This window comes from Nesterenkonia aerolata, from assembly GCF_031470965.1.
Classification (GTDB): domain Bacteria; phylum Actinomycetota; class Actinomycetes; order Actinomycetales; family Micrococcaceae; genus Nesterenkonia; species Nesterenkonia aerolata.
This window is the reverse complement of the sequence record NZ_JAVKGR010000005.1, coordinates 57,672-145,647: the sequence shown is the minus strand read 5'-3', so window position 1 is coordinate 145,647 and position 87,976 is coordinate 57,672. Positions and strand designations below refer to the sequence as shown.

General features: G+C 66.4%; 75 protein-coding genes and 2 pseudogenes (1 of these 77 running past the window's edge). 39 read left to right on the top strand and 38 right to left on the bottom strand.

Annotated elements, in window-relative coordinates; all coding sequences use genetic code 11:
* Positions 1-370, top strand: a 370-nt coding sequence (locus RIL96_RS06520) for an integrase core domain-containing protein (RefSeq protein ID WP_310548201.1), incomplete at its 5' end; no start/stop codon positions are given.
* A gap of 21 nt (positions 371-391) precedes the next feature.
* Here RIL96_RS06520 and RIL96_RS06515 read toward each other — a convergent pair.
* Positions 392-664 carry a hypothetical protein gene (locus tag RIL96_RS06515; protein ID WP_310548200.1) on the bottom strand — a complete coding sequence of 91 codons (273 nt, stop codon included), beginning with the start codon at positions 662-664 and terminating at the stop codon, positions 392-394.
* Positions 665-887: 223 nt separating this feature from the next.
* On the opposite strand from RIL96_RS06515, the gene RIL96_RS06510 reads away from it, so the two are divergent.
* Positions 888-1,274 (top strand): DUF1304 domain-containing protein, encoded by a 387-nt coding sequence (locus RIL96_RS06510; RefSeq protein ID WP_310548199.1) that lies wholly within the window; start codon positions 888-890, stop codon positions 1,272-1,274.
* 81 nt (positions 1,275-1,355) lie between these two features.
* Here the strand turns inward: RIL96_RS06510 and RIL96_RS06505 are convergent, their stop codons facing one another.
* The gene (locus RIL96_RS06505) at positions 1,356-2,378 is read right to left on the bottom strand and encodes a zinc-dependent alcohol dehydrogenase family protein (RefSeq protein WP_310548198.1); all 1,023 of its coding nucleotides are present in this window, start codon (positions 2,376-2,378) and stop codon (positions 1,356-1,358) included.
* A 66-nt stretch (positions 2,379-2,444) separates the two neighbouring features.
* Positions 2,445-3,341 (bottom strand): helix-turn-helix transcriptional regulator, encoded by an 897-nt coding sequence (locus tag RIL96_RS06500; protein WP_310548197.1) that lies wholly within the window; start codon positions 3,339-3,341, stop codon positions 2,445-2,447.
* 194 nt (positions 3,342-3,535) lie between these two features.
* On the opposite strand from RIL96_RS06500, the gene RIL96_RS06495 reads away from it, so the two are divergent.
* Complete coding sequence (locus tag RIL96_RS06495; RefSeq protein WP_310548196.1) at positions 3,536-5,338, top strand: L-lactate permease; 1,803 nt, start codon at positions 3,536-3,538, stop codon at positions 5,336-5,338.
* A 14-nt stretch (positions 5,339-5,352) separates the two neighbouring features.
* Here the strand turns inward: RIL96_RS06495 and RIL96_RS06490 are convergent, their stop codons facing one another.
* Together RIL96_RS06490 and RIL96_RS06485 are read right to left on the bottom strand one after the other, a co-directional pair.
* Positions 5,353-6,447 (bottom strand): NADH:flavin oxidoreductase/NADH oxidase, encoded by a 1,095-nt coding sequence (locus RIL96_RS06490; protein WP_310548195.1) that lies wholly within the window; start codon positions 6,445-6,447, stop codon positions 5,353-5,355.
* Between the two features lie 87 nt (positions 6,448-6,534).
* On the bottom strand, positions 6,535-6,963 hold the full coding sequence (locus RIL96_RS06485) for a DUF3054 domain-containing protein (RefSeq protein ID WP_310548194.1): 429 nt from the start codon (positions 6,961-6,963) through the stop codon (positions 6,535-6,537).
* Positions 6,964-7,203: 240 nt separating this feature from the next.
* On the opposite strand from RIL96_RS06485, the gene RIL96_RS06480 reads away from it, so the two are divergent.
* The 3 genes from RIL96_RS06480 (at position 7,204) to RIL96_RS06470 (ending at position 9,888) form a co-directional block, all read left to right on the top strand.
* Entirely contained in the window at positions 7,204-8,463 is a 1,260-nt protein-coding gene (locus RIL96_RS06480) for a Na/Pi cotransporter family protein (protein WP_310548193.1), read from the top strand.
* A 98-nt stretch (positions 8,464-8,561) separates the two neighbouring features.
* Positions 8,562-8,897 (top strand): hypothetical protein, encoded by a 336-nt coding sequence (locus RIL96_RS06475; protein WP_310548192.1) that lies wholly within the window; start codon positions 8,562-8,564, stop codon positions 8,895-8,897.
* Between the two features lie 25 nt (positions 8,898-8,922).
* Positions 8,923-9,888 (top strand): substrate-binding domain-containing protein, encoded by a 966-nt coding sequence (locus RIL96_RS06470; RefSeq protein ID WP_310548191.1) that lies wholly within the window; start codon positions 8,923-8,925, stop codon positions 9,886-9,888.
* A gap of 9 nt (positions 9,889-9,897) precedes the next feature.
* Here the strand turns inward: RIL96_RS06470 and RIL96_RS06465 are convergent, their stop codons facing one another.
* On the bottom strand, positions 9,898-10,893 hold the full coding sequence (locus RIL96_RS06465; protein ID WP_310548190.1) for a sulfurtransferase: 996 nt from the start codon (positions 10,891-10,893) through the stop codon (positions 9,898-9,900).
* 263 nt (positions 10,894-11,156) lie between these two features.
* Between RIL96_RS06465 and RIL96_RS06460 the strand changes: the two genes are divergently transcribed.
* From RIL96_RS06460 to RIL96_RS06445, 4 genes are all read left to right on the top strand, one after another.
* Complete coding sequence (locus tag RIL96_RS06460; RefSeq protein ID WP_310548189.1) at positions 11,157-12,008, top strand: methyltransferase domain-containing protein; 852 nt, start codon at positions 11,157-11,159, stop codon at positions 12,006-12,008.
* 136 nt (positions 12,009-12,144) lie between these two features.
* Positions 12,145-12,630: an NfeD family protein gene (locus tag RIL96_RS06455; RefSeq protein ID WP_310548188.1), complete on the top strand. Its 486-nt coding sequence runs from the start codon at positions 12,145-12,147 to the stop codon at positions 12,628-12,630.
* 60 nt (positions 12,631-12,690) lie between these two features.
* Complete coding sequence (locus RIL96_RS06450; RefSeq protein WP_310548187.1) at positions 12,691-14,115, top strand: SPFH domain-containing protein; 1,425 nt, start codon at positions 12,691-12,693, stop codon at positions 14,113-14,115.
* A gap of 146 nt (positions 14,116-14,261) precedes the next feature.
* Positions 14,262-14,603 (top strand): RNA polymerase-binding protein RbpA, encoded by a 342-nt coding sequence (locus RIL96_RS06445; protein ID WP_310548186.1) that lies wholly within the window; start codon positions 14,262-14,264, stop codon positions 14,601-14,603.
* A gap of 174 nt (positions 14,604-14,777) precedes the next feature.
* On the opposite strand, the gene RIL96_RS06440 is transcribed toward RIL96_RS06445, so the two are convergent.
* Entirely contained in the window at positions 14,778-15,293 is a 516-nt protein-coding gene (locus RIL96_RS06440) for a dihydrodipicolinate synthase family protein (RefSeq protein WP_310548185.1), read from the bottom strand.
* 38 nt (positions 15,294-15,331) lie between these two features.
* Between RIL96_RS06440 and RIL96_RS06435 the strand changes: the two genes are divergently transcribed.
* From RIL96_RS06435 to RIL96_RS13335, 7 genes and pseudogenes are all read left to right on the top strand, one after another.
* Positions 15,332-16,768, top strand: coding sequence for a recombinase family protein (locus RIL96_RS06435; RefSeq protein WP_070708917.1), 1,437 nt, complete (start codon positions 15,332-15,334; stop codon positions 16,766-16,768).
* Between the two features lie 181 nt (positions 16,769-16,949).
* Entirely contained in the window at positions 16,950-17,162 is a 213-nt protein-coding gene (locus tag RIL96_RS06430; protein ID WP_080555871.1) for a hypothetical protein, read from the top strand.
* The gene (locus RIL96_RS06425) at positions 17,162-17,410 is read left to right on the top strand and encodes a hypothetical protein (protein ID WP_007321353.1); all 249 of its coding nucleotides are present in this window, start codon (positions 17,162-17,164) and stop codon (positions 17,408-17,410) included. Before RIL96_RS06430 ends, RIL96_RS06425 begins: the two co-directional genes overlap by 1 nt.
* A gap of 342 nt (positions 17,411-17,752) precedes the next feature.
* Positions 17,753-19,174, top strand: coding sequence for a Rep family protein (locus RIL96_RS06420; protein WP_310548184.1), 1,422 nt, complete (start codon positions 17,753-17,755; stop codon positions 19,172-19,174).
* A complete protein-coding gene (locus RIL96_RS06415; RefSeq protein ID WP_310548183.1) occupies positions 19,171-19,761 on the top strand; it encodes a hypothetical protein in 591 nt (196 codons plus the stop codon). The genes RIL96_RS06420 and RIL96_RS06415 overlap by 4 nt, the downstream gene beginning before the upstream one ends.
* A pseudogene (locus RIL96_RS13340) lies at positions 19,758-20,219 on the top strand (relaxase/mobilization nuclease domain-containing protein); the annotation flags it as partial. The gene RIL96_RS06415 and the pseudogene RIL96_RS13340, both read left to right, overlap by 4 nt.
* A 412-nt stretch (positions 20,220-20,631) precedes the next feature.
* Positions 20,632-21,534, top strand: a complete 903-nt coding sequence (locus tag RIL96_RS13335) for a hypothetical protein (RefSeq protein WP_012750775.1) — start codon at positions 20,632-20,634, stop codon at positions 21,532-21,534.
* Positions 21,535-21,549: 15 nt separating this feature from the next.
* Here RIL96_RS13335 and merT read toward each other — a convergent pair whose 3' ends face one another.
* Together merT and merA are read right to left on the bottom strand one after the other, a co-directional pair.
* Entirely contained in the window at positions 21,550-21,852 is a 303-nt protein-coding gene (gene merT / locus RIL96_RS13425) for a mercuric ion transporter MerT (RefSeq protein ID WP_019175582.1), read from the bottom strand.
* Positions 21,853-21,903: 51 nt separating this feature from the next.
* On the bottom strand, positions 21,904-23,328 hold the full coding sequence (gene merA, locus RIL96_RS06400) for a mercury(II) reductase (protein ID WP_010079213.1): 1,425 nt from the start codon (positions 23,326-23,328) through the stop codon (positions 21,904-21,906).
* A gap of 107 nt (positions 23,329-23,435) precedes the next feature.
* Here merA and RIL96_RS06395 point away from each other — a divergent pair, with 107 nt between their 5' ends.
* Entirely contained in the window at positions 23,436-23,825 is a 390-nt protein-coding gene (locus RIL96_RS06395; protein ID WP_010079214.1) for a heavy metal-responsive transcriptional regulator, read from the top strand.
* Positions 23,826-23,867: 42 nt separating this feature from the next.
* Here the strand turns inward: RIL96_RS06395 and RIL96_RS06390 are convergent, their stop codons facing one another.
* The 4 genes from RIL96_RS06390 to RIL96_RS06375 are packed head-to-tail and all read right to left on the bottom strand — an operon-like array spanning position 23,868 to position 29,236.
* On the bottom strand, positions 23,868-24,260 hold the full coding sequence (locus RIL96_RS06390; protein WP_310548181.1) for a dihydrodipicolinate synthase family protein: 393 nt from the start codon (positions 24,258-24,260) through the stop codon (positions 23,868-23,870).
* Positions 24,260-24,997 carry a polyprenol monophosphomannose synthase gene (locus RIL96_RS06385; RefSeq protein ID WP_310548180.1) on the bottom strand — a complete coding sequence of 246 codons (738 nt, stop codon included), beginning with the start codon at positions 24,995-24,997 and terminating at the stop codon, positions 24,260-24,262. Before RIL96_RS06385 ends, RIL96_RS06390 begins: the two co-directional genes overlap by 1 nt.
* Positions 24,998-25,053: 56 nt before the next feature.
* A complete protein-coding gene (locus RIL96_RS06380) occupies positions 25,054-26,244 on the bottom strand; it encodes an amidohydrolase family protein (protein ID WP_310548179.1) in 1,191 nt (396 codons plus the stop codon).
* Positions 26,237-29,236, bottom strand: a complete 3,000-nt coding sequence (locus RIL96_RS06375) for a DEAD/DEAH box helicase (RefSeq protein ID WP_310548178.1) — start codon at positions 29,234-29,236, stop codon at positions 26,237-26,239. Before RIL96_RS06375 ends, RIL96_RS06380 begins: the two co-directional genes overlap by 8 nt.
* Before the next feature lie 137 nt (positions 29,237-29,373).
* Between RIL96_RS06375 and RIL96_RS06370 the strand changes: the two genes are divergently transcribed.
* The 4 genes from RIL96_RS06370 to RIL96_RS06355 all read left to right on the top strand — a co-directional run bounded on the left by RIL96_RS06370 (position 29,374) and on the right by RIL96_RS06355 (position 35,011).
* The gene (locus tag RIL96_RS06370; protein ID WP_310548177.1) at positions 29,374-30,633 is read left to right on the top strand and encodes an MFS transporter; all 1,260 of its coding nucleotides are present in this window, start codon (positions 29,374-29,376) and stop codon (positions 30,631-30,633) included.
* A gap of 439 nt (positions 30,634-31,072) precedes the next feature.
* On the top strand, positions 31,073-31,447 hold the full coding sequence (locus tag RIL96_RS06365) for a hypothetical protein (protein ID WP_374761858.1): 375 nt from the start codon (positions 31,073-31,075) through the stop codon (positions 31,445-31,447).
* Positions 31,448-31,505: 58 nt separating this feature from the next.
* The gene (gene dnaE / locus RIL96_RS06360) at positions 31,506-34,580 is read left to right on the top strand and encodes a DNA polymerase III subunit alpha (RefSeq protein ID WP_310548176.1); all 3,075 of its coding nucleotides are present in this window, start codon (positions 31,506-31,508) and stop codon (positions 34,578-34,580) included.
* Complete coding sequence (locus RIL96_RS06355) at positions 34,556-35,011, top strand: OB-fold nucleic acid binding domain-containing protein (protein WP_310548175.1); 456 nt, start codon at positions 34,556-34,558, stop codon at positions 35,009-35,011. The genes dnaE and RIL96_RS06355 overlap by 25 nt, the downstream gene beginning before the upstream one ends.
* 53 nt (positions 35,012-35,064) lie before the next feature.
* Here the strand turns inward: RIL96_RS06355 and RIL96_RS06350 are convergent, their stop codons facing one another.
* Together RIL96_RS06350 and exaC are read right to left on the bottom strand one after the other, a co-directional pair.
* Complete coding sequence (locus RIL96_RS06350; RefSeq protein ID WP_310548174.1) at positions 35,065-35,451, bottom strand: DUF779 domain-containing protein; 387 nt, start codon at positions 35,449-35,451, stop codon at positions 35,065-35,067.
* A gap of 43 nt (positions 35,452-35,494) precedes the next feature.
* Positions 35,495-37,018 carry an acetaldehyde dehydrogenase ExaC gene (gene exaC, locus RIL96_RS06345; RefSeq protein WP_310548173.1) on the bottom strand — a complete coding sequence of 508 codons (1,524 nt, stop codon included), beginning with the start codon at positions 37,016-37,018 and terminating at the stop codon, positions 35,495-35,497.
* Between the two features lie 407 nt (positions 37,019-37,425).
* Between exaC and RIL96_RS06340 the strand changes: the two genes are divergently transcribed.
* Together RIL96_RS06340 and adhP are read left to right on the top strand one after the other, a co-directional pair.
* Complete coding sequence (locus RIL96_RS06340; protein ID WP_310548172.1) at positions 37,426-38,838, top strand: GAF domain-containing protein; 1,413 nt, start codon at positions 37,426-37,428, stop codon at positions 38,836-38,838.
* A gap of 68 nt (positions 38,839-38,906) precedes the next feature.
* Complete coding sequence (gene adhP / locus RIL96_RS06335) at positions 38,907-39,938, top strand: alcohol dehydrogenase AdhP (protein WP_310548171.1); 1,032 nt, start codon at positions 38,907-38,909, stop codon at positions 39,936-39,938.
* A 174-nt stretch (positions 39,939-40,112) separates the two neighbouring features.
* On the opposite strand, the gene RIL96_RS06330 is transcribed toward adhP, so the two are convergent.
* Positions 40,113-41,219: a GAF domain-containing protein gene (locus RIL96_RS06330; RefSeq protein ID WP_310548170.1), complete on the bottom strand. Its 1,107-nt coding sequence runs from the start codon at positions 41,217-41,219 to the stop codon at positions 40,113-40,115.
* Between the two features lie 100 nt (positions 41,220-41,319).
* On the opposite strand from RIL96_RS06330, the gene RIL96_RS06325 reads away from it, so the two are divergent.
* On the top strand, positions 41,320-43,224 hold the full coding sequence (locus RIL96_RS06325) for a flavin-containing monooxygenase (RefSeq protein WP_310548169.1): 1,905 nt from the start codon (positions 41,320-41,322) through the stop codon (positions 43,222-43,224).
* A gap of 100 nt (positions 43,225-43,324) precedes the next feature.
* Here the strand turns inward: RIL96_RS06325 and RIL96_RS06320 are convergent, their stop codons facing one another.
* Together RIL96_RS06320 and RIL96_RS06315 are read right to left on the bottom strand one after the other, a co-directional pair.
* Positions 43,325-44,362: a heme o synthase gene (locus RIL96_RS06320; protein ID WP_310548168.1), complete on the bottom strand. Its 1,038-nt coding sequence runs from the start codon at positions 44,360-44,362 to the stop codon at positions 43,325-43,327.
* Between the two features lie 176 nt (positions 44,363-44,538).
* Entirely contained in the window at positions 44,539-46,623 is a 2,085-nt protein-coding gene (locus RIL96_RS06315) for a DNA gyrase/topoisomerase IV subunit B (protein WP_310548167.1), read from the bottom strand.
* A 314-nt stretch (positions 46,624-46,937) separates the two neighbouring features.
* On the opposite strand from RIL96_RS06315, the gene RIL96_RS06310 reads away from it, so the two are divergent.
* Positions 46,938-47,156 carry a DUF7455 domain-containing protein gene (locus RIL96_RS06310; RefSeq protein ID WP_310548166.1) on the top strand — a complete coding sequence of 73 codons (219 nt, stop codon included), beginning with the start codon at positions 46,938-46,940 and terminating at the stop codon, positions 47,154-47,156.
* 267 nt (positions 47,157-47,423) lie between these two features.
* Here the strand turns inward: RIL96_RS06310 and RIL96_RS06305 are convergent, their stop codons facing one another.
* The 3 genes from RIL96_RS06305 to RIL96_RS06295 form a co-directional block, all read right to left on the bottom strand.
* Positions 47,424-49,031: an RNA polymerase sigma factor gene (locus RIL96_RS06305; RefSeq protein ID WP_310548165.1), complete on the bottom strand. Its 1,608-nt coding sequence runs from the start codon at positions 49,029-49,031 to the stop codon at positions 47,424-47,426.
* Positions 49,032-49,258: 227 nt separating this feature from the next.
* The gene (locus tag RIL96_RS06300) at positions 49,259-50,464 is read right to left on the bottom strand and encodes a DUF4192 domain-containing protein (RefSeq protein WP_310548164.1); all 1,206 of its coding nucleotides are present in this window, start codon (positions 50,462-50,464) and stop codon (positions 49,259-49,261) included.
* A gap of 176 nt (positions 50,465-50,640) precedes the next feature.
* Positions 50,641-51,891: a PAC2 family protein gene (locus tag RIL96_RS06295; protein ID WP_310548163.1), complete on the bottom strand. Its 1,251-nt coding sequence runs from the start codon at positions 51,889-51,891 to the stop codon at positions 50,641-50,643.
* 315 nt (positions 51,892-52,206) lie between these two features.
* Here RIL96_RS06295 and RIL96_RS06290 point away from each other — a divergent pair, with 315 nt between their 5' ends.
* The 3 genes from RIL96_RS06290 (at position 52,207) to sucB (ending at position 57,321) form a co-directional block, all read left to right on the top strand.
* Positions 52,207-53,793: a leucyl aminopeptidase gene (locus RIL96_RS06290; protein WP_310548162.1), complete on the top strand. Its 1,587-nt coding sequence runs from the start codon at positions 52,207-52,209 to the stop codon at positions 53,791-53,793.
* Positions 53,794-53,988: 195 nt separating this feature from the next.
* Positions 53,989-55,368 (top strand): dihydrolipoyl dehydrogenase, encoded by a 1,380-nt coding sequence (gene lpdA, locus RIL96_RS06285; RefSeq protein ID WP_310548161.1) that lies wholly within the window; start codon positions 53,989-53,991, stop codon positions 55,366-55,368.
* A gap of 87 nt (positions 55,369-55,455) precedes the next feature.
* Positions 55,456-57,321, top strand: a complete 1,866-nt coding sequence (gene sucB, locus RIL96_RS06280; RefSeq protein WP_310548160.1) for a 2-oxoglutarate dehydrogenase, E2 component, dihydrolipoamide succinyltransferase — start codon at positions 55,456-55,458, stop codon at positions 57,319-57,321.
* Between the two features lie 163 nt (positions 57,322-57,484).
* Here the strand turns inward: sucB and RIL96_RS06275 are convergent, their stop codons facing one another.
* Positions 57,485-59,137: a serine/threonine-protein kinase gene (locus RIL96_RS06275; protein ID WP_310548159.1), complete on the bottom strand. Its 1,653-nt coding sequence runs from the start codon at positions 59,135-59,137 to the stop codon at positions 57,485-57,487.
* Positions 59,138-59,276: 139 nt separating this feature from the next.
* On the opposite strand from RIL96_RS06275, the gene lipB reads away from it, so the two are divergent.
* The 7 genes from lipB to RIL96_RS06240 all read left to right on the top strand — a co-directional run bounded on the left by lipB (position 59,277) and on the right by RIL96_RS06240 (position 67,169).
* A complete protein-coding gene (gene lipB / locus RIL96_RS06270) occupies positions 59,277-60,050 on the top strand; it encodes a lipoyl(octanoyl) transferase LipB (protein ID WP_310548158.1) in 774 nt (257 codons plus the stop codon).
* Positions 60,047-61,054 carry a lipoyl synthase gene (lipA, locus tag RIL96_RS06265; RefSeq protein WP_310548156.1) on the top strand — a complete coding sequence of 336 codons (1,008 nt, stop codon included), beginning with the start codon at positions 60,047-60,049 and terminating at the stop codon, positions 61,052-61,054. The genes lipB and lipA overlap by 4 nt, the downstream gene beginning before the upstream one ends.
* 57 nt (positions 61,055-61,111) lie before the next feature.
* Complete coding sequence (locus RIL96_RS06260) at positions 61,112-61,912, top strand: DUF4191 domain-containing protein (protein WP_310548155.1); 801 nt, start codon at positions 61,112-61,114, stop codon at positions 61,910-61,912.
* Positions 61,913-62,338: 426 nt separating this feature from the next.
* On the top strand, positions 62,339-62,968 hold the full coding sequence (rpsD, locus tag RIL96_RS06255) for a 30S ribosomal protein S4 (RefSeq protein ID WP_310548154.1): 630 nt from the start codon (positions 62,339-62,341) through the stop codon (positions 62,966-62,968).
* 198 nt (positions 62,969-63,166) lie between these two features.
* On the top strand, positions 63,167-65,863 hold the full coding sequence (gene alaS / locus RIL96_RS06250; protein WP_310548153.1) for an alanine--tRNA ligase: 2,697 nt from the start codon (positions 63,167-63,169) through the stop codon (positions 65,861-65,863).
* Positions 65,863-66,387 carry a Holliday junction resolvase RuvX gene (gene ruvX / locus RIL96_RS06245; protein ID WP_310548152.1) on the top strand — a complete coding sequence of 175 codons (525 nt, stop codon included), beginning with the start codon at positions 65,863-65,865 and terminating at the stop codon, positions 66,385-66,387. The genes alaS and ruvX overlap by 1 nt, the downstream gene beginning before the upstream one ends.
* A 125-nt stretch (positions 66,388-66,512) precedes the next feature.
* A complete protein-coding gene (locus RIL96_RS06240) occupies positions 66,513-67,169 on the top strand; it encodes a hypothetical protein (protein WP_310548151.1) in 657 nt (218 codons plus the stop codon).
* A 60-nt stretch (positions 67,170-67,229) separates the two neighbouring features.
* Here the strand turns inward: RIL96_RS06240 and RIL96_RS06235 are convergent, their stop codons facing one another.
* The 13 genes from RIL96_RS06235 to RIL96_RS06175 all read right to left on the bottom strand — a co-directional run bounded on the left by RIL96_RS06235 (position 67,230) and on the right by RIL96_RS06175 (position 81,831).
* Positions 67,230-69,527: a RelA/SpoT family protein gene (locus RIL96_RS06235; RefSeq protein WP_310548206.1), complete on the bottom strand. Its 2,298-nt coding sequence runs from the start codon at positions 69,525-69,527 to the stop codon at positions 67,230-67,232.
* A gap of 274 nt (positions 69,528-69,801) precedes the next feature.
* The gene (gene secF / locus RIL96_RS06230; protein ID WP_310548150.1) at positions 69,802-70,986 is read right to left on the bottom strand and encodes a protein translocase subunit SecF; all 1,185 of its coding nucleotides are present in this window, start codon (positions 70,984-70,986) and stop codon (positions 69,802-69,804) included.
* Positions 70,986-72,944, bottom strand: a complete 1,959-nt coding sequence (gene secD, locus RIL96_RS06225) for a protein translocase subunit SecD (protein ID WP_310548149.1) — start codon at positions 72,942-72,944, stop codon at positions 70,986-70,988. Before secD ends, secF begins: the two co-directional genes overlap by 1 nt.
* Before the next feature lie 9 nt (positions 72,945-72,953).
* Positions 72,954-73,340, bottom strand: a complete 387-nt coding sequence (locus RIL96_RS06220) for a preprotein translocase subunit YajC (protein ID WP_310548148.1) — start codon at positions 73,338-73,340, stop codon at positions 72,954-72,956.
* A 118-nt stretch (positions 73,341-73,458) separates the two neighbouring features.
* A complete protein-coding gene (gene ruvB / locus RIL96_RS06215) occupies positions 73,459-74,493 on the bottom strand; it encodes a Holliday junction branch migration DNA helicase RuvB (protein WP_310548147.1) in 1,035 nt (344 codons plus the stop codon).
* Positions 74,490-75,140, bottom strand: coding sequence for a Holliday junction branch migration protein RuvA (gene ruvA / locus RIL96_RS06210; RefSeq protein ID WP_310548146.1), 651 nt, complete (start codon positions 75,138-75,140; stop codon positions 74,490-74,492). The genes ruvB and ruvA overlap by 4 nt, the downstream gene beginning before the upstream one ends.
* 132 nt (positions 75,141-75,272) lie before the next feature.
* Positions 75,273-76,058: a crossover junction endodeoxyribonuclease RuvC gene (ruvC, locus tag RIL96_RS06205; protein WP_310548145.1), complete on the bottom strand. Its 786-nt coding sequence runs from the start codon at positions 76,056-76,058 to the stop codon at positions 75,273-75,275.
* A gap of 9 nt (positions 76,059-76,067) precedes the next feature.
* A complete protein-coding gene (locus tag RIL96_RS06200; RefSeq protein WP_310548144.1) occupies positions 76,068-76,826 on the bottom strand; it encodes a YebC/PmpR family DNA-binding transcriptional regulator in 759 nt (252 codons plus the stop codon).
* Between the two features lie 141 nt (positions 76,827-76,967).
* On the bottom strand, positions 76,968-77,576 hold the full coding sequence (pgsA, locus tag RIL96_RS06195) for a phosphatidylinositol phosphate synthase (protein WP_310548143.1): 609 nt from the start codon (positions 77,574-77,576) through the stop codon (positions 76,968-76,970).
* On the bottom strand, positions 77,576-78,238 hold the full coding sequence (locus RIL96_RS06190) for an HIT family protein (protein WP_310548142.1): 663 nt from the start codon (positions 78,236-78,238) through the stop codon (positions 77,576-77,578). The genes pgsA and RIL96_RS06190 overlap by 1 nt, the downstream gene beginning before the upstream one ends.
* 7 nt (positions 78,239-78,245) lie before the next feature.
* The gene (gene thrS, locus RIL96_RS06185; RefSeq protein ID WP_310548205.1) at positions 78,246-80,201 is read right to left on the bottom strand and encodes a threonine--tRNA ligase; all 1,956 of its coding nucleotides are present in this window, start codon (positions 80,199-80,201) and stop codon (positions 78,246-78,248) included.
* Between the two features lie 244 nt (positions 80,202-80,445).
* Positions 80,446-81,342, bottom strand: coding sequence for an Fpg/Nei family DNA glycosylase (locus tag RIL96_RS06180; protein ID WP_310548141.1), 897 nt, complete (start codon positions 81,340-81,342; stop codon positions 80,446-80,448).
* Positions 81,343-81,357: 15 nt separating this feature from the next.
* Positions 81,358-81,831 (bottom strand): ribose-5-phosphate isomerase, encoded by a 474-nt coding sequence (locus tag RIL96_RS06175; RefSeq protein ID WP_310548140.1) that lies wholly within the window; start codon positions 81,829-81,831, stop codon positions 81,358-81,360.
* Positions 81,832-81,970: 139 nt separating this feature from the next.
* On the opposite strand from RIL96_RS06175, the pseudogene RIL96_RS06170 reads away from it, so the two are divergent.
* Positions 81,971-82,588: pseudogene (locus tag RIL96_RS06170) on the top strand (OsmC family protein); the annotation flags it as partial.
* A gap of 204 nt (positions 82,589-82,792) precedes the next feature.
* Positions 82,793-83,224 carry a globin gene (locus RIL96_RS06165; protein ID WP_310548204.1) on the top strand — a complete coding sequence of 144 codons (432 nt, stop codon included), beginning with the start codon at positions 82,793-82,795 and terminating at the stop codon, positions 83,222-83,224.
* 118 nt (positions 83,225-83,342) lie between these two features.
* On the opposite strand, the gene RIL96_RS06160 is transcribed toward RIL96_RS06165, so the two are convergent.
* A complete protein-coding gene (locus tag RIL96_RS06160) occupies positions 83,343-84,050 on the bottom strand; it encodes a DUF8185 domain-containing protein (RefSeq protein ID WP_310548139.1) in 708 nt (235 codons plus the stop codon).
* A 167-nt stretch (positions 84,051-84,217) separates the two neighbouring features.
* Between RIL96_RS06160 and RIL96_RS06155 the strand changes: the two genes are divergently transcribed.
* A complete protein-coding gene (locus tag RIL96_RS06155) occupies positions 84,218-85,237 on the top strand; it encodes an acyl-CoA thioesterase (RefSeq protein WP_310548138.1) in 1,020 nt (339 codons plus the stop codon).
* Here the strand turns inward: RIL96_RS06155 and RIL96_RS06150 are convergent.
* Positions 85,201-86,541 (bottom strand): glycosyltransferase, encoded by a 1,341-nt coding sequence (locus RIL96_RS06150; protein WP_310548137.1) that lies wholly within the window; start codon positions 86,539-86,541, stop codon positions 85,201-85,203. The two genes, RIL96_RS06155 and RIL96_RS06150, sit on opposite strands and share 37 nt — an antisense overlap.
* A protein-coding gene (locus tag RIL96_RS06145; protein ID WP_310548136.1) for a DUF2079 domain-containing protein crosses the window boundary here: on the bottom strand, positions 86,538-87,976 show its 3' portion. 28 nt of this gene lie beyond the right edge of the window; the window shows 1,439 of its 1,467 coding nt (coding positions 29-1,467); its start codon lies off the right edge, out of view; the stop codon is at positions 86,538-86,540. Before RIL96_RS06145 ends, RIL96_RS06150 begins: the two co-directional genes overlap by 4 nt.

Below are 87,976 nucleotides of genomic sequence, written 5' to 3'. Positions count from 1 at the left end.
GCCTACTATGAACAGCGGACCGAGTCCGCACCAAAATCTCGGAACTAAACCCAGGACGGTTCATTCAGACCGCGGATCGCAATTTCGTTCACGGAAATTCCAGCGTGCCCTGAAGGCCTACAAACTGGTCGGGTCGATGGGCCGAGTCGGAGCGGCCGGGGATAATGCGGCGATGGAGAGCTTTTTCTCGATCTTGCAGAAGAACGTGCTCGACCGGCAGTCTTGGGTTACTCGGGACCAGCTGCGAGTCCGGATCATCCACTGGATCGAGGCGACTTACCACCGCCGACGACGGCAACGTCGACTCGGTAAACTGACCCCGGTCGAATACGAGACCGTTTACCAACAAGCCGTCGCCCTGGCGGCATAAACCCCGAGGTCAACTAAACCTTCAGCAGACCCGGGTGATGACCAGAGCGCCCGGCACGACCGCCAGCGCATACACGCCCACCAAGTGCCCGGCCTGGCTGATCGAGACACCGAGATCGCCCGCGACCTCAGTCAAGAGACCTGCGATGACGAACTCGGTCAGCCCGATTCCGAACCCGCCGACACTGAGCGCGAGCAGCGCAAGCGCGGCCTTGCGCCGCGTGGCGGCTGTGCTCGGTGAGGACGCCTCGGTACCACCGGTGGACTCAGATGAAGGGGGAACAGTCGTCGCCATCAGGCGCAGCCTCCTCGAACAGAGCGGATGATCCTGACCGATCGCTCACGAGACGAATCGGTCCACGCATCCACCCTGCTCAGACGGCAGCCGAGCAGCCAGAACCCCGAGTTGTCTACCACTGCCAGGGTTACCCAGCGCAGGGCCAGCACCAGCATCAAAAACCACTGGTCCGCCCCTCGTGACAGAATCGACAGATGCACACGGCACTGAGGAGGAACAGATGGTGATCGCAGCTGGCGTCATCGCCGGGCTGGCGGCAGCCCTGCACGTCTACATCTTCATCATGGAATCGCTGCGCTGGACCGCGCCCGCCACCCGGTCCATCTTCGGGACCACGTGGGAAGAAGCCCAGGCTACTCAGGAGATGGCCTATAACCAGGGCTTCTACAACCTGTTCCTCGCTCTCACCACGGCGATCGGCCTGGTGTTTATGAGCATCGGTACCACGGATATCGGCGCGGCCTTGGTGCTTGCGGGCACTGGCTCAATGGCGGCTGCCGCTGTCGTCCTGCTGCTGAGCTCACCTGATAAGCGTTCAGTGGCACTCAAGCAGGGGACTCTGCCTCTCCTCTCCGTCATCCTGCTGGCGGCAGGCCTGTTGAGCTGAGGGCAGAGACCCCTCCTGCGGCGCCTCCACACCGGCTGGGCCACCGGCATACAGTCCGACGGCCCAGCCGGTGTCACGGTGTCACGGCGTCAGCATGACTTTGACCGCTTCACGCTGGTCCATCGCTGCATAAGCCTCCGCCGCCTGATCCAGCGGGAGCACCTTGTCGAACACACGTCCCGGCTCGATCGTGCCGTCCCAGATCAGACGGATCAGCTCGGGCAGGTACCGCCGCACCGGCGCGGGACCGCCATGGAGATGGATCAGGGAGAAGAACAACTCGATACCCGGGAACTCCACTCCATGGGAGACGCCGACGTAGCCGACCGACCCACCGGGCCGAGTGGCGCGGATCGCCTGCATCATGGACTCCTGGGTTCCCACGGCTTCCACGACACCGTGAGCGCCGAGCCCACCGGTGAGCTCCCTGATCTTCTCAACGCCCTCATCACCGCGCTCGACGACGATATCCGTGGCTCCGAATTCCCGTGCCAGCGCCTGGCGTGATTCGTGACGGCTCATCGCAATGATCCGCTCAGCACCCATCTGCTTCGCAGCCAAAACCCCCATCAGTCCCACAGCACCGTCACCGACGACGGCGATGGTCCGCCCGGGGCCTGCACCGGCGGCGTCCGCGGCGAACCATCCGGTGCCCAGCACGTCAGAGGCCGCCAACAGGGAAGGGATCATCTCCTGGCTCGGCGTACCGGGAGTAGCCACCAGAGTGCCGTCGGCATAGGGGATCCTCGCGTACTCCGCCTGGGTGCCGATCGAGCCATCCACGAACGTCGCGTTGACGCACCGGGAGGGATATCCGGCCTGACATATTTCACAGGTGTTGTCAGAGATGACGAACGAGCCGACGACGAAGTCTCCGGGCTTCACCGTGCGGACCTCGGAGCCGATCTCTTCGACGACGCCGACGTATTCGTGACCCATCTTCTGGGCATCAGCCTCATCAGCACCACGGTACGGCCAGAGGTCTGAACCGCAGACACAGGCCGCGACGACGCGGATCACAGCATCGGTGGCATCGATGATCTCGGGGTGCTCACGTTCTTCGACCCGGACATCGCCCGGTCCGTGCAGAATGACTCCTCGCATGGGGGTCCTCTCAATCTCTCAGGGTCCTACCGCCGGTCGGACGGAGGAGGTTCTCGGTGTTCCTGTTCAGCAGGAGTGCTGGGCATCCTCCGCAGAGACAGGGGAGGGGGTGTGCTCGGCGTGAAGGGATCCGAGCATGCGCAGCTTCTGGTGGGTCTCGGAGCCTGGTTCGGCTGAGTAGATGTAGAGGGTCAGCCCCTCATCAGCGGTGATGGCGAGTTCCTCGTAGGCGAGGACCAGCTCACCGACCTCCGGGTGATGGAACCGTTTGGTGCCGTGACCGTGGATGCGCACATCATGAGAAGCCCACAACTGCCGGAAGGTCTCACTTCGGGTGGAGAGCTCCCCGACGAGGTCCTGCAACCCCTTGTGATGAGGGTTTCGGCCTGCTTCGGCACGCATCGTCGCCACACACATCTGCGCCATCTGTTCCCAGTCCGGGTAAAACTCACCGGCAGCGGGATCGAGGAACTGGAAGCGTGCGAGATTCGGTGTCCTGCCCCCGGCGCCGATCACCGGCGCGAAGAACGCCCGGCCCAAGTCATTGACACCCAGCAGATCCTGAACGTCATTGCGGATGAAGGCCACAGCATCGGTGATCGCATCCAGCACCCAGCGTAGATCCTGCCGCAGCGCCGGACGGCGCCGGTTCCGATGGCGCGGTCTGCCTGTGACGGGCGCACCATCTGCGGCGCGAGCCAGGTCCATCAGGTGACGGCGTTCGGCCTCATCAAGGCGCAGTGCCCTGGCCACGGACTCCAGGACTGACCCTGAGGCACCGGCCAGGGCGCCGCGCTCAAGTTTGGCGTAGTACTCCACGCTGATGCCGGCCAGCTCTGCCACCTCACCACGGCGCAGCCCCGGCACCCTACGCGCACCGCCTGCCGGCAGGCCCACCTGCTCGGGCGTGACCCTCGCTCGCCGCGAGGTGAGGAACTCGCGTACCTCGTGCTTGGCGTCCATGCAGATGAGCCTACGGCGTAGCTCTGACACTGAGGAACACCCTGGCAGTACACCCCAGAGAACGCGCGGCCGCAGTAGGGAGCACCTGACGTGTTTGACGTCATGCTGTGAAGCAGGGCACACTAATCTGCGCATTGAATGGTCAGTCCAATGTGCCTGCACGGCGGACACGCTTCCCAAGATGAGGTGACACTGTGGAGAATCTCGGTGTGCTGAGCCTGTTGGCACTCAGCCCCATCGCCGTCGTCGGCGTGCTGCTGGCAGGATTCCGCTGGCCGGCGAAGTACGCGATGCCGGTCGGCTACGTGGTCACCGTGCTTGTGGCTCTGCTGGTGTGGCAGATGCGCCCCGATGCGGTGCTCGCCGCGACGATCGAGGGGTTGATCGTCGCAGTGACCATGCTCTACATCATCTTCGGCGCGCTGCTGATGCTCGCCACGGTGATCGCCTCAGGCGCGATGAGCACGATCCGGGCCGGTTTCACCGCCATCTCCCCGGACCGCAGGGTCCAGGCGATCATCATCGGCTGGCTCTTCGGCTCCTTCATCGAAGGCACCTCCGGCTTCGGTGCGACTGCCGCCGTGGTCGCCCCGCTGCTGCTGGCGCTCGGCTTCCCGGCGATGGCGGCGGTGATGGTCGGGCTGATCATCCAGACCACACCGGTCTCCTTCGGGGCCGTCGGCACGCCCATACTGGTCGGTGTCAGCGGCGGCCTCGAAGGTGGTGAAGGTGTCGAGGAGTTCGCCGCCACCTTCGGCGGTCACACTGAGCTCGTCCACGAAATCGGTTTTCAGACTGCCGCCATCCACGCCGTCGTCGGACTCCTCATTCCTCTGGCCCTCGCCGTGTTCCTCACCGGGTTCTTCGGTCCGCGGCGCAGCTTCCTGGAAGGGCTGCGGATCTGGCCGTTCGCCCTCTACGCCTCAGTGGCGATGACCGTCCCCTATGTGCTCATCGCCTACTTCGTCGGCTCAGAGTTCCCCTCGCTGATCGGTGGGCTGGTGGGCCTGACCCTGGTGATGTTCACCTCCAGCCGCGGATTCCTCATGCCCGCACCGGAGGACACCTTCGACTTCGGGCCCCGCAGCCGTTGGGAAGAGCGCTGGATGGGCTCCGTGGATACCGATCACCTCATGGACCTCGGCACACGCAGGATGAGGACGCTGGTGGCCTGGGCGCCGTATCTCGTGGTGGCCGTGCTGCTGCTGGGCACCCGGCTGATCGAGCCGCTGGAGTCCGCACTGCGCTCGGAGCACCCGGTGATCACCGTGCCGTTCGAGAACATCCTCGGCACCGGGATCTCGACGACGTGGCAGTGGCTCTACAGCCCCGGCACGGTCTTCCTGATCACCTGTCTGATCACCTACGTGATCCATCGGATGCGTGCCGACCAGATTCGCCAGACCTGGGTCACGGCCGGAAAACAGGTGTGGGGCGCTGCGGTGGCGCTGCTGTTCGCCGTGCCGCTGGTGCGTGTGCTGATCAATTCCGGCCCTGACTTCACCGCCTCAGATCTCGCCTCTATGCCGGTGACCCTGGCAGAAGGGGCTGCGACCCTCACCGGAGGGAGCTGGCCGCTGCTGGCGCCGTGGATCGGTGCGCTAGGTGCATTCGTCGCAGGCTCGAACACGGTGAGCAACCTGACCTTCTCGCACTTCCAGTTCTCCACCGCTGAGCAGATCGGCTCTGCTCAGGAGACTGTGGTCGCCGCTCAGGCCGTCGGCGGTGCCGGAGGTAATGCGGTGGCCATCCACAACATCGTCGCCGCCTCCGCCACAGTGGGCCTGCTCGGCCGCGAAGGCGACCTCATCCGCAAGACCGCGTTGATCACCGCCTACTATTGCGCACTCGGGGGAGTGGTGGCCTACCTGTGGATCAACGGCTTCGGCGCCAACCTGGGCACAGCCGCGCTCATCGTGGTGCTGACGGTGCTCACCGGCATCGTCCTGTGGATGATCCGCCGGGACCGTCGGCTTCCGGCAGCACCGGCATCCTGAGCCACCGCCTCACATCACCCGCCCACGGCATAGCCGTACTGCGGGATATGGCGCGGGGAAGCCCCCAGAGCCACCGCCACCTGGTTGGGCCAGGAGATGTCACGCAGAAGCTGCCGTGCCACGAAGACGGCGTCCACGTCACCGGAGCTCACCAGTTCCGCGGCCACTGTGGCCTCACTGATTCGCCCCACTCCGGCCACGTGCCCCTGGGCCTCAGAGCGGATCCGGGCGGCTTTGGAGGTCTGGTAGTCGGTCTCCGGTGAGATCTTCGCCGGCACCAGCCCGCCGGAGGAGGCATCGATGAGATCAACACCCAACTCATAGGCGTCACGGGCCAGCTCGATAGAGTCCTCCACAGTCCAGGAGTCCTCCTGACGGGTGGGATCTTCCGCAACCCAGTCCGTGGTGGAGATCCGCAGCATCACCGGCAGATGGTCGGGCCAGACCCCACGCACGGCTGTGATCACCTCACGCAGCAGGCGGGTGCGGCCGGTGAAATCACCGCCGTAGTCATCACTGCGCCGGTTCGACAATGGCGAGAGGAAGCTGTGCAGCAGATACCCGTGGGCGGCGTGGATCTCGACGACGTCGAAGCCTGCCTGCCGAGCCCGCTGCGCGGCGTTGACGAAGTCCTCGATGAATTCGGAGATATCCTGTGCTGTCATCTCCTGCGGAGCCGGATACCCGGGGAAAGCCACCGGGCTGGGGCCGATGGTGTGCCAACCGCCCTGCTCGTAGCTCAGTGCGGCTCCGGTTCCGCCGGGCCAGTCGGCAGAGGCTTTGCGGCCTGCATGTGCCAGCTGTACACCCGGCACAGCACCGCCCTGACGGATTCCGGCGACGAGGCGTTGAAACCCCGGGATCTGCGAGGACTCCCAGAGGCCGAGATCCCAAGGAGAGATCCGGCCGCGCTCCTGCACAGCGGTGGCCTCGACCATGACCAATCCGGCACCGCCGAAGGCGTGTGAGGCGTAATGGCTGAGGTGAAAGTCGGTGGGACGGCCGCGCTGATCTGCGTCATCAGCGGAGTACATGCACATCGGCGACATCCACAACCGGTTGGGGATCTCGAGGCTGCGCAGCGTCAGGGGAGAGAACAGCTCAGGCATGAAGAGGCGACCTTTCCGAGAGGTGTGGGGGAGGGGTGGTCAGAGACGTGAACGAGGTCAGGTGTACAGAACATTCAGGGTGACTCGTCAGGTACGTGTGGCAGGCATCAGCAGCCCGGTGACCAGACGGCGGCCGATCAGCAGCACTGCCAGGCTGGAGGCCGCCACCAGCACAAAGGACAAGGGCGCACCGCCGAGCCCGAACAGCACGCGCAGCACCATGCCGCCGATGACAGTACCTGCCCAGATGACTAGGCCATCGGGCAGCACTCGCGAGGGGCGTCGCGCGCTGCGCATCAGTGCCGTCGCCAGGGCCCAGGCGCAGAGAAAGGGTGCCGCCGTGGTCAGCACATCCACGATTCCCAGACCGGTGTCATGGCTGCGGTTGCCCAGGGCCGCGAAGACGATGATCAGCGCGGCATCGAGGACGAGCAACCCACCTCGAAGCAACGCGGAAGTGCTGCGGCCCGTTGTGCTGGCGGGCACACGGCCGGTGCGATCAGCAGTGGAGACCATACCGGCACGATACCGTCGTCGGCAGTGCTGTGGGTGGCGAGATGACGCGCAGTGAACCTCGTCGAGGGGCGCCTGGCATCACCGCTGTCTACCTCACATGTTCGTGTAGCACATCTCATACTCGGAGACCGATGTTAAGACACCTGCAGTTCACCTTGGTCTGGTCGACTGAGCCTGCACCCGGGGGAGTCAGGGTGGCATCAGTACGCACCACGTGAAGAGGCAGGAGGCACACCTCCCATGTCCCAGACGGTCAGTCACCAGGCGGAATACGCTGAGCACACGGTCGACCAGGTCGACGGTGCCTCCGCTGCAACCCAGAGCCCCCCGCCCAGCCCTTTGCGGCGGCTGCCGCTTCAGGGGAGGGCACGCAGCATCGTCGAGTGGCTCTCCGTCGTCCTGGCGATCTACGTGATGATCACCGCGGTGAGCACCATCGGCTCAGGATTCCAGGCGGCCACCGGAGGCCAGGCTGAGGAGCTCTTCAGCTTCGCCTCCAACCCCTTCGTCGCCTTGGTCATCGGTATTCTTGCCACCGCGCTGACGCAGTCCTCCTCGACGACGACGTCCATCGTCGTGGGCATGGTCGCCGGAGGACTGCCCATCGAGACGGCGATTCCGATGCTCATGGGCGCCAATGTCGGAACCACGATGACCTCCACCCTGGTCTCGCTCGGTGCTGCCACAGACCGTCAGCAGTTCCGTCGCGCATTCTCAGCCGCCTCGGTCCATGACATGTTCAACCTCTTAGCCGTGGGCCTGCTGCTGCCCCTGGAACTGATCTTCGGCTTCCTCGGCAATATGGCCACCTGGTTCGCCGGGGTGACCACCGGCACGGACGGCGGCATCGTAGCCACGGTCTTCAGCACCTTCGGCGATGCGGTCTCAGCGGTCACCTCACCGGGTGCTGACCTCGTCGAAGCCAGCGTCTTGGCGGTGCTGCCAGAGGTCATCGGCGGCATCGTGATGATCGCGCTGGGCATCGCGCTGATCCTGCTGATCATCAAGTTCATCTCGAACATGCTCAAGACCCTGCTGGTGGGCAAGGCGGAGAAGGTCTTCCACTCGGCCATCGGCCGCGGCCCGGTCTCCGGCATCTTCTCCGGGATGCTGATCACCGTGATGGTCCAGTCCTCTTCGACCACCACCTCGCTGACCGTGCCGATGGCGGCCTCCGGGAAGTTCTCCCTCTGGCAGATCTATCCCTTCACCGTCGGTGCCAACATCGGCACCACGATGACGGCGATGATCGCAGCCTTCGGGTTCACCGGAGTCGAAGGCACTGCGGCGATGACAGCTGCAGCCGTGCATCTGCTCTACAACGTGCTGGCCACGCTGGTCATCTTCCTCATTCCGGTGCTGCGCCCGATTCCGGTCAGGGGAGCAGAGTGGTTGGGCAACCTGGCCGCCAAGAACAAGATGTACGTGCTGGTCTGGCTCGCCGGACTGTTCGTCGTCCTGCCCGCACTGCTCATCGGCATCAGCACGCTGCTCTTCTGAAAGCCTCACCGGCGCTCATTCCATCATCCCGCAGACTCGTCATCACCTCTTCACCACCTCGTCATCGCAGAGGACCGTGTCGGTCCGGAGAGAGAACTATGGATACTCGAGGCACCTCCCAGGACGCCACTCACAGCACGTCGGCTGGGCAGCACACTGACGACGAAGACATCCTGCTGGCAGATCGTGAGCTGTGGGAGATGCTGCGTGAAGCCGAGGCGAAGGTCGAGCAGCTGCGCACGGAGCTGGATCGACGTCGTGAGCTGCGTAGGCAGGCCCGTGACGGCGAGGACCATGAAGAAGAGGTCCAGCGGCTGAGCGAATACCTCGAGCAGGCGCAGATCAATTGGCAGGCCGTGCGGAACTTCTTCCAATCAGCCATTGACGAGTACCGCGGAGACAAAGCTTGGGGGAGCGGGCGCACCCGCGACTGAAGCGCGAATCACAGGAGTAGCTGAGATGACCGGTATCCGTTTTCACTCTCGCCCATGGCCCTTCGTCATCCTTCCTCTGGGAGCGCTTGTGCTCAGCGGCTGCCAGGACTCCTCGGACGGGGCCGAGGATGCCGAGGCGGTGACGATCGTCGGCTCGGCGACGGTCGAGCCGATCGCGCGTATCGCTGTGCGCGAGAGCGGCATCGATGCTGAGCTCAGCGGAGAAGGGTCCATCGCCGGGTTCGAGGAGTTCTGCGCCGGCGAGGCCGATGTTCTCAACGCCTCGATCCGTATGCCCGGCTCCGACGCCGCCGAGGGCATCGAGGACTTCCGCTCGCAGTGCGAGGAGGAAGGGGTGGAGTTCGTCGAGCTGCCGATCGGTGTGGACGCCCTCTCGGTGATCACCAATACCGCCAACGAGGACGTCACTGACATCACCATGGACGAGCTGGCTCAGATCTGGGGCGAGGACTCTGAGGTGGAACAGTGGTCAGACGTCCGGGACGAGTGGCCGGATGAGGAGATCCAGCTCTTCGGCCGCAGCGAGGACTCGGGCACCTTCACCCACTTCACCGAGGAGCTCTTCGGCGACCCGGAGGGCATCCGGGACGACTATGAGCAGGAGGACGGGCTGGCGGAGCTCGCCGAACTTGTAGCCGAGGACGAGAACGGGATGGCCTTCATGGGTGTGGGGAACTACCTGGCAGCGCCTGAGGAGTTCCAGACCGATATCACCACAGTCACCGTCGACGGGGTGGCGCCGGATGCCGCGCGATCCGTCGAGGGGGAGTACCCGCTGACCCGTACACTCTACACCTATGTGGCGCTCGAGTCTCTGGACGCCCAGGAGGACGTGGAGGCCTATGCCCAGCGGCTGCTGGACAACGGGGACTCCATCCTCCCGCGGGCCTTCTTCTATCCGCTGTCACCAGAGGACTACGAGGAGGCCTCCCAGCGTCTCGAGGATCGCGAGACCGGGGTCGCCGAATGAGCTGGCAGCTCAGGAGCCGAACGAGCAGTCCCGGTCTCCGCCCCTGGCTACCGGGCGGTCGGCTGAGGAGATCCAGTCGCTCCATGAGCCGATGTAGACACCGGCCGGTTCCGCCTGCGGGTGGGCGACTTCCCAGGCCAGAGCGAGGTGGCAGGCTTGGACACCTGAGCCGCAGGAGAGCATCGGAGGGGCCGTACCGTCTGCCCCTCGGGTCGCGAAGGCCGCAGCGAGTTCCTCCGCAGGCAGGAGCCCGGCGCCTTCAGCGATCAGCTCGGCGGCTGGCAGGTTCGCGGCACCGGGAATATGCCCGGCCACGGGATCGATGGATTCATGTGCTCCGTCGAACCGTTCTGAGGCTCGTGCGTCGATGAGCACTGTGGGGCGCCGTGTGAGGCCTGCATGAGGTTCTGTGTCAGGTTCTTTATCGGATTCTGCCGCAGATGCGATGTTGGATACTGCGTCGTCGAGCCACTGGGTGATCTCTGATGAGCTGATCAGGGGACGTCCTGCGGTGCGGGCGGTGAAGTCTCCGGGCTGAGGTTCGCGTTGGCCGGATTCTGTGGGCTCACCGGCTGCGAGCCACGCGCTGAGCCCGCCGTCGAGTACGTGGGCCGCCTCGACGCCGAAGTAGCGCAGCAGCCACCATGCCCGGGCAGCAGCCAGGCCGGGCCCGGCGTCGTAGACGACCACGGGGTGGCCGTCATTGACTCCTAGCTGACGCATCTGCTGTTCGAAATGGTCTTTCGTGGGCATAGGGTGGCGTCCACCGACTCCGTCGGCGCGGCCTGGACCGGCCAGCGCCGTGGAGAGATCGACGAAGACCGCGGCCGGAATATGCGCATCACGATATTGCTGGTGGGACTCATCTCTCGGCGTACCGAGGCTCCAGCGGACGTCGAGCAGCGTCGGTGAGTCCTGATGCGGGTCTCGCAGACGGGCGGCGAGCTGGTCGGCAGTGACCAGGGGAGTCTGCCGAGGCTGGTCCTGTGGCTCCGGTGAGGACATGGCTCTCATCCTTATGTTGACATAATGTAGATTATCGGGCGTACAGCACGGAGGAGTGCTGGAGGTCTGAAGTGACACGGACCTCACTGAGATGCCTGCTCTCCATGAGATTCAGTGTCCCATTCGGCGCACCGTGACGACACCGTGACGACACCGTCATGACACTGCCTGCGACGACACTGCTTCGCATCTGAGACCTGGCACAGTAGAGCTATGGATTCTTGCAGACGGTGCGTGACACTGCGTGCCTGCCGGAGGTTGTTGTGAGGCAGACGGCGCAGGTCCTGTGCGCCAATTGCCGAGCACCGGTCACCGCCGCGTACTCCGACGGGCGCCTCAACGGACTTCAGTGCCCCGAAGGTCATCGCTTCGACGCCGCCAAGCAGGGTTATGTCAATATGCTGGTGGGGCGTGGCAGCAAACACGTCCCCGACACCGCTGAGATGGTGCTCGCCCGAGAACGTGCACAGGCCTCTGGCGTCTTCGCTGCGCTCATCGACGCACTCCAGGACACCACAGACGCTCAGCTCGATACCCTCAGCTCTCCGGCGCTCCTCGACTGCGGCGCCGGGACTGGACACTACCTGGCGCCGCTTCTCCGGCAGCATCACACCGCCTGTGCCGTGGCACTGGACCTCTCCCCTGCCGCGCTGAAACGCGCAGCCAAGCTGCCCCGCACCCTCGCCCTCGCCTGGGACCTCTGGCGCGAGCTCCCGGTGGCCTCCGGCGTGATCGACCTGCTCCTGAACATCTTCGCGCCGCGAAACCCCTCGGAGTTCCGGCGCGTGCTGCGCCCTGGCGGCATGGCCGTGATCGTCACCCCCGGCGCTGATCACCTCCGCGAGCTGGCCGAGGTCGGACTGCTCAATATGCAGGAGGACAAGCATGACGCCCTGATCGCGGCGATGCGGCCGCATCTCGGCAGCCCTTCAGCTCTCCGTGGCATCCGTGAGTGCTCTGCCGTGCCGGTCGACACCGCCGTGGACCTCGTCATGATGGGCCCGGCAGGACATCACCGCCGCCGAGAGGACGTCGCCTCCAGCATCCTCAGCCACAGCGACGGCGCAGAAGTCGCTGTGACCGTGAACCTGCAGATCACCGTGTTCTCCAGATGAGGTTCCCCGGGTTCCACGGGCGAGGTTCTACGGGTGAGGTTCCACCGGTGAGTATGATGGTGACCACGTACTCCGGTCATGCAGTCCGGTCCCAGACTCCGGCTACGCTGCTCTGACACTGACGAAGGAGGAGCCATTGATCGAATGGATCACTGAGAACCTCTGGGCCGCCTGGCTCGCGCTCACTCTGACACTGTTGGTTATTGAGCTGCTGATGCTTGACCTCCTCTTTCTCATGCTCGCCGCCGGCGCCGGTGCCGCCACCACAGTGGCCCTGGCCGGAGGCGAACCGTGGATGCAGGTGGTCGTGGGCTCCGGTACTGCGCTGCTGATGCTCGGTGCCGTGCGGCCAGTGGCCCTGAAGCACCTTCGCCGAGGCCCTGAGGATCAGCTCACCAACGTCGATCGGATCGCCGGCATGGACGCAGAGCCCCTGGAGCTCGTCACCCGCGAGTCCGGGCTCGCAGAGGTCGACGGAGAGACCTGGACGGCACGCACACTGGGTGAGGAGCGCCTGGAGCCCGGTGCCGCCGCCGTCGTCGACTCCGTCGACGGTGCCACTGTCTACCTCACCGCTGCCAAGACCATCAGCTGGCAGGACCCCGCGCCTCGGCACGCCTGACAGGCTTTCCCCCATCTGAACCACCGACCATCGCAATCGAAGAGAACGGATCCACCACCTATGGATATCGCAATCCTCATCGTGCTCCTGGCACTGTTGGGGCTGGTCGTCGTGATCATCGCCCGCAGCGTGCGCATCGTCCCCCAGGCGCGCACCGGCATCGTGGAGCGTCTGGGGAAGTTCCAGCGTGTCCAGCCGCCGGGGCTGACGCTGCTGGTGCCGTTCCTGGACCGGCTGCTGCCGCTGCTGGACATGCGTGAGCAGGTGGTCTCCTTCCCGCCACAGCCGGTGATCACCGAGGATAACCTTGTGGTCTCCATCGACACGGTCGTCTACTTCCAGATCACTGACCCCAAGGCCGCGACCTATGAGATCGCCAACTACATCCACGCCGTGCAGGAGCTGACCACCACCACTCTGCGCAACGTCGTCGGCGGTATGCACCTGGAGGCCGCACTGACTTCCCGTGACACCATCAACGGCCAGCTGCGCGGTGAGCTGGACAAGGTCACCGGGCGCTGGGGCATCCGGGTGGCCCGCGTCGAGCTCAAAGCTATCGAGCCGCCTATGTCGATCCAGGACTCGATGGAGAAGCAGATGCGCGCCGAACGCGACCGCCGTGCGGCCATCCTCACCGCAGAAGGCACGAAGCAGTCGGCCATCCTCACTGCTGAGGGTGAGCGCCAGGCCGCGATCCTCGCCGCCGAAGGTGAGGCTCAGGCGCGGATCCTCGGAGCTAACGCCGAGGCCCAGGCCATCGAGACCGTCTTCCATGCCGTTCACGACGCCGAACCTGGTCCGGAGCTGCTCTCCTACCAGTACCTGCAGACGCTGCCTGAGCTGGCCAAGGGTGACTCCAACACGATGTGGGTCATCCCCGGTGAGTTCGGCGAGGCGTTGAAGACCTTCTCCTCCGGCTTTGCGGGCAAGGACGCACATCCCGAGGACACCCGTACCTCCGAGGAGCGGGAGAAGGAGCGTGAGGCCCGGGCCGAGCGCCTGAAACAGCGCAAGGAGGAGAAGGAGAAACTGGAGGCTGAAGCACGGAAGAAGGGCAAGCCCGCGATCTCGAATGCGATCGCTGACCTGGCTGAATCTGCCCGTGCCACCTCGGTGACCGATGAGAACCCGCACTATGAGTTCTCTGAGCAGCTCGAAGAGGAGACTCGGCGTGCCGAGAGCCGCAACCGGACCTCTGGGACCGAGGCCTCAGTCGCTGATGAATCCAGTACTGATGCGCTCAAGCGTGTGGCCCAGAGTGCCCCGCCGGAGGCCCAGGCTTCGTTGGGCAACGGCCGCGAGCTCGGTGAGGAGCAGAGCCAGGCGGCACCGCAGCAGTCTCAGCCCCAGGGCGACCCTTCAGGCCGGACTGAAGAGCCTCAGCAGGGCCATCAGGGGTATCAGTACGGGCAGCAGCCCGGACCCTATGGCCAGCAGCAGCCACCTCAGGGTCCCCCGCAGCAGCGACCTCCCTACCAGGGCTGAGAACTTTCCCGTCGAGCCAGGGTCATTCGGAGAGGGCTACGCGACGGTCTGCCTGATCTCAACATCTCGGGGCACCCGGAATAACCCGGTGCCCCGAGATGTTGAGCACCTGAGAACATCTGTCACCTGCTGGAGGTAGAGCATCGATGAGCGACCGCAGTCTGCGCGGTATGCGTCTGGGCGCACAGTCTATGGAGACCGAGCAGGGTGTCGAGCCGGCACCCCGCCAGGACGTGGAGTACGTCTGCGAGGACGGTGAGAAGATCACCGTCACCTTTTCCGCCGAAGCTGAGATCCCCTCAACCTGGACCTCCCCGACGGGGAAGGAAGGGGTGCTGGTCGACGGCAGCAAGCCGGATGAGACGCCCGATAAGCCGGTGCGTACCCACTGGGACATGCTGCTGGAACGGCGTTCAGAGCAGGAGCTCGAGGAGATCCTCACCGAGCGGCTGAAGAAACTGCGGGAGCGCCGCGGCGAGACGGTCTGACCCCAGAGCCGAGCCAGCTATATCGAGAGTTCGGAGACGAGGTAGCCTCTTACTTCTCATCACGATGGCGGGGACGCACCTTTTCGGATGCGTCCCCGCCATCGTCGTGTGGGCTCATATCATCATGCTGGCTCGACCAAGACCCCAGCTGCCGACTCTCGCCCTTGGGATCTATCACCCTTCGGTGACTCCGAGGTCCTTAAGCACCTGCGTCACCCGTCCGCGCTGCTGAGTATTCAGCCCATGCAGAGGACGGGGCAGACAGTTCTGCGGGACGATCCCGAGATGTTCAGCGATGGCCGCCACCACACGCAGGCTTCCCCCGCATTCGGCGAAGAGCTCCCATAAGGGCTGTAGGCGAGCAGAAGCTGCGGATGCCTCTGCCTCAGTACCGGACTCTGCCGCACGCATGATCGGACTGGCCAGTTGCGGCAACGTGCCGGCGATCACCGAATACCAGGCCTCGCAGCCGACGTTGAGCGCCGCCGCCGCGGAGGAATCACCGGATATCCCGATGGTCACATGAGCTGGCAGCACACGGCGCACCTCATCGATACGGGCCTTGGCTGAGACCGGGTCGGTGCCGGTCGGAGGAATCTTGATCGAGCTGATGCCCGGCAGCTGTGCCAGGCGGCCGTAGAGCTCCGTGCTGAACGTGAAGCCGGTCGTCGTCGGGTTGTCGTAGCGCATGTCGGGGTTGCAACACTCGTCCACGTAAGCTTGGTTGCATGGTCGAACTGGTAGCGCTGAGGAAGACGAACGAGGTGGCGGCCTACGTCCGCGCCTCCATGGACCGCAAAGGCGACCGCTGGACGGTCGATACACAACTGAGGAAGATCAGGGCATTGGCCGAGGCCAAGGACTGGAACGTGGTCGAGGTCTACGAGGACAACGCGGTGTCGGCGACGAAGAAGCGTCGAGCTGGCACCCGCTGGGCCGAGATGTTGGACGACGCCCGAGCAGGTCGATTCTCGATGGTCGTCGCCGTGGACATGGACCGACTGCTGCGGAGCACGAAGGACCTCAACACGCTGATCGACCTCGGCCTGCGCGTCGTCACAGTGGACGGCGAGATCGACCTCTCGACGGCCGACGGAGAGTTCCGAGCGACGATGCTCGCCGCTCTCGCCCGGTTCGAGGCTCGACGCAAGGCGGAGCGGCAGATCAGGTCGAACGAGCGCCGCCGCGCCGAAGGCATCCCGGCGTCCACCTGGAAGGCGTTCGGTTGGACGAGGGAGGGCGAGCTGATCGAGGAGGAGGCCGCCGCAGTTCGGCGGGCCTTCGATGCGTTCCTCGGTGAGCCGTCGCTGTCGATCCGTCGCATCCGGGAGGACTTGAACAGCGCTGGCCACCTCACCGCCCGCGGGTCGGAGTTCTCCGTCGATGCTGTGCGGTATCTGCTGGCGAACTCGCTCTACGCTGGCTTCATCCGCCACTACAAGACCGGCGAGCTGTACCCGGTGCAGGGCGAGGCGTTCCCGCCCATCGTCGGCGAGCAGACGTGGCGGGCCGCGGTGGCGAAGCTGGAGGACAACGTGCGGAGGTCGGCGAGGCAGGGCAATCAGCCGAAGTACCTCCTGTCCACGATCGGCCTCTGTGGGAAGTGCGGCGCGACGCTCGTCTCGGGGACGAACAGCCGCAAGCAGCCGACGTACCGTTGTGGCGAGCAGTTCCATCTCACCCGCCAGCGCGAGCCCGTCGATGCGATGGTCACCGAGGCGGTGCTCACGCGCCTGTCGTCCGTGGACGTGCACGACCTCGTGATGCCGCAGGAAGCCGCCGGGCCGGATCGCGAGGAACTGCTGACCGAACGGAACGCCCTGGTCGAGCGGGTGAAGGAGCTGAGCCCGCTGCTGCGCGACATCCATCAGCCGGTCCTGGAGATCACGGCGGCGATCAACGACGTGAAGGCTCGCATCGACGAGATCGACGCGGAGCTGCTCGACCGCTCGGTGTCGGTGGCGGCGAAGCTGCTGGCGGAGGTCGATGAGCCGGTCGGCACCGCGGAGCGCCGCGAGGTTGTCGAGTCGAAGTGGAAGGCGTTGGACATGGACCGTCGCCGGATGCTCGTGGACGAGCTGGTGACGGTGACCATCGAGCCCATCATGCCGGGTCACGTGAAGTTCGACCCCGATCTCGTGCGGATCGAGCCGAGACGCGACTGACTCATGACTCGACTCGTCATTGCACTGGTGAGTCGAGTCATGGAAGAATGGTTGCAGACAAGAAGATCCCACTGGGGCCGCGACTTAGAAGCGCGGGGTTCTGCTCCCGGATGAGTAGCCGGTCAAACAGCCCAATTACCGTGGCGGGGAACCGGAAGATACTCATGTCTGAGGACTTCCGATGTCTGTCGTTATCGACGTTCCCCGCGCATCCGCGCTCGTCCGCCCTGGCCTCGATCAGGGCTCCGCTCCTTCTCCGCAGGCAGACGGCCACGATCCCGTCATCGCCGCCGCCCGCGCCGCTGGCCGCCGAGCCGGTGAGCGCCTGGCACTCACTCCGCTGACCCCGCGCCAGCGCGCCGCCGTTGCCTCTGTGATGGGCGGTGGTCGCTGATGAGCGCGAACTCCGCCGCCTTCGATCACTTGACCGGCTTCCGCTGGCGTCAGGGCGACCCGTCCCTCGCCGACGCCGAGGCCCAGCTCTACGACCTCGGCGTGCTCCGCTCTGTGCTGGAGGAGGCCGTCGAGATCGCCGTCGCCGACGCCCGAGCCGATGGGGTGACCTGGGCCAGGATCGGCGACGCCCTCGGCGTCACGCATCAGGCTGTCATCAAGCGCTACGGCCGGGGCGGTGGTCGCTGATGTACGCCGACGCACGCAACCTCAGCACCGCTCCCACCAACCTGACCCCGCCCGGAGGGCCTGGCCTGGCACCCGCCGAAGGCGGGCTGCCCGTCGTCGTGATGGCTGCCCGTAGCCGTGCTTCGCACTCCAAGAGTTACGAGACCCTCATTCGTTCCTACGGGCGCGGCAAGGGCTTGTCGATTGCCGCGCCTTGCAACAACATGCCTGGTCAGCGGCCTGTTCCGCCCTCGCTCCGTCGCGTGGTCCCGCGGGATCATATGGGGTCTCATTTGGGGGTCAATAGGGGGTCATTTAGGCGCCGCACTCCCTCTGAGGCCCTCCGCGCCGCCCGCGGCGGGGGTGGTCGCCGTGGCTAAGCAGGAGAACAACCCGACGAGCATCGGGCTCACGCAGTACCTCGATCTGTCGTACTGGGCCTGGGCTGCCGAGGACCCGAACGGGGCCGCGCCGCTCCAGCAGGGTGCCGAGGCGATCCTCGCCTACGTGGTGCAGCGGCTCGAGGCCACCGGCTGCCAGGTCGTCGAGGCCTACGGCATCGTGCACGACAAGGACGAGCGCGAGGTCTGGAGTGACACGGAGAAGGCCCTGGTGGTCGAACCGAAGCCCGAGCACCTGCACGCCGTGATCAAGTTCGCCAGCCGTGCGAAGAGTGCGCCGCTGGATCGGCTCGCGTTCGGCATCGGCGTCGAGCCCCAGTACGTCGAGAAGCCTGGCCGCGGGCGGTACGCCTTCGACAACATGCTGTCGTATCTGACGCACGTGAAGTACGCGGACAAGCACCAGTACGCGCCTTCGGAGGTCGCCACGGTGCGTGGGCCTGACTACCTCGGGATCGACGCCCAGCGCCGGGAGACGTGGCTGAAGGGCCGCGCCCACGTGAAGAAGAAGATCGTCGCCGAGAACTTCGAGGACATGCGGGAGCGCGTTCTCCAAGGTGAGATCACGCGGGATCAGATCATGCTCACGGACGAGCTGTTCGATATCTACTCGCGGCATCAGCGGGAGATCGACGACGCGCTGTCGGCCTACGGCCAGCGTCGCGCATACCGGGCGGCGGCGAAGCTCCGCGCCGGTGAGTTCTCGACGCACGTGGTGTTCGTCCATGGGGATGCCGGGATCGGCAAGACCCGGTTCGCCACGGACTTCATCACCGAGGCGATCAACGCGGCGAACGCCCACGGCGAGCGGTGGCAGGTCTACCGGGCCGCCACGGGGAACCCCCTCGATGACTGGCGGGGCGAGGAAGTGCTGCTGCTGGACGATCTGCGGGCCTCGGCGATGGATGCGAACGACTGGCTGCTGCTGCTCGATCCGTACAACGCCTCGCCTGCGAAGGCCCGCTACAAGAACAAGGGCGAGGTCGCCCCGCGCCTCATCGTCATCACGGCGACGATCGAGCCCGTCGAGTTCTTCTACTACGCCCGCCAGAAGGGCAACGTGGACGAGGCGCTGGACCAGTTCATCCGCCGCCTGGCCTCGGTCGTGAAGGTCTACCGTGCCGACGACATCAATCGTTACCTCGTGCAGCACATCGGGAAGATCGAGCCCTACGAGTGGCACCAGTGCAGCGTTCCGACCGCCGCGCACACGCCCGGCATGTACGGCAACGCGTACCACCAGAACGTCGGGTCGCGGGAACTGACCTACGGCCCGGAGACCTCGGCCGACCACGACGCGGACGGCGCGGTCGCGGAGCTGCTGAGCGGGCTCGCCGTGCGGAGCCCTGACGTGCCGCTGGCGCTGATCGGAGGTGCCGCATGAGCACCGAACGCGATGCGCTCTTCCAGGGGGTCGAGGGGGCCGGAGGCCCCTCGCAAGCAGCCGGGGAGGACATGAGCGCCAGCGAAACGTCCGACACGGCTACTGCTTGCCACTCTGGCGTACAGGTGGAGCAGCAGACCGACTCCCAGGTGAACACCGGTCGGGCTGATGCGGAGGCTGTGCGCCAGAGTCACGGCGGCGCGAAGCGTCGTCGTGGGGGCCGCGCGAAGCTCGACACCCGCTTCGATGACGCCACGCTCGCGGCGCTTCGCACTCGTGCGAAGCGGCTCGGGCTGGCTCCGAGCACGTGGGTGCGGACCGTCGTGCGCGATGCCCTCCACGCCTCTCGGAGCGAGGAGCTGGACGCCGCCGTGGCCGCGCACCTGCTCGGCGTCGAGGCACGCGCGCAGGCGTCTGCTGATGCTCGGGAGCTGGCCGCCCAGGTGCGCCCGCTCGCGATCAACGTCAACGACCTGGACCACCGTGCTCGCGCGGGTGAGCCGGTGGCGCTGTCGTCGGAGGTGCCCGAGCTGATCGAGCTGCTGCACGAGGTCCGCGCCCTGCTCGGTGATCGGGCGGCCTCATGAGCACGACGCACTACAGCCCGAGCGCCAACGCCGCCGACACCGAGCGCTACATCCGGGGCAAGGAGGACGAGCGCGGCGTCGCGATCACGGGCGACGTGCCGGGAGGCCCCGGCGCGTTCTCGGCGCGCGCCCGCGCGCTCACCCAGAACACGAAGCGTGACGTCGAGGCGCTGCACTACAGGCAGTCGTTCAGCGACGACGAGTTCGACCCAAAGAATCCTGAGGACGTGCAGCGGGTGAACGATCTGGGTTACCAGCTCGCGAAGAAGATGCACCCCAACGCGGACTGCCTCGTGGTGAGCCATGTGGACGGACGCGGGAAGAAGCCGCACAACCACATCTTGGTCATCAACCACAGCAATCGGACGGGGAAGGCGCTCTCGGACTATCCCACGTTCCACGACCGCAAGGCCGGGAACCAGCGGGGCGTTCAGTCAGCGAACGACGAGCTCATGCGCGAGCACGGTCTCTCGGTCGTGAAGCGTCTGGAGCACGCGCCGAAGGACTGGGAGCTGCGCCGCGAGGACTTCGCCGAGGGCGGGCTCGACCGCGAGATGGGCGACCGGATGAGCGCCGCCCTGGCTGATCCCCGTGCGGTGGACAAGGCCGGTCTCGAAGCGGTGATCGAGGAGCAGAACCAGCAGCTCGGCGATGACGGGGAGCGGGTGCCGCGGATGCGGTTGCACAGCCCCGTCAGCAAGAAGGGCAAGCGCGCCGGGCAGGAGACCTGGACGCTCTACATCGAGGACCGCCGCGGCGAGTCCGGACGCGCCGAGCGCCGCAAGCGCGCGAGCGCACTCTCGGCGGACTTCACCCCGGAGGGCGCGCAGGCGTTCTTCGACTATCACCAGCAGCAGGAGGAGCAGGAACATGAGCGCAGCACTCGACAGGCTGAAGCAGCAGAACGCGCAGAGCGGATCGCAGCAGCAGCTCGACAGTCCGGAGACGATGGAGGCGTTGACCTCGATCCTCGCCGCCGTCGAGGCGCAGAACGCGAGGCTCGACCGGCTGGCCGAGCAGCAGAAGAAGCTCGCAGGGTTCGTGAAGGTCATGGACGAGGAGACGACGAGGCGGCTGGAGCGGATCACGGCCTCGGCGTCGACCTCCTCGCCCTCCAGCGACGCGTCCGCGAGGATCGCGAGTATCGAGAGCAGGCTGAACGAGATCGCGAGCACGCTCGGCGAGTTCGCGCAGAGTCTCAACGGCGAGAGCTTGAACGCCGCGTCGCAGAGCTTGGTCGCGGAGGCGCAGAGGAATCACGCGGCTACGGCATCGGCGATTGAGGGGCTCAAGGCGCAGGCCGCGGCGAACCAGAAGCTCGTCAGCCAGGTCGGCGGCGCGGTGCAGCGGATCGAAAAGCGCACCGAGGAGCGAGTCGTGAAGGCCGTCGAACAGGTCGCCGGGGAGGCGTCTGCCACGATCGCGGCAAACCTCGACGCATCGAACGAGCGCGCCGAGCGGATCATCGCTGCCACGGCGAAGCTGGAGGCCCGTCAGCTCTGGTCGGCCGCCGCCGCGATGTGCCTCGCACTCCTGCCGGTGGTGGTGGTCGTCGCCGGGCTCTGGATGGGCATCGCTGGGCTCATCACAGGCGCTCAGTGGGCGCTGGACGTGGACGGTAGCGTGTGGCTCGGGATCGGGCGCTGGCTCGTGATCGCCGCGGGCCTCGCGGCGGCCGGCTACGGGGTCTTCGCGTCCGTCCGCTGGGTTGCTGGCCTCGTGGAGACCTGGAAGGGTCGCGGGATGCCGACGTGGCCGAACTGGCGACGATGACTGGAGCCACTCGAACTACTGACCCCGGTCAGTAGTCGAACGATTGCCGCAGCAGCCGGTCGAGCGACGTCGGTGCCGCCGCAGTCGCCGGAGGACGATCGCCGCTGTGACGGCCACCCCGACTGCGATCCCGGCACCGATGAGCCAAGGGTTGCCGAGGAAACCTCCGATACCTGCGAGGGCTCCGCCCGCGGCGAGGAGAGGCAGGCCGCAGCAGATCAGCAGCGGAAGCGCGCAGCATGCCAACAGGAGCAAGCCCGTCCCAGCACCGACAAGCACGCCCGCGCGATGCGAGTCGTGGTCCTTATCGCCGCTCATCGTCTGTTCCTCTCCCAGCTGAGCGTTCCCCCCGATTGTCTGCGTGCGCGTTCACGCGCAGCACGACAGGAGCGACGGATCGGTGGTGAAGGCCTTGGCGGCGATCCGGATGCCCTCGGCCATGGTCAGGTAGGGGGCCCAGGCGTCGGCGACCTCGGCGACCGTCTTGCCGAGCACGTGGACCCCGGCGGCGGCGAGCTCGCCGGCGTCCTTGGCGACGGCGGTGATGCCGAGAATCTTCCCGGTGTCGGCGTCCACGACGATCTTGACGAAGCCGCGGGTGTCGCGGTTGACCAGTGCGCGGGGCACGTGGTGCAGCGGCAGGACGCGGCAGTCGCAGCGGATCCCGGCGGCGACGACGTCCTTCTCGGTCATCCCGACCGCGCCGATCGCCGGGCCGGTGAACGTCACCCTCGGCAGTCGGGCGTAGTCCACGGCCCGGTCGGCGTCGGCGAACGCGTTCTCGGCGACGAGGGTGCCGTGGTGGGCGGCGACGTAGACGAACTCGGGGTGGCCGGTCACGTCGCCCGCGGCCCAGATCCGCGGGTGGGAGGACTGCATCCGGTCGGAGACGACCACCTCGCCGAGGTCCCCGGTCTCGACCCCGACCCTGTCGAGGCCGAGCCCGTCGGTGACCGGTCGTCGTCCGAGGGCGACGAGCACCTGGTCGGCGCGGAACTCCTCCCGCCCCCCGGCGACGTCCGCGGTGACGACGGCCTGCCCGGTCGCGGCGTCGCGGGACACCCGCGTCGGCAGCGCGCGGCGGACCACCCGGATGCCCTCGTCGGCGAACACCTCCTCCAGCGTCCTGGACACCTCCGGCTCCTCCTTCGACGCGAGCCGGGACCGGACCAGCACGGTGACCTGGGAGCCGAGCCGGGCGAACAGCTGCGCCTGCTCCAGGGCGACGTAGCCGCCGCCGAGCACGAGCAGGGACTCAGGGAGTTCGGTCAGCTCCATCGCCGTGGTCGAGGTCAGGTACCCGGTCTCGTCCAGGCCGTCGATCGGCGGGGCCCACGGCCGAGAGCCGGTCGCCACCAGGAAGTGCCCGGCCTCGATCGTCTCGGTGCTGCCGTCGTCCCCGGCGACCTGGAGGACCGGAGCGTCGGGGGTGCCGGCGAACGCGGCGTCGCCGCGGCGGACGGCCCACCCGTAGGAGTCGGCGACGTCGGCGTACTTCTCGCCCCGCAGCGACTCGACCAGCGCCTGCTTCCCGGCGATCAGGGCGGGCATGTCCACCGGCCCCGCCGTCGTCGCGATCCCCGGGAACCGGTCGGCGGCGTCGGCCGCGGAGTGCCGTGCGTCGGCCGCGGCGATCAGGGCCTTCGACGGCACGCAGCCGGTGTTCACGCAGGTGCCGCCCAGCGTCCCGCGCTCGATCATCACCACCGACTTGCCGAGCGTGGTCGCGCGGATCGCGGCGGCGAACGCACCACCGCCCGATCCGATGATGGCGAGGTCGTACTTCGTGGGCATCGCAGCTCCTGTCAACACTTGGTCTTCCGGTCTGTCTCAGCCATACTGGACCTTCCAGTGCAGGGGAAGGTCAAGAGGACTTCTGCCGAAAGAAGAGGGGGCCTGCGATGCGCATCGGGGAACTCGCCGAGCGGGCGGGAACGACGGCGAAGACGCTGCGGTTCTACGAGGAGCAGGGCCTGCTGCCGCCGGCCGAGCGCACGCCGTCCGGATACCGCGACTACGCGCCCGAGACGGCCGCCCGGATCGACTTCGTCCACCGCGGCCAGGCCGCGGGCCTCACCCTCGCCCAGATCCGCCAGATCCTCGACATCCGCGACGACGGCGCTGCTCCCTGCGAGCACGTGCGCGACCTCCTCGACGCACGCCTCGCCGAGATCGAGCAGCAGATCGCCCAGCTCGCCGCGCTGCGCGACACCATCACCGAGCTCAGACGCGACGCCGCGCAGCCCGACCCCGACTCGTGCAGCGCGGACCAGGTCTGCCGGTACCTGTAAACGGCAGAGCCGGTCGCACCAACGCCACAAGCCCGACATGCGCTAGACGACGACGGGGACGTCGGAGGAGGAACAGACCGCGGCGAAAAGGTCGAAGACCTCCTCGTCGTTCAGCGGTTGATAGGTCAACGGAGCCAGCAGCACCGCCTGGACACCGGCCTCCTGCGCATCAGCGAGATGCTCCAGCACCGCTGAGGTGCTCAGTGCTCCGATGCCCACTGCGACCGGCACGGTGCCACAGCGCTCCACCGCAGTGCGGATCAGGCGCCGCCGCTGGTCCCGATCGAGATAGGCGTAGGAGCCCGTGGACCCCAAAACGGTGATGCCGTCCACATCCGCCTGCGCCAACTGAGTGATGAGCCTGCCGAAACTCAACTCATCAGGAGCATCATCGACGAAGGGTGTGAGCGGAAAGGCATGGAGTCCGGAGAGCATCAACTGCGCCTCCCCCACCGCTTCTGCAGCTTGGCCAGGCGCGCGCCGAGCCCCCATTTGGTGACATTGGCCATGGCTTCGAGGACGATGTCACCGCTCATCTTCGAGTCCCCGAGCTCTCTTTCCTTGAAGGTGATTGGCACCTCCCGGATGACTCGGCCGTGCCGCGCCACCCGGAAGGTCATATCCACCTGGAATCCGTAGCCGACAGACTCAATTGTGTCGAAATCGATCTCTTGCAGGGTCTCCGCACGGAAGGCTCGGAATCCGGCGGTGATATCGCGAACCTTCAGTCCCAGCAGTGTCCGTGAGTACAGACTGCCCAGCCGGGAGATGATCTCTCGGTGGATCGGCCAGTTCACCACAGAGCCTCCGGGCACCCAGCGGGAGCCGATGACCAGGTGTGCCTCATCGATGACGGCGAGAAGCTCAGGCAGCTGCTCCGGCTGATGCGAGCCGTCGGCATCGAGCTCGACCAGCACGTCGTAGCCGCGCTCCAGGCCCCAGCGGAACCCCGCGATATACGCCCCGCCCAGTCCGTTCTTCGCCGTGCGGTGCAGCACATGGATCTGGTCGTCGTCGGCGTGCATCCGCTCGGCCAGCTGACCGGTGCCGTCGGGACTGTTGTCATCGACGATGAGCACATCGGACTCCGGCACGGCCGCGCGCAGGCGCCGTACCGTCACCGGCAGCGCATCAATCTCGTCATAGGTAGGGATGATCGTCAGGATCTTCACAGCGTGCCGTCCGTCCCTTCAGGTCAGGGTCTTCTCACTGGGCGCGTCGCCCGTCTTCAGGATAGGCGCTCTGGCGCCTCAGTGGTCGAGGCAGATGCCGCGGCGCTGACGCCTATGCCGTTGACCACAGTGCGCAGGTGCCGTGGCAGAGTCTCACCGTCCAAGTACGGCAACAGCGGGGTCCTGGCCCGGGCATCTGTGCTCCATGCCGCCGTCCTGCTGTCCGGGGTTTGGACTGCCAGGGAGTCGACCTCCCAAAGCGCGTAGGTCGCCGCAGAGCCGGGGTTCAGGTGACCTGCCGGGAGCCCGGAGACCATCCGGTGAGCACCACGCACCTGAGCGTTGAAGGCTGCGCGCACAGAGACAGGATCCTCCTCCCGGTGCACGTATGCGGAGACCACGGACCAGGGTTCGTGCCCTTCGGCCGGTGCGACGCTGGTGGGCACACCGGCTCGCAGCGCCAAGGCCAGGTGCCCCTCACCGATGAGCACGACGTGGACACCGGCACCGATCAGGGATTCCCAGACATGGAGGTCAGCGGCGTCGAACCCGTAGAGCACTGTGGGGCGGTCTGCCGGTGGAGTGCTGCTTCCCAAGTCGAGCAGTCCGCGACGCACGGTGAGCACAGTCTCCACGACGACGGAGGGTTCTGTGGCCTGCGGCAGGCAGAGCACCAGCTGCTGAGCAGCCTGCGCGGCCGCTGCGGCGAAAGGGCCTATCGTCTCGGCCGCTGCGTCACCATCCCACACCTCAGCGGGCAGACCGATGGCCAGCGGCGGCCCGGAGTACTGTTTCTCCAGCTGCGCAGCCGCCTCGGTCAGCCGCTCCCCCGAAGTCGAATCGCCGCACTGTAAGGCATCGAGCTCCAGCACCGGATGGACGCTCAACGGGTGCTCCTCAACGGCCTGCAGCAGTGCCGCAGTGTTCTTCAGATCATCCGGGGAGAACCCGGTGAACACCACGCGTACGGTGCCGATCCCCCGCTGCGCCGCCTGGTTGAGCGCATCGATCAGGTCCTTCGCGGAGCTCTGGGCATGACGCCGGAGCCAGCCGAAGAATGCCGGAGTCGCCAGGGCCGCCTCAGCATCTTCGATGAGGAACCGCTCATCACGCAGACGGCCGGCGGTCTCCTCCGACCCCACCCAGGAGACGAGTCCGTCCTCGACGATCATCGCCTCGGCATAGGGCTCGGCGGTGCTGTGCACTGTGACATTGGTCAGCAGGTGCGGGCCCTCGTGTTCAGTCATGCGCCTCATCCCTTTCATCACTGACAGTCTCGTCATGCGTTAGGTCGTCATGGACCTGATCATCATGTGCGGCGTCGTCATCGGCGCGTTCCTCGGCCCACAGCCCGGAGACACTGGAGTAGGCCACCACTCCCCGACCGATCAGCTCCACGGCCTCACGGCACCGGTCAGCCAGTTTAGCCGCGGTGTGGGGCGCGCGGCCGAGCTGGTCCAGCACGTCGATGCACTGACGCGCCCACCGGACGAAGTCACCGGCTGCCAAGGGCGAATCCTCCAGGGAGCGGCGCAGGTTCTGCCCACTGGCCCAGGCATACATCGGCGGGATCAGCCCCAGCTCAGGGGCCGGTGTGGGATCGAGATGATGGCGCTTCTCCCGCGATTCGAGATCCTGGTGAATCTCCACCGCGGCCTGGACCCCTTCGGCGACGGCGCGAGTCGGCATCGACGGCATCGCTCCTTCGTCCTCCCGTTTGGCCTGATAGACCAAGGCAGTGCTGAAGGCCGCCAGTTCAGCAGCGGTGAGTCTGCCGAGGATGCCGCGTTCCTGCAGGATCTCGGTGAACAGGTCGCGTTCGCCGTAGATCCGGCGCAATCGCTGACCACGATCCGTGATGACCAGAGCACTCTCACCGGTGTCGGCATCTTCGGTGATGTGCTCCAGATGCCCAGTCTCGGTCAGAACGGCGCAGATCCGGTCAAAGGTCTTCGCGATGGAACCGGTACGGCGGTCGATGCGGGCACGCAGCTGATCGGTCTCACGCCGAAGCTTCCACCACCGCTCAGCCCAGCGGGCATGCTCCTCCCGATCTGAGCAGCTGTGGCACGGGTGCCGGCGCAGCTGAGTCTCCAGCGCCTCAACATCCTCGGTGGCTTCTTCGACGAAGCCGAAACCGGGGCTGGGGGCATCTTCACGTGGAGGAGTGCGGTCCTTCAGCGCGGCGCGCATGGAGGAGGCCAGGTCCTTCCTGACGCGGGGAACTTTCACCTGAGGCTTCCGCGGCAGCCGGATAGTGCTGAGCACCTCCGGCGGCTGAGCCAGATCCTCGACGGTGAGCTTGCGCAGCTGCCCCTCAGCGGTGATGACTCCCGGACGCGGGTCATGTTCAGGTGCGCTGTGGACCACCAGACACTCGCGCAGACGACGCCGCCCACCGGCGACCTCGATGATGTCCCCGGGGCGCAGTGCTGCCAGGATGCGGACCAACTCCCGACGGCGCTGCCGGTTCTTGGCCTTGGCCTGGTCCTTCTGCATCGCATTGAGTCGACGCCGCAGTGCGGCGTATTCGCCGAAGTCGCCCAGATGGCACTGCATCGACTGCTCATATCCACGCAGCGAGGACTCCCGCTGGGAGACTTCACGCGCCAAGCCGACCACAGAGCGGTCGGCTTGGAACTGGGCGAAGGAGGACTCCAGGATCGTACGGGAACGCGCAGTGCCGAACTGGGCCGTGAGGTTGACCGCCATGTTGTAGCTGGGGCGGAAGCTCGAGTTCAGCGGATAAGTGCGCTTGGAGGCCAGGCCTGCCACCTGCCTGGGATCCATCCCCGGTTGACAGACCACCACCGCGTGGCCTTCGACGTCGATGCCGCGGCGTCCGGCGCGGCCGGTCAGCTGGGTGAATTCCCCGGGGGTGATGTCGACGTGCTTCTCCCCATTGAATTTGTCCAGCTTCTCCATCACCACGGTCCGTGCTGGCATATTGATGCCCAAGGCCAGGGTCTCGGTGGCGAATACGACCTTGAGCAGCCCTTCGGCGAAGAGCTCCTCCACAAGTTCTTTGAACGGCGGCAGCAGTCCGGCGTGATGGGCGGCCACCCCGTGGACCAGCGCTTCGCGGAAACTCTCGAAGCCGAGCACTGAGAGGTCCTCGGCGGGCAGCTCCCAGCCTACGACCTCGACCCGGGAGGCGATCTCCTCAGCCTCTTCTCGTGTGGTCAGCCGCAGATCAGCCTGCAGACACTGCTCGACGGCGGCCTCGCAGCCGGCTCGAGAGAAGATGAAGGTGATGCAGGGCAGCAGACCTTCTCGGTCCAGCCCACGGATCAGCTGCGGGCGGTTCACCCGCCGGCCCTGGGGAGATCCGGAGACCCCGGAGACCTCGGCTGCGCGGCCGCCGCTGCGGCCACCTGCGCCGTGGCCGTCTCGGCGGCCGCGACCACGAGAGCGGTGACCTCCGGAACGGCGAGATGGCGGGGCCTGGTGGCGGTGTGCCAGCCGTTGCAGTTCGGGGTTGACTACGAGGCTGTCCGGATCGGCGGCGGCCTCGTCGATCCTGCGCCCGGATGCGGAGCCGCCCCGGGGGTTCTCGCTTTCGGTGATGAAGAGGTCATGGATTCCGCGATCAACGTACATATGCTGCCACAGCGGTACCGGGCGATGCTCGGAGACCACCACGGCGGTCTCCCCGCGGACGGTGTCGAGCCAGGCACCGAACTCCTCGGCGTTGGAGACGGTGGCTGAGAGAGCGGCGAGCTGCACATGCTCGGGCAGGTGGATGATGACTTCTTCCCAGACTGCTCCGCGGAAACGGTCTGCAAGATAGTGGACCTCATCCATCACCACGAAGCCCAGGTCGCGCAGCGGCTCGGCGTCGGCGTAGAGCATATTGCGCAGCACTTCAGTGGTCATCACCACGATCTGCGCCTCACCGTTGACCGCAGTGTCTCCGGTGAGCAGCCCCACCTTCTCGGACCCGTACTCCTGGACCAGCTGCTGATACTTCTGATTGGACAGGGCCTTGATCGGGGTGGTGTAGAAGGTCTTCCGGCCTGCTGCGATCCCCAGGTGGACGGCGAACTCCCCGACGATCGTCTTGCCCGCTCCGGTCGGTGCGGCGACGAGGACCGTCTTGCCGGCCTCCAAGTGGCGGCAGGCCTGCAGCTGAAACTCATCGAGATCAAAGGCCTGCTGGTGCCTGAAGGCTCCCAGCTCAGTCGCGGCCTCTGCCTGGCGGCGCCGTGCCTGGGCGTATCGTTCGGCCGGTGAACTCATGGTCTCCAGCCTATGGCATCTGCGGGGCTGACCAGTGGCATTCTGGGCAGCGCGCTCATCACCTGAAGCGCCGCGGGACTTTCGGGCAGACGGTGCAGGCTGCGCAGGCGGTTCAGGCGATGTCCTAGGGTGTGGGTGTGAGCGATCCTCGTCCCACCAGGCTGTTCCCGCTGCGCACAGTGGTCTTCGGCGGGCTCGTGCCCTCCTTCGTATTCAGCCTGGGAGTAGGCGCAATGCTGCCGATCATCGCTCCCTACGCGGTCGGTCAGGGAGCTTCTCTCGCGATGGCTGGTGTGGTCGCCGCGATGCTGCCGGTGGGTCAGATCATCGCCGATGTCCCTGCCGGAGCGTTGGCGGCGAAGATCGGCGACCGGGCGGCGATGCTCCTCGCCGCCTTCGCCGCAGCGCTGGGTTTCCTCGCTGCTGCTGCGGCCCCCTCCCCGCTGACTCTGGGTGGGGCGATCCTGCTCGTCGGTGCCGCCAACTCCGTGTTTCAGCTGGCCCGGCCTTCCTATCTGACGGAGGTGACGCCGCTCGCGCACCGGGCGCGGGTGCTCTCCACGTTAGGTGGAGCGATGCGTCTGGGACAGTTTCTGGGCCCCTTCCTCGGGGCGCTGGTCATCCACAGCGGAGAGCTGCGTGTGGTCTTCCTCGTGGCCTTGGCGACGGCTGTGCTGGCGGGCCTGGTGGTCGCGTTCTCCGGGGTCGGTGCCGCTAAGACAGCCGACGGCGGCGATGGCGCCGGTGAGCATCAGGGCTCCGAGAACACTGCGGCGCGCCGAAGCCTGCGTGAGGTCTTCGTCTCTCAACGGCGGCTCTTCGCCACTTTGGGAGCCGCCGTCGTACTGATCGGCTGTCTGCGCGGCGCCCGTCAGCAGGTGATCCCCCTGTGGGGCGAGCACATCGGCATGGACCCGACGACGATCTCCCTGATCTTCGGCATCGCCGGAGGTATCGATGTCCTGATGTTCTACCCGGCGGGCAAGATCATGGACCATTTCGGCCGGCTGTGGCTCGCCGCACCGGCCATGCTGATGCTGGGCGCCGCCACAGCAGCACTGCCGCTGACCTCCACCGCGGGTCAGATGACACTGGTGGCGATGCTGATCGGACTGGGCAACGGCCTGGGCTCCGGAATCCTGATGACCGTAGGGGCCGACGTCGCTCCCGCTGATGCCCGACCGCAGTTCTTGGGACTGTGGCGTCTGATGCAGGACAGCGGGCTGGCCATCGGCCCGCTGCTCCTCTCCGCCGGTGCCGCTCTGGGCTCCTTGGCCGCAGGCGTGCTGGTCACTGCGTCGATGGGCCCCTTGGCCTCTGCCGCACTGGCACGCTGGCTTCCGCAGTTCTCTGCACAGGCCTCCCGCCGTACACGACGGCACGCCGGTCTGGGCTGAGCCTGTATGAGGTGAGCTCGCTGCGCTGGGTGGATTGAGCTGCCGTGATGATGTCAGAGGTCCCCCGTAAGCTCCTCCTTGTCTTCGAAAGTATGTTCGAACTACGATGTGAGGGCAGGGCGCGGGCGGACTCCGTCGTCAAGCTCTTCCCATCGTCGGCGAACACCTACACCCGGGCTCCTCCCCGTAGAGGGGCCGACGAGAGGGAGTCGAGCTGATGAACACCCCCACCACCCCTACGCTCCCCGGAGTCTCTGCCCGCGGGGCAGTGCGCCTGACTCCTCCGAAACGAGCCCGCGAATATGCGCGAGAACAGCATTCAGCTCAGGCAGGGCTGATGAGTGCGTCGGCTGCTCCTGCACATCTCTCGCGCGGGCCAGCACGTCCACCAGTGAACCCACCGTCAGGCACGCAGCGGGGCACACCACAGGGCTCACCGTTGACGGCACCGCTTCAGGTGGAATGTGAGGCCGCCGGGGTGCCGGTGCGTCTGTTCTGGCAGCAGCAGTGGCACAGCGTCATAGCCCCTGCGGTGCGTTGGTTCGAACGACGCCGCTGGTGGCTGGAGGAACCCCGGGCCGAACGAGGCCGCCGTGGCGTAGTCGATCACGAGATCTGGCGAGTGCAGATCCAGGGAGATGGCCCCATCGAGGTCGGTCTCGGCACTGCCGAGTCCCCTGCTGCTGACTCCCCTGCTGCCGAGGACGCCGCGGACCAGTCCCACAGCACGGAATCCCCCACGCCGGAGATCTACACCCTGGATGTGAGTCGGCATCTGACCTCAGGCCGGTGGCGATTGCTGCGGGTCCACTGAACTCTGGCCCACGAGCTTCATACAGATCGTTCTCAATGCTTTCCAGGGATCGTCACCCATGAGTTTCGTCCATTTGCACGTCGCCTCTGCCTACAGTGCACACTACGGAGCCAGCCGTCCGGAGGAGCTGGTTCGTGCGGCAGCACAGGACGGCGCAGAGATGTTGGCCTGCACGGGCCGTGATGGCCTCTACGGTGCGATCAAACATGTCTCAGCCTGCCGACGCTACGGCCTCTGGCCCATCCTCGGAACAGATCTGGCGGTCGCGGCCCCTCTCACCGGCCGAATCGTGCTGCTCGGACGCGGCAGTTCCTCCGGGTACGCCGCTCTGTGCCGGGCGGTCTCGGCCGCCCATGCCGGTACAGCACAGCCTGCAAATCCCCAGACGTCCCCACAGCTGAGATGGGAGAAACTTACGGAGCTGGTCGGAGGCCATGAGCCACAGCTGTATGTGCTGCTCGGCCCTCAGAGCGACGTCGGCCGGGCCGCAGCCGCCCGTCACTACGCTGAGGCCCGTCAGCTGCTCCTCCAATGGCGGAGACTCCTGGGCCAGCAGGCGCTGCGAGTAGAGGTGGTCTCTCATCTCGCACCTCCCGGTGAGGCGCTGTCCACCTCCCATGCCGCCCGGATGCTCAGCATCGCCGAAGACTGCGGCATCACTCCGGTGCTGACGAATATGGTCCGTTTCGCCAGCGAGGAGGACGCGGCCACTATCGATGTGCTCGACGCTGTCCGGGTCCTCTCCAGTATGCAGAGCACACAGACCTTGCAGCCCAATGGACAGGGCTGGTTGAAACCTGCCGCTGCGATGGCACGGATCGCCGAGGAGATCTGTTCGACTTCGGCCCATACCCGCACCGCAGCAGCCGGACTGGTGGAGAACACCCGGCGTCTGGCTGAGGACTGTGCTTTGGATCCCTCCAGAGACATGAGCTACGGAACGCCGAAGGTCCCCGAAACTCGGATCATCGGACTCGGGAAGGAAGGGGCCGCCGGCAACCCCTCCCGTGAGTTGGCCCAACGCTGTGAAACTGGACTGGCCCTGCGCTTTCCCACGCTCGCCCCGGGCGGATCCGGGGAAAATACGACAGCGGCGGCCGACCTGCGTCATCGGTTGGACCACGAGCTGGGAACCATCAGAAGACTCGGGTTCTCCAGTTATTTCCTCACCGTCGCTGAAGTCGTGGATATGATCGAAGACCTCGACGTACGGGTCGCTGCCCGTGGTTCAGGGGCCTCTTCCCTGGTGAACTATCTGCTGCGGATCTCCCAGGTCGATCCGATCCGTCATGGTCTGGTCTTCGAGAGGTTCCTCTCCGAGCGGCGGTCCACCCTGCCGGACATCGATCTCGACATCGAATCTGCCCGCCGTCATGAGGTCTATCGGAGCATCTTCGACCGCTTCGGCGCGGAACGGACCACGCTGATGAGCATGCAGAACAGCTATCGCATCCGTGGAGCAGTCCGTGATGCCGGGCTGGCCCTGGGGCTACCCGGCGAACAGATCGACCAGATCGCCGAGATGATGTGGCGTTTCCCTGCTGAGCAGTTCCGTGAAGCTCTCACGGAGAAACCCGAGCTGCGCGGCCTTGCCGCACAGTTGGAATCCGAACGTGCTGCCGGACGTCAGCAGCTGGACCTGCTGGTGGACCTCACCGAGCGTCTGGATCGGCTGCCGCGGCATATCTCCACCCACCCCTGCGGGATCATTCTGGGCGATCAGCGGCTGCTGGACCTCACACCCACCCAGCCCTCCGGGGTGACGGGGCTTCCGATGAGCCAGTTCGATAAGCATGACATGGACCCGATGGGCTTCCTCAAGCTCGATGTGCTCGGCGTGCGGATGCAGTCCACGATCTCCTATGCGCTTCAGGAGGTGCATCGGACCACCGGGGAACGCATCGAGCTGGACTCCCTGGACACCTCTGACCCGCCGACCTACCAGATGATCCGTTCCACTGAGACTCTGGGCTGCTTCCAGATCGAATCCCCTGGGCAGCGGGAACTGGTCGGCAAACTGGTCCCGGAGAGCCTCGAGGACCTGATCCTCGATAGCTCGCTCTTCCGTCCCGGCCCGATGGAATCGGGCATGGTGACTCCCTATCTCGAGCGACGGCATGGTTTCACCGCGATGCGGACTCCGCACCCTGATCTGACTCCGATCCTGGCAGAGACCTATGGCGTCACGGTCTACCACGAACAGGTGCTGCGGATCTTCGACACCATGACTGGCTGCGGCCTGGACGTCGCCGATGAGTTCCGACGTGCCCTGGGCACTGCTCGGGAAGGCTCCGTAGAAGACAAGTTCCGCCGTCGGGCGCAGAGGCGGAACTATTCGGCAGAGGTGATCGATGAGGTCTGGAACATCCTGCACTCCTTCGGGTCCTTCGGGTTCTGCAAGGCCCACGGAGCGGCCTTCGCCGTGCCGACTTTCGAATCAGCCTGGTTGAAGGTACATCATCCGGAGGCTTTCCTTGCGGGACTCTTCGAACATGATCCGGGAATGTATCCGCTGCGGCTGCTCATCGCCGAAGCCCGACGAATGGGTGTCGCGCTGCTGCCGATGGACGTCAACCGCTCCAGCGGTCATTACCGGTTAGAAGCACTCGATGAGTCAGGTACAGCGCAGGGGCAGAAGAAGAGCCGATGGGCCGAGCTGCCTATGGGGAGACAGCGGTTTGGCATTCGGATGGCACTGACCAGTCTGAAAGGAATGAGTCAGGCTGAGCTGACGCGGATCGTGGCCGGCCAACCCTATGACTCGTTGGCCGATTTCCGGGATCGTGCCCGCCCCCGGCGTCCGACGTTGCGGGCCTTGGCGAAGGTCGGTGCCTTGGACTGCTTCCTCACAACGCCGTCTCAGCAGGAGCGCTTATCTCGCCGTGGAGACGTAGTGGCCCTGGTCGAGCAGATGACAGCGTCAGCCCCTGCGGCTTCGGACTCCGGCGCCTCGGCACTTACCTCAACCACCAGCTCTCTACACGTCCTCCACACTCCGCGCCCTCTGCCCGGCAGCCCCGGCATGCCGCCGGGCAGCTGCCGCTGCCCTTGGGAGACCTCCAGCTGCCGGTCATGCCGCTTGAGCATCCTGCTCCGAAGAGTTCCGAGGTGGTCAGTGATGAGCTGGCATTGACCGGTATCGACGTCACCGCTCATGTGATGGAGAACCACCGGGAGGCCCTGGCTCAGCACCGGGTGACCTACGCCGAGGACCTGCAGCGGCTGCGCAGCGGAATGGTGGTCCGTGTCGCGGGGATCCGCGTGGCGACTCAGACACCACCGATGGCCAGCGGGCGCAGAGTGGTGTTCATCAGTCTCGACGATGGAACCGGCTGTGCCGACGTCGCCTTCTTCGAGGAGGCCCAAGAACACGCCGGCGAGATCCTCTTCACCGCCCAGCTGATGCTCGTCGAAGGCACAGTGCGTCGTACCGGGCCTCGCGCCGTGAGCATTCAGGCGCTGCGGGCCTGGGACCTGCGGGCCGACGGCCCACAGAAAGAGGTCCGTGTCCCGTCCCCGGACTGGGGGCGGGACACGGACCTCTCACGGATCTCTTCCGGCTGATCCCTTTCGCCGCTGAACTCTGCCTCAGGTGACGCAGAGACTCAGAGGGAGCCTCAGCCGGTGGTCACCGGAGCCAGCGCAGCCGACTCCTCATCGGTGAACAGCCTCGAGCGGATGACGAACCGATTTCCGGTCGGCCCCTCGATGGAGAACCCGGCCCCGCGGCCCGGCACCACATCGATGGTGATGTGCGTATGGGACCAGTACTCGAACTGTGCTTTGGAGATCCATACCGGGACCGCCTCCGGCGTGCCGGGTTCCAGTTCACCCAGCAGGACGTCAGCCGGTCCGGTCATGAAGGTCCCCTGCGTGTAGCACATCGGGGCGGAGCCATCGCAGCAGCCGCCCGACTGATGGAACATCAGCGGCTGTCCGTGAGTCTCGCGCAGTTGACGAAGCAGCTGCGCGGCCTCGTCACTGACATCGACCCTCTGTGCCATCGCGATCACCTCCTCGTCTGGGCTGCTGCCGGCTTGCTGCCGATCAGAACAGCCCCATGGGGTCCTCAGAGTAGCTGACCAGCAGGTTCTTCGTCTGCTGGTAGTGATCCAGCATCATCTTGTGGTTCTCCCGTCCGATACCGGAGTTCTTGTAGCCGCCGAAGGCCGAATGGGCCGGGTACTGGTGGTAGCAGTTGGTCCACACTCGGCCGGCCTGGATCGCACGGCCGGCCCGGTAGGCCGTGTTGCCGTTGCGGGACCACACCCCGGAGCCGAGTCCGTAGAGCGTGTCGTTGGCGATCTCCATGGCCTGATCGAAGCCGGAGAACTCCGCGACAGAGACCACCGGACCGAAGATCTCCTCCTGGAAGATCCGCATGGAGTTGTTTCCGCGGAAGATCGTCGGGGCCACGTAGAAGCCCTCCGAGAGGTCTCCACCAAGATCGACCTGCTCGCCGCCGGTGAGCACCTCGGCACCCTCCTGACGCCCGATGTCCAGGTAGGAGAGGATCTTCTGAAGCTGGTCGTTCGAGGCCTGAGCCCCGACCTGGGTGTCAGTGTCCAGCGGGTTGCCCTGCACCACCTTCTTGGTCCGGGCGACGGCGTCATCGAGGAAGCCGTCGATGATCGAGGAATCGATGAGCGCACGTGAGGGGCAGGTGCAGACCTCTCCCTGGTTCAGGGCGAACATCGCGAAGCCTTCGAGCGCCTTCTCGTAGAAGGAGTCCTTCTGCTCAGCGACGTCGGCGAAGAAGATGTTCGGGCTCTTGCCGCCGAGCTCCAGGGTCACCGGGATCAGGTTCTGCGAGGCATACTGCATGATCAGCCGTCCGGTGGTGGTCTCACCGGTGAAGGCGATCTTGCTGATCCGCGGGCTCGAGGCCAGCGGGGCTCCCGCCTCGGCGCCGAAGCCGTTGACCACGTTGACCACACCGGCGGGCAGCAGGTCAGCGATCAGTTCGATCAGCACCATGATCGACGTCGGGGTCTGCTCCGCAGGCTTGATGACGATGGCGTTGCCGGCAGCCAGTGCCGGAGCCAGCTTCCAGGTGGCCATCAGCAGCGGGAAGTTCCACGGGATGATCTGGCCGACCACGCCCAGCGGCTCATGGAAGTGATAGGCGACAGTGTCCCCGTCGATCTCCGAGATGCCGCCCTCCTGGGTGCGGATGGCACCGGCGAAGTAGCGGAAGTGATCGATCGCCAGAGGAATGTCCGCCGCCAGGCACTCCCGGATGGGCTTGCCGTTCTCCCAGGTCTCGGCCACCGCCAAGGTCTCCAGGTTCTCCTCCAGGCGATCCGCGATCCGACTGAGCACCAGACCACGTTCGGCCGGTGAGGTCGCTCCCCAGGCCGGAGCAGCCTTGTGAGCGGCGTCAAGGGCGAGCTCGATGTCCTCGGCCGTGGACTGTGCGACCTCGGTGAAGACCTTGCCGTTCACCGGTGACGGGTTCTCGAAGTACTGGCCCTTCACCGGCGCGACCCACTCACCACCGATCCAGTTGTCGTACCGGGACTTGAAAGTGACCTTGGCGCCTTCGGTGCCGGGCTGTGCGTAGACGGTCATCGTGACTCCCTTCCTGGGAAAGCTGCGTCGACTCACAGGATCTCCCCTGAGTGCAGCTGACGGTGTTCTCGACAATCGAGAGTGATGTGGATCACTCTACTGGCCCGAGACTATGCCTCGCGAGGTTGCACCGCCGTTGCATCCCCGCAGCACACTCCAGGGGTGGGCCCAGAGGTGGGTCCCACGCAAGATTTCAGAGCAAGATTCCAGGGCGAGACTCCAGAGCAAGATTCATCGAGCAACAAGGGCAAGTACGCCGGTGATGTTACTGCGGCGTCGCGGTGCCAGTAACGACCAGCACCGCTATGATGGTGACTCAAGACACATATCAGGCTGGGTACTCCTGTACGACCAGCCCCAGGCCAGAACCACAACCCCTCCGCCTGCGCCAGGAGTGACGTCTTTACGTGAGCACCTCCCCCGGGGAGTCGTCCCCTTGGTCCGCTGCCAATCCACTGCTGCGCGAGTCGTGGAAGCGCTCGCGCGGCTATGTCTCCGATCCGCTCTTGGCCCTGGCCCCCATCACCCTGGACGAGATCGGACTCCATGAGCTGCGCCGCGAACATCCTTTGGCTGGGGTCATGCCCATCTTCGACAGGATGCTGACCCGCCCGGCCGCCGATGCCGGGCTCATCGTCGGCGTCGGGGACGCCCGCGGTCGGCTGCTCTGGGTCGATGGGAGCCGACCGACGCTGCGCCGGGCGGAATCCGTGGCCTTCCAGGCCGGGGCCGACTGGTCAGAACGGGCCATCGGCACCTCCGCGCCTGGCACCGCGCTGGCCACCGGGCATGGAGTGCAGGTCCACCAGGCCGAGCACTACGCGCACCACGTCCAGGACTTCTCCTGCACTGCCGCGCCGATCCGTTGCCCGGTCACCGGCGAGGTGCTCGGCGTCGTCGACGTCACCGGTGGCTCTGAGGCAGTCTCGACGCATTCGCTACCGCTGATCCTGGCGGCCGTCGACGCCGCACAGCAGGAACTGCGTCGCCTCCGTGCGCCGCTGCAGGTTTCGCCGGACTCTTCTGCCCGCCCCGTACCCCACCCTGCACCACGCTCGGCGATCACCAACCCCCGCAGAGCCAGTCACGCTGCGCCGTCACCGCGCACTCCGCCTGGGGCGCCTGGGGCGCAGGGTGCCCCGGACCGCCGTTCGACCCACGCCGGCCATTCCCTCGGCCAGGAGCCCGCCACCGTCGAGGGCACCCTCGTCGAACTGACCGTGCTGGGGGTCGATCGCCCGCACCTGCGGGCCGGCTCCCGCTCCGCAGAGGTGACACTGCGCCACGCCGAGATCCTGACTCTGCTGCTGGGTGAGCAGAGGCGGGGTCAGACGGGGCATGGGATGAGCGCCGAGGCTCTGGCCGAAGCCCTGTTCGGCGCACCGGGGCATGAGGTCTCGTTGCGCGCCGAGATCGTCCGACTGCGCCGTCGCCTCGCGGCAGTGATCGGCGCGGAGCATCTGGAGATCGCCTCCCGGCCTTACCGGCTGATCGGGCGGATCACCTCCGATGTCGAGCAGATGCTCCACTGCCTGACCGACGGAGACCGCGATACCGCACTGACGCTCTGGGCAGGTCCGCTGCTGCCGACCTCAGAATCACCACAGATCGCCTCCCTGCGCCGCGAGGCCGAGGCCGTGCTGCGCGAGTCCATCATCCAGGACGGCGACGCCGAGCAGATCTGGCGCTACCTGGAGGCTGCGCGCGGACCTGTTGACGATGAGGTGCTGCGCACCGCGCTTCAGGTGCTGCCTGCCGACTCCCCGCGACGCGCGGTACTGCTGGGGCGTGCAACGGCGATGCAACCTGAGTGTGACTAGAGTCACAGGTGCCGTCTCGGGCCGCACATTGATGTGTCGCCTGAAAATCGCGAAGCGAGGAGAATCCTATGAGCACTATGCGAGCAGCTGTCGTCGAAGAGTTCGGCAAGGACCTCAGCGTCACCTCCCGGGAGATCCCGACGCCGGGCCGCGGGCAGGCCCTGGTCAAGCTGGTGGCCTCAGGTGTCTGCCACACAGACCTGCACGCCGCGCAGGGTGACTGGCCGGTCAAGCCCACTCCCCCGTTCATCCCCGGCCACGAAGGCGTCGGCGTCGTCGAGCAGGTCGGCGACGGTGTGGAGAACCTGAAGGTCGGCGATATGGTCGGCAACGCCTGGCTATGGTCCGCATGCGGCACCTGCGAGCACTGCCGCACCGGATGGGAGACGCTGTGCGAGTCTCAGCTCAACGGCGGATACAGCACCGACGGCTCCTTCGGCGAGTACATGCTCGTCGACGCCGCCTACGCGCCGCTGATTCCCGAGGGCTCAGATCCGCATGAGATCGCTCCGGTGCTCTGTGCCGGCGTCACCGTGTACAAGGGACTGAAGATGACCGGCGTGCGTCCGGGCCAATGGGTCGTGATCTCCGGCGTCGGCGGGCTCGGCCACATCGCCGTGCAGTACGCCGTGGCGATGGGGATGCGTGTGATCGCTGTGGACATCGCCGATGACAAGCTCGCCCTGGCCGAGCGCCACGGCGCGGAGCTGACCATCAACGCCAATGGACCCGACCCGGCCCAGCAGATCCAGGAGAAGGTCGGCGGAACCCACGGCGTGCTGGTCACCGCTGTGCACCCCTCGGCCTTCGGCCAGGCCATCGGCATGACCCGTCGCGGCGGAACGATCGTCTTCAACGGCCTGCCCCCGGGTGACTTCCCGGCGCCGATCTTCGACATCGTCCTCAAGGGGCTGACCATCCGGGGCTCCATCGTCGGCACCCGTCAGGACATGGTGGAGGCCTTGGAGTTCTACGCCAACGGCAAGATCCACCCGACCTTCACCCGGCGCCGCCTCGACGATGTCAACGCCGTCCTCGATGAGATGGAGCACGGCAAGATCGAAGGCCGTGTGGTCCTCGACTACACCGAGGAGAGCTGAACCCTGTCCTGAACAGCACCGTGCACTGAACAGCACCGTGCACTGAGACCACCGGGGCGCAGCCATGGGCATGACATGGCGGCGCCCCGGTGGTCTCAGTGGGTCGGCCACCCAGGGCCGGGACCGCTGCCCGCCACCCCTGCAGGTGTGCGGTGCAGCAGGCCCGGCCCTGATTCATGAGGCGGTCTGCCTCATTGCGATATCCGTGCCGCGCCACCGCCGCTGCTGGTCTAGGCTTCCATAATCCGCCACCACTCGTGCCGCCTCGGACTCCCACCAGGCGCATCGTGCGGTGAGTACCTCGGACTGGGCCTGCGGCAGCGGCGGAGAGTTCAGCAGGCGGAGCACGTTCTCCGCATCACCGGCCGCCAGAGCCTCCTCGAGATCCCGCACATCGGAGCTGACGTGGGGATCATCCAGCGCGTAGGGATCCGAGGTGATGGGCAGACCGGTCGACTGACGCAGCCGGTGGACCTCAGTGCGCACGGTGCCGGGACGCCCGGCATCACCGTAGAGCTCGGCAGCGAGCTCCCCCGCCGTCCACCCCCGGCTTCTGCCCAGCAACAGGGCCAGCGTCTCTGCCCGCCGCCGGCTCAGCAGCCGCGTCCCATCAGGCCCCTCCACCCGGGGGATGCCGTCGAGAAGGATGATCCGGCGCCTCGGCACCTCCTGCGCCTGCTCATCGCACTCCCGGTCTCGCACGGCACCGAGCACTCCGGCACGCAGCAGCTCGGTGCTCATCTGCGCCAGAGTCTCCACCATCGAAGCCACCTCAGAATCGATCTCCTCCCGGCGTCCCGAGACGTCCAGGACACCCAGAAGGACGCCGCTGAGCGGGTCGATCAGCGGGGCGGCCATGCAGCTCCACCGGCCGTGCGCCCAGGCGAAATGCTGCGCACCGACCATCCGCGCCGGACGGCCGCTGCGCAGCACCTGGGAGATCGCGTTGGTGCCGACACTGGACTCCGACCAGTCGGCGCCTTCGACGAAGCCGATGCTCTCGGCCTCATCTATGATCCGAGGCGCACCGCGGCGCCAGAGCACTCTGCCGTCTGGGCCACTGAGGATCATGAGCTGCTCACGGGAGCTTCGCCTACTCAGAGTGCTGCACAGCGGCTCGACCAGAGGGGCGATTGCGCTGCGGCGCTGTCGATCCTCGATCTCCCGGGCATCAGCCACAGTGCTCGGTGCCTCCAGCTCCGGGGAGAGCCCATGCGCCAGACATCGACGTCGTGCCGCCTCATCCATCGGATATGCCGTCGAGACCTCTGTGACGCTCATGCAACCCCCACTTCCCTATACTCCTTCACCATGGATATGTGAGACAGCTCACAGTCTAGCGAAGGCTTTCCATCCCATGCCGGAACCCCAGGAGGCACAGATGACGATGAACACCCACGCAGGTCATTCCCTGGCCGCTGAGGCGGCGATCGGCGAACATGCCGGAGCCGACCATCCGCCCCGCGGCGAGGATGCCCTCGGCGCAGAGAAACCCTCGCCTGAAGCTGCCCAGACGGCAGGCACCTGGTTGGATGACTTCGCGTCAGCGCTCGCGGCCGCCGACGTCGAACGTGTCCTCGCGTGCTTCGAACCGGCAGGTTTCTGGCGCGACTTCGTAGCCTTCAGCTGGAATCTCCACACTGCCGAAGGCCATGAGGGCATCGGTCAGCTCGTCGAGGCCACAGCTGCTTCGACGCAAGCCCACAGCTGGCGCCTGTCCGAGCCCCCGAGCATCGACGACGACGGCGTCATCCTGGCCTGGCTCGAGTTCCGCACCGCCGTAGGCTATGGACAGGCGGTGGTACGCCTGCGTGAAGGAAAGGCCTGGACCCTGCTGACCATGCTCGATGGCCTCATCGGCCATGAGGAACCCACCGGCAGACGCCGTCCGCGCGGAGTGACCCACCAGATCACCCCCGGCAGGCGCACCTGGGCGGAGCAGCGCCGCGACCGCGAGGAGGCCCTCGGTGACACCGAACAGCCCTACGCGCTCATCGTCGGCGGCGGTCAGGGTGGGATCGGCCTGGCCTCACGCATGCACCACCTGGGAGTCCCAACCCTCGTCGTCGATCGGTACGACGCCCCGGGAGACGCCTGGCGCAACCGGTATAAGTCGCTGCACTTACACGACCCGGTCTGGTACGACCACCTTCCCTATCTGAAGTTCCCCGACACCTGGCCGGTGTTCCCCTCGAAAGACAAGGTGGCTGACTGGCTGAAGCACTATGTCGACATCATGGAGATCCCTTATTGGGCGAAGACCACCTGCCGCAGCGCTTCCTGGGATGAGACCACCGGGCGATGGCAGGTCGAGTTGGCGCGCGACGGCCAGCAGATCACGCTGTATCCCACCCAGCTCATCTTCGCTCTCGGCGTCTCGGGATACCCCCAGATCCCTGAGCTTCCGGGACAGGACCGCTTCGCCGGAGAGCAGCACCACTCCTCTGAACATCCCGGCGGAGAGGCCTACCGTGGTCAGCGGGCTGTGGTGATCGGTTCGAACAACTCCGCTCATGACATCTGCGCCAGTCTCTGGGAGCACGGTGCCGAGGTGACGATGGTCCAGCGCTCCTCCACACATATCTCTCGTAGTGAATCGCTGATGGACCTGGCCTTAGGCCCGCTCTACTCCGAAGCTGCGCTGGAGGCCGGTATCGACACCGATCGGGCGGATCGGCTCTTCGCCTCCTGGCCGTACCGTCTGCTCCCGGAGGTCCAGCGCCCGGCCTTCGCGGAGATGAAGCGTCGGGATGCCGACTTCTACGCCGCACTGGAGCGAGCCGGCTTCGCTCTGGACTTCGGGGAGGACGACTCCGGGCTCTTCCTGAAGTATCTGCGCCGCGGCTCGGGCTATTACATCGACGTCGGGGCCTCCCAGCTGATCATCGACCAGCAGGTGGGCTTGGTGTCAGGGCAGGTGGACCATCTCACCGAAGATGCCGTGGCGCTGGCCGACGGGACTGAGCTCGCAGCCGACCTGGTCGTCTACGCGACCGGATACGGCTCGATGAATCAGTGGCTGGCCGATCTCATCTCCCCGGAGACCGCCGATGCCGTGGGCAAGTGCTGGGGCTACGGCTCGGAAACCACTCGGGACCCCGGCCCCTGGGAAGGTGAGCTGAGGAACATGTGGAAACCGACGAACGTGACCAATCTGTGGCTGCACGGCGGCAACCTGCATCAGTCACGGCATTACTCGAAATATCTGGCCCTGCAGCTCAAGGCCCGTTACGAGGGCCTCGACACTCCGGTCTACGCGCTGCAGGAGTCCCACCACACCGCCTGAGCCCCAGTACCCTTTCGAAGCGCCGTGCTCAGCGGGCGATGCGAGCTTCGCTGAGCCCGCCGTCGGGAACCTCTCCAGTGGAGAAGGTTCCCGACGGCGCTCAGGCCATCAGGGCAGGACCGATGAAGGGGTCGATTGCCAGACCCACGAACAGCAGCGTCAGATACATGATGGACAGGTGGAAGACCCGCATCGCCTTCTTATCGGTGAGCGTGTCCTCCTGAGCCTGCCGGTGCAGCACGTGGGACTCATAGAGGAACCACGCCCCGGAGACCACGGCGAACGCCGTGTAGGTGATTCCGGCCCAGCCCATCGGGATGAGCAGCAGCGAGCACACCACGGTGGCCCAGGCGTAGAGCACCACCTGCACGGAGACGGTCTTGGCTGTGGCCACGGCCCCGAGCATGGGCACCGACGCCGTCTGGTAGTCGGTGCGGTACTTCATCGACAACGGCCAGTAGTGCGGCGGAGTCCAGAGGAAGATGATGAAGAACAGGACCACCGCGGGCCATTCCACCGTCTCGCGCACTGCGGCCCAGGCGATCAGCACGGGGAAGCAGCCGGCCAGCCCGCCCCAGATGATGTTCTGCTCAGTGCGCCGTTTCAGGATCATCGTGTAGATGACGACGTAGAAGAACATCGCTGCCGCGCCCAATGCAGCGGCCAGCGGATTCGCCCCGAACCACAGCACGGCCAGTGCCGCGATACCCAGCGCGGTGGCGAAGACGAGCGCCTCACGGGGGCTCACCTCACCGGTGACCAGCGGCCTGCGCTTGGTACGGTTCATCAACCGGTCCATGTCCCGGTCGATGTAGCAGTTGAAAGCACCGGCGGATCCGGCGGCGAAGGCCCCGCCGACCATCGTGGCGAGCACGAGCCAGAAGTCCGGGAACCCGCGCTGCGCGAAGATCATCGTGGGCAGTGTGGTCACCAGCAGCAGCTCGATCACCCGCGGCTTGGTCAACGCGAACAGCGCCGAGGCCTTCTGCCGCCAGCGCGGGCCGCGGCGGCTGCCCGAGGATCCCTCAGCCTGGGCGAGATCTGCGGCGCCGCCGACGTCGTCCGCAGCGTTCAGGACAGGTCCGGAGGCGGCACCTGACGGGGGCGCACCGGCAGAGGCGGAGGGTTTCTCAGTCACGTGTGGACTCGCTCAAAGGTTCGAGGGCAAGGGCGATCGATGACATTCTAGCCCCCTTCAGCCTGTGGGCGTCGGACTCCGGCGGTCTTCCCGCCGGATATTTCGACACAGCGTAGAAGACGTGCAGGACACGGCCGCAGCACACAGATCACCACACCCAGATCGTCACAGACACATCAGGCGTCGATGCGCTCCTTGGCCACAGCCTCCGAGCCTTGGATGATGAAATCCTTGCGCGGCGCAACGACGGAACCCATGAGCAGGTCGAAGATGCGCTCGGCCTCTTCGGCATCCTGGACACGGATGCGTCGCAGTGACCTGCGTGCCGGGTCCATCGTGGTCTCCGAGAGCTGGTCTGCGTCCATCTCACCAAGACCCTTGTACCGCTGAATAGGCTCCTTGTATCGCAGTCCCTCATGCTCCAGAGTCGAGAGCAGCTGGTAGAGCTCAGCCTCCGAATAGGTGTACCTGACCTCATTGGCGCGGCGCCCCGGGTGGATGATCTCCACGCGGTGCAGCGGCGGCACGGCGGCGAAGACCCTGCCCTGCTCGATCATCGGCCGCATATACCGGAAGAACAGGGTCAGCAGCAGCGTACGGATATGCGCGCCGTCGACGTCGGCGTCGGTCATCAGCACGACTTTGCCGTACCGGGCGGCGTCGATGTCGAAGGAGCGGCCTGAACCGGCACCGATGACCTGCAGCAGGGCCGCACATTCGGCGTTGGAGAGCATGTCCGAGACGGAAGCCTTCTGGACGTTGAGGATCTTCCCGCGGATCGGCAGCAGGGCCTGATAGTCCGAGGAGCGCGCCAGCTTAGCCGTCCCCAGCGCCGAGTCACCCTCGACGATGAACAGCTCCGAGGAGTCGACGTCCTTGGAACGGCATTCCACGAGCTTGGCAGGCATCGTGGAGGACTCCAGGGCGTTCTTCCGCCGCTGGGTCTCCTTGTGCATCCGCGCGGAGATGCGGGACTTCATCTCGGAGACGACCTTCTCCATCACCGAGGTGGCCTGCTGCTTCTCCGCCCGACGGGTCGAACTCAGCCGCCCGGTGAGCTGCTTCTCGACCAGCCGGGAGACGATCTGCCGGGCCGCCGGTGTCCCGAGGATCTCCTTCGTCTGGCCCTCGAACTGTGGCTCCGCCACCCGCACGGTGACCACGGCGGTGAGCCCGGCCAGCACGTCGTCCTTCTCCAGCTTGTCATTGCCCGCCTTCAGGCGGCGGGCGTTGGCTTCCACGGCCTTGCGGAAGGACTTCAGCAGCGCCTGCTCGAAACCAGCCAGGTGGGTGCCGCCTTTGGGGGTGGCGATGATGTTGACGAAGCTGCGCACCGTGGTCTCATAGCCGGTCCCCCAGCGCAGGGCCACGTCGACCTCGCAGTCCCGCTCGACGTCCTGCATGTGGCTGTGTCCGTCGTCGCCGAGCACGGGGACCCGCTCGGTGAACGTCTCCTGACCCTGGATCCGCCAGATATCCGTCACGGACGGATCGGGACTGAGGAAATCGGTGAACTCGCCGATGCCGCCGTCGAATTGGAAGACCTCTTCGACAGGGCCCTCCGGACCACGTTCGTCACGGACAGTGATGCGCAGCCCTGGCACGAGGAATGCGGTCTGGCGCGCACGAGCGGTCAGCTCCGCATCATCGAAGCGGGCGTCGGCGGTGAAGATGTGACGGTCGGCCCAGTAGCGGATCGAGGTGCCGGTGACCCCGCGCTTGGCTTTGCCCACGACCTCCACCGGGGAGCCGTCCTGGGCGGCGGTGAACTCCGCCTCCGGGTCTGGGCGTTGGCCGGCGAAGGTGCCGGGCTCACCGCGCCGGAAGGACATGGCGTGGACCTTGCCCGCCCGGGTGACCTTGGCGTCCAGACGCGCCGAGAGCGCGTTGACCACCGAGGCACCGACTCCGTGCAGACCACCCGAGGCGTTATAGGAGCCGCCGCCGAACTTTCCTCCGGCATGGAGTTTGGTGAAGACCACTTCGAGCCCGGAGAGCCCGGTGCGCGGCTCGACGTCGACGGGGATGCCGCGGCCGTCGTCGGAAACCTCGACGGAGTCGTCGCGATGCAGCACGATCGAGATCGTGGAGGCGTAGCCTGCCAGCGCCTCATCGACGGAGTTGTCGATGATCTCCCAGAGGCAGTGCATGAGCCCGCGTGAATCGGTGGACCCGATGTACATCCCGGGGCGTTTGCGCACTGCCTCCAGGCCTTCGAGCACGGAGAGATGCCGTGCATCGTATTCGGATCGCTGGGCCACGGGGGTCCTTTCACATGGTGGACTGCATATCGGGTGCCGACGACGACAGGTGCTCGGGGCGACAGGTGCTCACGACGTCGGGAATCAGGACATCGGGGTCCAGCGTAGCCCGGAACATCCCGTCTTCCCGGGAGGCAGAGGTTTACCGGATGCACGGTCCGGATACGCTGTCCGGATACGCGGTGAGCGAAAGCAGGCCCGTGGACCGCGTCTGTGCGAATGTCTTCGGCCCAGACGTGGTTGTATGGTGCACAACCTCGACGAGACCCGTCGGAGAGTCTGATGCGCGTGAATGACGCAAGGAGGCGATTGTCATGTCCAGCACTGCAGGAACGCTGGAAGCTGAGACGGCCGTGCTGACCGCTGAGCACCGTTGCGACCGTTGCGGGGCGCAGGCCTACGTGCGAGCTGCACTGTCCTCCGGTGCCGGAGTGCTGCTCTTCTGCAACCACCATGCACGCCAGGTCGAGGACACGCTGCGTCCGCAGACCTCCGAGTGGCGGGATGAGTCGGCGCGGCTGACCACCACCTGATCTCCGCCTCATCTGATCGGCAGCCGCCCTGAACCGTCGTTCAGAGACGTCACGGCAGCTGCGCAAGGGGCCCGATGCATGATCATCATGCATCGGGCCCCTTGCGTGTGGCCTGATATGTCGGCTCGTATGTCGCCTTGCTTGTCGGCTCCCTGGCGACTTGTCTTGTGGCTGGCTGAGGGACTGAGCGGTCTGGCCTCAGTGCTCTGCCCGGCTGGGGCGCCTGCCGAGCAGAGCACTCAGCCCAGGTGACTCAATCCAGGTGACTCAGTCCAGGTAGTCCCGCAGGACCTGCGAGCGGCTGGGGTGGCGCAGCTTCGACATGGTCTTGGACTCTATCTGCCGTATACGCTCCCGGGTCACCCCGTAGACCTTGCCGATCTCGTCGAGGGTCTTCGGCTGGCCGTCGGTGAGGCCGAAGCGCATGGCCACCACTCCTGCTTCCCGCTCAGCCAGGGTGTCGAGCACGGAGTGCAGCTGCTCCTGCAGCAGGGTGAAGCTCACGGCGTCAGAAGGCACGACCGCCTCGGAGTCCTCGATCAGGTCACCGAATTCGGAGTCGCCGTCCTCACCGAGCGGAGTGTGCAGCGAGATCGGCTCCCGGCCGTACTTCTGGACTTCGACGACCTTCTCCGGGGTCATGTCCAGCTCCTGGGCCAGCTCCTCCGGCGAGGGCTCGCGGCCGAGGTCCTGGAGCATCTGCCGCTGCACACGGGCGAGCTTATTGATGACTTCGACCATATGCACCGGGATACGGATGGTGCGGGCCTGATCCGCCATGGCGCGGGTGATCGCCTGGCGGATCCACCAGGTGGCATAGGTCGAGAACTTGAAGCCCTTGGTGTAGTCGAACTTCTCCACCGCACGGATCAGACCGAGGTTGCCTTCCTGGATCAGATCCAGGAACAGCATGCCGCGCCCGGTGTACCGCTTGGCCAGCGAGACCACCAGACGAAGGTTGGCCTCGAGGAGGTGGTTCTTCGCCCGTCGACCATCGGCGACGACCAGCTCCATGTCCCGGCGCAGACGCTTATCGGTGATGTCCCCGGCACCGAGCTTATGTTCGGCAAAGAGCCCGGCTTCGATGCGCAGAGCGAGATCCACCTCCTGCTCAGCATTGAGCAGGGCGACCTTACCGATCTGCTTGAGGTAGTCCTTGACCGGGTCTGCGGTGGCGCCGGCTGAGACGACCTGCACGGCAGGGGCGTCATCGTCGTCGGCGTTGGAGATGACGAAGCCGCGGCCTCGGCTCTCCTCTTCCTCAGCTTCTTCGTCCTTGACCGCCTTCTTGGCGTTCTCGACGATGGCTTCGGCGTTCTCCTCATCACCGGCGACAGCGGCGACCTTCTTCGCCACCTCTTCTTCGTCGCCCTGTTCCAGAGCCTTGGCCACAGCCTGTTCGAGCACCTCGGTGGGAGCAGCCTGCTCCTCGGCGCGCTCCTCCTGCTCGGCCTCCGCAAGCACCTCATCGACGGGGTCCGCGGCCTTCTTGCGGGAGGCCGTGCTCGAGGAGTCGGCGGGTGATCTCTTCGCCTGTGCGCCGGAGGCATTCGAGGCCGATGTCTTCGCGGCCGAGGTGCCTGAGGTGGAGGCCTTGGTGCTCGAGGTCTTCGCGCTGGAGCTCTTGGACTTCGATGCGCCGGACTTCGAGGTGGACCGGCTCGCCGAGCCTGTGCTGCTCTTCGCGCTCTTGCTGCTCGTGCTCTGAGCGGCCTTCTTGCCGCCCTGGGCAGCGGTGGTGCGCTGGGAACGAGCAGACCCCGCAGTGGAGGCGGCAGAGGCTTCGGCAGTCTCCTGCTCGGTGCTGGATGTGGACGTTGTGGTGGACACAGTGACCTTCCGACGTAGGCGTACGCGCGGTGGATGTCGACTCATGGTCAACACACCTATGACCCTGTCAAGACCTCTCCGGTGCCCAGATCGCGAGACGACCCCCTGACGGAGGCCTTCTCATCGACGCTGAGCACGGTGAGGCTGCAGGGTCTCAGAGCGCGTCAACACCGCACCCGGCCGATTCATTCCCAGCCGGGCTGAGAATCTTGGCAGACCTTCGATTGCTAGCCGATCGCTGGCCGAGCTTCTCCGCGGGACCTCCCGGTGCCTCACGGAGCAGAAGACGTGCGGGAATATTCGGACCAGCTCTGTGCCGTGACTCGCGCCCACGGGCAGATCATTCCGGTGTTCACCGCCGTGGAGAGCAGCTCAGTGAGCTGATGCCCCGGTGCGGCGGCGATTACACGGTCTAAGAGCACGCCTGCAACCGCGCCCCGTCCCTTGGCCCATTCGATCCAGGACACCATGGACAGCAGCTCCGGTCCGGAGTATCGGTCGCCGAGAGCCAGCAGTACTCTGCACAGTACAGATGCCCGTTCCATGCGGTCCCATCGGGGTGCTGATCCGGTGGATCCGGTGAGCGTCTGCCGAAAGAGCTCTCCTGCGCTCTGAGCGGTGCGCAGATCCTGAGCGGCCAGCACCAACACCGCATCACGCACCGTATTGTGCTGCAGGGATCTCAGGATCAGCGCGACGACGTCGACGTTCTCCGCCAGCCACTGTTCCACCGCTGCAAGGTCCTCCACCGACGGGCAGGATTCGAGGGCGACCTCCCACAGCGGCAGCGCGTCCTCCGGTGCCGGTGGCGTCTCCCGGCTGCGAAGCATCTGAAGCTCCCGGCGGATGCTCGTGCTCAGCGAAGGGTCCACCGCCTGATGCGGCAGCAGCATCTCTTCGGCGATCTCTTCTGGTGTGTGGGCGATCATGCTGCCCTGGTAGACCATGTGGGTGTCCACAAGGCTCCCGGAGGCGGAGCCGACGGGGGTGCCCGGAAAGGGACAGCATGCGGCGTCGAGGCAGTCGTAGTCACGGGCATAGCCGCCGCCGACCTGCCAGATCTGGAACACGTCTATACCTAAACTGCCTTCGAAGACGCTGCGCAGCGCCTCACATAACCCCGCGTAAGGGCGCATCCACGGATCATCATGCCTCGGCGGTGCCGGGGCGTGGTCGACGTACAGCAGTGCGACGACGGCTGCGGGTGGACTCGGTACGTCCGGTCCACTGAGATACCGTGCGGCCGCCACAGCCAGCGCGACGGGGTCCTCTGCGGCCGGGCTGAGATCAAGCCGCAGGTGAGCACCAGTCCTCGTGCCATGCAGGCCGATCAGCACCAGCGAGCGTGTCGGTGTATACCCCAGCGTATGTCCCACCATGGCCAGGAGATCACCCGGTTCCTGGATTTTCACCACGACGGGCGCAGAGGGGTCGAGAGCGTCGTCAGTCAGCGGGGGCTCGAAGGCATCTGTGGTCATAGGGACCATCGTTCAGAACCACCGCGAATCCGGGCCAGAGCCCTCCGGCGGCCTGGGGATTGTCCGGGCATGTCGAGCCTGAACCACCCCGCTGTGGAAGAGCACCGTACCTGACACAGTGCGGCACGTGGCGTTACCGGTAAGAGCAGGTGCCCCTGAGCGGAAGACGGCGGGACTCAGTCCCCCCAGCCCTTATCCTGCTCCTCATCCTGTCTCTCGTTCTGCTTCTGCCTCGGGTCTCCGGCTGAGCCTGCGGCCGTATCCTCCGGAGATTGCATAGGACGCATGCGGAGGAACTCCTCGACTGCCGCGCCGAGCTCCTCGGCGTCGGGGACGGCGTCGTCGTCTTTGACCAGCAGGGAGCGCTGAGTCGTGCTGGCGTACTGATCGAAATTGCGCTCCAGCCGTTCGACCAGGGCCTGGATCTCCGCGTTATCCGCCGTCTGGGAGGCGATGTCCTGCTCCACCTGCCGGGCAGACTCCCGGAGCTCATCGGTCGGGAGCATGACCTCCATCGCGGCACCGGCGTATTCCAGCGCAGAAACCGCCACCTGCGGGTACCGGCCTGACGCCAGGTAGTGCGGCACATGCAGGGAGTAGCCGACGACGTCCCGCCCGGCCTCCTGCAAGCGCAGCTCCAGCACCTGGTGGATGCCGGCCTCGAGCTGAGCCGAGGGCGACCACGTCGAGATCCCCTCGATCAGGTCATCGCGTGTGCCGTGAGCGGTCACCCCCAGGGGCCGCGTGTGCGGCACCGGCAGGCCGAGGGAGTCCACGACGACGGTCAGCCCCACGTCGAGCCGGTCCACCATCTCCACGACCGCGTCGATGACCTGCTGCCACCTAAAGTCCGGCTCGTCTCCGGTGAGCAGCAGGAAGGGACGGTCCATCGCATCGCGCAGCTCATAGAGCCCGAGGTCAGGCCCCTGGTAATCCTGGAAACGCCCCTCGGTGAAGGTCATCCGCGGACGGCGTGAACGGAAGTCGAAGATCTCATCAGTATGGAACCCCGCCAGGCGGCGATGCGGCAGTCCGCCCAGCAGCGTCTCCGAGAGCTGGCGGCTGAGAGTGCCTGCGTCGGTGTGGCCGGTCAGTGAGACCAGCAGAGTCGGGGCCTCGCCGTCTCCACGGTCCGGCCCCACCGCCCCTGAGAGTACCCGTTCCAGCGAACCGAGGGACTCGTCCTGTGCCTCGGCGCTCTCAGCGGTCTCTTCGGCATGCGGCTCAGCGGCCTCGCGCTCGTCGTCGGCGCGGCTCGCCTGACCCCGATCCGCTTGGCCCCGATCCGCCTGACTCTGGCCCGCATCGTCCGGGCCATCGCCTTCGGCCTGTGTGTCACCGCTCGCCGAGCTCTCAGCCGTCGTCTGGTTCTGCCAGTGCGCAGGGTCGTCGGGCTCAACGTCCACAAGGTCCATCGGGTCATTCATGAGCGCCTCGTCTTTCCTGCCACTGCCACCGTGGGTCTCCACTCGGCGGGTCCGTCATGATCTTCTGCTGTGCAACAGGACTCAGCCGCTGCACATTCCCACACCACGCCCACACCACACCCCCACCCCGCCTGCTGGGAATCTGTCAGCTCCGATAGGATCCCTCTCAGGTGCCCCTGCTCTCAGGTACCCCTGTGTGGGTCAGGGATGCTTCAGCCCGGGTGCCGGCGTTGCCAGATGTATCCACCAGATGTATCCAGATGTATTCAGACGAGACGACACGGTCTCCCCACGGAGACCACAGACGGGATTGATGTGATCAACGACTTCCAGCCCCACCTGACCACTGGCTCCTCGGCCGTCGACCGGATCGAAGCCGATGCCCTGGTGCTCGGCGTCGCCAAGGGCCCCGACGGTCCGATCCTGCTGCCGAACCCGCTGGCGGAGAAAGCCGCACGAAGCGTGGCCGACTCGCTGACTGCTCTGGGGGCGACCGGTGCCGCGGATCAGCTGAACCGGCTGCCCGGTGTGGACGGATTCCGCAGCGGAACCCTCGTTCTCATCGGCGTGGGACCGCTGACGGGTGAACCCTCCGGCGGTGTCACCCTGGAGGCGCTGCGCCGCGCGGCAGGCTCCGCTGTTCGTCAGCTGAGCACGTTGGATTCAGTGGCCTTGGCCTTGCCTGCCGCCACGGCCGAGCAGGTCTCTGCTGTGGCTGAGGGCGCAGCGCTGGGTGCCTATTCCTTCACTGCTTACCGCGGTTCGCAGGAAGAGCGCGCAAAGACCCCGGTGGAGCAGATCACCGTCATCACTGACCTGAAGGAACGGCACACCAAGCAGGCTCTGCGCCGCGCGGCCGTGGTCGGCGCTGCCGTCCGCCACGCCAGGGACCTGGTCAACACGCCCCCCAACGATCTCTACCCGGAATCGTTCGCGCAGATCGCCACGGACCTGGCAGCTCGCGTCAAGGCCCCCGGCGCCGAGGGCACCCAGAAGGCGTCCAAGCTGGCGGTGAAGATCTGGGACGACAAGGCGCTGGAGAAGCAGGGCTTCGGCGGCCTGACCGGAGTCGGCAAAGGTTCCTCCCGCAAGCCCCGGCTGGTGCGCATCGAGCACGCCCCGGCCAAGCCGACGGCTCATATCGCTCTCGTCGGCAAGGGCATCACCTTCGACTCGGGCGGCCTGTCCCTGAAGCCGGCCAATGCGATGGACACGATGAAGCTCGACATGGGCGGAGCGGCCACCGTTCTCGCGGCGGTCCGTGCCGCCGCGGACCTGGAGCTGCCGGTGAAGGTTACCGGGTGGCTCTGCCTGGCGGAGAACCTCCCCTCCTCGACCGCTCAGCGCCCGGAGGACGTCATCAGCATCTACGGCGGCAAGACTGTCGAAGTTCTCAACACCGATGCTGAAGGGCGCCTGGTGATGGCCGATGGTCTGGTGATCGCCTCCGAGGAGCACCCCGACGCCGTCATCGACGTCGCCACCCTCACCGGCGCACAGATGGTGGCCCTCGGGGTGCGCACAGTGGGCCTGATGGGGCAGGAGGATCTGCGCGGTCAGCTCGTCGATGCCGCGGAGGAGGCCGGTGAGACGCTGTGGCCGATGCCGATCCCGGAGGAGGCGCGCGCAGGCTTCGAGTCCCAGGTCGCTGATCTGACGAACACCGGCGACCGTTTCGGCGGGATGATGGGTGCTGCGGCGTTCCTGCGCGAGTTCGTCGGCGAACGCTCCGATGCCGACCCCGATGCGCTGGATCGGGATGCCCAGCGCATCCCCTGGGCGCATCTGGACATCGCCGGACCGGCCTTCAACGAGAAAGGCCCCTACGGCTACACCCCCAAGAACGGCACCGGTGTGATGGTGCGCACGCTCATCAGCTACTTGGAGAGCCTGGGACGCTGATCCACCGGGACGTGCCGCCGATGAAACGGAGATCCTCTGGGAGCGGGCCCTGTCAACCGCTAGGCTGGGCACTGCGTAGACTGGACTCCGGCATCGGCGGCACCGGCTCGCCCCGAAGCCGTCAGTCTGATCGCAGCGATCAGGCCCCGACGTCACGCACATCGAAGCAATACCCGAACCGAGGGAGCAAGCACCGTGGCCGACCAGCCTCAGGCACAGGAATTCGACGTACTCGTCCTCGGAGGGGGCAGCGCCGGCTACGCGGCCGCTCTCCGCTCCGTCCAGCACGGGCTCAGCGTGGGTCTGGTCGAGAAGGCCAAGCTCGGCGGTACCTGCCTGCACACCGGGTGCATCCCGACGAAGGCCTATCTGCACGCCGCCGAACTGGCCGATGAGGCCAAGTCCTCTGAGAAGTACGGCGTGAAGACCACCTTCGAGGGCATCGACATGGCGAAGGTCCGCGAGTATAAGGACGGGATCGTCGCCGGTAAGCACAAGGGCCTCACGGGGCTGCTCAAGATGCGCAAGGTCACCGTGATCGAGGGTGAGGGCACGCTCGTCTCGCAGAACCAGATCGAGGTCGACGGCACCACCTACACCGGCAAGAACATCGTGCTGGCCACAGGATCCACCTCCAAGACGATGGGGCTGCCGCTCAGCGACCGCATCATCACCTCCACGGAGGCTCTCGAGCTGGACTACACGCCGAAGTCCGCCATCGTCCTCGGCGGTGGAGTGATCGGCTGTGAGTTCGCCTCCGCCTGGACCTCCTACGGCACAGAGGTCACCATCATCGAGGGCCTGCCCTCCCTGGTGCCCAATGAGGATCCCGCCATCATCAAGAACCTGGAGCGTGCTTTCAAGAAGCGCGGCGTCACCTTCAACACCGGCACCTTCTTCAAGGACGTCGAGGAGACCTCCGACGGCGTGAAGGTCACCTTGGAGGACGGCAAGGAATTCGAGGCCGAGATCTGCCTGGTGGCTGTGGGCCGCGGTCCGGTCACCGAGGGCTTCGGCTTCGAGGACCAGGGCATCGAGATCGACCGAGGCTTCGTCATCACGGACGAGCGCCTGCACACCGGCGTCGGCAACATCTATGCCATCGGCGACATCGTGCCGGGCCTGCAGCTGGCCCACCGCGGATATGAGCACGGCATCTTCGTCGCCGAGGAGATCGCGGGGAACTCCCCGATGATCGTCGAAGACATCAATATCCCGAAGGTCACCTTCTGCGAACCGGAGATCATCTCCATCGGCTACACCCAGCCCAAGGCGGAGGAGGAGTTCGGCAAGGACGAGATCACGGTCACCGAATACAACCTCGCCGGAAACGGCAAGTCCTCCATCATCGGCACCGGCGGCATCGTCAAGATGATCGCCGTGAAGGGTGGCCCGATCGTCGGTGTACATGGCATCGGTTCACGGATCAGCGAGCAGATCGGCGAGGCGCAGCTCATCGTCAACTGGGAGGCCTACCCCGAAGATGTGGCCAACCTGGTCCACGCCCACCCGACACAGAACGAGGCGCTGGGCGAGGCCGCGATGGCGCTCTTCGGGCACCCGCTGCACGGCTGAGCCTGAGCCCACGATCGACTGCAGAGAAACCATCAGGCGTCCTCGCACTGCGGACGCACCCGCACTTAAGAGTAGGAGTCGGACATCATGTCTGAGACCGTGAACCTTCCGGCCCTCGGTGAATCGGTCACCGAGGGCACCGTCACCCGCTGGCTCGTCGAGGTCGGAGACGAGGTCGAGGTCGACCAGCCCATCGTCGAAGTGTCCACCGATAAGGTCGACACCGAGGTCCCGTCACCGGCGGCCGGCACGATCGAGGAGCTCCTCGTCGACGAGGATGAGACCGTCGAGGTCGGCGCCCCCCTGGTCACCATCGGGGACGGCTCCGGAGCAGGCTCCCAGGATTCCGGCGCAGACGACGCTGAATCTGCCGACGCCGACTCTGAAACTGAGGCTGATCAGGAGGCCGCCGAGGACTCAGCGCCGCAGGCGGCTGAGGAATCCGGCTCTCAGCAGGAGGAGGACGACGAGTCCTCTGAGGAGCAGAGCGCTGAGTCCACCGGGACCTCCGCGGGCTCTGCCGAGGCGGGTCCGTCCGAGGACATCACGTTGCCGGCGCTCGGCGAGTCTGTCACCGAAGGCACAGTCACCCGCTGGCTGGTCGAAGTCGGTGAGGAGATCGAGGTGGACCAGCCCATCCTCGAGGTCTCCACTGACAAGGTGGACACGGAGGTCCCCTCCCCCGCGGCAGGCACAGTGCAGGAGATCCTCGTGGGTGAGGACGAGACCGTCGAGGTCGGTGCTGTCCTGGCCCGCGTCGGTTCAGGCGCCGGTTCGGCCGGTGGCGCAGAGCAGCCCGATGACGCCGTAGGAGAGTCCGGAGAAGACGCCGGAGACGATGCGGGACAGGCGGACTCCGAGGCCGCGGCACCTTCCCCCGAGCCGGCTGAGCAGGAAGAGGCTGACCAGGGTCACGACGAGAAGGTCAAGGAGCAGGCGGAGAAGCCCAGCGCAGACTCCTCCAAGGGTGCCTCCGATGCCGGTCAGCAGAAGAAGGACAGCTCCACCGGCGCTGAAGGCTATGTCACACCGTTGGTGCGTCAGCTGGCCAAGAAGGAAGGGATCGACCTCTCCCAGCTGAAGGGCACGGGAGTCGGCGGCCGTATCCGCAAGCAGGATGTGCTCGATGCTGCGGAGAAGGCCGGTGCGTCGGCTGAGCAGAGCTCGTCGGCGGCTCCGGCAGCCGCGCCGAAGGCGTCCCAGCCTCCGCAGGTGCAGGAGGACACCACCAAGCGTGGCACCCAGGAGAAGGCGCCGCGCATCCGCCAGGTCATCGCCCAGCGGATGAAGGAGTCTCTGGATGTCTCGGCGCAGCTGACTCAGGTGCAGGAAGTCGATATGACCCGCATCGTGCAGCTGCGTGCCAAGGCCAAGGAGTCCTTCCTGCAGCACAACGGCGTCAAGCTCACCTACCTGCCGTTCATCGCAACCGCGGTGGCGGAGGCGCTGAAGCAGCACCCGAAGCTCAACGCCCAGTACGACGAGGAAGCCCAGCAGATCACCTACCACGACCGTGAGCACATCGCGATCGCCGTGGACACCGAGCGTGGGCTGCTGGTGCCGGTCATCCAGGATGCCGGGGGGCTGAACCTCGGTGGGATGGCGCAGAAGATCTCCGACGTCGCCGAGCGGACCCGCAACAACAAGATCGGTCCGAACGAGCTCTCCGGCGGCACGTTCTCGATCACGAACATCGGCTCGGTCGGCGCGCTCTTCGACACCCCGATCATCAACCAGCCCCAGGTCGCCATCCTGGGCACCGGGGCGATCGTGAAGCGCCCGGAGGTCGTCACCGATGCTGACGGCAACGACACCATCGGCATCCGGCACATGATGTACCTCTCGCTGACCTACGATCACCGTCTGGTCGACGGCGCCGATGCCGGCCGCTTCCTCCAGACGCTGAAGGCACGGCTGGAGGGCGCAGCCTACGAGGGCGACCTCGGGCTCTGACCGGCTCCGGACGTAGACACTACCGGCAGGGCAGACACTACCGGCAGGCTGGATAAGCACCTCCTGAGCAGGGGTGGACACCGTGAGATCACGGTGTCCACCCCTGTTTCATCGCGCGAGGGGCCGGCCCTGACCGGCCGAGCCAGCCCGCTGTGCCGTCTGCTCAGACCAGCTCGTGCACCTGGTGAAGCATCCACCGCTCGTCATCCCGGACGAAGGCCAAGCGCACCTGCTGCTCGTAATGCCTCTCCCCGGTGAACTCACCGGCGGTCACCGCCACCGGGAGGATGAGCTCCTCTGAGGTCTCAGGATCGCTCGGAGCGATGTGCTGTTCCGGCCCATCCTCCAACCCGCCTTCGCTCTCGCTGCCGAGGAGCTCCAGACTCAGCTCCGGGCCCTCGACGGGAGCCTGCTCCAACAGCAGTTCCTCTGTCTCCTGCGCGGGGGAGCCTTCGGCGGTGTAGAGCTCGGCAGAGACCTCCTGAGGGTTCTCGAGCGCCGCCAAGCGCAGGCTCTGAAGACCCAGGAGTATCTCCTCAGGCTCCTCAGATTCCAGTGCTTGCTCAGCGGCCTCCACGGACAGTCTGGATGCGGAGCCTGCAGGATCGGAGCCTGCCGGATCAGAATCTGCTGGACCGGACCCCGCCTCTGCGGCCGCTTCCTCACCAGCCTCCGGGGAATCGTCAGCGCCCGCATTATGTTCGAACTCCTCCGCCGCGGCCTGCTCGCTGCTCTCGCTGTCGAGGCTCTGCCCCGCGGGCCACATCCACCAGGCGCCGACGCTGAGCACAGCCGCCGTCACAGCGATGAACGCAGATCGTCGTCCCCGACGGCGCCGAGGGCGGGGGTCCGGCCGCCGCCGTGTGGGCAGATCGGCCACCACCTCGTCATCGACGTAGGGGCTGACATCCAGTTCCTCAGGTGAGGCGGCCACGAAGAGCCCGATCGCGAACTCCTGAGCCGAGGGGCGCCGGTGCGGATCATCGCTGAGGGTCTCTTCGATCAGATCGATCGCTCGAGTGCTGAGCTCGGGGCATAGCGTGCCCAACGGTGCTCGCCGTGCGTCGACATCGGGATGCTGACCGGTCAGGGCGAACCAGGCCACGGCCCCGAGGGAATAGACGTCGGCCTCGCAGGCCAACGCTGTCTCGGTCGCGGTCTCGGCTGCGGAATCCGCCGCATGACGCTCCGGCGCCGTGAACCCCGGTGTACCGACCGGGGTGGGCGCACCGCCGAGCAGCTGCGCATCACCGAGATCCCCCACGGCGGGACGGCCGTCCGGTGCCAGCAGAATATTGCCCGGACAGATGTCACCATGGACGGCGCCCTCCCGGTGCAGATGCGCCACCGCCTCCGCCACCGGTGTGAGGACTGTGGTGACCTCCCCGGCGCTGAGCCTGCCCCGTGCGCGCAGCAGAGCTGCCAGACTGCCGGCGGAGAACAGCTCGATCACCAGGCCGGGACCGTGAGAGGTGGGAACCCAGCCATATGGGGTCACCAGATGGTCATGATGCAGCGGACGCATGGCCTCCAGCTCCGCATGCAGCCGCTGGTCATGACCGGGTTCCGTCGAGGGGGTGGTCGAGACCTTCAGAGCCACCGTCTGCGGAGGTGCGCCGTCGTGGCACCAGACAGGACCAGAGGGCCGATCTCGGCCTTGCAGAGGTGCACCGGATGACTCCCGGACTTCGGCAGCCCAGACTGCAGCGGACCCGCCGACGCCCAGCAGCCGGGTCACTCGTAGACCGGGTGCCTGCGGAGGATCCCCCAGACGGAGGCTCAGGGGAGGTTCATACTGTGCGTTCTGATTCTCCATGACCTCTACTGTGACGCAGGCAGCCCGATGCGCGCAGAAGTTATCCACAGGCTGGCACCGTCGAGGTGCTGATCAGCTGTATGACGTGATGAAACTGCCCGTGCACAGACATCGACTGCGAGAGGACTAGGCTGGGTCCATGCCCCTTGCGTTCAGACGGCTCGGTTTCGCCCCGGACGTCGTCGACTATGCCGCTGCACTCCAGGTCCAGCGGGACCTCCATGATCAGGTCTCGCGCGGTGAGCAGCCTTCTACCGTGCTGCTGCTGGAACACGCCGCCACCTACACTGCCGGTCGGCGCACTGCACCTGAGGATATGCCGCGCGACGGCACCCAGGTGATCCCGGTGGACCGCGGAGGCAAGATCACCTGGCACGGGCCCGGCCAGCTCGTCGGCTACCCGATCCTGCACCTGGCCGAACCGGCACTGGTCCGCGAGTATGTCGCGGTGCTGGAGCACCGGCTCATCCACCTGCTGCAGCGCGACTACGGCATCGACTCCACCACTGTCGAGGGACGCTCCGGAGTGTGGATCACCGACGGCCCCAGGCCCCGTAAGATCGCCGCCATCGGCTTGCGTGTTCACCAGAGCGTGACGATGCACGGTTTCGCGCTCAACTGCTCCAACGATCTCCAGGCATTCTCGAACATCATCCCCTGTGGCATCAGCGACGCTGAGACCACCTCGATCAGCGCTGAGATCGGCCGGACCGTCACCCCCTCAGACGTCTCCGCCTCGGTGATCGCTGAGCTGCAGGACCATCTGCCCCCTCTGCTGGCGCCGGAGCATGCCGTCCCGTCTGAGGTCCGTTCTGAGACCCGCTCTGAGACTCGTTCTGAGACCCGCCCAGAGACGGGTTCAGCGACCCCGCCAAAGACATCGACCACCCCGACGGAAGGAGCCCTGCCGTGACAGTGGCACCGGAAGGACGCCGCATGCTGCGCGTCGAGGCCCGCAACGCAGAAGTGCCTGTGGAGCGCAAACCCGAGTGGATGCGCACCAAGGTCAAGATGGGCCCGGAGTTCGCGGCGATGAAGCAACGTGTCGGTGGCAAAGGGCTGCACACCGTGTGCGAGGAGGCCGGCTGCCCGAACATCTTCGAATGCTGGGAGGACCGTGAGGCGACCTTCCTCATCGGCGGATCGGCCTGCACCCGCCGATGCGACTTCTGCGAGATCGACACCGGACGCCCCCAGGCCCTCGACGAGGCCGAACCCACCCAGGTGGCCGAGTCTGTCCGGGAGATGAACCTGCGCTATGCCACAGTCACCGGAGTGGCCCGCGATGACCTAGCCGATGAGGGCGTCTGGCTCTACGCGGAGACGATCCGCAAGATCCACGAGCTGAATCCCGGCACCGGCGTGGAGATCCTCATCCCGGACTTCTCCGGACGCGAAGAGCACATCGCCGGGATCTGCGAGGCCCAGCCCGAGGTCTTCGCCCATAATGTGGAGACGGTGCCGCGCATCTTCCGGCGCATCCGCCCGGCCTTCCGCTATGAGCGGTCCCTCGATGTGCTCACCCAGGGCCGGGACCACGGGATGATCACCAAGTCCAACCTCATCCTGGGGATGGGCGAGACCCGCGAGGAGATCAGCGAGGCGCTGCAGGATCTCCACGACGCCGGCTGCGACCTGCTCACCATCACCCAGTACCTGCGGCCCACCCCACGCCACCTCCCGGTGGACCGCTGGGTCAAGCCCCAGGAGTTCTTAGAGATCTCCGAAGAGGCCGAGGAGATCGGTTTCCTCGGTGTCATGTCCGGGCCGCTGGTGCGTTCCTCCTACCGCGCTGGTTCCCTCTGGGCCAAGGCCATGCACAAGAAGGGCTGGGAGATCCCAGCGGAGCTGGCGCACATCGAGCCCTCAGGGACGACGAAGCAGGAGGCCGCCACCCTGGTCGCGGCAGGTCACTGACTCGGTCGCTCTGCCCGGTCAGCCCAGCGGTGCTGAGCGGGTAGACTTAGGGCCACTATGGCACAGGCTGAATCCTCCACCCCGCAGGTCTCCTCGAAAGCTGAGGCGAAGGCCGAGCTGAAGAAGCTCAAGGCCCAGCAGAAACAGCAGAAGCAAGAGCGCAAGGCGCGTAAGAAGGCCAATAAGAAGGAAGGCTTCTTCGCCCGCATCAAGCAGGTCTTCGATATGACCCGCTCCTACGACCCGAACATCGGGTGGTGGATGGCTTTGGCCTTCCTGCTGACCTTCGCCGTGGTGACGGTGGTCATCGGCCTGCTCCTCAATTGGGTGACCGGTGTCCTCGTGGCTCTTCCCTTCGGTCTGTTGGCCACGCTGTTCGTGATGAACCGCCGTGCGGAGAAGGCCGCTTTCTCCCGGATCGAAGGCCGCCCCGGGGCCGCGGCGGCAGTGCTGAACACGCTGCGGCGCGGCTGGTCCGTCACCGAGGAGCCGGTGGCGATGGACCCGAAGACGCAGGCCGCCGTCTTCCGTGTGGTCGGCAAGCCGGGCCTAGTGCTGGTCACCGACGGCAGTGCCGCTGCCGTGCGCAAGCTGGTGCCGAAGACGCGCAAGCGATTCACCCCCGTGCTGCGTGACACCGGCGTGCCGATCCACGTCGTCGAGACCGGCCGCGGCGAGGGCCAGGTGCCTCTGCCGCGGCTGAACAAGCACATCAAGAAGCTGGATAAGACGCTGACCAAACATGAGGTCGCCGCGTTGGATAAGCGGCTGAACTCCCTGCCGATCTCCCGGCCGCCGATCCCCCACGGTGTGGATCCGTATCGGATGCGTCCGGATCGCAAGGCCATGCGCGGCTGATCCGCCGTCAGCTTCATGTTCACGGCATCACGTTCACGGCATCACGCCGCTGGAACACTCGAGGGCACCTGAGTTTGTCGCCCGAAGCGCCTGTGTGCCGCGCCATACTCTCTCAGTGCGGCTGAGGTGGTATAGTTGTCGGCTGTCTGGCAGGCTCCGCCTCCGGTGTGCTTCATAGAGAAGCGCATCACCTCGAGGATCCTGCGCAGTTTGGTGTCCTGAGTCCAGGGTCAGCAGCTGTGCACGGCGGAGAACCGCAGCGTGAAGCGGACACCCGGCAGTCCGCGCTCTCCGGAAGGGATCCCGGAGGCCAGGTAGCCGCCCGTTCTGTCCCCACGCAGGTCCTGGTGATCCAGTCCTGCTGACAACAGTGCCGCGGGCGGCGGATAAACAGCACATGCCGAACGAATCGAAAGGCACATATCCATGCCCACCACTCCCCTGCGCTCCCGCCGCACGGTCAAGCAGTCCCGTGCCCTGGGCATCGCGCTGACCCCGAAGGCCCAGAAGTACCTGGACCGGCGCCCCTACGGCCCCGGCCAGCACGGACGGACCCGCCGCCGCACCGACTCCGACTACGCCGTGCGTCTGCGCGAGAAGCAGCGTCTGCGTGCCCAGTACGGCATCCGCGAGGCGCAGATGATCCGTTACTACGAAGAGGCCAAGCGCCGCGACGGGCTGACCGGTGAGACCCTCATCGAGCTGCTCGAGTCCCGTCTGGACGCCCTGGTCCTGCGCGCCGGCTTCGCCCGGACCATCGCCCAGGCCCGCCAGTTCGTGGTGCACCGCCACATCCTGGTCGACGGCAAGCGCGTGGACCGCCCGTCGTTCCGTGTGAACCCGGGCCAGATGATCCACGTGCACGAGCGCAGTGAGAAGTTCGAGCCGTTCCAGGTCGCCGCCGCCGGTGCACACCAGGATGCGCTTCCGGCCGTTCCGGGCTACCTGACGGTCGAGCTGGACAAGCTGCAGGCCACCCTCTCACGTGCTCCGAAGCGAGAAGAGGTCCCGGTCACCTGTGAGGAACAGATGGTCGTCGAGTACTACGCCCGGTGATCCTCATCTGATCCTTCCGCGGCGTCTTCGGATGTCGCATATCGGCATGGGCCCGTCATTGAGCATCCCCAGGGGATCGCCGATGACGGGCCCGTGCTGTGTCCCGGTACACTTGATCCGGTCCGGCATGCCTCATCGTCATCGCAGACGCCGTTGCCGTCGCCCCAGCACACCCCACCAGGAGAACACGACCCGCTCATGAAGACTGAGGACATCACCCGCACGTGGTACGACTACTTCGCGGCAAAGGGCCATGAGCGTGTCCCCTCGAGTTCGCTGGTCTCTCCGGACCCGTCGGTGCTGTTCACCATCGCCGGCATGGTCCCCTTCATCCCCTACTTCCTCGGCACCGAGACTCCGCCCTATCAGCGAGCCGTCTCCGTACAGAAGTGCATCCGTACCGCCGATATCGAGGAGGTCGGCAAGACCGCCCGCCATGGCACGTTCTTCCAGATGTGCGGGAACTTCTCCTTCGGCGACTACTTCAAGGAACGAGCCATCCCGATGGCCTGGGAGCTGCTGACCACCCCTGTCGAGGGCGATCCGCAGACCGGCCTGCGCGGCTACGGCCTGGACCCTGAGCGCCTGTGGGTCACCGTCTACCAGGACGACGACGAGGCCTACACCATCTGGCGCGATGTGGTCGGCGTGCCCGAGGCACGCATCCAGCGCTTCGGTCCCGAGGACAACTACTGGAACACCGGCCAGCCCGGCCCCGGCGGCCCCTGCTCCGAGATCTATTTCGACCGCGGTCCGGCCTACGGCCGGGACGGCGGTCCGGCCGCTGATGAGACCAGGTTCATCGAGATCTGGAACCTCGTGTTCATGGAGTTCCGGCTCTCGGCCGTGCGCTCCAAGTCCGATTTCGACGTCGCCGGTCCGCTGCAGCACAAGAACATCGACACCGGTCTCGGCCTGGAGCGGCTGGCGATGGTGCTGCAGGGCGTAGAGAACATGTACGAGACCGACCAGGTCCGCCCGGTGCTGGACCGCGCAGCCGAGCTCGCCGGTGTGGAGTACACCTCCACGGAGGACCCTCAGGACCCCCACCACAGCACCGACGTCCGGCTGCGGATGATCGCCGATCACGTCCGCTCCGCGCTGATGCTCATCTCCGACGGGGTGCGCCCCTCGAACGAGGCCGGCGGTTTCGTCCTACGGCGACTCATCCGACGAGTCATCCTCGGTATGCGCCTGATGGGCGTGGAGGAGCCGGTGTTCGCCGACCTGATCGCCGTCTCACAGCAGGCCATGAAGGGTGTCTACCCGGAGGTCGAGACCGAGTTCGACACGATCCGTCAGGTCGCGGTCAAGGAGGAGCAGGCATTCCTGCGGACGATCTCCGCGGGCACCGCCAAACTGGACCACGCCGTCTCTGACGCTCAGTCTCAGAACCGTCCGCTCTCCGGCGCCGACGCCTTCGCCCTGCATGACACCTACGGCTTCCCCATCGATCTCACCCTGGAGATGGCGGCCGAGGCCGGTGTCACCGTCGACGAGGAGCAGTTCCGAGCGCTGATGGCCGAGCAGCGTGACCGTGCTCGGGCCGATGCCAAGGGCAAGAAGTCCGGTCACGCCGATACCGAGGTGTACCGCCAGATCCGTGGCGATCGGCCCACGCAGTTCACCGGATACACCGCACACAGCAGCCAGTCGAGGGTCCGTGGTCTGGTGGTCGACGGTGCTGCCGCAGACCGGGCCGTGGCAGGCCAGGACGTCGAGATCGTGCTCGATGAGACGCCCTTCTACGCCGAGGCCGGAGGCCAGGCCCCGGACACCGGGCGCATCAGCGGAGACGGGTTCGTCCTAGAGGTCACCGATGTCCAGTCCCCGATCGGTGGGCTGTCGGTGCATCGGGCTCGAGTGCTCGAAGGTGAAGTGCCCGCCGGTGCCGAAGCCCTGGGCGAGATCGATGTGCGCCGTCGCCTCGATGCCCAGAAAGCACACACCGCCACCCACATCATCCACGCCGCCCTCCACGATGTGCTCGGCCCCGGTGCGGTGCAGGCCGGCTCCTTCAATAAGGAGGGCTACCTGCGGTTCGACTTCACCCACGATGACGCGATGAGTCCCAGCGCCCGTCAGGAGCTCGAAGAGATCACGAACCTGGCGATCCGTGACGATCACGAGGTCTCCACCAGCATCATGTCTCTGGAGGAGGCCAAAGCCGCCGGTGCCATGATGCTCTTCGGGGAGAAGTACGGCGAGCAGGTCCGTGTCGTCGAGCTGGGCGGCCCCTGGTCCCGGGAGCTCTGCGGTGGGACCCACGTCGGCTCCACCGCCGAGGTGGGCACCCTCGCCCTGCTCTCTGAGGCCTCGGTCGGCTCCGGCAACCGCCGCGTCGAAGCCTTGGTGGGCATGGACGCCTTCCGGCACTTCGCGGCCGAACGCACGCTGGTGAACCAGCTGACCGAAATGCTCAAGGTGCCCGCTGACCAGGTGCCGGAACGGATCAGTGCCACGCTGCAGCGCCTGAAGGACACCGAGCGCGAGCTGGAGCGTCTCCGCGCCGAGCAGCTGCGAGCCCAGGCCGGCGCACTGCTTGCCGAGGCCGTGGACGCCGCAGGGATCGAGGTGCTGACCCATGCGCTGGGGCCTGTCTCCTCCGCCGATGAGGTCCGCGAGCTCGCACAGGATCTGCGGGGCCGTTTCGGCTCCCGCAGCGCCGTCGTCGCCGTCGGTGGCGAGGCCAAGGGGCGGCCGGTGATCGTCGTGGCGACCACTGCAGGTGCCCGCGAGCAGGGGGTCGCCGCAGGTGATCTCGTGAAGAACGCCTGCGCGGTCCTGGGCGGGGGCGGCGGCGGACGCCCTGATATCGCCCAGGGCGGTGGCCAGGACGCCTCCCGATTGGACGAGGCGCTGGCAGGTGTTCTCCGGGATGTCCGCAACCGGTGATGGAGGCTGATCACCAGCCGGCAGCCCGTCCCGGTGTGCGTCTGGCCGTCGATGTCGGCGATGTCCGGGTCGGGGTGGCCGCCACGGACCCGGACGCCCTGCTGGCCACCCCGGTGATGACGCTGCGCCGGGACAGTCGGCGCGGCAGTGACCTGCGCATGCTCAGCCGGATCATCGCAGACCGTGCGGTCACCGTGGTCTATGTGGGCCTGCCGCTCTCGCTCTCCGGTGAGCACACCGCTTCGACGGTGAAGGCGCAGCAGTACGCGCAGGCCCTGGCCGACCGCTTGGCGGCCTCCTCTACACCCCAGACTCAGGTGCGGCTGGTCGATGAACGTCTCTCCACCGTCTCGGCGGCGCAGAAGATGCGTGACTCCGGGGTGGATTCCCGGGCCGGCCGGGAGACGATCGATCAGGCGGCAGCCGTGGAGATTCTGGAGCACGCCTTGCAGATGCGCCGCGCCCGCGCTCAGGAGCCCGGGGATGTGGTGGTTCCGCACCACGAGGAGGACACCTCGCCGTGAGGCTCAGTGGTCTCGGCGGTTCGCCGCCGGTCACCGTGCCGCCGCTCTTCCACAGTCCAGCAGTTCTCCACAGGTGAGAGCCCGGCGGAAGCGTCGGGAGGCTGCTCTGGGGCACGATGGTCGGCATGACGCCTACACCGTTGATCTCCGAGACGCATCCCGCACGGCCCCGTGCTCGGCTCTACCGGCCCGGTGAGCCTTTCGGGACCGAGGAGCTCCAGGGCCTGACCGCCCAGGGCGCGCTGCGGCACTTATTGGGCGATGTCTATATCCCCCGCACGCTGCCCCTGGGGCCTGAGGTCCGTGCTCAGGCGGTGAGCACGCTGCTCTCACCGGCTGACCGCACGAACGTCGTGATCTGCGGAGAGCTCGCCGGTTGGATCCACATCGGGGCTCCGGCACCGCGTCGTCTGACCCTGATCTGTTCGGGCTTCCGCCGTCGGCGTCGCCGCGATGTGCTGGACCGGCAATCCCATGACGTGCACCTGGAGGAGACTGACATCTGCACGCTCGGGCCGCTGCAGGTCACCACACCGGCGCGCACTGCCGCCGACACCTTCCTCGGCATCGGCACCACCATCTCGACGGGGCCTCTGCATCCTGGCCACGATGATCAGCGGCGTGTCGAACTGGTCGGTACGGTGATGTCCGTCTTCGCCGATGAGGCGGCGCCGAAACGGGTCGAAGACGTCATCGCGCTGCAGCGGGACCGGCGCGGCGCCACGGTGGACCGCGCAGCGATCGCGGAGGTCCTCCAGGCCTGTATCCAGCAATGCGACTGAGGTATGGCCTGTCTCGGCCTGGGCCCGCCTGGTACTGACAGTGTGGGCTAGTCCGGTGCCTCAGGAGGACTGCCGACGGCGTCCGATGGTGCGGTAGACGTCATAGACGCCGTCGATGCGGCGTACGGAGTTCAGCACATGATTGAGGTAGCGCGGGTCGCCCATCTCGAAGGAGAACCGAGAGATCGCCACACGATCCCGGGAGGTCTGGACGCTGGCCGAGAGGATGTTGACCTGGGACTCTGCCAGCACCCGGGTGACGTCAGAGAGCAGGGATTTCCGGTCCAGGGCCTCCACCTGGATCTCCACCAGGAAGACCGAGGACTTCGTGGGCGCCCATTCCACCTCGACCAGCCGGTCCGGGTGATCCCGCAGCTGCTCCACGTTCTTACAGTCGGCCCGGTGCACGGAGACCCCTTGACCCCGGGTGACGAATCCTTCGATGTCATCGGGCGGGACCGGAGTACAGCACCGTGCCAGTTTCACCAGCACACCGGAGGCGCCCTTGACGATCACTCCGGCATCAGAGATCTCCGTGGGCTTGGTCCGGGGGGCGGTGATCGGCGTGGTGTCATGCTCTTCGACGTCCTCGGTCTCCTCCGGGGCGTACAGCGCTTGGAGGTGTTCGGTGACGTTCTGAGCCGAGACGTTGTTGTCCCCGATCCCGGCGTAGAGGCCGGCGATGTCCGGATAGTGCAGCTGCTCGGCGACCTGTTTGAGCACATCGGGGTTCATCACCTTCTGCAGCGGCAGGCTCGAGCGCCGGATCGCCTTGGTGAGATCGTCCTTACCGCGCTCGATGGCCTCTTCACGGCGCTCTTTGGTGAACCACTGACGGATCTTGTTCCTGGCCCGTGCCGACTTCACGAACTGCTGCCAGTCCGTACTGGGACCGGCACCCTCGGCCTTGGAGGTGAAGATCTCCACCCAGTCACCGTGCTGGAGCTCTGAGCTCAGCGGGACCAGTTTGCCGTTGACCCGCGCTCCGATGGTCTTATGCCCGACGTCGGTGTGGACCGCGTAGGCGAAGTCCACCGGCGTCGCCCCGGCGGGCAGAGCCATGACCTCACCTTTGGGTGTATAGACGAACACCTCTTTGGCGTTGATCTCGTAGCGCAGGGACTCCAGGAACTCATCGGGATCGGTGGTCTCGGACTGCCAGTCCACCAGTGAGCGCAGCCAGCCGATATCGGCCGTCGTCTGGCTCTGCTGCGTGGCCACACCCGGGGCCGAGCCGTCGACGAAGCGCACCGATTTCGCGGCCCCGGTGCGCTGCTGGTCATCGCCGGACTTCTGCTTGTACTTCCAATGCGCCGCCACACCGTACTCGGCCCGTCGGTGCATCTCATAGGTGCGGATCTGGATCTCCACCGGTTTGCCCTGCGGGCCGATGACTGTGGTGTGCAGAGACTGGTACATATTGAACTTCGGCATGGCGATGTAGTCCTTGAACCGCCCCGGCAGAGGGTTCCATCGGGCGTGCAGAGCCCCCAGTGCCGCATAGCAGTCGCGGACGGACTCGACCAGCACACGCACGCCCATCAGATCGTGGATGTCGTCGAAGTCCTTCCCCCGGACGATCATCTTCTGATAGATCGAGTAGTAGTGCTTCGGTCGGCCGGTGATGGTCGCCGAGATCGTCGATTCGCTGAGATCATCGGCGATGATCTGCCGGACCTCGGCGAGGAACTTCTCCCGCTGCGGGGTGCGGTCTCCCACCAGGCGGACGATCTCCTCGTACACCTTCGGATAGAGCACCGCGAAGGAGAGATCCTCCAGCTCCCATTTGATCGTGTTCATGCCCAACCGGTGAGCCAACGGCGAGAAGATCTCCAGGGTCTCTTTGGCCTTGCGCGAACTGGACTCCGCGGAGACGAACTTCCACGTGCGCGCGTTGTGCAGCCGATCGGCGAGCTTGATCATCAGCACGCGGATGTCCTTGGCCATGGCCAGCACCATCTTGCGCACGGTCTCTGCCTGTGCGGCGTCGCCGAACTTCAGCTTGTCCAGTTTGGTGACGCCGTCGACCAGATGGGCGATCTCGGCGCCGAAGTCTTCGGTGAGCTTCTCGAGGCTGTAGTCGGTGTCCTCGACGGTGTCGTGCAGCAGCGCCGCCGCCAGCGTGGATCCGGTGAGGCCCAGCTCGGCGAGGATCGTGGCCACGGCCACGGGATGGATGATGTAGGGCTCGCCGCTCTTGCGGCGCTGATGCCGGTGCTGATGAGCGGCTACATCGAAGGCCCGCTGCACCAGCGGAAGATCGGACTCGACATCGGTGCCGCGCATCACCGCCTCAAGCGGCTCCAGCAGCGCACGGTCTTCACCATCGATCTGCCGGGTGCTGCCGCGCACCTCCATGCCGCCTACATCCACGCCGCCTACACCCGCTGTCCTCTCCGCATCGGCGCTGCCAGGCCCGGGGTCGGCATACTGATCCGAGGCCACGCGCGGCGGAGTGGTGGATGCGGAGTCATCGTTCACCAGATGCGACCTGCTCTCCCGGGGTGAGGGGCACGAACGGAATGGAGCACATTCTACTCGCTCAGCGCTTCGCCCCGCTCACTGACCCAGGTCCAGACACCCAGGTCCAGACGCCGAGGTCCCACCGTGACAGCGGAGACTCGGTGAGGTCTCAGCCGCGGGGTTCCCCGGAATCCTCTGAGGATGCGGAGGCAGGCATCTCGGTGATGAGGATCTCAGGGGCCTGTTCGTCGCCGACAGGTTGCCCGTCCTCATCGAACTCGCCCTCGTCATCCTCTGGCTCAGGAAGCGGCGGGAACGGCACCGGACGACCCTCGGCGTCCAAAGGTGTCCCAGACCAGGTGACCTGCTCGATCCCTCGTGTGGCACGCAGCCGCAGCACTTCCTCAGTGTGAGCCACCAGGTCCGCATCATTGCGCCGCATCCGCGCATAGAGCGGGGCCTGGACGAAGATTGTGGCCAATGTGCCGACGATGATGCCCACGAACAGCGACAGCGCGATATCACGCAAGGTGCCGGCGCCGAGGAGGAAGGCTCCGATGAACAGGATCGAACCGACCGGAAGGATGCCGACCACGGAGGTGTTGATCGAGCGGACGAGCGTCTGGTTCACTGCGAGATTGACCCGCTCGGTGAAGGTCTGATCCTTCTGGCTCAACACCGCCGCGACGTTCTCGCGGATCTTGTCGAAGACCACCATCGTGTCGTAGAGCGCATAGGACAGAATCGTCAAGAAGCCGATGATCGCGCTGGGCGTGACCTCGAACCCGGTGGCCGAGTAGATCCCCGCCGTGGTGATCACGACCACGGCAAGCCCGGAGATGGCAGCCAAGGACATCTTCCACGTCCGGAAATAGATCGCCATATACAGGGCAACCAGGACGATGAAGATCACCAGACCGATCAGCATCTGCTGAGACACCTGCTCGCCCCAAGTGGGCCCGACGAAGCTGGAAGTCACCTCATCGGCGGAGACCCCGTAACCTTCCTGCAGCGCCTCGCCGACCTGCAGCGTCTGTTCGTCGTCGAGCTCTTCAGTCTGCACCCGCACGGTGCCCTGGGCGATCTCGGTGACCATGGCCTCCTGGTCACTGACCTCTGCCACCGCCTCTTCCCCGACGCTGATGTCCGGGTCCTCAACGGAGGAGACGGTGAACTCCGACCCCCCGGTGAACTCGATGCCGAGGTTGAAACCACTGCGCAGGAAGGGCACGGCCACCGAGGCGGCGACCAGCACAGCGGCGATCAAGAACCAGAGGTTCGAGCGTTGGATGAACGGATAGGCCCGCTCGCCGGTGTAGAGCTGGTTCCCGGCCTTGGCGAATCCCGCAGCCATCAGCGCTCCTCCTCATCCTGGGGGCCGTCGTCCTGGGCACCGTTCTCCTGGGCGCTGTTCTCCTGGGAACTGTCATCCAGCGACCCCGGCTCATCAACTGCGCGTCGTGTCCGAGCCCGGCGCCGCTCGGCGATCGTCAGCCCGGAAGATTCCGGATCCTCCTCAAGACGCTCCCTGACAGCGGGCCGAGAATCGGATTCTTCGACGGCCGCGGCCCCTTCTCCGGCCACCGCCACCACCGCGGAATCGGTGCTGTAGACCACCTCACGGCGCGAGAATCGCCCCGCCCCGCGGTAGAGCACATCGACGCCGAGTTCCTTCGCCGAGAGGCCCGAGAAGCTGCGCCCCTGTGCGAAGAACCTCCTGCGGGCCAGAAGCCGCATCACCGGGTGGGTGAAGAGGAAGACGAGCGCCACGTCGATGATCGCGGTGAGCCCCAAAGTGAAGGCGAACCCGCGGACGTTGCCGACTGCGACCAGGAAGAGCACGGCGGCGGCGATGATGTTCACCGCTTTGGAGGCCAGGATGGTCCGGCGGGCACGTTCCCATCCGGATTCCACAGCACCCGCCAGAGATCTGCCCTCGCGCAGCTCATCTTTGATGCGTTCGAAATAGACGATGAAAGAGTCCGCGGTCAGACCGATGGAGACGATCAGACCGGCGATACCGGCCAGCGAGAGGCGGTAGCCGTCTGACCACCCCAACAGGGAGATCGCGAACCAGGTCATCAGTCCCGCGACGACCAGCGAGGTGATGGTGACGATGCTCAGCGCCCGGTACTGGAATACTGCGTACCCGGCCACCAGCAGCAGACCGATCACCCCGGCGAGCAGACCCATCCGCAGCTGATCCGAGCCCAGGGTCGCAGAGATCTGCTCCTCAGACTCGATCTGGAAGCTGATGGGCAGAGACCCGTACCGCAGCTGCTCGGAGAGGTTCCGCGCCTCGTCTTCAGTGAAGTCTCCGGTGATCTGCGGGCGCCCGTCTGTGATCGCCGCCTGCGTCCTCGGAGCGGAGATCACATGGCCGTCGAGGACGATGGCGAACTGGTTGCGGACATCGGGCAGGTTCACCAGACGGCTCGTGGACTCCCGGAACTCATCGGTACCCGCAGAGTCGAAGGTGATGGTCACCGCCCACCGACCGGTGGACATCCCCGACTGGGACTGCTCCGTGCCGAAGTCAGCTCCGGAGATCCGGTCGCCGGGAACCTCCACGGGGCCGAGGATGTACTTCGTCCCGGTCTCCGGGTCGCAGGTGACCAGCGGTTCCTCAGATTCTGCGGCCTGGCGATCGGCGATGCTCAGGTCCCGGGAGCAGCGGTAGTTGGCGAACTCGGCGGCGATGTCCTGGGAGATCCAGTTGGTGTCTGACGGGTCGGTCGGTTCCTCGCTGGGTTCCGGGAAGTCCTCCGGCTCGGCGGTCTCCTCGTCCTCAGTGCCGTCCTCGGTGCCGTCCTCGGCGTCGTTCGCGGTGCCGTCCTCTGCGTCCTCGGTCGGGGCTGCCTCCTCGACGTCGGCGTCTTCATCCTCGTTGGCGATGAACTCGTCGATGTAGGCCATGTCCGGTTCGGCCTGCAGCACCGGGCGGAATTCCATATCGGCAGAGGCCTGGATGAGCTCTCTGGTCTCCTCATCGGGGCTGCCGGGCATACCCACCACGACGTTCTCCGCGCCCTGCGTGGCGATCTCGGCCTCGGCGACACCGGTGCCGTCCACGCGCTGCCGGATGATCTCCACCGCCTGCTCGAGCTGCTCGTCATCCAAGGTCTCGTCCCCGTCGACCTGAGGCGAGAGCACCATCTGCGTGCCGCCGGAGAGATCGAGGGCCAGCAGCGGGGCCCATTGCGCCTTGCCCTGGGACACCCCGTAGGCGAGCAGTCCTCCCATACCCAGCAGGAGGATGAGCATGCCGATCAGTGCACCGCGGGCACGCGCGGCAGTCTTGCTTGTGGCCATCAGCGGGATTCAGCGTTCCTCGGAGGCGGTGGGGTCCTCGTCCTGAGCGGTGGCCGCCGGCTCCAGGACCTGCTGGACGGCCTGAAGCAGGAAGTCGACACGGTCACCGGAGGAGAACTCGACGGTGACCCGACGGCGTTCCTCATCACGGCTGATCACTGTGCCGACTACTCCCCCGGCCAACAGCACCTCCGCACCGATCACCGCTCCGGTCATCGCGTCGAGCTGCTTATCGCGCATCTTCTTGCCGCGCCGCATGATCACGATCACGAAGATCACCATGATCGCGAACATGATCAGCAGGAAGGGATCGAAGCCAGCGGCCTCTCCCCCGCCGCCCGCCAGCAGGGTCATCAGCGAGCTCGGCAGCGAGGCATCATCGAACGTCTGTGTCACGAGGGGTCACGCTTTCATCGTCGAGGGACTGCCGTCGCCATCGGGGCCCGATCCGGGGCGCGGCCGATGTACCGACGGCAGGAGTGGTTCCGGTGGGGTCGTTCAACGGGTCAGAATATCAGGTGCCGGGCAAGCCCTCCTGGGTCTCCGGGCGAGGCAGACCCAGGTGTGCGAATGCGGCGTCAGTGGCGATCCTCCCCCGCGGGGTCCGGGCCAGCAGGCCCTCGCGCACCAGATAGGGCTCCGCGACGGTCTCCACCGTCTCCGTCTCCTCGCCGACGATCACAGCCAAGGTCGAGAGTCCGACCGGGCCTCCGCGAAACGTGGTGCACAGAGCCTGCAGCACCGCACGGTCCAGCCGGTCCAGGCCCCGGGGATCGACCTCATAGGTGTCCAGGGCGGCACCGGCTGCGCGGCGGTCGATCTCGGCGACCCCGTGGACCAGCGCCCAGTCCCGCACCCGCCTGAGCAGTCGATTGGTGATCCGCGGTGTGCCGCGGGAGCGGGAGGCGATCTCCTCGAAGCCGGCATCGGTGACCCGCATCTCCAGCAGCTGGGCGGAGCGGCGCAGGACACGTTCCAGCTCCTCGGGAGCATAGAACTCCAGGTGTCCGGTGAAGCCGAAGCGGTCACGCAGCGGCCCGGGGAGCAGCCCCGCACGGGTGGTTGCGCCGACCAATGTGAACTCGGGCAGCTCCAACGGGATGGAAGTGGCTCCGGCACCTTTGCCGACGACGATGTCGACCCGGAAGTCCTCCATCGCCATATACAGCATCTCCTCCGCCGGGCGAGACATGCGGTGGATCTCATCGATGAAGAGGACTTCACCTTCGGCCAGGGAGGACAGGATCGCAGCCAGGTCACCGGCATGTTGGATGGCTGGGCCCGAGGTCAGCCGCAGCGGCGCACTCATCTCCGCGGCGATGATCATCGCCAATGTCGTCTTGCCCAGCCCGGGCGGGCCGGAGAGCAGCATGTGGTCGGCCGCTCGTTCGCGCAGCTTCGAGGACTCTAAGACCAGGGAGAGCTGCCGGCGCACGGTCTGCTGTCCGACGAAGTCATCGAGTGACTTCGGCCGCAGGGCCGTCTCCATGGCTCGTTCCTCCGGCGCCGGGGTGGTACCGACGAGTTCACGGGGGTCTTCAGTGCTCATCGACCCGGCCCTCCGAGCATCCGCAGCGTGCTGCGCAGCAGCACCGCCACCTCGGCCTCGGCCAGTTCAGGAGCCTCACGCAGCTGCCGCTCCACGGCCGAGCGCGCGTCCTTCTCGGTCCACCCCAGGGAGGTCAGTGCCTGTTCCACCTGGGCCGCAGCACCGCTGGCAGCCGGAGCCTCCTGTCCCGCACCGGCCGGGCCTCCCGCACCGTCCGGAGCCTCAGTCTGCTCCGCAGCAGGCTCGATGACCAGCTTCCCGGCGAGTTCCAGCAGGATCCGCTGGGCGGTCTTCTTCCCGATGCCCGGGACCTTGGTGAAGGCGGCGGTGTCAGATTCCGCGATGGCGCGGCGCACTTCGCTCGGGGTGTGGACACTGAGCACCGCCAGCGCCAGCCGCGGGCCGACCCCTGAGATGGAGAGCATGGTGATGAAGATCTCCCGCTCCTCGGAGGAGGCGAACCCGAACAGCAGCGGGGCGTCGTCCTGCCGCGGCACATAACTGGTCTGCAGCCGGACCTGCTCTCCCGGGCGCAGCTCGGCCAGGGTCTGCGCCGTGGCGGTGACGTGCAGACCGAACCCGGAGACCTCGACGACGGCATGGTCGAGGCCCACATGAAGCACCTCACCGCGGATAGAAGAGATCATCGTTGTGGAGCTGCCTCTCGTCGGGTGCGGATCGTCCCAGCCTCAGTGCCTCTTCCGTGCACACCGCAGATCACCTCAGCACAGGCGGTGGCCCCGGGCACGGCGGGGAGTTCGTAGATGTCTTCGAACAGACTACCGCCGACCACCGGCGCCGCGACCACCGACGCGCCCGCCCGGTGCCCGACTGCGACGCTCCGCAGCGCGCCAGGCCTGCTGCGCGGGAGTCAGCGAGGACTCCTGGGCCTCGGCGGCACGCTGCCAGGAGGTCTTCGCCCCCTGATGGGTGCTGGTATCGGCAGACATATCGTGCCGAGTACCGATCCCGGCACGCCAGGCATGGCAGATCGCCACCGCATAGGCGTCGGTGGCGTCCACCGGGGTCGGCAGGCTCGGCAGCCGCAGGATCCGCTGGACCATACGGGCCACCGCATCCTTCTGGGCCCGGCCGTCATCGGTGACGGCAGCCTTGACCTCCGAGGGGGTGTGCCAGGCCACCGGGATGCCCCGGGCCGCCGCCGCGGCGATGACGACCCCGGAGGCCTGGGCGGTGCCGACCACTGTCGGCGCGTTGTTCTGCGCGAAGACCCGTTCGATGGCCAGCACATCGGGGGCGTAGGTGTCGAGCAGGGCCTCAGCGGCACGCTGGATCGCCAGGATGCGCTCCGCCAGGTCCTGATGGGACCGGGTGCCGGTGACCTCCACGTGGATCGATTCACCGCTGCGATCCCGCCGCATCTCCACCACGGCGAACCCGCAGCGGGTCAGACCCGGATCGACGCCGAGGATCCGCTGGTCGACCAGCGAGTTCTTCGCGCTGCCCGCTGTGGCCCCTCTCGGCCCTGTGCTTCCAGTGCCTCCAGTGCCTCCAGTGCTGCCGGTGCTTCCTGTGCTGCTGACGCCTGGAGCGCTGCCCGCCATCCTGCCGCCTCAGGCCTCAGCAGAGAGCTGGGAGAGGACTTCGGCGCTGAGATCCGCGTTGGTCCACACGTTCTGCACGTCGTCGAGGTCTTCCAGCGCCTCGGAGAGCCGCAGGAACTTCCGGGCGGCGTCGAGGTCCAGGTCCACAGTCATCGAGGAGACGAACTCCGCCTCGTCGGAGTCATAGGCGATGCCGGCCTCCTCCAACGCCGCGGCGACGTCGGAGAGGTCCTGCGGCTCGCTGCGGATCTCGAAGGAGTCCTCATGCTCATAGACCTCTTCGGCGCCGGCTTCCAGCACTGCTGCGAGGACGTCATCCTCGCTGAGCCCGGCCTGAGGAAGCCGGATGATGCCCTTGCGCTCGAACATATACGCCACCGAGCCCGGGTCGGCGATCGTCCCTCCGGAGCGGGTGATCGCTGTGCGGACCTCCGCAGCGGCGCGGTTGCGGTTCTCAGTGAGGCATTCCACCAACAGCGCCGAACCCTGCGGACCACGGGCTTCGTACATGATCTCGTCATAGTCCACCGACTCACCGGTCAGCCCGCCGCCACGCTTGATGGCACGGTCGATGTTGTCGTTGGGCACCGAATTCTTCTTGGCCTTCTGCACCGCCAGCTCCAGCGCAGGATTGCCGTCAGTGTCCGGACCACCGGCCCGGGCGGCGATCTCGATCTGCTTGATGAACCGCGCGTTGATCTTGGCCCGTTTGGCATCGACGGCGGCCTTGCGGTGCTTGATGTTGGCCCATTTGGAGTGTCCGGCCATCAGTCATCCGTTTCTGTTCCGGGGACGGGGTCGCTGGACACCAGACTACCGCCGCGTACTGACAGGCCCCGACACCCCAGCACGGCAGGCACCAGACCAGGGCATCGCAGCACTACCCATCACTACCCATCACACGGGCCCTCACCCCACGTGAAGCTGGCGACGCACGGTCATGATGCGCTGGACCACAGTCACCAGCGAGGCCCCCGCCAGCAGCCACAGCACACCACCGAGGACGACCACCGGCAGACCCAGACCGGTGAATCCGGTGAAGACCAGTGTCAGCACCATCCGCTCCGGACGCTCTGCGACGCCGACGTCGGCGTCGAGCCCCAAGGACTCCGCTTTGGCGCGCACATAGGGCACCAGCGCACCCCACAGCATGCACAGCCCCGCACCGACCCCCACCCACAGGTGATCACCGTCGACGAGGAACCAGACCGTCAGCCCCAAGAACACCGCACCGTCCTGGATACGGTCCATCGTGGAATCGAGGAATCCGCCCCAGCGGGAACCGGCCTCGCCGAGCCGGGCCATCAGACCGTCGATCAGATCCGAGAACACGAAAAGTGTGATCCACACGGTCCCCCAGAACAGTTCACCCAGCGGGTAGAACACCAGGGCACCCAGGCTCACCCCCAGCGTCCCGGCGACGGTCACCATATTCGGCGTGATGCCCAGACGCAGCAGAGCCCGGGCCAGGGGTGTGAACAGTGCGCTGAAGAAGCCGCGGGCGTATCGGTTGAGCATCAGCCCTCGGACTCCCCCGTGCCGCTGTCTGCGTCTGAGCCGTCAGGCCCGCTGTGCGGCACCGCCTGCTGGGCGGCGTCGAAGGCTTCCCGAGCCTCGTCCCAGACCTCACGAAGCATCTGCAAGGTCTGGCCCAACGTCTGAGACATGTTCTTGGTTTCGGCGATGATCGGCAGGAAATTGCCGTCACCCTGCCAGCGCGGCACCACGTGCTGGTGCAGATGCGCGGCGATCCCCGCACCACCGGGCTTGCCCTGGTTCACCCCGAGGTTGAAGCCCTGTGGTGACGCCGCACGCCGCAGAGCCGTCATCGCGACCTGGGTGAGATGGGTCAGCTCCACCGACTCCTCGACGCTCAAGTCCGTCAGGTCCGGCACATGGCGGTAGGGCGAGATCAGCAGGTGCCCGGGGTTATAGGGGTAGAGATTGAGGATCACGAAGCAGCTGCGCCCCCGGGCGACGATGAGGGCCTCCTCATCCTCACGCCGCGGACCCGCGCAGAACGGGCAGTCCGCAGAGCCGGTGACCTGATCCTGGCCTCGACGGACATAGGCGACACGATGGGGGTTCCACAGCCGCTGAAAGGCATCGGGTACACCGGCTGGCACCGGAACCTCTTCGAGTCCCGATTCGTCTGCAGAGCTGCTCTGGTGTGCCGTCACCGGGTGATCAGGCCTCCTTGCCCTCGATCGCCTGCAGGATCCGCTGCACCGCGTCCTCGATCGGGACCTGGTTGTCCTGAGTGCCGTCACGGAACCGGAAGGACACCGCTGCGGCCTCTGCGTCGTCGCCGCCGGCGATCAGGACGAAGGGGATCTTGTCCTTCGCCGCAGTGCGGATCTTCTTCGGGAACCGCTCGGTGCCGTCGTCGAGCTCAGCGCGGACTCCCGCGGCCTTGAGGCGATCCATCACCTCACCGAGGTAGTCGTTGAACGGCTCGGCCACCGGGATCCCCCGGACCTGCACCGGAGCCAGCCAGGCCGGGAACGCCCCGGCATAGTGCTCCAGCAGAATGGCGAAGAAGCGCTCGATGGAGCCGAACAGCGCGCGGTGGATCATGATCGGCCGCTGCCGACTGCCGTCCTCGGCGGTGTACTCAAGGTCGAAGCGCTCCGGGAGGTTCGGGTCCACCTGGACAGTGGAGAGCTGCCATTTGCGTCCGATGGCGTCGGTGATCTTCAGATCGATCTTCGGCCCGTAGAAGGCCGCCTCACCGGGCATCTCCGTGAGCTTGAGCCCGGAGTTCAGCGCCACATTGCGCAGGGCCTGCGTCGCCGACTCCCAATACTCGTCCGAGCCGACCCATTTGTCCTTCTGGTCATCACGCATGGAGAGTTCCAGCTCGAAGTCCTCGAGGCCGAAGTCCTGGAGCAGGGAGACGACGAAGTCGACCACCTTCGTCACTTCCTCCTCCAGCTGATCCTGGCGGACGAAGAGGTGGGCATCGTCCTGGGTGAAGCCGCGCACGCGGGTCAGTCCGTGCAGCACGCCGGAGCGTTCGTTGCGGTAGACGGTGCCGTTCTCCGCCAGGCGCAGCGGCAGCTCCCGGTAGCTGCGTCCGCGCTCCCGGTAGATCAGGATGTGCATCGGGCAGTTCATGGGCTTCAGGTAATAGTCCTGGCCCTGCTTGGTGATGTGGCCGTGCTCGTCGGTCTCTTCATCCATGTGGATGGCCGGCCACATGTCCTCACGGTAGTTCTTCAGGTGCCCGGAGGTGGCGAAGAGGTCCGCCTTGGAGATGTGCGGGGTATAGACGTAGGTGTAGCCGGCCTCGAGATGCCGGGCGCGCGCGTGCTGCTCCATCAGCCCACGGACCAGCCCCCCTTTGGGGTGCCACACCGAAAGCCCGGAACCGATCTCCTCCGGGAAGCTGAACAGGTCCAGCTCACGGCCCAGGCGCCGATGGTCACGGCGCTCGGCTTCGGCCAGACGGTCCTTATAGGCCTGCAGGTCCTCTTTGCTCGGCCAGGCCGTCCCGTAGAGCCGCTGCAGCTGGGGGTTGGTCTCCTTGCCGCGCCAGTAGGCGCCGGCAGCGCGCATCACCGCGTAGGCGTTGCCGATGAGCTTGGTGCTGGGCACATGCGGGCCGCGGCAGAGATCCGCCCAGACCCGCTCTCCCTTGCGGTCCACATTGTGGTAGATGGTGATCTCACTGCCGCCGATCTCCACCGAGGCGCCCTCAGCGGCGTCGCCGCTCTGGGCCTCGAGCAGCTCGAGCTTATACGGCTCTTCGGCCATGGCTGTCCGGGCCTGCTCCTCGGTGACGACCTCCCGCTCGAAGCGCTGCCCCTGCTTGATGATCCTCTGCATGGACTTCTCGATGCGCTTGAGGTCCTCCGGGGTGAAGGGCTCGGCGACGTCGAAGTCGAAGTAGAAACCATCGGTGATGTAGGGACCGATGCCGAGCTTCGCCTCGGGGAAGAGCTCCTGCACCGCTTGGGCCATCACATGAGCCGTGGAGTGGCGCAGCACCTGCAGGCCTTCCTGCTCGGTGACGTCCACCGCCTCGACCTGTGCCGCATCGGGAAGTTCGCGGGCGAGGTCCCAGAGCTCCCCGTCGACCCGCATCACCACAGTGCTGGGCTGCTCGGCGAACAGCTGCGCACCGGTGGTCCCGGAGGCCATCTCGAGGCTCTGCTCCCCCAGATGGACGGTGATCCGGCGGTCATCGAGGCCGGAAGGATCGGCGGTACGGTTCTCTGACACGTGGAGTCGCTCTCCTCGAGGTTCGGCGTGCAGTGTGGTGTGGTGTGGGGCTCGGCGTGAGCTGCGGTACGCGGTCATCATCGCGGTGCGGCCTGGTGGCCGATCCCCAGACAGGTGCCCTGTGATTCTAGTGCACTGCCGCAGCCGACTCTGTTCCTTCGGCTCAGTGCGTCTGACACCCGGGGCACCAATACAGCATTCTCCCGGCCAGCTCAGCTCGCCGGATCTCGGAGCCGCAACGCAGACAGCCGGTGCCCTGGTGCTGGTAGACCCAATGCCGCCTGGTCCCCTGGCTGCCCGTCGTTGCCGCGCCGCGCAGCGTTCGGATGATCCCTTCCGCCACGCCGTCCTGCAGCTGCTGGGTCAACCGGTTCCAGAGAGCCCGGGCCCGGGTCTGGTCCAGGTCACGGGCCGCCAGCGCTGGATCGATCTGCTCCAGGAACAGCGATTCCGCCCGATAGATGTTGCCGACTCCGGCGATGACGCGCTGGTCCATCAGCGCCTGCGCCACCGGGATGCGCCGGGTGCTCAGCCCGTGGAGGAAGGCCTCGGCTCCGGGCTCGGTCGAAGAGGTGACGCTGCGCAGCGGGTCAGGTCCCAGGCGCTTCAGCACTGAGGTCAGTTCTGGTGCCGTGAGCACCTGGCAGGTCGCCGGGCCGCGCAGGTCCGCCCAGCCGTGGCGCGTCCTCAGCCGGGCACGTACAGCGCCCCGGGGCGGTTCTGGAATGACCCAGCCGTGCTCGTCGGTCTCCAACGGTGAATCGGCGGCGGCGATCCGCGGTGCGCCCAGGCTAGCGGTGCCGCCCAGCGCCTCCAGGAAGCTCTCGTCACCGCCGAAGGTGAAGGCCCCGTACAGGCCCAGATGCACATGCCACACCTGGTCATCGACATGGACGAAGAGATGTTTTCCCCACGCCTCGGCGCGGTGAGGAATCCGGCCGTCCAGCTGCGCGGCACCGGCCTCGAAGCGCCCCTGCGGTGAGCTGACCGACCACGGCCGTCCCACGAAGAGCTCCTCGATGCGTGCGGCGAGGCGGTGGAGAGTATGACCTTCAGGCATCAGGCGGCAGGTACCTCAGTCCAGGATCTCGCCGGTGGTCTCATAGTGAGAGATCTTTCCGATGCGGCGGGTGTGGCGTTCTTCGTCAGACCACTGGGCCTCCAGGAAGGTCTCGACGATGCCGCGGGCCTCTTCCAGGCTGTGCTGGCGACCCCCGAGCCCGGCCACATTGGCGTCATTGTGCTCTCTGGCCAGCCGGGCGGTCTCCCGGCTCCAGATCAGCGCCGCACGGATCCCCGCGACCTTATTCGCCGCGATCTGCTCTCCGTTGCCGGAACCACCGAGGACGATCCCCAAGGAGTCCAGTCCCTCACGCCGTTCCCCGGCCACGGCTTCTGCGGCGTGGAGACAGAATCCGGGGTAGTCGTCTAGGGCGTCGTAGACCTGCGGACCGTGGTCGATGACCTCGTAACCGGACTCGGTGAGGTGGGACACCAGATGCGCCGAGAGCTCCATCCCGGCATGGTCAGTGGCGATATGGACGCGCATGGGAACTTCTGTCTCCTCATCGAGTGCAGCGGCAGGTGCTCCGGGCGTACTTCCACGCCCAGAGCCATTTTAGTGCGTTCGCTGTCAGGTGAGTGCATTCGCTGTCAGGCTCCGGCACACGTACCGCACCTGATGTCTGATGTCCTTGCCGACCCGGTGCCACGTCACAGTCCCCTCACCGGTGTCGGCATCGGCAGCACGGTCTGGGGCATCATGGAGGGCAGGCTGTGCCGAGATTCGGCATATCCACGATCTTCGCGCGAGCCGAAAGGACGGTCCACCGGTCATGGACATCGGGCAGCACACGTTCACCGTCGACGTCGAATGGCAGGCGGGCGAGGGCCCCGGCACCACCGCACCACGAGACTTCCACCGCCGGCACACCATCACTGCCGTGCTCTCAGCTCGCGAGCAGCAACGCGGTGAGCCAACTCCAGCACCACTCCAGGGTTCGGCGGCCCGTCCGTTTCATGGTGACGCTGACCGGTGGAATCCGGAACAGCTGCTGGTGGCTGCTTTGTGCCAATGCCACACCCTGTCTTACCTCTACCTCGCCGCGGAGTCCGGGGTGGTGGTCACCGCGATGACCACGCGCGGCACCGCGGACCTGCGTGTCGAGGGCGACGGCGCGGGTCAGATCACCGCAGCAGTGCTGCGCCCGGAGGTGACGCTGGCAGATGAGTCTCAGCGCGCTGAGGCTGACGCCTTGCATCTGCAGGCGGCCGAGAAGTGTTTCATCGCGCGCAGCGTGAACTTCCCCGTGACACACGAGCCACGTATGCCCACACCGGCTGTCTCTGAGGGCGACCCAGCTGGCAGCACGACTGGCAACCCGACCGGCAACCCGGTCTTCTCCCGGCGGCTCGGCGCGCCCATCGCCACGTTGAGGCCGACGGGCAAAGCACCCTCCCAGGTGACAGGACGGCCCGGGGCATCCGCCCCCGGGGGTCCACCTGCCTCGGTGGCCACCCCACCGACGACGCCGGCGACACCGGCGGCATCTGGGGCAAGCGGAGGAGGCGAGCAGCAGAGCTTCTACGAGGCGGTCGGCGGCCACGAGACGTTCCGCACCATTGTGGACACGTTCTACGCCCAGGTGGCAGATGACCCGGAGTTCCGCGCCATGTACCCGGAGGAGGACTTGGGTCCGGCCGCTGAGCGGCTGCTGATGTTCTTAGAGCAGTGCTGGGGCGGACCCCGGACCTACCAGGAGCGCCGCGGTCACCCGCGTCTGCGGATGCGCCATATGCCGTTCACCATCGACGCCGCGGCCCGGGACACCTGGCTGCGCTATATGCGCACGGCCGTGGATGCCGCAGAGCTCTCCCCGCTGCACGATGAGATCCTCTGGGACTACCTCGAACGTGCCGCGCATTCGATGGTGAACAGCTGAGAGCCCCGCCGCCGAAAGGCAGCGCTCTGCTCAACTCCACCGGCGCTCTACGGTGAGGTGCTCCGGCCCCTGCGCTCAGCGGGCAGAGCGCCAGGTCAACGACCAGAAGCACCATGTGTCAGAGGCGAGACGGAGCTGGCCGGGCCAAGATGAACCCGCCAGTGCTGCTCAGGCGCCACCACGGTCCCTGACGGTGGATCGTGCTGCGTCCGTCGGCTCCGGCCGCCGCGAGGAAGTTCAGTGCATGTGCCCCGAAGGCCGCACCCGCCGGCAGACCCGGGAGGGACTCGGCGGCGGCCGAACCCTGCTCCGCCTCCGGTGCGGGCAGGGCTCCCATCGTCCGGCCCCAGACCTCCTCGCGGACCTGCTCGACGACGGCGGCACCGGCTGTATCTGGCACCGCCTTCGCGATCTCCGCAATACCGGCTTCAGCACAGTCGCGCAGTGCGTCATCGGCGATCTCAGCATAGGGCTGCCAGCCGGAACGCGGGGGCGTGACAGCGGCCCAGGGCACGGTCAGCTGACTCGGCGGCAGCGGCAGCTGCGTCTCCGAGGGGCCCAGACGTGCCAGCCGCTCGGTCACCGCCCCGAGCTCGACCGTGGCATCGACCTCCTGCGGAGCCTCCAAGGCTGCGGTGCGCAGGCCCAGCACGGCAGGCAGCCGGCTGACCAGAGAGCCCGGTGTCATCACCGGCACCCAGGCTGCCAGCACCGGGCCGACGGCCTGCAGGCGTATCCCCTGTTCCTGGATCTTCCTCGCCCGGGCGATATAGGTGGCCATATCCTGCAGAGCGGCGGCTTCGGCGAATCGCAACGAGGCAGTCATGGCCTCAAGTCTCTCATCGACAGCCGGTGCGCAGCGCTGAGGAGCCTCGTGGCGCACCGGAGCAGTCGAGTGAAGGCGCAGGGCTGATTAGAGTAGGCCTGATTAGAGTAGGCCTGATTAGAGTAGTGCCCGTCTGCATCTGATCCGCACCTGAGACCGGAGGTTCCATGTCCCCGCGCGAGTCGCCCGCACCGCACCCCCAGGAAGCGGCCGGCCTGCTGGTCGCGATGTTCGATCTGGAAGAGCTCGCACCCAGCACCGGAACCCGCACGAACGAGGATCGCTTCCTGGGTCCCGTCGTCGACCAGGCGTTCTGGCGGGTCTTCGGCGGGCAAGTGCTGGCCCAGGCCGCTCAGGCCGGGATGCGCACGGTGGAATCTGATCGGGTCATCCACTCACTGCACGGGTACTTCCTGCGGCCCGGGGACGCGACCCGGCCCATCGAGTTCGGCGTGGAGCGGCTGCGCGACGGCGGGTCCTTCTCGGCGCGCCGCACCCATGCCTACCAGGACGGCGTGCCGATCCTGTCGATGATCGCCTCCTATCAGCGGCCTTCCCGAGGCCCTGACCATCAGCGGCCGATGCCGGCCTCCATCCCGGATCCTGAGCAGCTTCCGGCACCGAGCCAGGTGGTCGGGCATGTGAAGCATCCGGTCATCCGGGAATGGGCGCACGGACGTCCTTTCGAGATCCGCCACATCGACCGGCCCCTCTACCTTCAGGCCGACGGTGCGCCTCGGGCGCACAGCGCCGTGTGGATGCGGTGCCGGGGTGAACTGCCCGATGACCCGAATCTGCACCGGGCGGCCATCCTCTACGCCTCGGACTACACGCTCTTGGAGCCGGTGCTGCGCCGGCACAGTCTCTACTGGGGCAAACCCGGGCTGAAAGTGGCATCACTGGACCATGCGATGTGGTGGCACCGTCCGGCCCGTGCCGATGACTGGCTGCTCTTCGTCCAGCAGAGCCCCAGTGCCCAGAGCGCCCGTGGTCTGGGTACTGGCCAGATCTATGACCGCGCAGGGCATCTTGTCGCAACGGTGGCGCAGGAAGGCATGGTGCGCGCCCCGGAGGGCCTTGCTCCCTGGTGGAAGGAACGGCTGCTGCGTGCCCGCGTCGGCGCCGTCACCCGCGGAGCGCGGACCGCCGCCTATGAGCCGGTCTGGAAGTCCCGGGAGTCGGAGTAGATCCGCAGCGCCTGCGCCGCGGTCGAAGCCCAGGAGTAGTCCCTGGCCGCCCCCGCGGCTGCCGAACCGAGCGAGGTGCGGGTTCCCGAGTCCAGGAGAGTCTCCAGGGCATCTGCCCAGGCCTCGGGTTCCAAGGACTCGACAAGGACCCCGGTGTTGCCGGAGTCGATGAGCTCGGTGAGTCCGCCGACCGCATGGGCGATGACCGGTGTGGCGCAGGCCATCGCCTCCAAGGCGACGAAGCCGAAGGACTCCGAGTAGGAGGGCATGAGCACCACATCGGAGCTGCGCAGCAGCTGGGCGAGCTGTCGGTGCGGCAGCGGGCCGATCTGTTCTGTCAGCTCTGAGATCCCGGCCTCCTCGGACAGCACGGCAATGTCCAAGGGCAGCGGACCGCTGAGCTCCCCGGCGATGGTCAGCCGCAGCGGCAGGTCAGGCCGCCGTCTCCGCAGGCAGCCCACGGCGGCTACGGCGACCTGTGGGCCCTTATGCGGCTGTAAGCGTCCGGCGAAGGTCAGCCTCAGCGGCCGGTGCGGCGTGGTATCGACTGAGTCCGCTGGGGGTGAATAGGCCTCGGCTGAGCTCTCCGGGGTTGAGCTCTCCGGGGCTGAGGCCGGCCCGTCTGGGCGGAAGATCTCCAGGTCCACGCCGGGACGCATGAGTCGGATCCGGGCCGCGGCCTCAGGGTACAGTCGCGCCAAGTCCTCGGCCTCGCGGACCGTATTCGCGGTAAGCACCGCAGCGCGGCGGGCGATCTCTCGTTCCTGGGCCTCACGTCGCAGGTCAGTGGGCAGATGAGGGTCACGCTCGCGCTTGACCGCAGCGACGGTGTGCATCGTATGCACCAGCGGTACGCCCAGGTTTCGGGCCAGCTGCAGCCCCGCGACGCCGGAGATCCAGTAGTGGGAGTGCACGGCGTCGACACCTGTGGATGAGGCTGTGCGCAGTGCCGCCGCGGCGGCCCGCGCCAGCTCCGCGGTCTGGCCAAAGAGCTCCTGATCCTCAGCGGCGCTCAGGGTGATCAGGCGCCTGCCGTCGGGCAGGGTCCGGACGGCCGGGGTCTGGACGGCCGGGGTCTGCGCCGTGCTCGGCGGGACCGTCTGCGAGGCGGTGACGATGTCGACCTCTAGGCCGGATTCGCGCAGCCCGCGGGAGAGGTAGTCGACGAAGGTGTTCATTCCTCCGGCGTCCCCTGTGCCGGCCTGGTCCAGAGGCGAGGTGTGCAGGCTGAGCATGACCACCCGGCGCGGCGCGGTCACCGGCGCCGTCCCCTGAGATGCCTGCGGGGTCGGGTGCGCTGTCATGGACGCTCCAAATAGTCACGGCAGGTCGCCAGTTCTGCGGCGGAGGACTCCGCGTCCTCCGCTTCTCGGCTGAGCACCCAGAGGCCGTGGTCGTCTTCGACCACAGTGTCGAAGCCGAGGCGCTCAGCACGGTCGAAGGCCTGCTGCGGGGTGAGCGGGTCGGAGCCGCCGAGCTCTTCGACAGTGTCATCGATGATCAGCCAGGTCAGGGTGTGCTCATCGGTGGTGCCGTTGAGACCCACCGCGGTGCGGTCCACCAGATGCGGCACTGCCGTATCGGCTGCCTCGACGCACACGCCGTCGGGGATGAGGTCCACGGCTCGCTGGTGGGCTTCGGCCCGTTCGGAGACCGTCCAATTGTCACCGGTGAGGGTCCGTTGGAAGGGAAACACCTGGGCAAAGACGAGACTGCCCACCAGACTGACGGCCAGCACGGTGACAGGCAGGGCGAGGGCCAGGCGCGGACGCGGCCAGCGGGCGAGGATCCGGCGCAGGACGTCGAGCGCGGCGAGCAGGAAGACCGGGGCCAGGATGGCGTCGTACTGGTAGACCGGGGCCCAGACGTTGAGCCGGTCGTTGAACAGCCGAGACAGCAGAATGGGTGCACCGAGCAGCACATACGGCGAGGCGAAGGGCAGCAGCCACAAGGGCAGGAAATGCAGCAGCCACAGGCCCACCTTCAACGGGTGGTCGAACAGGATGACCACCGCGTTCCACGGCTGAGTGAGCAGAAAGATCACTGCCGCACCGGCGGTGGGACCCAAGGCGGTGAACTCCCAGTATCCGAACTCCCCCGCCGCAGAGAAGTGCGGGATGACGACTTCCACGGCGAACCAGTAGCCCGCAGCGCCGAGGACGGCCGTCACAGTGGCGGGCAGCCAGGCGCGTCGGATCGCCAGGACCAGTGCGATGGCCAGGACCGTGACGCCCATATCCTCGCGGACCAGCAGCAGCACGGCGCTGAGCCCGACGCTCAACCACGGGCGACGGCGTTCGATCGCCCAGATCACCCAGGCGATCACCGGCACGCCGAAGGCGATCTCATGGAAGTCCCAGTTCACGATGGCTTGGAACGGCCAGAAGGCGAGCAGTGCGGCGGCGCTGAGCAGAGCCGGTCGGTGACCGAACCACCCGCGGACCACCAGGTAGACGGGTATCGCGGTGGAGACCAGCAACGCGATCATCGCGATGTTGAGCATCCGCGGGTCCGGCCAGATCCAGTACAGCGGAGCCAACGTGGCGATGATCGGGTGGAAATGATCGCCGAGGAGGTGGAAGTCCTCCCCTTTGATGGGCACGATAGGGGCCTTCAGCAGCGCATACTGGCGTACGGCTTGATCGAAGATGCCGAGATCGTAGCCCTTGGCTTCGAAGTTGCGGTACCGCAGCAGCGAATGTGCCAGGTACAGCACAGAGGCCGCCGTCATCACGGCGG

What these genes read in the sequence shown, in the direction of transcription:
- RIL96_RS06515 (WP_310548200.1), bottom strand. Translation starts at nt 664, where the DNA reads ATGGCGACGACTGTTCCCCCTTCATCTGAGTCCACCGGTGGTACCGAG.
- RIL96_RS06510 (WP_310548199.1), top strand. Translation starts at nt 888, where the DNA reads ATGGTGATCGCAGCTGGCGTCATCGCCGGGCTGGCGGCAGCCCTGCAC.
- RIL96_RS06505 (WP_310548198.1), bottom strand. Translation starts at nt 2,378, where the DNA reads ATGCGAGGAGTCATTCTGCACGGACCGGGCGATGTCCGGGTCGAAGAA.
- RIL96_RS06500 (WP_310548197.1), bottom strand. Translation starts at nt 3,341, where the DNA reads ATGGACGCCAAGCACGAGGTACGCGAGTTCCTCACCTCGCGGCGAGCG.
- RIL96_RS06490 (WP_310548195.1), bottom strand. Translation starts at nt 6,447, where the DNA reads ATGCCTGAGCTGTTCTCTCCCCTGACGCTGCGCAGCCTCGAGATCCCC.
- RIL96_RS06485 (WP_310548194.1), bottom strand. Translation starts at nt 6,963, where the DNA reads ATGGTCTCCACTGCTGATCGCACCGGCCGTGTGCCCGCCAGCACAACG.
- RIL96_RS06480 (WP_310548193.1), top strand. Translation starts at nt 7,204, where the DNA reads ATGTCCCAGACGGTCAGTCACCAGGCGGAATACGCTGAGCACACGGTC.
- RIL96_RS06475 (WP_310548192.1), top strand. Translation starts at nt 8,562, where the DNA reads ATGGATACTCGAGGCACCTCCCAGGACGCCACTCACAGCACGTCGGCT.
- RIL96_RS06470 (WP_310548191.1), top strand. Translation starts at nt 8,923, where the DNA reads ATGACCGGTATCCGTTTTCACTCTCGCCCATGGCCCTTCGTCATCCTT.
- RIL96_RS06465 (WP_310548190.1), bottom strand. Translation starts at nt 10,893, where the DNA reads ATGTCCTCACCGGAGCCACAGGACCAGCCTCGGCAGACTCCCCTGGTC.
- RIL96_RS06450 (WP_310548187.1), top strand. Translation starts at nt 12,691, where the DNA reads ATGGATATCGCAATCCTCATCGTGCTCCTGGCACTGTTGGGGCTGGTC.
- RIL96_RS06445 (WP_310548186.1), top strand. Translation starts at nt 14,262, where the DNA reads ATGAGCGACCGCAGTCTGCGCGGTATGCGTCTGGGCGCACAGTCTATG.
- RIL96_RS06440 (WP_310548185.1), bottom strand. Translation starts at nt 15,293, where the DNA reads ATGCGCTACGACAACCCGACGACGACCGGCTTCACGTTCAGCACGGAG.
- RIL96_RS06435 (WP_070708917.1), top strand. Translation starts at nt 15,332, where the DNA reads ATGGTCGAACTGGTAGCGCTGAGGAAGACGAACGAGGTGGCGGCCTAC.
- RIL96_RS06430 (WP_080555871.1), top strand. Translation starts at nt 16,950, where the DNA reads ATGTCTGTCGTTATCGACGTTCCCCGCGCATCCGCGCTCGTCCGCCCT.
- RIL96_RS06425 (WP_007321353.1), top strand. Translation starts at nt 17,162, where the DNA reads ATGAGCGCGAACTCCGCCGCCTTCGATCACTTGACCGGCTTCCGCTGG.
- RIL96_RS06415 (WP_310548183.1), top strand. Translation starts at nt 19,171, where the DNA reads ATGAGCACCGAACGCGATGCGCTCTTCCAGGGGGTCGAGGGGGCCGGA.
- RIL96_RS13335 (WP_012750775.1), top strand. Translation starts at nt 20,632, where the DNA reads ATGAGCGCAGCACTCGACAGGCTGAAGCAGCAGAACGCGCAGAGCGGA.
- merT (WP_019175582.1), bottom strand. Translation starts at nt 21,852, where the DNA reads ATGAGCGGCGATAAGGACCACGACTCGCATCGCGCGGGCGTGCTTGTC.
- merA (WP_010079213.1), bottom strand. Translation starts at nt 23,328, where the DNA reads ATGCCCACGAAGTACGACCTCGCCATCATCGGATCGGGCGGTGGTGCG.
- RIL96_RS06395 (WP_010079214.1), top strand. Translation starts at nt 23,436, where the DNA reads ATGCGCATCGGGGAACTCGCCGAGCGGGCGGGAACGACGGCGAAGACG.
- RIL96_RS06390 (WP_310548181.1), bottom strand. Translation starts at nt 24,260, where the DNA reads ATGCTCTCCGGACTCCATGCCTTTCCGCTCACACCCTTCGTCGATGAT.
- RIL96_RS06380 (WP_310548179.1), bottom strand. Translation starts at nt 26,244, where the DNA reads ATGACTGAACACGAGGGCCCGCACCTGCTGACCAATGTCACAGTGCAC.
- RIL96_RS06375 (WP_310548178.1), bottom strand. Translation starts at nt 29,236, where the DNA reads ATGAGTTCACCGGCCGAACGATACGCCCAGGCACGGCGCCGCCAGGCA.
- dnaE (WP_310548176.1), top strand. Translation starts at nt 31,506, where the DNA reads ATGAGTTTCGTCCATTTGCACGTCGCCTCTGCCTACAGTGCACACTAC.
- RIL96_RS06350 (WP_310548174.1), bottom strand. Translation starts at nt 35,451, where the DNA reads ATGGCACAGAGGGTCGATGTCAGTGACGAGGCCGCGCAGCTGCTTCGT.
- exaC (WP_310548173.1), bottom strand. Translation starts at nt 37,018, where the DNA reads ATGACCGTCTACGCACAGCCCGGCACCGAAGGCGCCAAGGTCACTTTC.
- adhP (WP_310548171.1), top strand. Translation starts at nt 38,907, where the DNA reads ATGAGCACTATGCGAGCAGCTGTCGTCGAAGAGTTCGGCAAGGACCTC.
- RIL96_RS06330 (WP_310548170.1), bottom strand. Translation starts at nt 41,219, where the DNA reads ATGAGCGTCACAGAGGTCTCGACGGCATATCCGATGGATGAGGCGGCA.
- RIL96_RS06325 (WP_310548169.1), top strand. Translation starts at nt 41,320, where the DNA reads ATGACGATGAACACCCACGCAGGTCATTCCCTGGCCGCTGAGGCGGCG.
- RIL96_RS06310 (WP_310548166.1), top strand. Translation starts at nt 46,938, where the DNA reads ATGTCCAGCACTGCAGGAACGCTGGAAGCTGAGACGGCCGTGCTGACC.
- RIL96_RS06305 (WP_310548165.1), bottom strand. Translation starts at nt 49,031, where the DNA reads ATGAGTCGACATCCACCGCGCGTACGCCTACGTCGGAAGGTCACTGTG.
- RIL96_RS06300 (WP_310548164.1), bottom strand. Translation starts at nt 50,464, where the DNA reads ATGACCACAGATGCCTTCGAGCCCCCGCTGACTGACGACGCTCTCGAC.
- RIL96_RS06295 (WP_310548163.1), bottom strand. Translation starts at nt 51,891, where the DNA reads ATGAATGACCCGATGGACCTTGTGGACGTTGAGCCCGACGACCCTGCG.
- sucB (WP_310548160.1), top strand. Translation starts at nt 55,456, where the DNA reads ATGTCTGAGACCGTGAACCTTCCGGCCCTCGGTGAATCGGTCACCGAG.
- RIL96_RS06275 (WP_310548159.1), bottom strand. Translation starts at nt 59,137, where the DNA reads ATGGAGAATCAGAACGCACAGTATGAACCTCCCCTGAGCCTCCGTCTG.
- lipB (WP_310548158.1), top strand. Translation starts at nt 59,277, where the DNA reads ATGCCCCTTGCGTTCAGACGGCTCGGTTTCGCCCCGGACGTCGTCGAC.
- RIL96_RS06260 (WP_310548155.1), top strand. Translation starts at nt 61,112, where the DNA reads ATGGCACAGGCTGAATCCTCCACCCCGCAGGTCTCCTCGAAAGCTGAG.
- rpsD (WP_310548154.1), top strand. Translation starts at nt 62,339, where the DNA reads ATGCCCACCACTCCCCTGCGCTCCCGCCGCACGGTCAAGCAGTCCCGT.
- alaS (WP_310548153.1), top strand. Translation starts at nt 63,167, where the DNA reads ATGAAGACTGAGGACATCACCCGCACGTGGTACGACTACTTCGCGGCA.
- ruvX (WP_310548152.1), top strand. Translation starts at nt 65,863, where the DNA reads ATGGAGGCTGATCACCAGCCGGCAGCCCGTCCCGGTGTGCGTCTGGCC.
- RIL96_RS06240 (WP_310548151.1), top strand. Translation starts at nt 66,513, where the DNA reads ATGACGCCTACACCGTTGATCTCCGAGACGCATCCCGCACGGCCCCGT.
- RIL96_RS06235 (WP_310548206.1), bottom strand. Translation starts at nt 69,527, where the DNA reads ATGGAGGTGCGCGGCAGCACCCGGCAGATCGATGGTGAAGACCGTGCG.
- secF (WP_310548150.1), bottom strand. Translation starts at nt 70,986, where the DNA reads ATGGCTGCGGGATTCGCCAAGGCCGGGAACCAGCTCTACACCGGCGAG.
- secD (WP_310548149.1), bottom strand. Translation starts at nt 72,944, where the DNA reads ATGGCCACAAGCAAGACTGCCGCGCGTGCCCGCGGTGCACTGATCGGC.
- ruvB (WP_310548147.1), bottom strand. Translation starts at nt 74,493, where the DNA reads ATGAGCACTGAAGACCCCCGTGAACTCGTCGGTACCACCCCGGCGCCG.
- ruvA (WP_310548146.1), bottom strand. Translation starts at nt 75,140, where the DNA reads ATGATCTCTTCTATCCGCGGTGAGGTGCTTCATGTGGGCCTCGACCAT.
- ruvC (WP_310548145.1), bottom strand. Translation starts at nt 76,058, where the DNA reads ATGGCGGGCAGCGCTCCAGGCGTCAGCAGCACAGGAAGCACCGGCAGC.
- RIL96_RS06200 (WP_310548144.1), bottom strand. Translation starts at nt 76,826, where the DNA reads ATGGCCGGACACTCCAAATGGGCCAACATCAAGCACCGCAAGGCCGCC.
- pgsA (WP_310548143.1), bottom strand. Translation starts at nt 77,576, where the DNA reads ATGCTCAACCGATACGCCCGCGGCTTCTTCAGCGCACTGTTCACACCC.
- thrS (WP_310548205.1), bottom strand. Translation starts at nt 80,201, where the DNA reads ATGGCCTCCGGGACCACCGGTGCGCAGCTGTTCGCCGAGCAGCCCAGC.
- RIL96_RS06180 (WP_310548141.1), bottom strand. Translation starts at nt 81,342, where the DNA reads ATGCCTGAAGGTCATACTCTCCACCGCCTCGCCGCACGCATCGAGGAG.
- RIL96_RS06175 (WP_310548140.1), bottom strand. Translation starts at nt 81,831, where the DNA reads ATGCGCGTCCATATCGCCACTGACCATGCCGGGATGGAGCTCTCGGCG.
- RIL96_RS06160 (WP_310548139.1), bottom strand. Translation starts at nt 84,050, where the DNA reads ATGACTGCCTCGTTGCGATTCGCCGAAGCCGCCGCTCTGCAGGATATG.
- RIL96_RS06155 (WP_310548138.1), top strand. Translation starts at nt 84,218, where the DNA reads ATGTCCCCGCGCGAGTCGCCCGCACCGCACCCCCAGGAAGCGGCCGGC.
- RIL96_RS06150 (WP_310548137.1), bottom strand. Translation starts at nt 86,541, where the DNA reads ATGACAGCGCACCCGACCCCGCAGGCATCTCAGGGGACGGCGCCGGTG.